Raw genomic sequence first — 100,514 nt, forward strand, 5'->3', positions numbered from 1 at the left:
CTGAACTGGGAGATGGCTGGTGAAAGACCGGAAGGCAGCCATCATTCAGTATGGGAGCTGCTGTTTCATATGAATTACTGGCAGGATTTCATATTAGCGGAACTGCAGGAAGAAAATCCGCAAAGTCCGAAAGATCCATCAGATTCCTGGCCGGGTTCCCCATTTCCTTCCAGTGAAAAAGAATATACGGAAATGGTAACCCAGTTTTTGAAAGGTTTGGGACGAGCAACGCAGCAAGCTTCAAAAGATTCATTGGAAGAAAGCCTGGGTGGAAGAAAAAGAACGCCTGCAGATATGCTGATGGTACTCATCAACCACAACAGCTACCATGCCGGACAAGTTGTATATGCACGCCGATTGATCGGTGCCTGGCCACCTCCAGATGGCGATGAAAGCGATGAATAACTCAAATAAAAAATCAGCACCGGTTTTTCCGGTGCTGATTTTTACTGTTCATTAGGCAACACAGAAAAGGTATATCCTTGTTCTTTGATGGCTGTTATCAGTTGAGGGAGTATGTCCGCAGTCTGCTCTAACTCATGGAGCAGGATAATCGCGCCATCCTCGAGATTTTCTATGACATACTGAATGATTTGGCTGGGATCGTCTTTCAGCTCCCAGTCCATTGAAGCGATGCGCCACATGACGGTCGTTAAGCCAAGAGCGTTGGCAGCTTTTAAGGTATCGCTGTTAAAGCGTCCATAAGGAGGCCGGAAATAGATAACTGGCATACCCGTTGTTTTTTCTATATGCGCCAGGCTGTTTTGTATATCCCGGTACTGTTCCTCGTAAGACAGCTGAATCAGATTGCGATGCTTTCTTGAATGCGTGCCAATAATATGGCCTTCATCAAGCACCCGTTGCCATGGCCTTGACGGATACAGCAGACGGGATTGCCAAAAGAACATAGCCGGCACATCAAATTGTTTCAGAATATCCAAAATCTGCGGAAGGACTTTGCTAGGGCCGTCATCAAAACTGAGGACTACGGATTTTTCACTAAGTACAGGGCTGCCAGTAATGATTTGCGGGTGAGTAGAGTCGTACACGACCCTGGATTGATCGACTGCTCATGGACTTTTAATCATGCAGATCATCTCCTTTCGCCGTTAGATTCCAGCGTCAAAAAAGGCAGTTTGCGGATCGGCTGTATACGTTTCCCGGTATTCCGCATTTGTGAATCTTTCCGGTGGACCGTCAAAAATGAGCTTGCCATCTTTCAAGGCCAAGATACGGGTGGCATAGCGTTTGGCCAATTCAATATCATGGACATTGATAATGGTCAGCAAGTCCAACCGTTCATGCATTTCTGTCAGCAAGGTAAAGATATGGTTGGAAGTGCCGGGATCGAGGCTGGCAACCGGTTCATCCCCAAGCAGCACTTTCGGTTGCTGGGCAAGCGCACGGGCAATGCCGACACGCTGTTTTTGGCCGCCGCTCAGCTGTTCTACTTTCCGGTAAGCCATTTCCGATAAGCCGACGTCGGAAATGACACGTTTTGCCAAAGCCAATTCATCGGCAGTAAACCAGCCAATCAGGTTCTTGAAAGAAGAGCGGTAGCCGAACATGCCGGTCAGGACATTTTGCATAACGCTCAGGCGCGGCACCAAGCTGAAGTGCTGGAAGATCATACCGGCTTCCCGGCGTACTTTCCGCAGTTTTTCTTCATTATGGGCGGCAATGTTTTTGCCGTCAAAAAGAATTTCTCCATCGGTCGGTTTTTGCAGTCCATTCAGACAGCGGATAAAAGTCGATTTTCCTGCACCGCTTTTCCCAAGTACACAAACAAAATCGCCTTTTTCAAGAGACAGGCTGATATCAGTCAATGCTTCCACTTTTGTATCCGGATAATGAACAGATAAATTTTTCACTTGAATCATATAGCCACTCCTTTAAATGACGCGGTTTCGAATGGTGCTAGCCAAAAAGTCGATGGCAATAACCATAATCATAATAATCAAGACGTCCAGAGACACGGACGAGTATTGAAAGGTTTTAAAATCATTAAATAGGCGCTGCCCGATTCCGCCGCCTCCGATAAAGCCCAGGATAAGCGACGTGCGGATAGCCACTTCAAACCGATAGAAAAACTGGGACAGGACGTTCGGCCAAATTTGCGGAAGAATGCTAAACAGATTTGCCAGCCATTTTTTTGCGCCAACTGCACGCATGGCTTCTTGAGGCCCAGGATCAGCCGCTTCAATCAATTCGGATACCAGTTTTCCAAAGACGCCAACATTATGGATCATGATGGCGATAACTGCCGGGAAAGGTCCAAGGCCCAGTGTAGTCAATAGAATAAGGCCGATAACAATTTCGGGAATAGAACGGACAAAACTGAGTGCTACACGCATAAAATGGAAGAGGGACTTGGATGGCGCTGTGTTGCGCGCTGCAATAAAGCTGATCGGCAATGCAATCAACAAGCCAAATACACTGCCGAGAAAAGCCATTGCCAAGGTCTCGAATGTATCTTCTACCATGCCGGGAAGCTGGGAAAAGTCCATCGGCCACCATTGAGACAGGAAGTCGATCATATTGCGGAAGTCCCTAAACTTGGACAAGTCAAATTCGGTAATGCGCATACTGAAATAAATCAGTATTAAAATAATTATGAGGGTAATGAAATTGCTTTTTTTAAACCACAAGCTGATCAACTCTATTCTTCAATGATTCCTTGCTTTATAGCGGCTTGTTTGATGCTTTCGTAATCTGCATTGTCAGCTTCTGTAAAGCCGGTAGCGCCAAATGCATCAAGTATTTCAGGATCTTCAATCGCTAAAAATGTTTCCCGCAGTGTCGCGACAGTTTCATCATCTGTACTTTCAAGCACAGCCCATGGGTACTGGAACAAAGGCTCTGACTCCCAAACAATTTTTAATTGGTCGCCGTCGATTTTGCCCGACTCCAATAACTGATTGTAAATGGCACTGTCAATGGCACCAGCATCTACTTGCTTGTTCTGTACAGCGAGTGCAGTTGCATCATGTGATCCGGTAAAGCGCACAGTTTCAAATTGATTTTCCTGTTCAGATTCGTATACTCCGCGGTCCTGCAATTCAATAGACGGAATCAATGAGCCGGAAGTGGAGTTGGGATCGCCGAATGCAAATTGGACCTCACCCGGATTTTCCAATAATTCATCTAAAGACGTCACAGGATTGTCAGTATGCGTGATGACATAGGCATTATAAAATGGTTCCCCGTCGACGAGCTGCGTGATGATTGCTTGCGCGTTGCTGTTTGCTTCTGCAATGACATACGTCAAAGGCCCAAGGTAAGCCATGTCAATCTGGTCGTAATTCATAGATTCTACAACACCATTGTAATCGGGATACACTTCAATTTCGACTTCGCGATCCAACTCTTCACTTAGAAGAGCTTGCAGTTTATCCATAGCCGTCTGCATTTCACCCTCTGTTTGCGCGGGAATAACGCCGATTGTGAAAGGCTCTTCGTTTTCGGAAGCTGTTGAACTTCCATCTTCAGTTGATTCGTCTCCGCATGCTGCCAGGAATAATGCCAACATGGGTACAGAAACAGTTAAAATCCATTTTTTCAATACGAACACCTCTTTACACTTTGGTATGTAGCTAATAACAGCAATAAAACAAGGACCCCAGCAGAGTCCTTGTCCAAAGCTTACCTATTGCCATATGTAAGCTTATCATTTTGATCTTCCAAATCTTAAATTACTTGAATCCGGCCGGCATTTTCACTTGTTACATTTCCGATGATGGCGGATTGAACATTGTTTTCCAGCAATTCACGCTGCAATGCATCAGCTTCCGCTTCAGGGACTGAAATGAGCAGGCCGCCGGAAGTGACCGCATCACACAGGATCAATTGATCGATTTCACTGATGTTCCCAGCGTAATCGATGTCATCTGCTAGCCATTGGCGATTTTTGCGTGTGCCGCCCGGGATGACATTTTGTTCTGCGAGCTCTTTCGCACGAGACAGAACAGGTACATCCTGGTTAATCACCGTTACGCCGACGTTTCCGCCTTTGGCGATTTCCATTGTATGGCCAAGCAGGCCGAAACCGGTCACATCTGTGCAGGCGTTGACGCTGTAATTCTCCATTACTTCTGCCGCAGTTTTATTCAACGTGGCCATAACGTTCATGACTTCGTCCAAATCATCTTTTTCCAAAATGCCTTGTTTGATGGCGGTGGTCAAAATGCCGACACCGATAGGCTTGGTCAAAATGAGGCGGTCTCCCGGTTTCGCACCTGCATTAGAGCGGATGCGATCAGGGTGGATGGTGCCTGTAACAGAAAGTCCGAACTTAGGCTCCTGGTCATCAATCGAATGTCCGCCGACCAAGGCGGCTCCAGATTCCTTGACCTTGTCAGAAGCGCCAGCCAGAATGTCGGCTAATATGCTTTTATCCAATGTATTGATCGGGAAAGCGACAATGTTCATAACTGTTAATGGCTTGCCGCCCATGGCATAGACATCGCTCAAGGCATTGGCTGCACCAATCTGTCCAAACATATAAGCATCGTCGACAATCGGTGTAAAGAAATCCAAAGTCTGGACCAATGCGGTTTCATCGTTAATTTTATAAACTCCTGCGTCGTCAGCTGTTTCCAGGCCAACAAGCAAGTTTGGATCATCTACGTTTTTCGGTAAGTGACGCAGAACCTGCGCCAGGTCCTCAGGACCAATTTTGCAGCCTCAACCGCCTTTTGTAGATAAAGAAGTCAGTCTTACGTTTTCTTTTTCAACCATGCTAATCTCTCCTTTTTCACACTCAATACTGCTATTCATTTAAAACCGGTTTATTTTAAAATCTGTTGATAAACCTTCAACAAAGTCTCAGCTTCTTGTTCACTTGAATGATGCTGTTTTACATAAGCTTCAGCGGACTGGCCGATGCTTTGCCTTATTTTGTTATTATTCACGAGCTTTTCAGCATAATCAAGGAATTCGTTTCGGGTTTTGTATAATAACCCGGTTTTCCCATCGGAGATTATGCCGCTGTTGCCCGGAATGTCTGAAGCAAGTACAGGCAATGCATAGCCCATCGCCTCTAAAATCGTTGCTGGCTGTCCTTCTGAAAGGGATGTGTTTAAGACGGCATCGGTCTCGAGATAAATGGACCCCATATCTTCATGAGGCACTTTCCCCAAGTAACGAATCCAATCCTTGTGGCGATTGACAAGGTCCATTACATGCTTGCCTTCTTCTTCTTCAAGAATAGGACCGACCAGCCATAGCCGAACTTGTGGATGATGCAAATGCAGTTCCTGAAGCATTCCAATCGCTTCTGGGATATTCTTCACTTTCCGGATCCCTGCCGGCAAGAAGAACAAAAAGCTGTCCGGCTCTTTTGTGAAAAGCGGAACTCCAGGCGGGGAAGGCTGGTTGCCTTGGGCCATGACAAAAATCTTATCGTTCAGCTCAGGAATTTCTTGTACCAGCAATGCTTTCGCTTTCTTATCAAAAACATGAACAGCCTCTGCTCCATGCAGGGAAGCCAGGACATCCATCCGTTTTTCCGGATTAAAAAGATCCTGATTCAAGTCGGTTCCTGTGATGGTGACGATGTAATGCGCGGGCTTCTTGTCCAGTTTCTGAAGAAACTTATAAAAATTATAAGCGTGAAATCCATGGACGATATCAGCAGCTGGAAACGAACGGGTGACGCTATCGTCTGTCGTAGAGACGATTTCCGTCTCCACACCCAGATGTTCAAGGTTGTCTGCAATGCGCTGAACCGTTATCGTGTTTCCGCGAAGCTGCGGATAATTTGGTGAAGCTAAAACAATTTTCATCTTTTTCATCCTTTAATTCAACGATTTGAAAGTTTAAGAGCTGATGCTATATTAAATTATCCTAAAACTAAGAGAGTTTGTCACTTAACTCGTCTTTAATCAGATATAAAAAAGATTGCCGCAAGGGGCAATCTTTTTTTATGCCTGTCGAAGGCACGCAGGATGCGGGTCAGCTAACCGTTGCGACAGGAAGTCGCGTATTTAGGTTAGCATCCTCTTTGGGCGGTTCCGCTTTTCTATTGTCCAGCTTCGGCGCCTAGCCCCTCGGGGTCTTAAGCCAAACCGGCAGTGTGGCAAAAAGCGCCACACAACCGATTCGTCTTAAGCCTGTCGGAGCTGAACAGGCGCCTCAGCATTTCTATTGTCCAGCTTCGGCGCCTAGCTCCTCGGGGTCTTAAGCCAAACCGGCAGTGTGGCAAAAAGCGCCACACAACCGGTTTGGCTTAAGCCTGTCGGAGCTGAACAGGCACCTCAGCTTTTCTTTTTGTTCAGCTTTGGCACCCAGATTCTAGGGTCATAAGCCCCCCTGGCTGTGCGGCTGAAAACACGCCGCTTCGCCAGGGCGTCTTATGCCCGTCGAATCTACACGGGCACCTCAGCATTTCTATTGTCCAGCTTCGGCGCCCAGATTCTGGGGTCATAAGTCAACCCAGCTGCGTGGCAAAGAACGCCACACTGCTGCTCTGCCTTATGCCCGTCGAATCTACATGGGCACCTCAGCATTTCTATTGTCCAGCTTCGGCGCCCAGATTCTAGGGTCATAAGTCAACCCAGCTGCGTGGCAAAGAACGCCACACTGCTGCTCTGCCTTATGCCCGTCGAATCTACATGGGCACCTCAGCTTTTCTGTATGTATTGGCGGGATTGTGTGGGAATCGAACCCACCGAGCCTGGCACGCAGGCCCCTCAGGTTTTGAAGACCCAGGAGGACACCAGTCACCCATCCAACCCCGTGATGTCATTTGCCGACCTGTACAAGTTTATACCGAAAAAAAGATCTGCGCAAGAACGGGGCCTGCCTAAAGAGAAGAAGAGCAGAGCTCAGGCTTGAAAGAGCTTTCCCTGAAGACTAAAGTAAAGAGATAAGCAATTAGAGAAGGCGTGTGAAGAAAATGGAAGAACGGTATTTTACCATCGGCATGGCCGGCCATATTGATCATGGCAAGACCAGTTTGACGAAAGCGTTGACCAATGTGGAGACAGACCGGTTGAAAGAGGAAAAGGAACGGGGCATTTCCATTGAATTGGGCTATGCCCCTCTAAATTTGGAACCTGGAGTTTTTGTTTCTGTAGTCGATGTGCCGGGGCATGAACGGTTTATTCGCCAGATGATTGCAGGTGTTGCGGGAATTGACTTGGTTGTCCTGGTCGTTGCGGCTGACGAAGGGATCATGCCGCAAACCGAGGAGCATCTGGAAATTTTGCAGTTTCTGGGGGTGAAGAGTTGCATTGTCGCCATTTCGAAAATAGACCGGGTCGATGAAGTGATGCTTGAATTGGTGACGGATGATATTAAAGAGAGGCTGTCTGATACTGTTTTTCATGAAGCACCGTATGTCGCCCTCGACAGTCTGTCTGGAACGGGAATTGAGGAATTGAAGAAACTGATTGGAACGGAGTTGCAGGCCATGAACTTCCGTGACGCTTATGGTTCATTCCGTTTGCCAATCGATCAAGTCTTTACAGTGCAGGGGCAGGGAACGGTTGTCAGAGGGACCGTCTATGAAGGCGTCGTCCGGAAATCGGCGCAGCTGACAATTTTGCCGGAAGGGATTTCTGTAAAAGCTAGACAAATTCAAGTGCATCATGAAGAACGCGAGCAGGCACGCGCTGGACAGCGGACAGCCATCAATCTTGGCGGCATCGAACGGACAGCCGTGAAACGGGGAGATGTACTTGTCGATTCGGATCATTTTCTGGTGACGGATACCATTGATGTGGCTCTGCGGGTAATCGGAAGGAAATTCGCGTCCCTTAAACAGCGGACAGCGGTCCGGCTTCATATCGGCACCTCTGAAGTGATGGGTAAGATCGTCTTTTTCGACCGCAAGGAGCTGGAACAGACGCCGGATGAAGTGTTGTGTCAAATTCGTCTGGATGAAAAGATTGTGGTGCGCCGGGGAGACCGCTTTATTTTGCGGCGGCCAAGTCCGATGGAGACAATTGGCGGCGGTTGGGTGATTCAGCCAAACGGCGGCAAGTATCGATTTGGCAATGAAACCATCAGTATGCTTCGTCGCCATCAGCAGGGAACGCCACAGGATTTGGTTATGGATGCCTTGAACAAATCTCTCCTGCTCAACCTGCAGGGGCTGATGCAGCAAACTTCGCTGGACGAAATCACTTTGAAGGAAACCTTGGAGGAAGGATTGTCTTCTACTATTTGGCTGGAAATCCCTCGCTACGGCTTTAGCCTAACGAAAACTTTCATCAAAATAAAAGATGAATTGCTGGCAAGGCTGCGGGAGTTTCACGAAGATTTCCCGATGCGGACGGGCATAGGCAAAGCCGAGTTGATTCAATCAGTGAGCATAAACTTTCCCAAACCTCTTCTTGAGTACAGCCTGAACTTATTGGTAGAACAGGATGAAATACAGCGATCTGGCCAGTTCGTGGCTTTGGCTCGTTTCAGCCCGCACCTCCCGAACGAGTGGCGTGCTCGTATGGAGCAGGTTATCAGCACTCTCGAAAAGGATGGCTTTCAAGCAGAAAAGTGGGAGGATTATTTCACTGGCAGTCCGTTGCCGAAGACGGAAGTCGCTGAACTCACTGCCTATTTGCTTGATAGCGGGCAGGTATATCGGTTGAGAGAAGATACAATTATTCACCGTTCGGCTTTTGATCAGGCTTTAAACCAGTTGCAGTTACAGACTGGCCCGTCTTTTGATTTAAAGCAGGCGAAGGAAATTCTGCAGCTATCAAGGAAATATATGATTCCGTTTCTGGATTTGTTGGATGAGCTGAACTATACAAGGCGGTCAGAAGACCAGCGTTACTGGATGGAGGACAAGACATGAAACAGTATTTGCGGCTGTTGCCGGCAGTCCACGAGTTGCAGAAAGACCCGCGTTTTGAAAGCTTGAAATCAGCATATAACGTGAATGGTGAGCAGCTTACTGAATTTCTGCAGCGTGAACTTGGAAATCTGCGGCAAGGTTTGCTGGCAGAAGAGACAGCAGTTGAAGGGGCTGTTCCGGACTTTGCAGAACAGCTGTTCAAATCAACAGAAGCCCAAATCAAACAGTGGCAGGAAGATCGGTTGGCGCGGGTGATAAACGGAACCGGAACAGTGCTGCATACGAATTTGGGACGCTCCCGTTTGAGTGATGCTGCCATCGCGCATGCCTTAAGAACGGCAGCGAATTACTCCAATTTGGAATATCAGTTAATGGAAGGAAAGCGTGGATCCCGCCACGACATTATTGAAGAGCTCTTGATACAAGCAACAGGAGCGGAAGCCGCGATGGTCGTGAACAATAATGCGGCAGCGGTATTTCTCATTTTAAGTGCATTGGCCAAACAGCGGGAAGTCATTGTCTCGCGCGGCCAATTGGTTGAGATTGGCGGCTCTTTCCGCGTGTCTTCTATTATGGAAGAAAGCGGGGCAAAGCTCGTCGAAGTGGGAACTACCAATAAAACCCATCTGTTTGATTACGAAGATGCTTTTAATGAAGAAACGGCGATGATCATGAAAGTGCATACCAGCAATTTCAAAATGATCGGTTTTACGGAAACGGTTGAAACCACTGAACTTGTCAAATTGACAGAAAAACATCGAGACATCCTCTTCTATGAAGATTTGGGAAGCGGTGCGCTTTATGACTTTAAAAAGCATGGCATCGGCGATGAGCCGCTTGTCCGTGAAGTGATTGAAAGCGGTGTCGACCTCGTTTCCTTCAGCGGTGATAAACTGCTGGGCGGACCGCAGGCAGGCTTGATCGCCGGAAAAAAAGATCTGATCGACCAGTTGAAAAAACACCAATTGGCGCGTGTCTTGAGAGTCGACAAAATGACATTGGCAGCACTGGAAGAAACCTTGAAAAGCTACTTGTCCGGACCTGAAAGGGTTGCGGAATTGCCCACTGTCCGGGATATTATCCGTTCCGCTTCAGACATTAAAATCCAGGCCCAATCGTTTATCAGTCTTTTGCAGGGGAAATCCAAAAAATACCAGATAAAACTTCAGGAAAGCACTTCTCAAATAGGCGGCGGTACCATGCCAGGAGTGGAGATTCCGACCTTTATTGCGGCGATTGTCCACGACAGTTTGAGTGCAGATCAATTAGCGATGCGTCTCAGACAAGCAAAGCCCGCAATTGTCTCGCGCATTCAGGAAGGGCAAGTATGCATTGATTTCCGCACCATCGCCGACTCGGAGATGGACGAGCTGCTGTCAGGACTTTTAGCCAGTGAATCTCAAGTTTGACTGCTTACCATTAGAAATAATGCAACTCTCGCCTTTGTTTCAGGAGCGGTTTATTGATGTGAGGTATATTTAAATGGAATAAGGGAATAGTCGTTGTAATCTAAAAAAAGAGGGTTCACATAGGAGGCGGAATTAGTGAAGATCCTGATAGCGCCTGACTCGTTTAAAGGGAGCATGACGGCAGTAGAGGCAGCCGAAGCAATGGCTGAAGGAGTTCAAGATGCATTTCCGCAAAGTGCGGTTGTTAAGATGCCGATAGCTGACGGCGGTGAAGGGACAATGGCAGCCCTGGTTTCAGCAACTGGCGGGAAAATGGTAGAAGCGGTTGTCGAAGATCCGCTGGGCCGTAAGATCACGGCGAGCTATGGTGTGCTTGGAGACCAGAAAACGTGTGTTGTGGAATTGGCAGAAGCTTCAGGGCTGACTCTTTTAACAGAGGCAGAACGAAATCCTTTGCATGCATCCACCTATGGCACCGGTGAATTGATAGTTGCCGCATTGGATGCGGGCTACCGGAAGTTTATCATTGGCCTCGGGGGCAGCGCCACGAATGATGCCGGAATTGGAATGCTCCAGGCATTGGGCATGAAATTTCTGGATACTTATGGCGTTGAATTGGGGCCAGGTACTGTAGCCTTAAACGGTTTGTCGAAGATTGATCCGTTTGGTTTTGATAAACGCATCATGGAAAGCCGGTTTTTGATTGCCAGCGATGTTGAAAATCCATTAATTGGACCTGAAGGCGCCTCGACAGTCTTTGGTCCGCAAAAAGGCGCAACTCCTGAAATGGTGAAGACACTTGATGAAGTCCTAACGAACTTTGCTGATATTGTTGAGCGATTTACCGGTATGTCGCTGCACCACAAAAAAGGTGCAGGTGCTGCCGGTGGTGCAGGAGGGACATTTCAAGCGTTCTTTTTAAGCGAAATGAAGCGGGGAATTGACCTTGTGCTGGAAACGCTCGATTTTGAAGAACAACTTTTCCATGCTGATTTGGTGTTGACCGGAGAAGGCAAAACCGATGTCCAGACGCTATCCGGCAAAGCTCCTTTTGGCATTGCAGAAGCAGCTTATCGACACGGCAAACCGGTTATTCTAATTTCCGGAACAGTCGAAAACTCAGACAAACAGCAGCTGGCGCCATATTTCACGGAAATTCACGCCATATCAGACGACGGAATTTTGCCGGAAGAATCCATGGCAAATGCTCATCGTTATATAAGAATAAAAACCGAAAAAGTGATTGCCGCATTCGCGGGGAAACAAGGTTTATAATGATAAAAAAAGTGAATCGGGAACAAGCCGGTTCACCTTTTAGATTGTGCAATCAATTATTCAGAACAGGATGTTCCTGATAGTCATAAGTGATATCCGGCAGGATGGACGGATCGACATTGCTCCAAATCAGTTGATCACGTGTTGCTTTGTCTAATCTGAAGGACATGACACTCGTATTTAGGCTATTTTCAACAGGAAAAATAAAGGATAGGGAGATGCCGTTCAGTTGGTCGAAGGCAGACAGCGGCTCCAGTATGTCGATGGCATCTTGCCATATCTGTTGTTTTGTTGAAATCATGGTAAAGCTTTTGTCCGCATTTAGGGAAATCTCCACGTTCCATCCAACAAGGCCTCGAGAAATCGAAATGTCGTCAATGCGTTCTTTGTTCATATTGTTTTTTTCTCCAAGCCGGTCGATAGTAATTGCCTGTATCTCGGTTTTCAAGTTTTCGGCTTCCGGAAATTCTGTTTTTAACAGCCAACTGCCCGAAACTAGGAGTACAGCAATTGTGAGGAGCCAAAGCCAGACGGCAAATCGAAATGGCCGCTCCTTCTGCATTCCAGTCATAATGATTGCCACTCCAATCCGTACTTCGTTTCTTTCAGTATAAATGAAATCCCCTCTATTATTTTATCGAGTGTTTCTTTTTTCAAAAAAAGGCTGCAGCGGGCATGCTAAAAAGCGTTATACTGAAAAAAAGATTCTTACTATTTTATTCGCGAAGCTGGGTGTGAAAGAAGGAGAAACCATGGAACAAAATACAAAACAGCAAATGCTGCTGCAGGGCTATATTGAATCACCTGATAAGGTCAAGGCATTGTACCGGCGCACTTTGTGGATTGTCGTGCTGTCACAGATTTTTGGAGGAGCAGGATTAGCGGCTGGGGTAACTGTCGGAGCTCTTCTCGCACAGGATATGCTTGGAACCGATCGCTTTGCGGGAGCACCGGTTGCACTGTTCACGCTGGGGTCGGCCGCGGCCGCGCTGATCATTGGACGCATTTCGCAACGGTTCAGTCGGCGAACCGGGTTGGCATCAGGATTTCTGGCAGGTGGAATCGGAGCAATCGGTGTTGTCATGGCGGCGATATCAAGTAATGTAATTTTGTTGTTTGCATCCCTGCTGGTTTATGGGGCAGGAACAGCCACTAATTTGCAGGCGCGTTATGCGGGGACGGATTTGGCAGATGCTGCACAGCGGGGAACCGCCATCAGCATCGCTTTAGTGTCAACGACATTTGGGGCATTTGCCGGACCGAACCTGGTCGGGGTGATGGGCAGGTTTGCTGAGTCCGTCGGCATCCCGGCTTTGGCGGGGCCTTTTCTATTGGCGGCTGCCGCGTATATTCTGGCAGGCTTGGTGCTGCTGATTTTTCTTCGCCCGGATCCATTGCTTGTGTCAAAAGCGCTAACCGCGCATGAGCAGAACCTTAAAGTGAATACACCGGAAACAGAACTGGACCAATCCTCTATTAATAAAAAAGGAATCGTATTGGGTGCCGCGGTCATGGTGCTGACTCAATTGATCATGTTTGCCATTATGACGATGACACCAATCCACATGGGACATTATGGGCATGACCTGGAAGCTGTCGGCTTGGTCATCGGCATCCACATAGCGGCCATGTACTTGCCGTCTATTGTCACCGGTGTCCTGGTCGACAAATTAGGGAGGATCGTCATGACGGCAGCGGCTGGGGTAACGTTTATGGCTGCTGGAATTGTGGCCGCTTTGGCGCCAAGTGATTCCTTATTGGTACTGATTGTCGCTTTGGCTCTCCTTGGGCTTGGGTGGAACTTCGGATTGATCAGCGGAACCACGCTCATTGTGGATTCGACGCATCCTTCCACACGGGCAAAAACGCAGGGGACAGTTGATGTGCTCGTTGCGTTGGCTGGTGCAACAGGCGGAGGGATTTCAGGAATGGTTATGGCACAGACCAGCTATGCTGCAATGTCTTTGGTTGGCGGCTTTCTGGCTTTGGCTCTAATCCCGGTTGTTCTTTGGTCAACGAGAAAGGGAAAAGCGAATGGTTGAAAAAGGCTAAAAAAGATTTGAATTTTGGGCTTGCTTAAGGCGAGGACAAGAGCTTGTAAAAATTCAGATGTCATTGAAAAAAGCTCCATTCACATTTGTGAACGGAGCTTTTTGTATAACTGACTGTTTTATGGGTTTGTCGACCAAAGTCCGGCTGATTTCAACAAAACACGCGGATGCAGCTTGAGCTGGGCAACCATCATTTCAGCAAGGTCCTCCGGCTGCATAACTTTGTCGGGATTGCCGTCGGTCAGGTTTGCTTCAACTGCCAGGTCTGTGGCAACTGTACTCGGAGTTAAGGCACTCACGCGGATATTGTGCTTTCTGACTTCCAGCATCAATGATTCTGTCAATCCCATAACTCCAAACTTTGAGGCGCTGTAAGCACTTGTTACAGGTGCACCTTTTTGTCCGGCTGTTGAAGAGATATTGATGACATCGCCTGATTGGCGCTCGATCATTTGCGGCAATACAGCGCGAGTCACGTAATACACGCCCATCAGATTGGTATCGATAATGCCTTTGAATTCTTCAGGCGACAGTTCAAGAAACTTGCCGAACTTGCCGATTCCCGCATTGTTGATCAGGATATCAATCGATCCCAATTCAGCCAATACATGTTCAACTGCTGCATTGACCGCTTCCGGATCTGCAACATCAGCTACTGCGTATACTGCTTTTACTCCGTATTGCGCCAATTCTGATGCAACGTTCTCAAGGTTTTCAGCTGTGCGGCCAACAAGCCCGACATTTATTCCTTCTGCTGCAAAGGCGATGGCGGTAGCCCGGCCAATTCCTTTTCCAGCTCCTGTAATCAACGCATTTTTTCCTGTTAAGTTTTGCATATGGACAGCTCCTTCTTTAATAAAAGTTCACGTAAAATAGTTTAACATGAATGCTCAGCAGGAAGCCTGTTCAGCGCCTTTTGGAAGAGTGTCAAACGATATTCATCCATAGGCAGGTCCGACTAATTTATTGACTATTTAAAAAAACGCACGTATACTAACAAATGTAAGCGCTTAAATGTTGGATTACACGTTTTGAGGAATGGGAAAGTTATCCATTGTGAGAGAACGTATATATTTTTACCTCGAACAAAAACGTTTTCGTAAATTTCGAAACGGCATTTAGGGAGGAGATTCTCTACATATGATGGACTATACACAAGGAAAAAATAAGCTTGAGAACTGGATCGTTTCCGAGATGGGATTTTCTCCCGACTCACTGGGGAAATGCGAAGCAATCATGTCTCTCGGCAATGGTTATATGGGACTCCGGTCAGCAACAGAAGAACCGTACATCAATGAAACGAGAGATATGTTTGTCAGTGGGACATTCAATAAGGCTTTTGAAAATGAGGCAACCGAACTCCCAAACTTGGCGGATATAACCAGGATGAATATCCGGGTTGATGGCGAACGTTTTAGTTTAGAACTTGGAAAAATTAACAGCTACATGCGGCAGCTGAACTTGAAGACAGCTGAACTGACGAGAAGCTTTGACTGGGTGTCGCCGCTCGGCAAAGAACTGCGATTTGTTTTCAAGCGATTTGTATCCCTTCATGATCTGCACTTAATCGGCATGAAAATGGAAGTCGAATGCCTGGCTGCCCCGGTTGATTTTTCGTTCGAGTCAGGAATAGATGCGCAGGTGAATAACTCAGGCAGCCAGCATTTTCTGGAAGGGGACCGCAGGATTTTCGATAAGCAGTTTATCCAGCTGGTACAGACGACTAATGAGTCAGGAATCGATGTTGTGATTAACACCGCACATAAAATAACAGTAAACGGACAACCTGCTGAAAATGAACCGAACATGAAAATGAATCGGAGAAAAGTCTGGCAGAGCTATGAGTTCGAGCTGCAGCCAAACGATAAGCTGGAAGTTGAAAAACTGACGACTTTGTACACGAGCAGAGACAAGGAAGCCGATAATGATTCGTATAGCTTAGAAGAGCTGCGCGAGCAATCATTGCAAGCGTTGAAAAAGAGCGTAAAAGAGGGGTATGGCCTTCTTTTCAATGCACATCAAAAAGAGTGGGAAGAAAAAGTCTGGAATGTCCACAACTTTGAGATTGGCAGTGAGGATGGTTTTGATCAACTGGCAATGAGGTTTTCGCTTTATCATTTGACCTGTATGACACCTGCACACGATGACAGAATGGGAATCGCTGCTAAAGGCCTCAGTGGCGAGGGCTATAAAGGGCATTCATTTTGGGATACGGAATTATTCATTTTGCCATTTTTCATTTATTCAAATCCTGAAATTGCCAGGTCCCTCCTGATTTACCGTTACCGCGGACTGGTTGGGGCACGGAAAAAAGCAATGGAAAATGGTTATGAAGGCGCCATGTATCCATGGGAAATGGCGTGGCCTACAGACGGCGAAGTAACTCCTGAATGGGGCGACATTGATATCGTCACAGGAACCCAGACGAAAATTTGGCCAGGCTTTATCGAACAGCACATTTCGGCAGACATCGCATTTGCGGTTTACCAATACGATAATGTAACTAATGACCCTGAATTTCTAGAGGATTATGGTTATGAAATCGTCTTTGATACAGCGAGGTTCTGGGCAAGCCGCCTTGAATGGAACGACGAGAAAAAGGAATACCATATCAACGGAGTAATTGGACCAGATGAATACAAAGAGCATATAGACAATAATGCGTTCACCAACTACATGGCCTACTTCAATATGAAGTTGGCAATCCGCTATTATGAAAAGCTGGAGAAGGAAAATCCTGAACTTTTGGAAAAACTGAAGGGGCTCCTACAGTTGGAAAGGGCCTTTGCAGACTGGAGCCTGAAAGCAGATGCGATTTACTTGCCTGCCCCCCGTAAGGAGGATCTGGTAATCGCGCAGGATGATACTTACCTGTATTTAAAAGAAATTGATCTTTCAAAATACAAAAATCAGGACCGTGTCAGAACGATATACGATGATTACAACTCAGAACAGATCAACGCCATTCAAGTATCCAAACAGGCGGATACGTTAATCCTCCTGTATTTACTGGAACAGACTTTCCTGCATGACGATCCGCGCATCGCCGGCAATGTGAAAAGAGCAAACTTCCGCTATTACGAACCGAAGACTTTGCACGATTCTTCATTAAGCTTGACGACGCATGCCATTGTGGCAAGTGATATCGGAGACAGAGATCTCGCTTATTCCTTGTTTAAAAAGTCTACTGAAATCGATTTAGGGCCGAAGATGAACACATCGGACATGGGTATTCATGCAGCGTCAATCGGCGGGATTTGGAAAACGGCAGTCTTTGGGTTTGCGGGAGTTCGCTTGGCGGATAAAATACTGAAAGTCAATCCGGCTTTGCCGGATCATTGGACCCATTTGAAGTTTGCAATTCAGTGGCAAGGCCAGACAGTCACATTTTCCATTACCCAATCCAAGCTAAGTGTCACAGTAAGTGGTGGAAAGACCTTGGCATTCGAAAATGGTGGGAACCTTTACACGTGTGAGGAAAGCATTGATATTCCGATTGCAGCAGCCAGCAGCGCATCCCATTAAAGGCTTGTTGCGGGCATGCTGGAAAAATTGGTAGTTATAAGATGATTTATTCATTTTATTTACTATAGCAGTAAAAATGACAAGGGGGAGTTTACATGACGTTTCAAAAGAAGTTGGTTGGTGGTTTAGTTTTAGCTCCATTAATGCTGGCACTCGCAGCATGCAGCGGAGGAGATGATAGCAGTGAGGGCGGCGGAGAATCCAGTGAACAAAAAATCACGATCTTCCAAAGCAAGGTAGAGATTTCCGATCAGTTGGCGGCTTTGGCTGAAGAGTATACGGAAGAAACGGGCGTTGAAGTGGAAGTTTTAGGCACCACGGGCGACGATTATTTCCAGCAGCTGCAAATTCGTTTGAACAGTGAACAGGGACCATCTATTTTCAGTCTTCAAAACGTGACAGAAGCCGAAAGATTAGAATCGTACGTTTATGATTTAAGCTCTGAAGAATACATTGAACATATTGCTCCGGATATGGAGTTGGCACTTGGAGAGAAAATCGTCGGTGTACCATATGGCGTTGAAGGATTTGGGATGATTTACAATAAGGACCTTGTTAGTCCAGAAGATGTAGCTGATTATGAGTCTTTCGTCAGCACGCTGGAAGAATTCAATGCAGAAGGCATCAATGGATTTAGCTTGGCGCAAGATGCTTATTTCCTCATCGGACACATCAGCAACTATCCGTTCTCTGTCCAGGAAGATCCGTACGGTTTTGTTGAACAAATGAATGCGGGTGAAGTGACAGCGGCAGAAACACCGGAATTTCAGGAATTCGCTGATTTCATGGTAGCTATCAAAGAAAACACACCGACGCCGCTAAGCATGACGTACGATCAGCAGATCGGTGACTTTGCAGCAGGACAAACTGCCATGATCCATCAAGGAAACTGGGCTTCAGGCATCCTTTCAGAGTTTGAATATGATTTTGAAATCGGCATGCTGCCATTCCCATTGATGGGCAATGACAAATTAGCTGTCGGAGTTGGCAACAACTGGGCCATCAATAGCCAAAAAGATGAAGCAGAAGTTCAAGCAGCAAATGATTTCTTGAACTGGATGTCAACAAGCGAAACTGGACACCGTTATATTGTTGAAGAGTTTGGATTTGTTCCTGCTCTAACGAATATCGATGCCGGCGAACTGGATCCGTTATCTCAAGCAGTTCTTGATGCTACGAATGACGGCGAAACAATTCCATGGGCGCAAAGCGTCTATCCAGCCAATATTGTTCCTAATGACCTTACGCCATTTGCACAAGCATTTTTCTCAGAAGATATGACTGCTGAGGAATTCCTGCAAGGCTTCGATGAAGCGTGGCAAGGTGCTCAATAATCAATAGAATGGATTTGAATGTGGACACACCTTTCTCTGGTGTGTCCAAAAATTCTTCTAGCATAAACCACCAGGAAGAAGGGATGACATGAAAAACAAAAACAAAAAGAAATGGTATATCCTCTTTACTGTGCCCCTGTTGATCATTTTCACTACGGTAGTCATAATCCCATTTTTAATCGGAATTTATTACTCATTCTTTGAATGGGACGGCATCGCAGCAAACGCCAAAGAATTTGTCGGATTCGATAACTTTGTGGAATTGGCAGGAGATGAACGTTTTCGTGAGTCAGCCTGGCTGACCATCCTCTTTACGGTGTTATCGGTCATCACCATTAACGCGATCGGACTGGCCTTCGCTCTTTTGGTCACTTCTAAAATCAAATCAGCCAATGCGGCGCGCACGATGCTGTTTATGCCTTATTTGATTGGCGGCTTGATTTTGGGCTATATTTGGCAGTTCGTCTTTTTAGATGTATTCACGTTGCTCGGTGAAGTAACTGGATTGGATCAAATATTCTTTAACTGGCTGGTCGATCCGGAGTTTGCCTTGTTTGGATTGGTTTTTGTTTTCACATGGCAAATGGCTGGTTACATCATGATCATTTATATCGCAGGCCTCCAAGGGATTCCGAACGATGTCATAGAAGCTTCTAAAATAGATGGAGCAAGCCCATGGCAAAGGTTCATGAGAATCACGCTGCCATTGTTGATGCCGGCGCTGACGATCAGCTTGTTTTTGACTCTTTCATCGGCCTTTAAAATTTACGATGTCAACTTGTCGTTGACTGGCGGCGGACCCGCAAATGCCACGGAATTGTTTGCAATGAACATTTACAATGAAATTTTCGGCAGCGGAAATTACGGCCTTGGCCAAGCAAAAGCCATCGTGTTCTTCTTGATCGTGGCGGCTATTACCTTGACACAGGTTTACATTACGAAGAAGCGGGAGGTTGAAATGTGATGAGTAGAACACTGGATTTCCTAAAAGCGGCGTTGTTGATTGTGCTTGCGCTTTTTTTCTTGTCCCCCATCTACATAATCATCGTCAACTCTTTCAAGGATCGGCAGGAATTGTATGATAACCCGCTGACTTTGCCCGACAGCTTCAGTTTTCAATATTATGTGGAAGCAATGGATAAAATGAATTTTTTGAGTGCTTTTGGCAATTCTTTGTACATCACGATTGTCTCTGTAGTGCTGATCGTTATCTTGTCTTCCATGACCGCATGGATGCTGGTGAGAACCGACGATAAGCTGAGCATGGTGATCTTTATGGTCTTCATCGCGACCATGCTGATTCCTTTCCAGACCTTGATGATGCCGTTGATGCAATTTATGAGTACCTTGACGAATACATTGAATATCCCGATGTACAACACTCTCGAAGGGTTGATATTCATGAATATCGGCTTTCATTCCAGTCTTTCAGTCTTTCTTTACCACGGTTTTATCAAGTCGATTCCGATTACGTTGGAAGAAGCGGCAACGATTGACGGCGCTTCGAAATTCGGTGTTTTTTGGCGCATTATTTTCCCCATGCTGAAGCCGATCACCGCTACTGTGATGATTTTGAATGTCATCAGTATTTGGAATGACTTTCTCTTGCCGTCGCTTACGCTGATTGATACGGACCTGCGGACGATTCCGTTGTCGACGTTCTACTTTTTTGGTGAATTTACCATTCAATGGAACTTGGCAATGGCCGGTTTGACCTTGACCATTATTCCAGTGGTAATATTCTATGCATTGGCACAAAAACACATCATTAAAGGAATAGGGGAGGGCGCAGTCAAGTGAGTCTATCCTTACTGGAGGGAAAAGTATGCGTGAATTTAGTGGTTTGACAGGAATCTTATATGCGCTGGCCGAATGGATCATGCGGTTCTTTACAGTTAATATCCTATGGTTCATCTTCAATTTGCCAACAGTGTTCCTTGTCGCCAGTTTTTTCTTCAGTAATCCGGATGTAGGCATCGTGACGTATTTATTGCCGCTGGTGATTTTTATTCCATTCCTGTTTGTCCCGACTACAATTGCAATGTTTGCGGCAGTCCGGGAATGGATTTTGAACAAGGACCAGCCGTCTATTACAAAATCCTACTTACTGCATTTGAAAAAATCCTATAAAAAGAGTATGGGCCTCGGCTTGGCATTAACAGGCATTTGGTTGATCTGGCTTGTCGATTTTCAGTTTTTCAAGAGTTTGAACGAAATGTGGGGAATGGCATTTTTAGCATTTGGCTGTGTCTTGTTCATCTATACGATTAACTTATTTTCACTGAGCGCCCATTATCAGATGAAGAATACGGCACTGCTGAAAAACGCTTTTTTCATCACTGTCGGAAAGCCGGTTATGAGCCTTTTCATATTCGCAAGCAACCTGGCGTTATTTTACGTCAGCATCACCCAACTGCAGTTTTTACTGCCGTTTTTCACAGGAGCACTGAGTGCTTACTTGTCTTTCCTCATGTTTTATCGCTTCACTTTGAAAGTCGAAGAAAAAGTGCAAGCTGCCAACCACAAGGAGCTTGATCTAAAGTGATTGGCGGAAGGTTGGAAATCGTTTCTATTTATACAAAATTTCGCAGGATGTGGACTTAGTCATGACGACAATAAAAGAAGTAGCCAAACAAGCCGGGGTATCAATCAGTGTTGTATCGAAAGCATTCAACAATTATGCGGACATCAAAGAGGAGACGCGCCAACGAATTTTTGCGGTGGCAAACGAGTTGAATTATACACCCAATATCGTGGCAAAGAATTTGTCTTCAAAAAAACAAATGACTTTCGGATTGATCACGTCAGGCGTGCTTAATAATAATGAAAAGGACAATAATGCCTTTGATGTATTCAAAGGCGTCTACACAGCTGTGTCCGAAAGCCAGTATGAGCTGTCCATTTTTCTGATAGACTCCCAGAGCCAAAAGCAAAAAAGCTATGTTCAATACTGCCGGGAGCGGAATATTGGCGGAGCGATTTTACAGGGAATCCGTACAGATGATCAATATTACAAAGAATTGATCAATACCAATATCCCATGTGTCGTACTGGATATTATGACAGAGACGGATAATGGACTGATCGGCAGCGTATCAATCGATAACGTAAAAGCTGGCAAGAAAATTGCAGGTTACTTATTGGAGCGGAATCATCGTGACATCGTTGTGATGGCCGGCACAGAGGAAACATATGTGAATTCCGAACGCTTAAAAGGCGCCCGGCAAGCTTTTCAGGAACACAGGATCGTACTGGAAGATGATAGGATTCTCCACGCAGATTTTTCCGAGCAAAAAGCGTACCGTCTGGCAAAAGCCTATTTGCAGGAAAGCCAGCCGACCGCATTTCTCTGTTTCAGTGATTTGATGGCATTTGGAGTCATAAAGGCGATACAGGAAAAAGGTTTAAGAATTCCAGAAGACATATCCGTTACCGGTTTTGATGATTTGGTATTGAGCCGCTACAGCCAGCCATCGCTTACTACGATTCGCCAGGATTTTATGGAAATCGGAAGATTATCAGCCGTGCTGCTGCAGGATTTAAAGGAAAGCAAAGCGGAGAAGCATCACATCTACGTAGAGCATCAGTTAGTGGAAAGAGAAAGCGTCAAGACGATCCTCACGTAAAGGATGCATCCCAATTTATCGCAGGGCACAAGGAGGAAACAGAACATATGGAAAATTACCCGAAAGCTTTTATATATGACTTGGACGGCATCATTACCGATACAGCAGAATTCCATTTTTTAGCCTGGCAAAAACTTGCCGATGAAATCGGCATCCCAATCGACAGAAAGTTTAATGAACAGCTTAAAGGGATCAACCGCATGGACTCTTTGGATCGTATTTTGGAATTGGGTACTTCGGGACGGGTATTGTCCGATTCGGAAAAAGTGACCTTGGCTACACGAAAAAATGAATACTATTTGGAATTGATCGAGTCGATCAATCCATCTCACATTTTACCCGGCATTGAACTTCTGCTCCAAAAAAATAAACAGCAACACATAAAAATCGCACTCGGTTCTGCCAGCAACAATGCACCGGCCATTTTAGACAAACTCCAGCTTACGGGCTATTTTGATTACATCGTTGATGCGTCTAAAGTGAAAAAAGGAAAACCGGATCCGGAAACTTTTACGACGGCCGCTGCTGCCCTTGGGGTTGCTCCGGATGACTGTGTCGGCATCGAGGATGCAGCTGCAGGCGTTGAGTCCATTAATAGGGCAGGCATGTTTTCAGTGGCTGTGGGCGATGCCCATCATTTAGCTGCCGCCGATTACTTGGTAGAAGATACAGCCCAGCTGATTTTTGAAGATATTATCGCTCATTATGGCAACCGCTAAAACCAATTAATCTGCCCGAAAAGTAATTTGAGCAAGGAGTGAAACACGATGACTTGGAAATTGACGAAATCAGAACTGGATCATGAAAATCTGTTGATCAATGAAAGCCTGTTATCATTGGGCAACGGTTATCTGGGAGTCAGAGGGAATTTTGAAGAAGGCTATAAACCCGGTTTTAGTTCAATACGAGGGACCTATATAAATGCATTTCACGATGATATCGAAATTACATATGGAGAAAAGCTTTTTGGTTTTCCGGATAAACAACAAAAGATCCTCAACTTGATTGATGGACAAGGCATCGAGATCTATCTTGACGGTGAACAGTTTTCAATGTTTGAGGGAGAGGTTCTTAGCTGCGAACGGAATTTGCATATGGACAAAGGATATGCAGAACGCATTGTCCATTGGAGATCGCCGAAAGGCAAAGAAGTAAACATTCATTTCAGAAGACTGATTTCATTTGCTAGAAAAGAGTTATTTGCGATCGATGTAAAAATAACACCGCTTCGCGGCGTACAGCAAATCAAAATTTTTTCCCAGGTAAATGGAGATGTGTCAAACTTTGTGGACAAAGAGGATCCGCGGTTAGCTTCCGGCCACGCTAAGCGCCTTGATATATCAGAAGTCCGCCAACAGGATGGACTCAGCATTGTCAAAAACACAACCTATGCGACCAAGCTTGAAGTTGCCTGTGTTGCATCGACGAGCATAACAGCAGAAACCCATGAACATAAATATGAGCAAACTGAATATGGAATTGGAGAAAGCTACGCCTATTCAAGCAACGAGCCACTTCAGTTCACCAAGTACAATGTCTATACAGACAGTTTAAGGCACGGCGAACCGGTAGTAGAAAAAGCCGTTGCCATCCAACAACAACTTCGCACCATCTCGTTTCAAGAGCTGCTTCAAGAGCAAAAGGAATATCTGGATGCGTTCTGGAAAACATCAGATGTGGAAATTGACGGAGATGCAAAAATTCAAGAAGGCATCCGATTTAATCTCTTTCAATTGCTGCAGTCTGTAGGCAAGGATCCTGCCAGCAACATTGCTGCAAAAGGATTGTCGGGGGAAGGGTACGAAGGACATTATTTCTGGGATACGGAAATTTACATTTTCCCGGTTTTCCTTATGACCAACCCTGAAATCGCTAAAAATCTATTGCTGCATCGCTACTCTATTTTGGACAGTGCCAGAGAAAGAGCCAAAACCATGGGCCATGAAAAAGGGGCGCTGTTTCCGTGGCGGACAATTACCGGTGCGGAAAGCTCTGCATTTTTCCCGGCCGGCACTGCGCAGTACCATATAAGCGCAGATATCGCTTACAGCTATATTCAATACCACCTGGTGACAAAAGATGATGAGTTCCTCAAGAAGTACGGCGCAGAAGTGCTGTTTGAGACTGCGCGCCTATGGGCGGATACTGGGCACATGAAGAACGGGAAATTCCGTATCGATGATGTTACAGGGCCGGATGAATACACGTGCATCGTCAATAATAATTACTACACAAATGCAATGGCCAAACATAATCTGTTGTGGGCAGCGAAAATTTATAAATGGTTCAAGGAACATGACAGCGAGGGTCTGCAGCAATTGCAGGGCAGGCTGCAGCTGACGGAAAACGAAGTCACGGACTGGCAGGATGCTGGAGAAAACATGTACCTGCCATATGACGAATCCGAAAAGATCAGCGCGCAGGATGACAGTTTCCTGCAAAAAGCCCGCTGGGACCTGGAGAATACACCAGAAGAGAAGTTCCCGCTGCTGCTGAACTACCATCCGTTGACGCTGTACAGATACCAGGTCTGCAAACAAGCCGATACAGTGCTTGCCCATTTCCTATTGGAAGATCTGCAGGATTTTGAAACCATAGAAAACTCCTATAATTATTATGAGCAAATCACTACCCATGATTCGTCCTTGTCTTCCTGTGTCCACAGCATCATGGCATCGAAATTGGGCTATGAAGAAAAAGCCTATGATTATTTCATTGAAACAGCCCGACTGGATTTGGAAAATACCCATAAAAACACTAAAGACGGCCTCCATATGGCCAATATGGGCGGAACCTGGCTGGGCATCGTTTATGGATTTGCCGGGCTTAGAGTAAAAGAAGCAGGCCTGTCATTGGCACCGTCTCTTCCGAAAGAATGGAACTCCTATACGTTCCATATGCAGTATCAAGGCAGGCTGATCCGGGTGCATAAGGCAAAAGAATCTGTATCCTATCTATTAGTGGAAGGTGACGGGTTGACCATATTGCATCATACGAAACCCGTGCATCTTGAACAAGGCAATGAAGTTCGAGTTGTTTAAGAACAGACCCCATTCCGCAACTGGACTCGATAGCTGACTGATTCGCATGAAAACTACAATCCCCCCATCAGGTGCTGTTCAGCCTGATGGGGGGATTGTGTGTTTTATGAAGGAATAAATACCGAGGTCTAATTTACAAAGAAAAACCCGACAGAATCCGCTTTCTGTCGGGTTTTATATCGTTTAGTCCAGAAATTCTGTATTTGTCAATAAAGCGAAGTCCGGTTGTTCTTTCAGGAATTTCAAATCGAAAGAGGAATCGCCAAATGCCTGGATTTCTTCAGGTGCAAGAGCGGTATCGAAGATCATATTGTCCCATGCTCCATCAATGATGGAAGCTTCAAGTTTTTGGCCAGTAATTTCATCGATTGTATTGATCGTAATTTCTTTTGACTCATCCGGGTTTTCGGCGATAAATTCAGTAGCTTCTTTATGCGCATCAACAATACCTTGCACCACTTCAGGATTTTCCTCGATCAGTTTGTTCGAAGTCACCAAGACAGATGCAGGCATTGTCGAACCAAATGAGATTTCATCCGGCTCGATGATGACTTTCGCACCGGTATTTTGTTTCAAGACCGAAGCCCAAGGTTCTGGAGCTACAGCGACATCGACTTTTTCGGTAGCAAACAAAGCTTCATATTGAGCAGGGTTTCCTGTTTGGTGAAGCATTTCACCGCCAATGCGGTTTGAAGTGATGTTATGTTCTTTCATGAAAGTCTCAAATTGGACATCGTGTGTGCAGCCAACGCGCGGCGTGATGAATGTCTTGCCGGCAAAATCCTCAACTGACTCAATACCGCTGCCATTGCGGGCCATGACAACCGTACCGCCGGAAGCGCCGCCTGCAACCATGGTAACATCTGCACCGTTTGTGTAGTTGTTCATTGCCGGACCAGGTCCGACCAGGCCGGCATCGATATCACCAGTTTTCAGAGCAGTCATAAAATCCGCACCATCTGCAAATGTGACGTATTCAACAGCGGTGCCATCTTCCAGATTTTTTTCATACAAAGCCTGATCTTTAGCGACCATGGCAGGAACGTGATCCAGGTTCGGGAAATAGCCGATAGTGACAGAAGATGAGTCTTCGCTTGCGCCAGGTGAACCGCAGGCTGCCAAAATGCCAACCAAAGCGACTGGTGCCATAAGTGTGTAAATACGTTTCATAAGATAAGTTCCTCCTGTAAATATAATTGGTATGGGTAGTTTCTTGCTGTAGATGGCTTTTATGTTTCCAGTCCCCAACGCTTGAGGACATTGTTTTCGATTCGCTGGAAAATCATCAGGTCGACAATGGCACCGACGACGCCGATGATGATCATCACGCCGATGACCAGCGACATATTGCCGAAATCGGATGCATAGCGCAGCGTGTAGCCGAGGCCGGGGCCGGAACTTAGAAGTTCTCCGGCCATCAGCGCCCGCCAGGCAAATGCCCATGCAAGGCGTGCACCTGTCACGAAATATGGAACAGATGCGGGAATGATGACTTTGATGAACAGATCCAGACCATTCGATCCCATTGTCCGTGCAGCTTTGATGAACAAAGGATCGACATTCTTGATGCCGGTGCGGACATTCAGGATCATGACGAATGTTCCACCTAGAATGACGACAAAAATGATGGATCCTTCACCAAGCCCGAACCACATCATGGCTAATGGCAGCCAGACGATGCTTGGCACACTTTGCAGCGCGAGCACCAAAGTTCCGAGTGTTTCATCTGCCGTTTTCGAGCGTGCCAGCAGGATGCCGACACCGGTGCCGATAATGACCGCTGCAACCAAACCAATCAGCAGCCTGCGGAAGCTGGCGGCAAGATCGTAGACAAGTGTCATATCAGCGAATCCCGCCACCAGCGAATCGTAGACGCTGACAGGGGAAGGGAGTATGGTTTCATGCCACAGTTCAAAGCGGGAACCGAGTTCCCAAAAAACAATGAGCGCGGCGAAAAATATAATGCGTTTAACTGCCGGCTTCATATGCTTGCTCCTCATCTATGACTTTATCGATTTCTGTTTTCAAAAGACCCATGATCTGTTCTTCCAATGCAGCGATTTGCTGTCGGTGCTGTTCACGCGGCCGCGGGATATCAACTGTGATATCGGTCAGGATGGTTCCAGGACGCGTACCCATAACGATGATGCGGTCAGACAGTTTGATCGACTCGGAAATGCTGTGGGTGACGAAGACGATGGTCTTTTTCGTATCGATCCATATTTCTTCGAGCTGGCCATGAAGGCGGCTTCTCGTTTGTTCGTCTAAGGCGCCAAAAGGCTCGTCCATCAACAGGACGGCAGGGTCCATTGCGAGCGACCTGGCAATTGAGACGCGCTGCTGCATGCCTCCGGATAATTCATGGGGGTAATGGGAAGGGTAGTTGCTAAGCTGTACCATTTTGAGGAAGTGCTGGGCACGTTCTAATCCCTCTTTTTTGGACATTTCTTTGCGCAATGGGAACATGACATTTTCCGTCACATTCATCCAAGGAAACAGGGCGGCCTGTTGGAATACCATACCCCGATCTTTCCCAGGCTTCACGACTTTTTTTCCGTCTACGATGATTTCACCTGAAGTCGAGCTGACAAGCCCGGCGATCATCGACAGTAAAGTGGATTTCCCACAGCCGGAGGGCCCCAGTATTGAGACGAATTCCCCTTTTTTGATCGATAGGTCGATATCCTTCAAGACGGTATTCGGTTTGTTATTTTTATCGAAATAGACTTTGTTGATTTGCTTTGCTTCAATAAACATGGATGGCCACCGGTGATAAAACCTACCTTTCCTATCGGATAATATTATTAAAGTATAGTAGAATGATAGGGATTGTCAAGATGAGAATGCAGAAAAAACTGTTTTCTTATGGAATAAAGTAATTTTCTTGTTATTTGATCGTGTTGAGTTTGATTCAAACAAGACCGAATGTATATAAAACTTCTACTAAATTAAATATAAAAAAGGGCTGACGTCCATTCCAGCGGACGCTTTCCGCGGGCTTGCGCCGAACTAACTCGGGCTATACGCCCGAGTGGATTTCGGCACTGCGCTACCCTGCAGGAGTCGCCGCTTCCATTCCCGTCAGCTCGTTTACGTTTAAAAACCGGCAAAGAAAAGGATTGCTTTTCTTTGCCGGTTTTATATTTTGTAGTTATGAGACAGCCCCCTAAACTACAGTATCTGAAAAATTTTTTATTCGTCGAACAGGTTCATGCTCAAGTAACGTTCACCGGTATCCGGTGCGATACACAGCACTTTTTTGCCGGCACCTAAGCGCTTGGCAAGTTCGATTGCGGCATAGATGGTGGCGCCGGCAGATGGGCCGACAAAGATTCCTTCTTCACGCGCCACTCTTTTGAAGATATCGATTGCGTCTTCATCGTTGATCGCCATAATTTCATCGTACACTTCCGTGTTCAAGATAGCAGGGATAAAGCCGGGGCTCGTGCCCACCAGCTTATGTTTGCCGGGCTTTCCGCCGGAAAGAACAGGAGATCCTTTTGGTTCTACAACAGCAACATAAAGTTCTGGAAGATGCTCTTTCAAAGTTTCGCCAGTTCCTGTGATGGTGCCGCCAGTTCCGGCCGATGCGACAAACGCATCCAGTTTGCCATCCATCTGCTCGAGAATTTCCAGTGCAGTCGTGGTGCGATGGATATCCGGATTTGCTTTGTTTTCGAACTGCTGCGGAATAAAGCTGTTCGGAATCTCTTTCTGCAGCTCCAGCGCTTTGCTGATTGCGCCAGGCATCTTGTCATCGCTTGGCGTCAGCACAACTTCAGAGCCAAAAGCCTTCAATAGATTGATGCGTTCCTTTGTAGCATTGTCCGGCAATACGAGAACAGAACGATATCCTTTGGCGGCAGCGACCATGGCGAGGCCAATGCCGGTATTGCCGCTGGTAGGTTCGATGATGGTTGCGCCTTTTTGGATCAATCCTTCTTTTTCAGCTGTTTCGATCATATTGAAAGCGGCACGGTCTTTGACGCTTTTTGTTGGATTGAACATTTCCAGCTTAACGTAAACATCCGCGGCACCCTCTGGAACGATGCGATTCAGTTTAACGACTGGTGTATCGCCAATCAATTCGATGATATTGTTATATGGTTTCATGGAAACAACAACCTTTCCTATATAGTGGAATCTACAGCCGACTCCATTTTGCTGCCACTTAAAATCTTGCAGCAGGCAATCGGAGTCTCCTAATTGACGGAGAGAAACTCAGACTTTATTCTACTAGTATAACGCAATTTTGTTAATCATATTGGATTGCTCGGCTTATTAAATAAGGAGGCTGCATAATGGAACAGATACCTTTAATCGTCAGTACGGATTGGCTGGAGCAGCATTTGGGTGATCCAAAGCTGCGCATTGTGGACGCCACAACGTTTATGGAAATGTCCGAAAACGGCGGACCGCCTTCTGTCTATTCAGGAAAAGCTTCCTATGAAGAAGCGCATATTCCGGGAGCAGTCTACGCCGATTTGCTGAATGAACTGTCGGACCCGGGATCCCCACTGCCGTTCATGGCACCGCCGCGGAATCATTTTATCGAAAAAATGACTCGACTCGGCATAGGGGATGACAACTACACAGTTATTTATGATCAGGGAGCACTCGTGGAAAATCCGGTGGTTGCAGCCTATTGGGCTTCGCGGCTGGCATGGCAGATGAAGTATGAAGGGTTCGAAAATATTGCCGTCCTGGATGGCGGTTTGCCGAAATGGAAAGCGGAAGGCTGTCCGTTGACGGCTATTCCAGGAAATTATTCACCCGCATCCTTTACTGGACAGCGTCGTCCGGAATTGCTTGCCACTAAAGAAGATGTGCAGAAGGCGACTGGAGATGACAATATTGTCCTGATCAATAGCTTATCGCCCGAAGATTACAGAGGAGAGACGGATACATATCCGAGAAAAGGCCATATTCCAAGCAGCGTCAATGTTTTTTTTGGCAGCCATGCCGATATGGAAACGAAAAGTATGCTCAGCGATGCTGCACTGCGGGAGCCATTTGAAAAAAATGGTGCACTGGATCCGAATAAAAAAGTCATCACTTATTGCGGAGGAGGAATTGCCGCCACCTGGACTTCGCTTATCCTCAATAAACTTGGCCAAAAAAACGTAGCCGTCTACGACGGATCGCTGAATGAATGGACGAGCGACCCATCCTGTCCCCTCGTGAAAGAAAGCTGACCAAAAGACCGCGCTGCCTTTGAAAAGGCAACGCGGTCTTTTGGTGTTCATTCTGCAGCAACAGCCACTTCGATATGCTGGAAGCTTGTGACATCGAACAATCCGCAATCGGTTAACTTTAAATGGGGAATAACCGGTAAAGACAGGAAAGACAAGGTTAAAAAAGCATTGAAATGAGTGGGTGCGCCAATCTTCAAAAGGCTTTGGTCAAGCGTTTTGAGTTGTTCATACACTGCAGGGAAGGGTTCTTCCGACATCAAGCCCGCAATGCCAAGAGATAAACTGGCCAATACTTTGCCTTCCTGGACAATTGCCAATCCGCCTTTCAGTTTGTGAAGAGCCTCGACCGCAGTCTTCATGTCTTCGTCACTCGTTCCAACAGCGATGATATTATGTGAATCGTGCGCAACAGTAGTAGCGATGGCACCATTTTTAATGCCAAGCCCTTTGACGATGCCAAGGCCGATATTGCCGGTGGCCTGGTGGCGCTCAATGACAGCGATCTTTAATAAATCTTTTGAGGTATTTGAAACAAAAAAGCCATTGTTTACAGAAGCTTCTTCAATTAAATGCTCCGTGATCAGATTGTTTGGATTAATGCCAATCACATGTGCCTGGGTGCTGTGGCCCATTGGGATTTGTAAACTGTCGATTGGGATAGCCGCTATTCGGACCGTATTCTGTACGGCGGAAGTTTCGCATTTCTCTCCGATAGGTCCCATGTAATGGCCGTTTTGCGCTGCAAGCTGGCCATCTTTATAAACTTCCGAAATGCGGAATTCTTCCAGGCTGTCGAGCAGCAGAAAATCGGCGTCATAACCGGGAGCAATAGCGCCTTTCTGGCGTAAACCGAAGCATTGTGCGGCATTGATGCTCGCCATGGATATAGCTGTAATCGGTTCTATTCCTTGTTTGATGGCGACCCGGACATTGTAATCCACACTGCCTTCTTCAATCAAATCATCCAAATGCTTATCGTCGGTACAGAATAAGCAGCGCTGCGCGTTTTTTTCAGTCACGCCTTCAAGTAAAGCGTGGAGGTTTTTGGCTACGGATCCTTCACGCAGCATAACGTACAGGCCGCGCTCTAAGCGCATGATCATCTCTTCTTTGGTTACACATTCATGATCGGTTAAAATTCCAGCAGTTCCATAAACATTGATATCATTTTCACTGAGTCCAGCCGCATGGCCATCGATTTGCTGGCTTAACAGGAGTTTATCCAGCATGGCATCCTCTCCGCGCAAGACGGCTGGGAAATCCATAACTTCTGCTAAGCCCAGCACCTGTGGCCGATCTAGAAATGGAGCCAGTTGTTCTGCAGATAGCTTTGCACCCGAAGTTTCAAAAAGAGTAGCCGGTACACACGATGGCAGCATAACCTTTATATCGAGCAGGCTGGCTTCAGAATCCTTAAGCATGAACTCCAGTCCTGCTGTCCCGCTGACGTTGGCGATTTCATGTGGATCTGTGATGACTGTGGTGACGCCATGGGGAAGGACTACCTGCGAAAACTGTTGGGGAGTCACCATGGATGATTCGATATGAACGTGTGCATCGATCAAGCCGGGTGCGACAAATTTTCCGGTAGCATCGATTTCTTGGATTCCTTCATACTCACCAATGCCGACAATGACACCATCGCTGATTGCCACATCGCCCGTTGTAAGGCTCTTCGTGAAAACATTGACGATGGAGGCGTGTCGAATTACAAGATCCACCTTCGTTTGCTTGTTGGCAGCGTCTATCCTCTTTTTTAATTTTTCTTTATTCACAGTTATTCATTCTCCTTTAAAATAGTTTTGAGTAAAAAGTTGTATGGAGATGGCAGGATAAACGTGCTTTGATTTTTATGCAAAGATTTACGCGTTGACTAATTTTACATTAAATAAGAAGCAAGCTCTAGCAAAGAGAGAGATGAATTCATACTGAATAGTAGAAATGCAGAAACTGCCTTTATTTGATTTATAAAAAAAGATGATATAAACTAGCATAAAATTCCTTTTTAAAAAGTTTGATATTTCTGATAAAATAGGGGTTTCTTTAAAACGAGAGGGGAATCAGAATGTCGGATATTTCAACTCACGATTTATTTGCTTATTTGAACGTTACCGGTGCATCGCAGCCGAAAGTAATTCCAAATCAACGGACTTTTACATTTTTATCAAAAAAGACGGGGCTTCCGCAAGTTTGGAAGTGGAACGGAAATTTAGATGATGTGGAGCAAGTTACTGATTTGGAAGACCGCATATTACTGGTCAGCCATTCGCCTTCGGGGAAAAAGACCATTGTAGGCATGGATCATAAGGGCAATGAAAAGCAGCAGTTTTATGTGATGGACAGCGATGGATCAAACATAGAAGCATTGGTTGTGTCGCCAGACCATTTCCATCATTTTGGCGGCTGGTCTCCGGACGAAACGAAAATCGCCTTTTCCAGCAACCGGCGGCATCCTGGATATTTCGATGTCTTTATAATCGATCTTTACGAAAAGAAGGAACGGGCAATCTACGAAACGGAAGCTAATTGCAACCCGGTTTGTTGGACGAAAGATGGACAGAGTTTGATTTTAAGCATACCGGATACGAATATCGACCAATCCTATTATGTATTGAATATCGAGACAAAAGAAAAAGTGAAAATCGGTTCGGAAGATGTGTTGGGCAGGCACCATTCTATTCAATTGACTAAAGATGGGAAGGGCGGGCTTTTAGTGTCGGATGTCGGAAGAGATACATTATCGATCCGACAATTTTCTTTAGAATCACTTTACGAATTGGATGAAATTCATTCAGTAAAAAACTGGGATATCGAAGAAATTGAGTTGTCTCCCAATAATTCTCAGCTGGCCTTTACCATTAACGAGGGAGGCATTTCGAGACTGGGCATTTACAATTTGCATAACCAAACACATAAGATGATTGAAAAAATCCCTTCAGGTGTCTTCGAATCACTTTCTTGGTTAGCGGAAGATGAATTGGTTTTGGGATTGAAAAGCCCCATTTATCCGGGAGACATCTGGAAAGTATCAATGGATACTGGGCAAAGCGAACGCCTGACACTTGTTGGTAAAGATAAAACAGTGGAACACTTGTGGTTGGAGCCGGAATTATGCAGTTTTTCTTCATTTGACGGCCTGGAGATTCCTTACTTTTTATATGGAAAACGGGAGTATTCCCAGCCGGTTGTAATCTATGTGCATGGCGGCCCAGAATCCCAGATCCGTGCTGAATTCAACCCGGTTATCCAGTTTTTAGCTGCGAATGGTTTTGCGGTTGCGGCGCCAAATGTCCGCGGCAGCATGGGCTACGGCAGGGAATATGTGCAGCTCGACGATGTGCGGAAGCGGATGGATTCTGTTGCTGATTTGAAAGAACTGGCAGAAGACCTGGTGAATAGCCACGGGGCAGACCGTGACAAGATTGGAATCATGGGGCGCAGTTACGGCGGCTTCATGGTGCTTGCAGCTTTAACGAGCTATCCGACTGTCTGGGCGGCGGGCGTGGATATCGTAGGCATTTCACACTTTAAATCGTTTCTGGAAAACACCGGATCCTGGAGGCGGGCTATGCGTGAATACGAGTATGGTTCATTAAAAGACGATGGCGACTTTTTTGAAGAAATTGCGCCCTTAAACCATACGGCCAACATCCAAGCACCTTTATTGGTTTTTCATGGACGAAATGATACACGCGTCCCCGTGAGCGAAGCAGAGCAACTGACAGCTGATTTAAAAAATCAGGACAAGCATGTGGAATTGATCATTTTTGAAGATGAAGGACATCAAACCGAGAAAATGGAAAACCATATCCAAATGAATACATTGATTGTTGAATTCATGGAAAAGTTCTTAGGCAACAACAAACAGGCTTAAGAAATCGGTTTGATAGTTTTCTTCTGTGAAATACACAGGGATATATTTCATTGCTTGAAGGAGTTATACTAATGAAATGAGCTGTTAAAGTTTTAGAAAGAAGATGACCATATGACGATTCACCCGATGGCAAAAGCCTTTGTAATCGGCTTAGCTGGCGCAGGGATTTTTGTAGCAGCAGGTGCGCCGATGCCCTGGCTGCTGGGCCCTTTGTTTGCGGTTTTGCTCATGCAACTATTTACACCGGTTTCGCTGCAATGGCATTCCCGTTTCCGCAACAGCGGATTGGTAGTAGCAGGTTATGTTATCGGCTTTGCCTTTACGCTTGAAGCATTGCAAGGGATGAGGCATTATTTTTTGGCGATGATAGTGATCAATGTCGCCTTTTTCGTCCTTTTCCTCTTTATCAGTTCGTTGATGGCTTCCCGGACAAAAGTGGATCAGGCAACAGCGATGACCTGCTGCGTTCCGGGCGGCTTGTCGCAAATCATAACGTTTGCAGAAGAGCAGAAAACCATTGATTTGACGGCGGTGACGTTTTATCATGTTCTCCGTGTCCTATTGATTGTCGCCATTGTTCCATTTATCGTCGCAAACGGCGGATCTTCCCATGTGGAAGAGCTGGGACAAGGGGAGTATTCCCTGCAGCTGCTCGGGTTGCTGGTGCTGTGCTATGGAGCAGGGATGCTGGCACAAAAAATAAAAGTGCCCACAGCTTTTTTGCTTGGGCCAGTTTTTCTGATCATGGCATTCAATCTGGCTGGTCTAGCAGTGCCGGTCATGCCAGGCTCTTTCCTGCACATCGCCCAATTATTCATCGGTATTTACATTGGATTGCTTTTGAAGAAAGAGGATTTGAAATTGACAAAACGGATGATTTTCTATTCTTTTTTTTCGAGTGCTGTGCTGATCGCTTTTGCCTACGGCATCAGCTTTATCCTGCAGGACCTCTACGGACTGAGCTTTTCCACCAGCTTTCTGAGCGTGGTGCCGGGGGGACTTGACCAGATGGGCATTATTGCGGCATCGGTTCATGCTGATGTAACCGTCGTAACGGCGTTTCAGCTGTTCCGAATTTTGTTTCTGTCGGTATTGATCGTACCGTTCGTTAAATTTGCTGCCGCCCGCAGCGAACAGCGGAAAAAAATTTCTGCAGAAAACGCAGGATAGACAAAAGGCAGCCCCAGACACTAAGTCCGAGGCTGCCTTTTCTATGGGCTTATTCTTTTGATTCTTTATAGACGAAGTAATCGAAATCAGCTGGCTGCTGCTGACCTGATAAATCCTGGCACTGCATGCCGACAAATGCACCGGTGAAAAAACCGCCGCCTTGAATATAGTCATCTGACAGTTTGGCAGACTCGAACTTAATCGGCAGCGTGATCCAGTTCTCACCATCAAAGGAATACAAATACGTATAGGTCTTTGTTTGAACTTCCACCCGCATATGAACATATTCAATGTGTTCAGGGATGCTGATTTCTTCTCCTTGGAGCGGCTGGGAGAAGGAGAAGTTGTCGCACACTGTCAGTTCAAGAATGCGCCCTTTTTCCTCATGCCAGGAAATTTGAAGAGCTGTCCAGTTTTCCGTGTTGTAGTAGTTTACAAGTCCGGCACCTTGCTGGAAAGTGGTGGGCTGGAAAGCGACTTTCGTTTCGGCAGTAAAGGTGAAGTGCTGCCAGCGCCTTGCCACAAACGCCTGAGTGAACTTGGAAGTCAGCGATTCGCGTCCATAGAGGCGGAGATGGCCAGGCTTATCATTCAACGAAACGATTTCTTCGCCAAGCGGAATACGCAGCGTTTGGAAATGGCTGTTCAACTTGGCAGAATCGAAATCATCCTTTTCAGGAAAATCTGCTGGCCAAGAAACTTCTTCAATGGCGGGACCTTCAATTTGCGAAGCCGGCTGATTGCCTCCGACCACATACGGCCACTTGTCTCTCCACTCCAAGCGCTGTATGGCAGTTTCCCTGCCCAGTGGACAAAAGCCTCGAGGATCCAATAAAGCCTGGTCTTCCTGCGGCAGCGGGCGTCCTGTCAAATGTACCAGGAACCATTCGTCTGTATGGGTTTGGACAATCGAAGCGTGCCCGGCTTTTTGAAGCGGAATTCTTGGGTATGGCCATGAAGTTATCAATGGATTTTCAGGATGGACTTCGTAAGGTCCGTCAATTTGGCGAGAGCGGGCAATGGTCGCCTGATGATCGTATTTCGTTCCGCCTTCTGCTGTCAGCAAGTAATAATACTCGCCAATCTTGTAAAGGTGCGGCGCTTCGGTCAATTTGATATCGGTCCCTTTAAAGATGATTTTGGATTCACCGACAAGTTTACGCGTTGCCGGATCGAATTCCTGCAGGACGATGCCGTAAAAAGGATGATGCCCGACACGATGGTCCCAGTACATATTAACGAAATATTTTTTTCCCGACTCGTCATGGAAGAGAGAAGGATCGAATCCAGAACTGTTCAGATACGAAGGTTCTGACCATTCTCCATCGATTGTTTCACACGTCACTAAATAGTTGTGGCAGTCTTTCCATTGGCCTTCTGTTACTTTAACGTCCGTAAAAATCAGCCAAAACTGGCCGTCACTGTACGACAAGGCAGGAGCCCAAACGCCGCCGGAGTTCGGATTGCCTGACATGTTCAATTGGCTCAAGCGATTTAAGGGCCTAGAAATCAACCGCCAGTTTTTCAAATCTTTGGAGTGGTAAATGCCTACACCGGGGAACCATTCAAATGTAGAAACGGCAATATAGTAATCTTCTCCAACACGGCAAATAGATGGATCGGGATTAAAACCAGTTAAAATCGGATTTTGGATTATACTCATTATTCTTCATCCTCCATTCAAAATATGTAAGTGCTTACATGGTTCGGTTAGTAGCTTATAAACGATCATACCTCACTTAGTCTAATGAGTAAACTAAGTTTTAGAAATAGTTAAGATTTAAGGCATAAAAAAGCCGATCTCCGTTAATGGAAATCGGCACGTCATGCGTTATCAAATGTTTTTACACATTCAAGCTTACTTTTTGCTGCATGCTGACGTTAAGGAAATTTTCAATTGAAAAAGCAGAAACGCCTAAAGCACTTGAGAACGTACTCAATTCTGAGAAACAGATGGTCAAGTCATTTTGCTGGAACCACAGAGCTTGGTTCGACACACGATCAGTCAGCGTTTTGTTCAGCCATTTATAGGAGGAAGCCATTCGATTGCCGATAATTACCTGCTGGGGATTAAAGCTGTTGATGATATTATTGATGCCGACACCGAGATAGTCGCCTGCCTGTTCAAACAGGGATATCACTTTTGGATCGCCCTGTTCGGCAAGTGCCAGAAGATCGCTCAGCTCCAGCTCTTTCCCAGCTAAAGAAGGAAGTTTCATTTTCTCTGCAGCGGTCAGCAACGCCTGCTCAGACGCATACAATTCCCAGCATCCTTTATTGCCGCAGCGGCATGTGGGCCCGTTCACTTGAATGGTCATATGCCCGAGCTCTCCTGAAAAGCCGTTTGAACCTTTATACAAAGAGCCATTCAATATCAAACCAACGCCAATTCCGATGCCTGCGCTAACATAGATAATGTGCTCGCAATCTTTTCCGGCGCCGAACTTCTTTTCTCCATAAGCGCCTGCGTTTGCCTCATTTTCAATGATGACTGGCAAATGGTATTTGTTTTCAAGAACCAGCTTTAAATTCAGGTTTTTCCATTTCAGGTTTGGAGCAAGCAATATCTCGCCATTGTTATCGACGATTCCCGGTACACCGACGCCAATGCCAATGATGCCGTGTGGGCTCTCAGGTGCGGAGGCAATCAGATAATCGATGGTATTGAAAAGCTGAAGTTCAATTTCTTCATACGTTAAATTCTTAAAGATGACTTCTTTTTCATTGCAGATATTGCCGTTCAAATCTGTCAACACGCCCAACAGGTAATTGACTCCAATATCTATGCCTACCGAATACCCAGCCTTTTCATTGAAAAGCAGCATTACGGGGCGTCTGCCGCCACTGGATTTTCCGGGACCGGATTCATAAATCAAATGATCTTCTAGCAGGTCATTTACCAGGGAAGATACGGTGCCTTTGTTTAAACCGACTTCTTGGGCTACAGCTGCCCTGGAAATAGGGGAGTGGTTAATGATTTTTTTTAAGACCAGGGATTTGTTTCCCTCTTTTACCACATGATGATTCCAAGTCCTATTTTCTCTAATATTCATGTTTATTCACTCCTTTATCTTTTAAGAATGTTTTAAAGTAATTTTATTAGGAAGACTGCCTGAAAAAAATCGAGAAAGTTCAATGACAAGGATTTTTTAATGGGGTAAGGTTCAGCCGGAAACTGAACTGTAAAATTGCTGCTGCCAACTTACATAGTTATAAATTTGCTGAAAGTATATCTTTATATTGTACCTTCATTTTTCCCTTTTGAGTAATAAAGCTTGTCATAAGAGCATTTTAGCACGAAAATAAAACTTTGTTTAGCCACTAGACTAACAAAAATATTTTTGCTACAATGAAACCGCATACAACAATCTGAAAATTGTTGTAATACTAATTTGAACGAGGGGGAGAGAAAAAATGGGAAAGAAGAAAACGCTTACACTTCTATCATCCGCTTTTGCTTTGTCATTGGTTTTAACAGGCTGCTCGGATTCCGGCGAAACAGGTGATGCATCGGGGGCATCTGATACAGAAATAAAATTCATGCATTTATGGCCGGAAGGCAGTTCGAAAAAACATTATGATGTGGTAAATGAAATCATCGCTGAGTACGAAGCAGAAAACGAAGGGGTGTCAGTCGACCTCGAAGTATTGAGCAACGAACAGTACAAAGATAAATTGAGAGTTCTCTCCACATCTGGGGATCTTCCGGATGTCGGCTTGACTTGGGCAGCAGGATTTTTGGAACCTTATGTTGGCGGCAATATGTTTGCACCGCTGGATGATGTAATCGAAGAAGATTTGAGCGACGCGTTTGTACCGGGAACGACAGAAGCTTATGCATTGGATGGAGCTACTTACGGACTTCCATTGGAATTGAACATTGTTTCTTTATACTATAACAAGGCAATGTTCGAGGAGCAGGGCATCACACCTCCTGAGACTTACGAGGAGCTTGAAACTGCCATAGCAGAATTCAACGATGCCGGAATTCAGCCAATTGCTTTAGGCAACCGGGATTCTTGGACAGGCTCTATGTGGTATATGTATCTCGCTGACCGAATCGGCGGTGCAGAGGTATTGAATAAAGCAATTGACCGTTCAGGATCTTTTGAAGACCCGGCACTGGTTGAAGCAGCTGCTAAAACACAGGAACTTGTTGACTCTGGCGCTTTTGTCAATGGATTTAACGGCCTTGCAGACGAAGAAGCCAAATCCATGTTCATGAGCGGACAATCGCCAATGTACTTGATCGCAACTTGGGATCTTCCAAACTTTACAACTAACGAAAGTGTTCCCCAGGAATTCAGAGATTCGATCGGCTATCTTAACTTCCCGACTGTCGATGGACAAGGAGATCCGAGCAGTTTTGTCGGCGGTCCTGGAGTTGGACTGTTTGTCGCTGAAGAATCGGAAGTAAAAGAAGAAGCAAAAGATTTTGCAGCTTATTTTGTAAAAGCTTGGGGAGAAGAAGCTGTAACGAAAGCAGGAGTAATTCCAGCCACTAAAGTGGATGCTGAAACTTTGGATCTGCCGGAAATGTATGTTGATATCCTTAATGAATTGAATGGGGCAACAAACATTACATTATTTGCGGATGTTCAGATGAGCCCGGATGTGGCTCAAGTTCACTTGGATTCTGTTCAGGCCCTTTTTGGAAATGAAATCACTCCGGAAGAGTTTGCTGAAAATCATGAAGAAGCCCTTTCATCAGAATAAATAGAGTTCCAAAGGGAAAATCTAATTAAAAAGAGGGGGCATATCCTAAGTAAGGAATGTCCCCTTGTATTTTCTAAGATATGGGGTTGAATCGTATGAATAAAGTAATGTCGAATAAGTTCTATATCGCTTTTTATATTGCACCTGCTCTTCTCCTGCTCCTAATCCTCGTTTTCATTCCCCTGGTCTTGTCCGGTTATTATGGCTTGATGGATTGGGATGGAATCGGAGAGAAAACCTTTATCGGTTTAGAAAATTACATCACTGGAATTCAGGATAAGCTATTCTGGAACAGTGCGTTCCATTCGTTCTTACTGGCGATTTTTTCCACGTTAAGTTTGATCATTTATTTGACTGTTTCTTTTATATTGGCTTCCAAGATCAAAGGGGCAGATTTACTGCGTAAAATTTACTTGATCCCTATGCTGCTGTCTTCAGTCGCAATTGCCCAATTGTGGGTAAAGATCTACAACCCATCAAACGGCATCCTGAATGTCTTCCTGATGAGCATCGGCGTGGAAAATCCACCGCTGTGGTTGGCAAATCCTTCTATTGTGCTGTTTGCCATTTTCGTTCCGATTTTGTGGCAATATGCCGGCTTCTACATCCTGATCTATTATGCGGCCTTGAAAAACATTCCGGAATCGTTGATAGAGGCGGCCAGAATCGACGGGGCTACGCCTTTTCAGATTGCGACACGCATCAAACTGCCGTTGATCAAAGAAGTGGTCAGCGTAACGATTGTCCTGGCAATAGTGGGTTCTCTTAAGTATTTCGATTTGATTTATGTAATGACTGCCGGCGGACCGAATGGCGCCAGTGAAGTTATGGCTTCCTATATGTACAAACTCGCATTTTCCAACTACAACTTCGGCTACGGCAGTGCCATTGGCTTCCTGCTGTTGATCATCACCTTGATTGTTACGTTTATCGTACGGAAACTGACAGAGACAAAAGATAAACTCGAATATTAAAGGAGGCACGAAAATGGGCCGCATTGGTTACTTTTTTCTTTATCTGGCGCTGATAGTTGTTGGGTTGTTTCAGATCTTGCCGCTGGTCTGGCTCTTCCTATTCTCTTTAAAAGACAATAACGAAATTTTTGCGGGTTCTCCGTTTGCTTTGCCATCAGAACTCCGATGGGAGAATTATGAAAAAGTCTGGAATGGCGGTATTGGAACATACTTTTTCAATAGTGTCTGGATCACCGTCCTTTCCATCATTTTGACAGTCCTTTTTGCGAGTATGGCGGCTTTCGCCATCACTAGACTAAAATGGAAATTGAGTGGCTTGGTGCTGGGCTTGTTTATGGTCGGTTTGATGATTCCGATTCACTCGGCATTGATCCCGCTGTACAGCATGTTCTTGAGCGTCAACTTGATCGACAATCCAATTTCAATAGTCATTACCTATACCGCTTATAATTTGCCCATAACATTGATGATTTTGCTCGGCTTCTACTATACTTTGCCTCATGAAATCGAGGAAGCTGCTGTGATTGATGGCTGTTCTATCCATCGCATGTTCTTCCAGATTATCTTGCCGATGACGACACCAATTTTAGCCACTACTATTGTTATCAACATGATCTATAATTGGAATGAATTTGTTTTTGTCAACACCTTCATCAGTTCGGAAGGCTACAAAACATTGACAGTCGGCATTCAAAACTTTATCGGCCAATACATGACGGATTGGGGGGCGATTGGTGCAACACTGGTCATCAGCGTTCTGCCAATCATTATCGCCTTTATCTTCTTCAGCAATAAAGTAGTTGAAGGAATTTCATCAAGTGCCGTAAAAGGATAAACAAAAAAGCTTCACACATTAAGGGAGAGATTCCCTTTGGTGTGAAGCTTTTTCATGGGTTTTATTAAAAGCATGCATCGCCATCCACATGGTGATAAAAGCATACAGGCTGCCGCCGAATATAAACGCCAGGGCTGGGAGAAGTGTCATGATAAAGAACAGCGAAACCAGACAAAGAACAATAACGGCAGTTGATGCTGGATTGACCAGCATGAGAAACAATGCGTTTTTGATGACATGCGGTATTTTAATATCGTAATGCACAAAGACCGGAAACAGGTAAAACAAGAAAAACGTAAAAATCAGCATAAACGCAAACAAGGGAATATAGGTCCAGTTCAGTTGCTGATCGGGGCTTGACTGGATATAGAAAATATCCAGCACAATAAGCAAAAGAAGAACAGAAACGGCAATACCGAGAATGTTGCTTTTTACGAAATCTTTCTTATAGAAGGACCAAAATGTTTGAAATAGAGGAAGATCTGTATTTCCTTTCAGCCATTCCCGGCATACGGCAAACATCGAAGTAGTGGCCGGATAAAATCCAAAGAGAACGCCTCCAAGCAATGAAAATAGTACCCAAAGAAAGTTAAGATAGGCCAATCGTGTAATCCATTCCAGCGCAACATAAATAGAGTTGCTAGCAGTGTTCATTGATAATCGCCTCGATCCTATATTTCAGTAATCTGTAAAATCATACCTTACTGGATAGAAAAATTCATTCATCTGATTATAAATACTTTGTTTAACCAATAGACAAACTAATTATAACTTGCTATAATCCTTAATGAAAGCCTTTTCATCAATTAGTCTAAATATTGGTACATATGATTGGAACTAAAATTACATTGGAGGTATGGAACATGGCGCATTTCACAGGTATTGAAAAGATAAAATTTGAAGGAGCATCTTCAAAAAATCCATTCGCTTTTAAATTCTATAACCCTGAAGAGAAAATTAATGGTAAAACGATGGAGGAAACATTGCGGTACGCAGTGTCCTATTGGCATACATTCACGATGGACGGTTCAGATCCGTTCGGTGCAGGAAGCATGGTTCGGACATGGGATCATTTAAAAGGAATGGACTTAGCCAAAGCGCGGGTTGAGGCATCTTTCGAGTTTTATGAAAAAATGGATGTGCCATTTTTCTGTTTCCATGATGTTGATATTGCGCCTGAGGGCAGCAACTTACGTGAGTCCAACAAGAACTTGGATGAAATCGTTGGAATGATCAAGGAATACATGAAAGACAGCAAAGCAAAATTGCTTTGGAATACAGCCAATAACTTTACGCATCCGCGTTTTGTCCATGGCGCGGCAACTTCAAGCCATGCAGACGTTTTTGCTTATTCAGCAGCAAAAGTGAAAAAGGGGCTTGAAATTGGCAAAGAACTCGGTGCTGAAAACTATGTATTCTGGGGTGGCCGCGAAGGCTACGAAACTCTATTAAATACAGACATGAAGCTGGAACTGGATAACTTAGGCCGCTTTTATCATATGGCAGCTGACTACGCGAAGGAAATCGGGTTTGACGCACAATTCCTGATCGAACCAAAGCCAAAAGAGCCTTCTACGCATCAATACGATTACGACGTAGCAACAGCACATGCATTTTTGCAAAGCTACAAGCTGGATGATAAATTTAAATTTAATATCGAAGCAAACCACGCCACACTGGCTGGCCATACCTTCGAACATGAGCTTCATTATGCTCGCATCAACAACATGCTCGGTTCGGTTGATGCCAACCAGGGAGATCCGCTATTGGGCTGGGATACCGATGAATTTCCAACTGATCTTTGGTCTACAACATTGGCAATGTACGAAATTCTTCAAAACGGCGGGCTTGGCCGCGGCGGTTTGAACTTTGATGCAAAAGTAAGAAGAGGATCATTCGAGCAAGCTGATTTGTTCCATGCACATATCGCAGGAATGGACGCTTTCGCTGTCGGCTTGAAAGTGGCTCAACAGCTGATCGACGATAAAGTTCTTGAAAATGTAGTAAGCAAGCGCTACGAAACCTATACAAACGGCATCGGATTGGATATCGTCAATGGCAATACAGACTTCCACCAACTCGAAGACTACGCGTTCGGCATTACCGACATTAAGCAACAATCTGGGCGTCTTGAGCAAATCAAAGCAACCATCAACCAATACTTGCTGCAAGCTTTCGCTAAATAAGAAATTTTTCAGGCTGGGAGAGCTGACTTTATGAAATATGTAATTGGCGTCGACTTGGGAACAAGTGCTGTAAAAATCCTATTAGTGGATCAGCAAGGAAATGTTGCCAAAAGCATTTCAAAATCATATCCATTGATTCATGAAAAAAATGGCTACAGCGAGCAAGATCCACAGCATTGGGTAGAGCAGACAGCCGCTGGTTTAAAGGAATTGTTAAGTGCTTTCGATGTAAATGAAGAAGATATTGAAGGCATCAGCTTTTCAGGGCAGATGCATGGACTGGTTTTGCTGGACAGCGATAACAAAGTATTGCGTCCCGCTATTCTGTGGAATGACACTCGGACAACAGCCCAATGCCAACAGATTTATGATGTGATCGGAAAGGAACGCCTGCTGGAGATCACAAAAAATCCGGCATTGGAAGGTTTCACATTGCCGAAAATTCTCTGGGTTCAAAAAAATGAGCCTGAGCTTTTTGGGAAGGTGAAATCCTTTGTGCTGCCGAAAGACTATTTGCGCTATAAGATGACCGGCAAGCGGGAAATGGAGTTTTCAGATGCAGCGGGAACATTGTTGTTGGACGTCTCAAGCAAACAATGGAGCCGGGAAATCTGCGATTTATTGGAACTTGATGTTAATATGTGCCCTCCATTAGTAGACTCACACGATGAAGTAGGTACTGTTACAAAAGAATTTGCTGAAGTTTCAGGGCTTGCCCCCTCGACCCGTGTTTTTGCAGGCGGTGCAGATAATGCTTGTGGAGCTATCGGTGCAGGAATTTTAGAAGAAGGCAAAACTTTGTGCAGCATCGGAACGTCAGGTGTCGTGTTATCTTATGAGGCTAGAGGAGATAAGGACTTTGATGGCAAGGTTCATTATTTCAACCACGCAGCACCCGGTGCCTTTTACACAATGGGGGTAACTTTAGCAGCAGGCTACAGCTTGTCCTGGTTTAAAGAGGCCTTTGCTCCGGAAGCATCATTCGATGAACTGTTGGCCGATATTCATAGTGTGCCTGCTGGATCGAATGGATTGGTGTTTACACCTTATGTTGTTGGGGAAAGAACACCACATGCAGATGCTGCGATTCGCGGCAGTTTTATCGGCATGGACGGCTCACATCGCCGGAAAGATTTTGCGCGTGCAGTTCTGGAAGGAATCACGTTTTCTTTAAACGAATCAATCTCAATTTTCCGGGAAAGCGGCAAAACGATCGATACGATTGTATCCATCGGCGGCGGCGCACAAAATGAAGAATGGCTTCAAATGCAGGCAGATATTTTTGATGCCAAAATCATCCGTCTCACAAGTGAGCAGGGACCGGGTATGGGAGCAGCAATGCTGGCAGCTTTCGGCTGCTCTTGGTTCCAAACACTGCAAGAATGCGCAGATGCATTTTTGCAGGAAGAACAGCACTATTTACCGATAAAAGAAAACGTGCAGACGTACAGAAAGCTGTTTCCAATCTATCAAGAAGTTTACGGGAAAACCAAAGATTTGAATATCAGGCTTTTGGAATTCCGCAAGTAGTCGACTCCATAAAACCTCAACTAAATAGTTGAGGTTTTTTCTGTAAAGAAAACCAAATTTAACAAAGAGGTGAGCAATAATGAATTATCGTCAACTTGGCAATACAGAGATGAAAATAAGCGAATTGAGCTTTGGCACTTGGGCAATCGGCGGTTCTTGGGGCAACACCAACGATGAACAATCACTGAAAGCATTGGAATACGCCATGGACAATGGGGTAAACTTTTTTGATACGGCAGATGTCTACGGTGATGGGCACAGCGAAGAACTATTGGGCAAAGCGACAAAAGGAAAGCACGACAAAATCCATATCGCCACCAAGTTTTGCCGGGCAGGAGATATTCACGACCCGCAAACCTACTCAATGGAACAGGTTTCAAACTATGCCGAAGCAAGCCTGAAGCGTCTTGGACGTGAGCAAATTGACTTATATCAGATTCACTGTCCGCCAATGGAAATTCTGAAAGACGGCAGTGTTTTCGAAGTACTGGATAAACTGAAAGAACAAGGGAAGATCCGTTCTTACGGCGTCAGTGTGGAAACAGTAGAGGAAGGGCTCCTATGCCTTGAAAATCCGAATGTCAGCAGTCTGCAGGTGATTTTCAACTTATTCCGCCAAAAACCGCTGGAAGAGCTCCTTCCGAAAGCATTGGAGAAGAATGTCGGAATACTTGCCCGTGTGCCGCTGGCAAGTGGATTATTAACCGGCAAATTCAAAGTGGATTCGCAATTCGAGTCAGACGACCACCGGAACTTTAACCGTGACGGGGAGGCATTCAATGTCGGAGAAACGTTTGCAGGGGTAGAGTTTTCAAAAGGTGTGGAATTAAGCGATCAGCTTGCATGGATTGCAGATGGACGGGGCAATCGTACACAAGCCGCCTTAAAATGGATCTTGCAGCAGGAAGCCATCACTTCGGTAATTCCGGGATTCCGAAATGTTTCGCAGGCAGAAGACAACTTGAAGGCGCTTGATGCAAAGGATTTTTCGCCTGAAGAGTTGGATCAATTGGCGAAATTCTATAAAGGGAAAGTGCATCCGGAAATAAGAGGCGTTTATTAAAAAGAGTCTTACCGCTAAAAGGCAGCAATGCTTTCTTAGCGGTTTGTTTGATACTCGAAGATTTCAAAAAGGGGAGAACAGGATGCAAAAAATTCGTTGGGGTGTTTTGAGTACAGCACATATTGGCAGAACACAAGTAATTCCAGCAATTCGGCGCGCTGACAATGCTGAAATCTTGGCGATAGCCAGCCGAACCAGCAAAGTGCATGCCGCAGCTCAAGAATTAAATATACCAAGAGCTTATGAAAGTTATGAAGAACTGCTGGACGATCCGGAAATTGATGCAGTCTATATCCCGCTTCCGAATCATTTGCATAAAGAATGGGTGATTCGTTCGGCACAAAAAGGCAAACACATCCTTTGCGAGAAACCCTTTGCCCTAAGCGAAGCCGAAACAGAAGAAATGATTGCAGCCTGCCTTGAACATGGCGTTAAATTCATGGAGGCATTTATGTATCAATTGCACCCGCAGCATGCACGTGTAAAAGAAATTGTCGCTTCAGGCGAAATTGGTGAAATCAAGTTGGTGAAATCGAGCCATTCGTTTTATTTGCAGAATCGCTCAAGCGATATCCGAATGGATCAGGCAATGGGCGGTGGGAGCATCTATGATGTTGGATGCTATGCCATACAAGCAATCCGCTATCTGACAGATGCCGAGCCGGTGGAAGTCGTAGCGCAAGGGGAGATCGATCCGGTTACAGGAATCGATCTGACTGGAATCGTCCACATGAAGATGAGCAATGGAGTCCATGCCTTGTTCGACTGCAGCTTCGAGATGATCAGCAGAAATGAATACGAGCTGGTCGGCACTGAGGGAACGATTAAAGTGCCCTTTGCCTTCCGTCCGGATATTAATGACAATACAGGGATTATCCTTGTTCAAAAAGAACGGGAAGTACGAGAAGAAAAAGTGCAAGGGGATATTTACCGGCTGGAAATCGAGAATTTTTCCAATGCGATTTTGCTGGATTCATCACCGGCCATTACAGCCGACGCCACAATCAAGAATATGCGGGTAATTGACGCTTGCTACGAATCGTTGAGAACTGGCCTGAAGATCGATGTAGAGACGAAAAACTAGTCATTATAAAAAACATTAAAACAGTTGCAGGCTGTCAGAAGCCTGCAACTGTTTTAGTGATTCTTATGCTTTTTGAGGAAGCTGAAAAATGTGTGAACTTATTTTTGATGCAGATCAGTTTAGGTATACAAAATTTAAGGAACATAGAGTTCGCCTTGTCCGATGACAATCGCAGTGCCGCCAATTTTAACTTCTTCGTATTTTTGTTTTTTCTTGGTAATGGAGATATCGATAAAACTGGGTCTGCCCATTTCAATGCCTTGTTCACTGAGGATGGAATAGCTTCCATCTTCGCGGTTTTTGATGACACCATGCTCAACAAGGAATGCCCCAAGAGGACCACCGGCAGCGCCGGTTGCCGGATCTTCCGGTATGCCCATGGCAGGGGCGAACATTCGGCAGTGTACAGTGGATTCTTCGTGTTCTGTTTCTGTTGTAAAGGCAAAAATATGCTGGCGGTCGCGATCGCCGCTGAAATGGCGTTCCCAGACATCCATGCGAAAATTTATTTCTCTCATAGCGGCCAGGGAGCGGAGAGGGACAAACAGGAAGGGCAGGCCGGATGAGACCGTTTGAATAGGAAAGCGGGTATCCAGTTCACTTTTCGGCAACGACAGTAAATCAGCAACAAGTGCTTGCCCTGTCAGTGTTTCACCAAAAATAGGCAAAGGCTGGATCATTTCAACTTTGCTGATTTTTTCTCCGTCTTTATAGACAGTTACAGCGATGTCTCCCAAACCCTCCTCGATGGTCCATTTGGTCAGTTTGTCCTGAGAAGGAAGCATTTTTAGATAAGCCATGACGAAAGCTGTTCCAATCGTGGGATGGCCGGCAATCGGCAATTCCACCTGTGGGGTGAAAATCCGGAGACTGATTTGATTTTGCTGTCTCTTGGGAGGACAGATGAATGCTGTTTCCGATAAGTTCAGTTCGTTGGCAATCTGCTGCATTGTTTTCGAATCCAATCCTGAACCGTCATGAAATACGGCCAGCGGATTGCCGCCAAAAGATTGAGTAGTGAAAACGTCGACTAATGTATACTTCAAAGTTTGCATAGACAACCTCCTTTTTTTGAATTGTAAGACTTTATAGTTTCTTTGTATCAGTTACCTGCAGAAAAGTCCAACACCTTTAATTGCAATCGAGCCAATTTGAGAATAAAGTAAGATGAAGGTGAAACAGAAAAGAGGGAAGCGCGTGAAAAAACAGATTGTGGTCATCGGATTAGGCCGTTTTGGCAGCAGTGTCTGCAAAGAGCTGCATAGCCTGGGGCATGAAATCATGGCTATAGATACAGATCCGGAAAAAGTGGATGCCTTAAGAGATTATGCGGCTTTTACCGTTATCGCAGATGCGACAGATGAAAACCAATTGAAATCTTTAGGGGTCAGGAATTTTGAACATGCAGTAGTAGCAATCGGAGATAACCTCCAAGCCAGCGTCTTATGTACATTGATGTTGAAAGAGCTTGGTCTGCCGAAGGTATGGGTCAAGGCACGCGATTTGCAGCATGAGAAAATTCTGCATAAAGTCGGTGCGGATCGTGTTATCCAGCCTGAAAAAGAAATGGGAATTCGAGTTGCCCATCATGTCGACTCGGAAAAAATTGTGGATTATATAGACCTTTCACATGACTACAGCATTATCGAACTGGTGGCTTCCGGCAAAATGGCCAATAAAACATTGGTCGATCTTAACATTCGTGTGGATTTCAATTGCATCGTCCTGGCAATCAAAAGGTTGGAAGATGTCAATATTGCTCCAGCGGTAGATGACATGGTCGAGCAAGGGGATGTACTGATTATCATGGGGCACAAAGACGACTTAAAGCGTCTGGAAGATAAAGCACTATAAAAAATACAAGCCGGCTCATTTATGAGCCGGCTATTTTATTGGAAATAACCGTTTAATGCTGAATTCATCGGGAATAATGCTTATAAAAAGAACGGGAAATTGGACATTTTGCAGAGAATGGAGGCTGGGGCTTGAAAATCCGGATAGAGTGGAGCTACAAAACTCCAAAAGGGCAAGAAACTATTTTTTCTTCAGAAGAAATGCCGGCAGAAATGGCTTTGGTGATTGCGGAAGACTTGGAGCGCACCGGGCGTTCAAAAAATATTCGTTTTGTAGACGGATTCGACAGCAGCTGGACTGTAAAGGAAATGAAAGCTTATTTGAAGGGAATTGAAACCGAACCGCATAATGTAGTGGTTTATTTTGATGGCGGTTACGAACGCCTGACACGCAAAGCGGGTCTTGGCTGTGTCATCTATTATGAACAAAATGGCAAATCCTATCGTCTGAAGGCAAATACAACTTTTGATAGCCTCATTTCCAATAACGAATCGGAATATGCGGCCCTGTATTTTTGTTTGCAGGAACTGGAGTACCTCGAGGTCCATCATCTTCCGGTCCGCTTTCTCGGAGATTCCCGCATTGTCATAAATGGCATGACCAATGAGTGGCCGGTTACCGAAGAACAGCTGACTCCTTGGATCAGCCGGATTGAGAAGAAAATGGCTGAAATGGGCATTCAGCCAGAGTATAATTCAATACCCCGTAAAGCCAATGCAGAAGCCGATAAGTTGGCGACACAAGCAATGAATGGAATTAAAATAGCAGCTGCAGCTGAGGTTATTGCTTAAAGAGCAATAACTGCAAAAATTATATGGCCTTATAGAAAGAAGGAATCCTGTCTTTTTATGACCTATAAAGTGGAGCGTTATAAGATAGGATTCAGTTGAATACAATATATTCAAAATAGATATGGAGAAAAAAGCATAGACTCCCACGGCATTTCGGCACAAACCATCGGCAGTTGCTGCCAAGACGTCCTGTCGCTCCAGTTGCATGACCCGCATCCTGCGGGCTCTAAAGCAAATCTGATTTGTGGAATATCAGCAATCGGAAATCATTGGTTCAACACATATAGTTCTTTGTGCTTAAAAATCAGAATAGTCGGATTATTACTTGCGAAATTGGAAGTTGTAGGTTATAAATAAGTTGTACAATACTTGTGCAAAAATTACACACATAAAGGAGAGGGAAAAATGAAGAAAATTTTAGTTTCATTCTCTGTTGCTTTGGCCCTTGTGTTTTCGCTGCTTGCCTCGGGAGCTATGGCAGATAGCCATACTGCTAAAGTCAGAGTGGTTCATGCTTCGCCGGATGCGCCTGCTGTCGATGTTTATGTAAATGGAGATTTAACTCTTGAAGAAGTACCTTTCAAAGCCGACTCGGGCTATTTGGAAGTACCGGCCGGAACACATGATGTAGAAGTTTTTGCAAGCGGAACAGAATATGCAGCGGGTGAAGGCGTACTGCAGGCGGATTTAGCTGTAGAAGCCGGTAAAGCCTATACAGTTGCTGCAGCCAACTTGCTGGAATCGATTGAATTTGTGGTTGTGGAAGATTCAATGGAAGTAACAGAAGGGCAAACGAAAGTCCGTGTTGGACATTTGTCTCCGGATGCACCGGCAGTTGATGTAGGTGTAATTGGTGGAGACGCAGTGTTCAGTGGAGCAGAATTCCCCGGAATTACGGATTATGCAGAGCTGGATGCAGGTACGTATGATTTGGAAATCCGCTTGCCGGATGGAACACAAGTATTGCCATTGGAAGGTACTGAATTGGCTGCAGATACGGTTTATAGCGTCTTTGCCGTAAACACAGTGGATTCACTGGAAGTGATCGCGCTCGTCGATTACGAAGCAGCCGGATCACCGGATGGCATGCCGACTACAGGTCTTGGAACTCCTGACCAATCACAGGCTATCTGGTTGTTATTGGGTGGAGCCCTGGTCCTAATCGGAGCCAGCACTCTTGTCTGGAAAAAACGTTTTCAACAATAAGCTTTGGGTGTTGCTGGCCATTATCTTATTGGCTGGCTGCCAGCAGCCTGTAGAAGATGAAGTAAGTGTTCGATCTGAAAACGTAGGATTTACACTGGATGAACCGGCTGCAGTCAATATTCAGCAGCCGGCTCCAACCGAAAATCCGATCAACGGATTAAAACGTTCAGGCATACAGCCGACATCTCTAAAGATCCCTGCACTTAGCCTGGAAGCACAAGTCCAGCATTTGGGAACCACAGAGAATGGTGAAATGGCGGTGCCGGATAACATTGAAGACGTCAGTTGGTTTTCTCCAGGATACAAGCCGGGCGAAAATGGCCGTGCAGTTATTGCCGGACATGTTGATGGGGTAGAAGGTCCAGCAATTTTCTGGGATCTCTCTAAACTTCAATTAGGGGATGAAGTAGTGGTGCAGGACAAAGACAGGACCTTGAAATTCAAAGTCCATACGATGGAATCGGTACCGCTTGACTTGGCGGATATTTCAAAGGTCTTTGGCTATACTTCATCTCCCGAGCTGGTCCTGATCACCTGTTCAGGCACCTATGATTTTGATCGAGGTACACGGGAAGAACGATTGATAGTTTATGCAAGTCTCATTGAAGAATAACTGAAAAGACGCTCTGATTGTTCCTGCAAGAGGAACAATCAGAGCGTCTTTCTATGTTAAAACGTCAATTGGCTTCATTTGCCGTGTCTTTTATGCTCTGGTAAGTCAAAATGCCGACTAGCTGATCTGCCATTTGGTGAGGCTTGAATATAAATCCGCCATTCACCCATTCAATGATCAGGCCAAACAAAGCATAGGCATTGTAGCTGCTGAGCAGGCTGCGGTCAATCTTCGGATTTGGCATCAGCTTGCTCAAGTCACTTTGGATCAACTCTTTCAATACTTGGCAGATGCGATTCTGAAAACCGGGAAGTACATTGGATTTAATGGTAATGGTATAAAAGCGGGCATAGCGTTCAACGTGATCAAAAATTTTCACAGAAGAAGCTGATAGTTTGCCGACATCGAAATTCGGGACTGTTATGTAAGGGTCTCGGTAAGAGCTGACAAGGTCTGATAAAACATCTTCGATCAGTTCATTCAACAGTTCTTCTTGTGTCGGGTAATGCTTATAGAACGTCCCGCGATTCAAGTTCGCCAAATGGACAATTTCTGTGATGGTGATGCTCTTGAATTCTTTTTCCTCCATTAGCAAGATCAATGCATCTTTCAATGCATTTTTCGATTTATCGATTCTTCGGTCTTTTTTCACCAGCAAGACCTCGCTTTCGTTATTTTTTTTTCGGGATTGCACAAAATCAAATCTCACTGATCGTTTTTCAACATTCTGGCAGGAATTTGTTGATTGATAACTAAAGTATAGGCCAATATACTGACAGTGTATAGATGGGAGCGTTCTCTCGCAAGTCAAAATAATTGATAGAATAGGAGACTTATAAAATGAAACTTGAAGGAAAAGTAGCCATCGTAACAGGGGCAGCATCCGGTATGGGAAAAGCTATTGCTGAGCTTTATGCTAATGAAGGTGCTAAAGTGATAGTTTCGGATATCAATGAAGAAGGTGCAATAAATGTGGCATCGGGCATCACAGAAAATGGCGGCGTTGCAAAAGCTGTTAAAACCAATGTTGGCGACGTTCAGGAAATCGAAGCAATGATCGATTTAGCGGTAAGTGAATACGGAACTTTGGATATTCTGGTCAACAACGCCGGCATCATGGATAATTTTGAGCCGGCTGGAGAAATTGAAGACGCCAAATGGGAACGCATTTTTTCCATTAACACCATGAGCGTCATGCGCTCAACACGTAAAGCATTACCGATTTTCCTGGAGAAGAACAAAGGCGTCATTATTAACATCGCCTCAGCTGGTGGATTATATGGTGCTCGCGCAGGAGCTGCCTATACCGCTTCTAAGCATGCAGTTGTCGGGTTTACGAAAAACACCGGTTTCATGTATGCAAAACAAGGCATTCGCTGCAACGCTATCGCACCAGGCGGCGTGGAAACCAATATCAGTTCATCCATGACATCCATCAGCGAAATGGGAATGGGCCGTACACAGGCTGGCTTAGCCTTGAACCCGCGCAATGGCAAGTCAGAGGAAATCGCTAAAGTCGCGTTGTTCCTGGCTTCTGACGATTCAAGTTTTGTGAATGGCACAGTGATAACTGCTGATGCCGGCTGGACTGCATATTAAAAACTTATTGAAATTCCGTTGCATAGATTTATGCAGCGGAATTTTTTTGGTTATGCCAGTGCATGAGGGGGAACTGTTTGGAAGAAAGCAAGGACCCAAAAGCGCACAAAGAAAAAATACAAAAGATTAGGAATGAAAAATTGCGGTCGTTTCTTCAATCGTGGTATTGTCTACTATGCCAGTTCTTCTTTTTTAGACCATACCAACAAGAGAGCTTTGAAAAGTTCTCTATATAAGGAGAGAGATAACATGTCTGCTGCCAAACAACAGGGAGAAGTAAAATGGCGTGAATTGTTTATCGTTATAGCAATCGGTCTTGTTTTATGGTTTATACCGCCGCCTTCCGGACTTGAAGCCGAAGCGTGGCAATTGTTCAGTATTTTTGTCGCAACCATCGTGAGTCTGGTGATCAAACCGGTTCCGATGGGCAGCACCGCTATATTTGCCTTGACAGTGATCGTTTTGACAAATACGTTGACGCTCGAAGAATCGCTCAGCGGTTTTCAGAATACGACCATTTGGTTGATCGTCATTGCTTTCTTCATTTCGCGTGGATTTATCAAAACAGGATTGGGGACGCGGATTGCTTACGTTTTTGTTCGGATGTTCGGAAAGAAAACACTGGGGCTGTCCTATTCGATGCTATTCAGTGACCTTGTGCTGGCTCCGGCCATGCCGTCAAATACTGCACGGGCAGGCGGAATCATTTTCCCGATCATCCGTTCACTGTCCGAAACCTATGATTCAAGAGTGGAAGACGGAACCGAGCGGAGAGTCGGCGCGTTTCTGACCAAAGTGTCTTTCCAGGGAGATATGATTACATCAGCTATGTTTGTAACTGCGATGGCGGCCAATTCTTTAGCTGTCCAAATCGCCCAGGATATTACGGGAGTAACCATCACATGGGGCGGCTGGGCATTAGCGGCACTGGTACCGGGATTGATCAGCCTGATTCTAATTCCATTAGTGATTTACAAGCTTTACCCGCCTGAATTGAAAGAAACGCCAGAAGCTACTGCCATAGCAACACAAAAACTCAAAGAGATGGGACCATTGAAGCGCGAAGAAAAATACATGATCGGTGTATTCGTTCTTTTGCTTGTTCTTTGGATTTTTGGAGAGAACTTTGGAATCAGTGCCACTACCAGTGCTTTTGTGGGCTTGAGTGTTTTGTTGCTGACACAAGTGTTAACCTGGTCGGATATTAAGAAAGAAGAAGGCGCATGGGATACATTGGTATGGTTTGCTGTGCTGGTAATGATGGCAACTTACTTAAATGTTCTGGGCATGATTCCGTGGTTTAGCGGACTGATGCAGGATTCCGTAAACCAGTTGTCATGGATGCCGACTTTGATCATTTTGGCGATTGTTTATTTTTACTCGCACTACTTTTTCGCCAGCAATACGGCACACGTCAGTGCCATGTACGCAGCTTTCCTGTCGGTAATTGTAGCAGCAGGAGCCCCGCCGTTATTGTCGGCGCTCATTTTGGCTTTTTTCAGCAACTTGTTCGGGTGTTTAACGCATTACGGTGCCGGTCCAGCCCCCGTCTTTTTTGGAAGCGGCTATGTCAGCCAGCAGAAATGGTGGCAATTGGGCTTTATCATTTCACTGATCCATATCGTAGTTTGGATGGGTGCAGGCGGATTATGGTGGAAACTATTGGGTCTCTGGTAGATCGACTGCAGAAAACTAAAGAACACAAAGGAGCGTGCGGCATATGAAAGTGGCAATCATTGGAGCAAACGGAAAAGTAGGCAGCAAATTAGGACGCATCTTGGTCGATAGAGGAGATGAGCCAGTAGGTTTTATTCGCAAAGCTGAACAAGCCGGGCAATTGGAGGCACAAGGCATTCAAACCGTCTTAGCTGATCTCATCGAGACATCTGCCGAGGATTTTTCACGGCTTCTAAAATCTTGCGACGCCGTTGTATTTTCAGCCGGCGCCGGTGGAGCAGGAGAAGAGCTGACCACTGCCATTGATGGCGCAGGACTGGTGAAAATTGCAAAAGCTGCCGAATTGGCAGGAGTCAGCCGCTTTTTGCTGGTATCGGCTTTTCCTGATGCGGGCCGCGATAAAGAACCAGCAGCCAGCTTCGAACATTACATGAAAATTAAACGTCAGTCCGAAGTTGACTTGGTGAAAACCGGATTGGATTGGACGATTTTGCGGCCGGGAACTTTGACGGACCAAGCGGGCACCGGCACTGTGAACTTGGGATATACTTTAATGTACGATACCATTTCCCGTGAAGATGTAGCTGCTGTGCTGGCTGAATTGCTCCAATATCCCGAAACTGCAGGCCAGATATTGGAAGTGGTTCGGGGACAAGAAGCAATCGGCTTAGCTGTGAAAACAAAAGCAGGAAAATAACTGTGAAAATACTTTCCTTAGCTAAAATCGCTGCAACCTTTTCCAGTTATACAGCGTTCTATTCTAGTTGAACAAAAAAATTTTTTTATCAAAAAAAGCATATGCAATTATTTTACTAGGGAAAGCGGGATTAACAGACATGGATTGGTTTGATTTACTCAAGGCATTAATTTTAGGGTTTGTGGAAGGCATGACCGAGTTTGCGCCGGTTTCCTCCACCGGCCATTTGATCATCGTCGATGATATGTGGTTGAAGTCACAGGAGTTTTTGGGGAAATACCCAGCAAACACATTTAAAATCGTCATTCAGCTGGGATCGATCCTGGCAGTTGTCGTAGTATTTTGGAAAAGGCTGTTCAGTTTGGTTGGCTTGTATAAAATTGAGGGACAGCAGGCAAACTCGAGCTTCAATCTTTTGCACGTCATCATCGGCATGCTGCCGGCAGTAGTTTTCGGATTTGCTTTTAAAGACTTGATCGACGACCATTTGTTCGGAGTAGAGACGGTCATCTATGCGCTGGTTGCCGGAGCAATCCTGATGATTGTTGCAGATAAGTTCGGACCGAAAAATCCGTCGGTCAATTCACTGGATGAAATTACATACATCCAGGCATTAAAAATTGGACTTGTCCAATGCCTGTCGCTATGGCCAGGATTCTCCCGCTCAGGCGCAACGATATCGGGCGGCGTGCTGTTCGGTTTAAACCACCGGGTTGCAGCAGACTTCACCTTCATTATGGCAGTTCCGATTATGTTCGGTGCAAGCCTGGTATCGGTCTTGAAAAACTGGGATACCTTGTCGATGGACTATCTGTCTTTCTACATTGTCGGCTTTGTTTCAGCCTTTGTTTTCGCGTTAATTTCCATCCGTTTCTTCCTGAAACTTATTTCACGCATCAAACTGGTGCCATTTGCCATTTACCGATTGGTGTTGGCCGCTATACTAGCAGTCATAGTGTTTCTATAGCAAACAAAAGGAGCTTCCCGTGAGGAAGCTCCTTTTTTGCATCAAACCTTCGGCAATTTCTCCACCAATGCTATGAATTCGCGCGAAACGTAGGGGACGTACCGGTTTTTCGCCATGATGATGCCGAGTCTCCATGGAAAGGTATTCGTTAGTGAAATCATTTTAAAAGGGCCATCCTTAACGCGGTCGCAAATCAGCTTTGGCATAAGCGTGACACCTAAATTTTTCTCCACCATACCGACGATAAAGTCCCATTGCGAACTTTCATAGGCGATTTTTGGAGTGAACCCTTCACTGATGCAGAATTCGACCGTTCGGCTGTTCAATGTAAACTCCTTGCTAAGGAGCAGAAAAGGGTCGTCTTTAAATTGAATCAAATCAATCAAGTCATGATGGGCAAGGGAATGTGATTCGTGGACCAGCAACTTGATTTCCTGGTCGACAAACGGGACGACATCGTATTTTTCCTTGTCGACTGGCAGCATAACGAACCCCAAATCGACTTCACCTTCATATACTTTTCTTTCGACTGTTTTGGCGCCATCCTCTGCCAGCATGATTGTCACATCCGGATAGGAGCGCTGAAATTCAGCGATGATGGTTGGAAAAAACAGGGTGCTGATCACAGGCGGCAGTCCGATTTTTATTTTTCCTTTTTTCAAGTTCATGATGTCGTACAGCGAGGCAGATAAATCGTCAAGGCTATGGATAATTTTCTGGGCTTGCTCATATACTACTTCGCCAGCGTCAGTCAAACTGATTTGGCGGGCAGAGCGGTCCAGCAGCACCACATCCATTTCATCTTCCAAATTCTTGACCATTTTGCTTAATGTGGGTTGTGTCACATGAAGAGCATGGGCGGCTTTTGTGAAACTTTGATGCTTGGCAACTTCTACAAAATAAGTCAATTGGCGAATATCCATATCATTCTCCTTACTTATAACTAATTGTTATAGAACTTATAGTTATTATTCATTTTACCTATCAATCTTGTAGTTGTACACTAATGAAAGCAACAGAAGATCTAAATATTTAGATAATTATTAGGCTTTAAGTAAGCGGTTACAAAAAAGGGGGATTTTACATGTTAAGTATGATTGGAATGGTTGGGGGACTTGTCCTGCTCATTGTTTTGACGATGAAAGGCATGAACTTATTGATTGCAGGTCCGTTATCGGCATTGTTTGTAGCGGTTTTCAGTGGAATTCCATTGTTTCCGCAACTGGTAGGAGAAGGGGAAGCGAATTTACTGACGAATTATATGACCAGTTTTTCTGGATTTATCACATCGTGGTTCCCGATGTTCCTGCTTGGAGCAATATTTGGTAAAGTAATGGAAGACAGCGGAGCTGCTGACAGCGTATCGAGATGGCTGGTTGGCAAGTTCGGTTTATCCAAAGCAGTGTTGGCAATTGTCATTGCCTGTGCGGTATTGACGTACGGCGGCGTTAGTTTGTTCGTTGTTGCATTCTCAGTTTTCCCGATGGCTCTTAGCTTGTTCAAACAGGCAGATCTGCCGCGTCGGTTTATCCCAGCTGCTTTGGCATTGGGTTCGGTAACATTCACCATGACTTCTGCTGGTTCACCGGAAATCCAAAACTGGATTCCGATTGAGTATTTGAACACGACTCCCTATGCAGGGTGGGAAGTAAGCATCCTGGTGGCTGTCTTTATGGCCGTCTTCGGCTACTGGTGGTTAAAGCGTATGATTCAAAAAGCTGTCAATAAAGGAGAGCGCTTCGAAGCGCGTTCCACGGATCCTATTGTAGAAAATCGCGATCTGCCAAATCCGATTATGGGCTTGATTCCTTTGCTTGTAGTTCTCGTCATTTCATTTATTTTCCATGATTCGTTAATGACGTCTGCACTGATCATTGCCTTATTGGGTGGTGTCATCACAACTTATTTATTGAACCGCAAGTACTTCCTGAATGTCGGCAAAGCGTTGTCAGAAGGAACGATTGGTGCATTGATTGCGATCGGCAATACGGCAGCAGTAGTTGGCTTTGGGGGAGTTGCTAAAGCCGCACCAGCTTTCCAGACAGCTGTTGATGCCATGACCAACATTCCGGGAAGCCCGCTCATTGGCGGCGCTATCGCGGTCAGTGTCATTGCCGGCATCACCGGCTCTTCTTCTGGCGGACAGGCCATTGCCTTGCCATTGCTGGCACCGTATTATTTGGATCTGGGTGTAAATGCTGAAGCGTTGCACCGGACGATTTCAATCTCCTCAGGAGCTTTGGATTCGTTGCCGCATAATGGCTATGTAGTTACCACTATTCAAGGAATTTGTGGTGAAACACATAAAGCCGCATATGGAGCTGTAGGGGCAGTTACGGTCATCGTACCACTGATTGGGACCGTAATCGCAATCATTTTATTTTCATTAGGACTTGGCATTTAATGAAACTGGGAGGAAAAATACTATGGTAGAAAATAAAGTCGTCTTAATAACAGGCGCCGCCAGCGGAATCGGCTATGAAATCAGTTCCGATTTTGCAGAAGCTGGCGCGAAGATTGTATTGACAGATATCAATGAAGAAGCGGTGAAGGCAGCTGCAGATACTCTAACGTCCAAGGGCTTTGACTGTATCGGCATTAAATGCGATGTGACAAGTGAAGAAGATATCAAAAATGCCATAGAACAGACAACTGCCCATTATGGATCGCTTGATGTGCTGATAAATAATGCGGGATTGCAGTTCATTGCACCGCTCGAGGAATTTCCGACTGAAAAGTATGAGTTATTGATTCGGATCATGTTGATTGCGCCGTTTATTGCGACCAAGCACGCATTCCCGATTATGAAAAAACAAGGATCAGGACGCATTATCAACATGGCGTCCATCAATGGACTGGTTGGGTTTGCCGGGAAAGCCGCTTACAACAGCGCAAAACACGGCGTCATCGGTTTGACCAAAGTAGCCGCACTTGAAGGCGCGGAGCATGGCATTACCGTCAACGCTATGTGCCCGGGCTATGTGGATACGCCGCTGGTCCAAAATCAGATGAATGATTTGGCAAAGACCCGCAATGTGCCGATCGAAAAAGTTTTTGAAGAAGTGCTGTATCCGTTGATTCCCCAAAAGCGTCTTTTGGCGGTAAAAGAAATTTCGGATTATACGATGTTTTTAGCAAGTGATAAAGCATCCGGTGTAACAGGGCAAGCCGTCGTTTTGGACGGCGGCTACACAGCTCAATAAAAATGCTCAAATAAACCCGTCCAGCGTTTGCGCTGGACGGGTTTTGTGCATGAATTCTTGTTTTTTCGAAGAAAATCTATTCCAGAAAATTTTCAGCAATTCCAAGAAAGAGGTAGGGCTGTTCGACATTGGGGGCGTGTCCGGAGCGCCTGAATTCCATAAAGGTGGCGTCCGGTATGAAGACAGCTGTTTCGCGTCCTTTTTCAGGGGGATTCAAGCCGTCAAATGTCCCGCTGATTACTAAGGTTTCAGCAGTAATCTTCGCGAGCTGTTGGCGAAAGTCGAATTTTTCCAAAGCATCTGCCGCGATGCCTTGCTCTTTCATGTTCAATTGCCGTCTATTTTGAGCCGTTTGGCTGAGCCATTCATCGACCCGATTTTGGTTATGGTAAATATAACTGGAAGATGCACTGAATTTGTCGATCAGGCTCAACCCATCAAACTTGTTAGCGTAGCGGTCAAAAAGCTCGGCCATGGATGATTGTTCGCCGTATGATTTCGTAGCGACCAGTATCAGCTTTTTGACTTTTTCGGCATTCTGGATTGCAACGCCTTGTGCGATATAGCTGCCCATGGATACGCCGAGCACATCGACGGCCTCTATTTTCAGATGGGAAAGGAGTGCGATGGCATCTTCTATATGGTCTTGCAATGTGTACTGCTCGAGGCGGCTGGAATTGCCATGGCCGCGTGAATCCAGTGCAATAACACGGCGCTCTTTTTTGAAGAAATCGATCTCCCGATAAAACATTGCTGAACTGCTGGTCAATCCATGGAGCAGGAGAAGCGGACGTCCTTCACCAATATCTTCGTAAAATAATTCGATCTCCCGGTGTTTGAAAATGGGCATTGTAATTCTCCTTTTTTAGTAATCTGATTAATGCTTTCTTATTTGTCATACCCTGTGGCTATGAGATTATAGCTTTTTGGACAAATTAAAAAGCACAACGGAGGGTTGTGCTAAAAATCAACTGCTGATGCTGCTCTTTGCAAATCAATTGGATTGTGCTTTGGAATTATGCCATTTTTCGATAAAACTGAAGATAGCTGCCAGGAGTATAAACATGCTGAGGGTGGTGTACCACGGAAATTCCGTAATAGCCTGGCCAAAAGCAGTATAGAGGATGGCAGGGGCGATAAGACCCAGAGCAGAAATGATCATGTATTCTTTCAATGTTTTTGTCATCTCCATCAAGTACAGGGACAGCAAATGGAAATGGACAAACGGCATAATACGAAGAATCATCACTTGGAAAACCGACAGGGTGCGATCAGGAAAAATCTTGTCTTTCAGGCGAGCCATTTTGTCCTGGAATTTAGGGAATTTGTTAACCAGCAGATAGGATACCCAGCTCATTAAAGTCAGGCCGATAAATGACAAAAAGGCGCCTTCAAAAAATCCGAACAAGAAACCTCCGGCAACGCAAACTGCAATAACCGGCAGAAACAAAAGAGGGCGCACTAAGTGCAATAAAACAAAAAGAAATGGTGCCAGCCAACCGACGCTATCCATGAATGCTTCGAGGGATTGATCGAATTGCTCCATACGATCCCGACCTCCCTAAATATGTTTGCTAATAAGGTAGGATAATCCAAAAATGTCGTAAAAGCAAGAAGGATGAAGGTTTTTCGGATATTTAAGTTTAAATCCATCTATACCGGGAAAAAGAAGAGGTGGTTTTAAAACGAGAAAAGGGGAGAAGTCTCTTTTCAGCAGCTGATAAAAAGAGGTTATAACAAAATGAAAGGAAGAGATGATGAAAAAAAGTTTAAAGATTGCTAGTGCATTTATTGGGATTGTAGTGGGAGCAGGCTTTGCTTCCGGACAAGAAATTCTGCAGTATTTCACAAGCTTTGGCTATTGGGGATTTGGTGCGGTGCTTGTCGCAACAGCATTGTTCGGTTATTTGGGAATGGTGCTCATGGGCCTTGGCAGCCGGATGCAAACCATTTCGCATGAAGATGCAGTGTATGCGATAAGTGGAAGGGTTTTAGGAAAGATAATCGATTACACCCTCATATTGACTTTGTTTGGAATTCTGGTTGTCATGGTTGCTGGAGCAGGATCGATTTTCTCCCAGCAATTTGACCTGACGCCAGCATTTGGCCGAACCATCATGATTATCCTCGTTATTCTTACGATCATGTTGAATGTTAAGAAAGTGATTACCATCATCAGCAGCATTACCCCGTTTTTGGTCTTGATGGTCGTTGGAATCACTGTATACAGTTTAACAACGATGGATTCAAGTTTTGCGGAATTGGAGCCGGTGGCTAGGGAACAATTGTCATCGACACCTCACTGGCTATTATCCGCCATCAATTACGTATCGCTCGCTATTGCGCTTGGTGCATCCATGTCCCTCGTCATGGGTGGTGCGGAGAAGGATGAAAAAATCGCAGCCCGCGGCGGTCTGATCGGCGGACTTGGTTTCGGCTTTTTGATTCTCTTGAGCTATTTGGCGATATTCGCTAAAGTCGATGTTGTCGGCTCTTCGGATTTGCCGATGCTCGCACTTGCTGATAACATCTCCCCAATATTAGGTGTAATCATGGCAATTGTTATTTTTGCGATGATCTATAATACAGCGGTCAGCCTGCTGCTGTCGTTTTCAGCCCGGTTTGTAGAGATGGGGACAAGCCGCTTCCGCATTTTTGTCATCATTTCAGGAGCGGCAGCATTTCTCTTGAGCTTTCTTGGATTTACGGCGCTCGTCAACTGGTTCTATCCGGTTGTCGGTTACCTTGGCCTCCTTTTGGTAGGTGCCTTGGTAGTTGCGGATATTCGCAAAACTGGAAAAACGGCAAAAAAATAAGTATGGAAAACCAGCTGTCCTATAGAGGAAGCTGGTTTTTTTATGGTATATTCAGGCTAATAAAAGCCGGAAAAGAGGGGTTTGATGAAAATACTGATTATAGGTGCCGGCGCAATGGGCAGTTTGTTCGGCGGCCGCCTAAAAGCTCAGCAAGCTGAAGTTTTTCTATACAACAGAAGGAATCCGCATGTGGAAACGATCAATCAGAGCGGATTGACGATTGTTGAACGTGATAACCAGGAGACGACGGTTCCGTTGACAGTGGTGCAGGACGTTTCAAAAACAGATGCCTATGATTTGGTGTTGGTACTCGTAAAAGCGCATGCAACCAAGGAGGTATTGGAGTCTTTGAAAAGTGCGTTTTCCTCGGAAACGCTGCTTGTTACCATGCAGAATGGTTTGGGGAATTTGCAAGCGATTGCTGAGCTCTTTCCGAATAATCCAGTGGTCGCCGGAACAATGGGCTGCGGGGCCAGTGTCGAAAGCAACGGCCGGATACTTCACCGGGGCTGGGGAAAAAACTATATTGGCCGATCTGAAGATGTGGATGCACAGGAAACGCTGCTGGAATTTATTGAGTTGCTGAATCGCTCGGGACTGGAAACGGGATTGGCGGAAGATGTGCAAACAGTCATCTGGAATAAACTGTTCGTCAATGTCGCCTATAATTCGCTGACTGCGCTGACGCGGTTGAGAAATGGCGATATCCTGAATACGGTTGAGGGCAAAGCTTTATTGCGGAGCGTTGTCACGGAATCCGTCCAGGTAGCCAAAGCGGAAGGCATCTCTGTGGATGCGGAAGCAACTGTTGCGAAGTGCTTGAAGATGGGCCAGGAAGACATCGGGGCAAATAAGTCTTCAATGCTGATGGATGTACTGCATAAACGGAAAACAGAAATTGAAGCGATTAACGGTGCTGTAGCGAAGCTCGGTAAGAAGCACGGCATCGAGACACCGTACAATGAGTTGATCACAGGAATCGTTAAAGTCATCGAAGCGAATTATGATCTTCAAGTCGACTAACTTTAAACAGATTCTGTTATAATTGAGGGATAGTGTCCTGAACTACAGGGCAGGTAAGGACGGGATGAATTGAATCGATTAACTGCAACAGGCAATTATATTTATACATACGCCTATACGAATGATGAAGAAGCACTATGCCAATTGGAAATGCGTTCTTTTTTTGGGAAGGATACCAGTAAAAGAATTATCAAGAGCGGAGTGGCTATTGATCCAAGCCGAAGTCCGTTTATTAAAGAGCGCATCGAATTGTATTTTGAAGGCGATACGTTGCAGGACATTCTGGAAAAGTCTGCAGGAGTTGACATGGCAGATGCGACGTTTAAAGTGATTTTTTTGAAAATCAATGGTTTGTCTGAGCTTGACCAGGTCGATTACTTAGGGAAGCGGGACGTCGAGCGGCAAATTGGTTCAGCGATTACCGGCGAAGCGGATGTCCATGATCCCGATGTCACATTCGGGTTGATTCCGTTTGAAGGCCGCTGGTATTTCGGGCGCTATCTCCAAAGTGAGCCGATTTGGTTTAAGCACATGAAAAAGCCGAGGGAATATTCGACAGCACTCAGTACCCGCGTTGCGCGGGCTGTAGCGAACATTGCAGTGCCACAACCGGAAGGCGTTAAAGCCATCGATCCTTGCTGCGGAATTGGGACGGTGTTGGTGGAAGCTTTGTCGATGGGCATAGATATTGTCGGGCGAGACATCAACCCGCTGGTCGTCGATGGATCCCGTGAAAACATTGCCCATTTCGGATTGACGGGCAAAGTGGCGCTGGGCCCGATTGCGGAAGTTGAAGACAAGTACGACGTAGCCATTATTGACATGCCATACAATTTATATACACACGCAACACCTGCAGATCAATTGGCGATTTTAAAAGACGCGCATCCATTTTCGGAAAAGCTCCTGGTCGTCACCATCGAGAAAATGGACCATATGATCGAAGAAGCAGGATTTGTTGTCACGGATCGCTGCGTGGCGAAAAAAGGGCTGTTCCTGCGTGAAATTCTGGTATGCCAAAAAGCAGGTTAAACGAATGAACACGAGCGCCGCAAATCGCGGCGCTTTTTTTGTGGCCAAGTGGTGGCAGAATCGTATTGTGGTTGGAATGGATCGTATTTTGGCTGTTGCGGATTGTATTTCAGGCGTAATGGATCGTATTTCCCCCACAACGGAACATATTCCAAAAATCGCTGAAAAATAAAGGAGATTCCAGCGGAAAATTGAATACGGTAACAGTACCTTATTTGAAAAGGAGCTGCAGATAATGAAATCCACGAAAACAACTTTTCCTATCACCGAAGTACGTGAGCAATTTCCTGCCTTGGCCAGAATGTATAAAGACAAACCCGTTGCTTATTTTGATGGTCCTGGTGGTTCGCAAGTCGTCCGTTCTGCGATCGAGGCTATTTCAGCCTATATGGAAAGAGGAGGCGCAAATCTTCACGGGTCTTTCCCATCAAGCTGGGAAACTGAGGAAATCATCTCGGAGGCAAGGCTTGCAGTGGCCGACTTTCTGAATGTCCAGGCAAAAGAAGTGGCATTCGGCGCCAACATGACGACCTTGACGATTGCCATAGCCAACGCACTTGGCAAAAACTTTAAAACAGGCGACGAAATTGTCGTCACGGAAATGGATCACCGAGCCAATGTCGATCCGTGGATCATGATGGCAGAAGACCGGGGATTAACAGTCCGCTGGGTCAAAGTCGATACCGAAACAAAAACACTGGATCTGAGCGATCTGGACAAACAGATCAATGACAAGACAAAGATTGTGGCTGTCGGAATGGCTTCCAACGCGATAGGCACAATTGTCGATCTCGAACCGTTCGCCGAACGGGCGAAAAAAGTCGGTGCGTTGCTGGTAGCAGACGCTGTTCATGCCGCCCCGCATTTGCCGATTGACCGGAACAGGCAGCAAATTGATATTTTATTGTGTTCTGCCTACAAGTTTTTCGGGCCGCATATCGGGATTGCTGCGATTAAAGAAGAGGTCTTCAAAAAGCTGGAGCCTTATAAGCTGACTACGTCGCCCTCCTATTATCCGGACAAACTGGAAACCGGTACACAAAACCATGAAGGCATTGCGGGCATTCTTCCAGCCATTGAGTTTTTTGCAGGATTTGGCGAAGGAAAAACTCGCAGAGAACGTATCTTGTCGGGCCTGGAGCAGATTGAAGCACACGAAAACAATTTGGCTCATCGGCTGCGCGAAGGGTTGTCAGCCATTGAAGGCGTGACGGTCACGCAGGCTGCCGCAAATGTGCCAAAAACGCCGACAGTCGCATTCCAGGTTCAAGGCATTGAACCGGCAGAAATCTGCAAGAGATTGGCAGAAGAACACAGCATTTTTGCCGCTGCCGGCCATTTTTATGCTTCTACGCTTGGTGATGTGCTTGGCGTCAACGACAGCGGCGGCTGGGTGCGGGCAGGGCTTGCACCTTACAGCACGGAAGAAGAAGTAGAACGTTTGATTGATGCCATAAAGAACCTTTAATAATAAAACAGGACAACAGCTGATAAAAAAATCGGCAGTTGTCCTTTTTATTTTGAAGCCGTTTCATGAGTTGAAATAAGTTCTGCTTGCACAATGTAACGATCTGGCGCAGTGCCGATAAAATCAAACGGATAACAAGTAGTTAATGTCAGGGTAGATTGATCTTTTTCAACAATCACGGTTCTGTCATCTTCATGTGTGATCCAAATATCGGTAATCTCATAAACAAAAGTTTCTCCATCGTATTGAACGAGTAAATCATCTTTTTCTTCGAGATGAGCCAACCCGGTAAAAACCGTATCACGATGTCCGCTTAATACGGTATGGCCATTTTCGCCCGGAATTGTTGTTAAATCACTGACATATAAGCCTACGCCTTTTTCCAAAGTTTCCTCATCGGCTCCCCAATAAACCGGATACTTTTGGCCGATTTTAGGAATCAGTAAATCTGCTGTTTTTCCTCCTGCTTCTTGTTGAATGGAGGTAGTCAGCACTGGCAATGGCTTTTCAATAGGAGAGGGAAGTGTTTCTTCTTTTTCGGTTAGTTTAATGGGGTCATCCTGAATCGCTGCTGCAGGCTGCTTTTCTAGCTCCTGAATTTTTTCCAGTTCTTCAACAGTTAGATTTTGTGCTGAGCTTGCGGCAGTATGCCATTCGAATAAGTGGTAAAGCCCAATCGTCAAACCTGAAACAAGTAACAGAACGCCAAGCCACTTTCTCATCTGCCTTCACCTCAAAGAGAATCGGCAGGAAATTCCCTGCCGGCAAGTTTTGTTTTATGCGTCTTGTGTTTTGCGGCGGAACAGTAGAAGTGAACCAGCACCAGCAAGCCCTGCACCAAATAGCATCATCAATGGACCATTTGAAGCAGTATTCGGCAACGCAGCTCCTTCTTCTGTTTCATCTTCAGCAACTGTTTCGTCAGAAGAGTCATCAGCTTCTTGGTTTGCTACGTAACTATCGTATTCACTTTGGCTGACTTCGCAAGCCAATCCATCATTATCACGATCTAAATCATGAGGATCATTTTCTGCACTGTAACCATTCTCGTACCAGAATGCCATAACTTCTTCATGGCTGGAAAAATCATCACAATTTCTATCGTTTTCCACTGCGCCGACATTCAACGCGGACCCCAATAAAAGAAATGAACCAAAAGCAATTCCAACTAATTTTTTCTTCATAAATATTCCTCCTCTTCCAATAAATTATGTAACACATTTCCATTTTAACTTTAGTTTACTTAATTTTCAAATAATTTTTTAATAATTTTATCAAATATTAGATAAAAAGGTAATATGACTTATGGAAAATACCGGATAATAATAGTGAATCTGCTTTTTAAAGGTAATTGTTAGACTGGCAGAATAATCGACTTTTTTCCTTTTGCATCAGTTGATGGTATACTGGTAGGAACTTGTTCCGTCAACGGAGAGCATTATGCCATTTCCCGCAAAGGGAGATGAATAAAGGAGAATGAATTTTTTGAAACAACCGAATAAAGATGTCACTAACTTACCACCGAATTACGACGAATTGAAAAAAGCGGCGAACCGGACAGCAAATTGGAAAGAGCGTTTGGCTGCGGTTGAAGAGCTTGGCAAGTGGAAGAGCGAACCAACAATCGATATTTTGACCCATCGCATGAACCATGACCCTGTTTATCAGGTTCAGGAAGCGGCTTATGCGAAACTTAAGGACTTTGGCGAAAACGTCCATATGCCGGAACGGAAGAAATTTGATCTAATTAAAGATACTTCCAAAGTGCTGGTCCGCATCAAAAAGAGTTTGCCTAAAGATCACACTTATGAAGAATTCAAAGAAAAGCTGCAAAAAATGCGCGTGGATATTTACGATACGTACAAAGGCGACAAAGGCGAAGACTTCGAAAAATGGCTGGAAGACCAGTGGAAATCAGCTCCGTCTAAATAAGGCCAATAAAAAACGGATGCCACTGTGGCATCCGTTTTTTCTATAGGTATTTTTGAATAATGGGGCGTAAACGATAGCCGAACAAACCGGCGAGCACAGCCAGGATCAAATCTTTTGGAAGCGGGACAGCCATCCATGCCCAAGCCATCTGGTACGTGAAGCCTTCGGGTGCCGCAAACCATAGCTTATAGGCCGCATACATCCAGTTGGTGCCAATAAAGTAATTGACGGCAGTTCCGGCTAGAGCTGCAGCGATGAAGCCCTTTTTGCTAGGCCATTTTTTAACGATCAATCCGGCAGTATACGCGATAAAGATAAAAGAGATAATAAATCCGAATGTCGGGCTGAGGATGGTATCCACCCCTCCGGAAAATCCTGCGAAGACTGGAACACCGGCAAGGCCAATGAATGCATAAACAATCATGGACACGGCGCCCATCCGGCTGCCAAGGAGAAGGCCTGCTAAAATTGCGAAGAACGTTTGCAAGGTAATCGGCACACCGCCGATAACCAAAAATGAAGAAACATTTGCACCAATGGCCATCAAGGCAGAGAACATGGCAATATGTACTAATTGCAGCGTGCGGGAGTGATTGGTCGATCTGGTAGTGGTTGTTGTCATACTGGATCCTCCTGATTTTCAATATAAATTGAGTATACGTAGAGAAAATATTTAAGTCAACTTATTTTTAAAAATGGTTAACACAAATTGAGGAGTCATAAAATTTCCACATAGAAAAAGCTAGCCCGAGAAAGGCTAGCTTTTTCTGTATTTTAAAATCCAGGTTTATTCAACAGTTTGAAGATGTTGTTCTTGTAATCTTCGACGCCTGGCTGATCGAACGGATTGATGTCGAGCAGGTAGGCACTGTAGGCACAGGCAAGCATGTAGAAATACAGTAAATGGCCCATATTGTATTCGTCGATTTTCGGAATCGTCAGGCTAAGTTGAGGGACACCGCCGTCCAAATGGGCACTGGATGTTCCTTTATAAGCTACATGGTTAAATTCCTGCAACGAAAGTCCAGCCATGTAATTCAATTCGTCGCCATCGTTTTCAGCTTCAAAAATCGTCAAATCTTCATTCGCTTCTTGGACCAGCAGGAAGGTTTCAAACAAGTTGCGTTTGCCGTCTTGAATATATTGCCCCATTGAATGGAGGTCAGTCGTGAAGGAAACAGAAGCAGGGAAGATCCCTTTGCCGTCTTTGCCTTCGCTTTCGCCGAACAGTTGCTTCCACCATTCCTGAACGAATGACAGCTTCGGTTCAAATGTCGCCATCACTTCTGTTGTGTAGCCTTCCACATAAAGCTGATGGCGGACAGCCGCGTATTGCAGCGCTGGATTTTCATCCGCATCGGTGTTGTTGTAAAGCTCTTCCGCATTCAAAGCTCCTGCAATCAAGTCGCGGATAGAGTAGCCGGCAGCTGCAATTGGCACAAGTCCAACAGCAGTGAAGACAGAATAGCGTCCGCCAACATCTTCAGGGACGACAAAGCGCTGGTAGCCATTGGCTTCAGCAAGTGTCAGCAAGGCTCCTTTTTCAGCATCCGTTGTGACGATGATTCGTTCTGCAGCTTCCTGGCCGTAGCGCTTCTCCATATAGTCTTTCAGGAAGCGGAAAGCGATGGCTGGCTCTGTCGTTTTCCCGGATTTGGAAATGACGTTGACCATGACACGCTTGCCGTCAAGATGGGCAAGGAGCTGCTTCAAGTATTCGCCGCTGACCTGATGGCCTGCAAAAACAACTTCAAGCCCAGATTCTTTGCTGAAGTATGAGTCTAATGCCGATAGTACCGCTTTAGAACCGAGGTACGATCCACCGATGCCGATAACGACCAAAACATCCGCGGTATCACGGATTTGTGCTGCCGTTTTTTCGACTTTCTTTAAAAACTCCTCATCAAGTTTGCTTGGCCAATCCAACCAGCCAAGAAAGTCTGAGCCTTTTCCTTTTTTGCTGTATAGATTATCATGAATTTCTTTTAATTGTGCTCTTTTTTCAAGTGTTAGCACCGCACCAATTGATTCTGAAAATGTAATTTTAACCATATTCACCCTCCTGTCTTTTGTTAACCAGTTTACCATATTAAAACAGGCAATTGCGGATGTTTTGCAGAGGAAATTATTCCCGGATTTTTCAACGCTATTCAGCGAAAGAACTGTTATCCTTTCAACTTCTGTCTGTTTATTGGTAAAATAAAGAAAACAATTGGGGGTTATGGTATGGCTAAAAAATTAACGATCGCTCTGGCATTGGCTTTTCTGGTATTGCTGGCGGGCTGCCAGCAACAGGCATCACCTGAAGAGCGGCTGCAGGCGTACATAGAACAGTGGAACAATGGAGAGTTTTCAGAGATGTACAGCGCTTATTTAAACCAAGGCACAAAAGAAGCTTATGCACCGGAAGACTTTGTTGAACGGCAACAAAAACTCTATGAGGACTTGGCGATTGAAAATGTCGAAGTGACTTATACGGAGCCTGCGGAAGATGCGGAATGGGATACTGAAAATCCGGCAGACTTCCCGGTACAGGTAAAGATGGACACGATGGCCGGACCGGTCGAGTTTGAAAAAACCATGACACTGCTGTTTGAAACGCAGGAAGAGACGGAAGATTGGTTTGTTGAATGGGACCCTTCTTTTATTTTCGAACAGCTCGAAACGGGTGACGAAGTCCGCGTCTCAGCAACTGATGCAGAACGCGGTGAAATTCTGGACCGCAACGAACAGCCGATCGCCATTAACGGAACGGGCTATAATATCGGCGTTGTTCCTGAAAACTTTACCGATGAATCGGCCAAAGAAGAACTTGCGGAAATCCTGGGAATTTCAGTTGCCGCAATCGATGAAAAAATGGGGCAAAGCTGGGTTCAGGAAGACCAGTTTGTACCTATTTCCAAGGCAGCTAAGAATGATGCGGAGTTACTGGAAAAAGTAGAAGCGGTTCCAGGTGCGACTTATCAGGAAACAGCGATGCGCGAGTATCCATACGGAGAAGCATTGGGCCATTTGAGCGGCTATATCGGACCAATCACTGCTGAAAAACTGGAAGAACTCCAGGATCAGGGCTATACTTCAACCGATTCAATCGGCAGAAGAGGACTTGAGCAAGCACTTGAAGACCGTCTTCATGGCAAGAAAGGCATGAAAATTCTTATTAAAAAACAAGGCGACAACGGGGAAGAACTGACCATTGCTGAAACCCCTGCTGAAAATGGAGAAACGATCGTTCTGACCATTGACGCAGAACTGCAGAAATCAACTTTTGATTCGATGGAAGGTGAAGCGGGTACCAGTGCCGCAGTTGATCCCGAAACCGGTGAAACCCTGGCATTGGTCAGTTCGCCGGCTTATGACCCGAACGAATACATGCTCGGCATCAGCGAGAGCCGTTTCAAGGAATTGAGCAAAGATCCGTTAAATCCTTTATTCAACCGCTTTGGTGCTGCTTATGCACCGGGTTCTACCATTAAGCCAGTGACTGCGGCAATCGGCATGGAAGCGGGGACGCTTGAACCTGCCGAAGGCTTGCAGATTGACGGTGCGACATGGCAAAAAGACGGTTCATGGGGAGATTACCGGGTCACCCGCCTGCATCCGGAAGCACCGAATCCGATTGATCTGAACAAAGCGTTGGTGTACTCGGATAATATCTATTTTGCCCGCCAAGCGCTCCAAATGGGCAATGAAGCTTTAGTCTCCGGGTTACAGAGCTACGGCTTCGGAGAAGAAATTCCATTTGCTTTGGAGCTTCAGTCTTCGCAGATCTCAAATGAAGGGACTATCGGGTCTGAAGGCCAGCTTGCCGATACTTCCTTTGGCCAAGGCCAGATGCTGACCAATATCCTTCACTTGGCTTCCATGTACGAGCCGTTCCTGACGGATGGCATCATGTACAAGCCGCTGCTGTTTATGGATGAGGAAAAAAGCCAGGTTTGGAAAGAAGGATTGTTGAGCGCAGAAAGTGCAGAAACTCTTCGCAGCGGCATGCGCAATGTTGTGGTGGATGGCTATGCCCAGTCTGCTAATAGCACATCCGTGAAAATTGCCGGGAAAACTGGCACAGCGGAATTGAAAGGCGCTATTGGAGAAGAAGGTCAGGAAAATGGCTTTTTTGTCGCCTATGATTCTGAAAGCCCGGATTTCATCCTGGCGATGATGATCGAATCGATTGAAGACAACGACGGCAGTGATTATGTCGCTGGATTCGCCGCTAAAGTATTTGAAGAATATAAAGCTGAATAATAGAAGCAAACAGCCGTCGGCAAGCACTCTTTGCCGGCGGCTGTTTTATCGTATAGTTATCGATTAAATACTGATGTGGATAGCAGGATTTTCCATAGAAATATTGAATAGAAAGAAGAGTGAATTGTTGCGGGAAGTTGGAGAGAAATCGATAGGGGGGATTGGATGGAATTCAAGAACTTAGGAGGAACAGGGCTCAAGATATCAAATATAAGTTTGGGGACAATGGCTTTTGGACGCTGGATTGACGAAAAGGCCTCCCATGAAATTATGGATGTAGCCTTGGAGCAAGGAATTAACCTGATTGATACAGCGAATTTTTATGGCAAGGGGCAGGACGAGGCTTTCAAATATGGTACGGGGGAATGCGAAGAAATCGTCGGCAGGTATTTGAAAGGAAAACGGAATACAGTGTTATTAGCAACCAAAGTGGGCTTGCCGATGGGCGAAGGGCAAAACGACAAAGGCTTATCCAGACACCATATCATGCAGCAGGCAGAAGAATCTTTGCGGCGGCTGCAGACCGATTGGATCGACCTTTACCAGGTACACCGTTTTGACGATAGCACGCCATTGGAAGAAACCTTATCCGCTTTAACAGATTTAGTAAGACAGGGCAAGGTCCGCTATATTGGCTGTTCGAATTATGCAGCGTGGCAAATGGCAAAAGCCCGTGGAATCAGCGACTTAAAGGGATTGGAACATTTTGCATCGAGCCAATCGCAGTATAATTTATTATCCCGTGAATTGGAACGTGAAGTCATGCCGTATTGCGCATCTGAAAAAATGGGATTGCTGGTTTACAGTCCAATGGCTAGAGGTATGCTTTCAGGAAAGTACAAGTCAAAAGGCGACATGCCAAAAGACAGCCGCGCGGCTAAAGGGGAAGAGCTCATTCAGCGTTACTTTACTGATGCCAATTTTAGAAAGGTTGAAGCCTATAAGGGATTGTTGGGCGACCAAGGCTATGAACTCTCCCAGTTTGCTTTGGCGTAGACCCTTAATCAACCCGCAGTTACTTCTGCAATCGTAGGGGCCAGCAAACCTCACCATGTGCTGGATGCTGCAGAAATCAGCGGCTGGAAATGGACAGAAGGTTTGAAAACACAAGTATCAAACATTTGATGAATAGTGATAAAAGCGCTTTAGAAAGCCTATATGCCAATAGTTATTTACAGTGCAGGGAAGAGGGAGTTCACTTTGAAGGAGACATGGTGGAAAGAAGCAGTGGTCTATCAAATTTATCCAAGAAGTTTTAATGATTCCAACAACGACGGCATTGGTGATTTAAACGGTGTGACAGAAAAACTGGATTATTTGGATGAACTGGGAATCACTATTATCTGGATTTGTCCGATGTACAAATCCCCGAATGTTGATAATGGGTATGACATTAGCGATTATCAGGCCATCATGGAAGAAATGGGGACGATGGAGGATTTTGATCGTCTGTTAGGGGAAGTGCATAAGCGGGGAATGAAACTCATCATCGACCTGGTGTTGAATCATACCAGCGACCAGCATCCATGGTTTTTGGAATCCCGTTCCTCCAGAGAAAATCCAAAGCGCGACTGGTATGTGTGGAGTGATCGCCAGACCAATTGGGAAAGTATTTTTGGTGGACCGGCCTGGACCTTTGACCCGAAGACCGGCCAATATTATTTGCATATTTTTACGAAAAATCAAGTAGATTTGAATTGGGAAAACAAAGACATGCGTGAGGCTGCATATGAAATGATCCGCTGGTGGCTGGCTAAAGGCGTAGACGGCTTCCGTGTGGATGCCATCAATCACCTGAAAAAGGACTACAGCGATATGCCAAATCCTAAAAATTTGCCTTATGTGCCTGCTTGGGAAAAGTTCACGGATGTAGAAGGGCTGCAGGATATGCTGGCAGAACTTCGGGACAGGGCTTTTTCCGGATATGACATTGTTACTGTAGGTGAAGCAAACAGTGCCAAGTCGCATGATATGGAACAATGGATCAGTGAACATGAAGGCAAGTTCAATATGATTTTCCACTTGGAAGCACATGAAGCGGCCAGCAGCAGTTTTGATGCCGGATTGGATGTTGAGGATTTGAAGGAAGTACTGAATCGATGGCAGGAAGGAGCGCATGGCATCGCCTGGAATTCACTTTATATCGAAAATCACGACCGTCCCAGAACAGTTTCCATTTGGGGGAATGATCAGGACTATTGGTTTGAAAGTGCCACGGCTCTAGCTTGCATGTATTTCTTCATGCAAGGCACCCCTTTTATTTACCAAGGCCAGGAAATCGGCATGACTAACGCTCCGTTCGACGATATCGAAATGTATAATGATATTGAAACAAAAAATATGTACCGCTACAATCGCCAGGAAGGCGTGTCCCATGAGGAGTTAATGAGAATCATCAAGAAAATCAGCCGGGATCATGCCCGTACGCCAATGCAATGGAACAATCAGGATTTTGCCGGTTTCTCCAAAACCAAACCATGGATTGGTGTAAATCCGAATTATAGATGGCTGAATGTCGAGGCGCAAAAAGATGATCCAAAATCGATCTGGTCGTATTACAAGAAAATGATTCACTTGCGCCAAAACTGGAAGGTTTTAGTATATGGAACGACCAGGCTGACTGATTCGGGATGTCCGGATGTCTATGCATATGTCCGGGAAGACCGCTACACGAAAATGCTTATTGCCTCAAATTTAAGTGAACGGCCGTGTACATGGAACACCCCTTACGATGCTGAACTTCTTCTTACAAATTATGAAGAGCGTGAAAAAGGTGTCCTGCAGCCATATGAAGCATGCGTTTATTTTCTAAAAAAAGAGATTTACTAATATTTATGAGCTGCACCAAGCCGCAATGCCATTTAATCAGAATGGTTTTGCGGCTTTACTTATTTTGGAAGTAAAATTGTATTTAGGTATATATAATTAGGTTAAAAGACCCTTTTTATCTTTTCTGTTCAGTTATCTCAATAAATTTCCCAATTACGGAAATATGAAAATTCTGCTAACTTTAGAGATGTGGCAGAGCCGTTAAGCAGAAACGTGTGAAAGTGCGGGACTCCGCAGTTGGATCCAGGCCGCCATAAACCATATTGGAAAAGGGGATTGAACGATGAAGAAATCGGCAAAATTCATTACGACAGCTATGTTGACTGCTACTTTGCTCCTACCGGCAATGGGCGTCAGTGCAAACAGCGATTTGGCTGAAAAAGCGAATGGCAATGAGAAATTCCGGGTATTGGTTGATACGGCAAATGACAAAGCGCTGCAAAATGCCAAAAACCAGTATGGCGTCCAATGGGATTTTAAAGGCGAAGGATTCACCACTGATATGAACGAGAAACAATTTGAAGCTCTGCAGAAAAATAAAAATATAAAAGTCCAAAAAGTCCCGGAATACAGTATCGAAGAAACATCATCTGAACCGTTGGCGAAATATTCGACAATGGCGGCTTCTCAATCTACGCCATGGGGCATTAAAGCCATCTATAACAATGCTAATCTTGCCCAATCTTCCGGAGGCGCAGGCATTAATATCGCGGTACTCGATACTGGCGTCAATGTGAACCATGCAGATTTAGCAAGCAATGTAGAACAATGCAAAGACTTTACTCTAGGCGCCAGCATCACAAACGGCACTTGCACAGATCGACAGGGACACGGAACACATGTTGCAGGATCAGCGCTTGCAAACGGCAATGGAGGTTTGTACGGGGTGGCTCCGCAAGCAGATCTGTGGGCATATAAAGTATTAGGAGATAACGGGTCAGGTTCTTCTGATGACATTGCAGCAGCAATCCGCCACGTTGCAGATCAAGCAACTGCATTAAAGACGAAAGTGGTCATCAACATGTCACTGGGCTCTTCTGCTGAAAGCAGCTTGATTACAAACGCCGTCAACTATGCTTACAGCAAAGGTGTCTTGGTCATTGCAGCAGCAGGAAATTCGGGCCCTTACCAAGGGTCTATCGGTTTCCCGGGGGCATTGCAGAATGCAGTGGCGGTAGCCGCACTTGAAAATGTTATCCAAAATGGCACATACCGCGTGGCTGACTTTTCTTCTCGCGGCTATAGCTCTACAGACGGTGATTACGTGATTGGGAAATATGATGTTGAAGTCTCAGCTCCGGGTGCGGCAGTTTACTCAGCTTGGTATACAGGCGGCTATGCGACCATCAGCGGAACATCGATGGCTTCCCCGCACGCAGCTGGACTTGCAGCAAAAGTATGGGCGACAAACCCAAGTGCAACCAACGTCCAAGTGCGTGCGAATCTTCAAAACCGTGCAAAAGCATATGATATCCTTTCAGGATCAGGCGCCGGCTATGGCGATGATTATGCATCCGGTTTCGGCTTTGCGCGTGTTCAATAAATAGCTAACGAAATCACTGGAAGCGGCAACCCTGTCAAATATGTCAGGGTTGTTTTTTTATGGTATATTTTATTTATTCTGTAAAAAAGGGTGAAATTATGAATGTTGGCTCTATCGTTAAGTATTATCGGACAAAAAACAGTTTAACCCAATCTCAATTGGCAGATGGCATCTGCTCTATTTCCCATTTGAGCAAGATTGAATCCAATGCCTACAGCCCGCATGAATCGACCATCAAAGCGCTGTTAATGAAGATGGGCGTCCAACTGAACAAAGAGGTGGAAAAACATAAGCAGCTGGAGCGGATGATTGGAAAGTTCATCGACTGTTCTCTGCATTATGATCTTGAAACGATGCGGAAAATATACCAGCTGCTGGAATTGGAAAATGATTATATTCAATCTACCGATTTGGTCAATCAGTACGAACTCTATAAATTCCGCTTTTATATATACGATGAAGATCAGCTCAAAGCAGGACAGCAGAAAAAGTTGCTGGAACGCATGAAAGCCTCTTTTTTGGCGCCGGAGCACTGGGTTTATCAGTTTTTTCAGTCGCTTTATTGTTCGATGATGGGTGACAATACAAAGTCTCTTGAAGTGCTCAACGGCCTGGATCTTGGCATCCAAAGCATTCCCCAAAAATTCGAAGGGGAATTTTATTATCAAAAGGCGCGGATGCTGATCCTTGCTGACCGTTATGAATTTTCGGGGCATTTTGCCGAGCTGGCAGTACGCTCTTTTCAGCTTCACCACAATTACATCCGGCTGCTGCATGCCCAAATGCTGTTGGCAATCAACTATACTCGAAGAAATCTTTTGGTCCAGGCTGAAAGCCTGTACGAAGTGCTGATCCGCAACACTCATCTGACAAAACAAACAGCATTGCACAACCAAACCCTCTATAATTACACAGAGCTGCTGCGAATGAAAAATGCGCATGGAGAAGCTTTGGAAATCCTTCAAGTATTAAAAGAAAGCATGGAAGAAGATACTTATTTCTACAAAGCTGTATTAACCAGTTTGTTGGAGTCTATGGTTGAAACAGGCCAGAATGCTTCAGTATTGATTAATGAATTAAAAGCGATCAGCGGCAAAGTTGAAGATAAGTATTTTCATATTTATGCCAATTATTTTGAAAAAAGAAATTTTTCCCAACCGGACCTTATGGCCTATTGTGAAGAAATTATGTTTCCATTTTTCAGAAAACATGGTTATATAAAGGAAACAAAAAAAACTGCTGCAGAACTTGCAGCCCATTACAGCAATCAGCAGCAGTGGGAACAAGCTTATTTTTATCAAACATACAGGGATGAGGACGGCGGTGAATAAATAATGAAGAAAAAGAAATTAGTTTTCACATCTATCGTTTATGCTGCTGCCATGGCCATTGTGGCGCTTGGTGGACCGAACATATTGCCTCCAATTTAACCTGCTGAAAAGCTGCTCGCTCGTGAGCAGCTTTTTTCATTGTCTGGATTCACGTATGATGGAGAGTAAAAAGGGAGAAGACTTTTATGTATAAAAAGAAGCAGTATGTTTTTAATGAAGGCAAGCCGACCTTCGTGGAAGTCCGTCAATACAAAAAAACTGATTTTCCGGCATTGATCGAAATTCAAAAAGAAAGTTTTCCGCCCCCGTTCCCTCCGGAGCTTTGGTGGAATGATAAACAGTTGACGAATCACGTGGAGCTATACCCGGAAGGCGCCATTTGCATCGAGGTCGAAGGAGAAATGGCTGGATCGATTACTGCGCTTCTGACTGATTTTGATCCAGTTCATCCTGAACATTCGTGGGCGGAAGCTACAGACAATGGCTCTATCCGCAATCACAATCCAGGGGGCAAAACCTTGTATATTGTCGATGTCTGTGTCCGGCCAAAATATCGCTCATTGAAGTTGGGGCAGCTGTTGATGCAAGCTCTGTATGAGCGGGTCGTGCAGGATGACTTGGAGCATTTGCTTGGAGGAGGCAGGATGCCCGGATTTCATAAGTACTCTGGACGGCTGACTGCAGAACAATATGCAGCACAAGTGGTAGCAGGGGAAATCAAAGATCCGGTCATTTCCTTTTTGCTGCGCTGTGGCCGGACTCCCGTGAGTGTGGTGGCTGATTACCTGGAGGATGAGGAGTCCGAAGGGTATGCTTTGCTGATGGAATGGAAAAATCCTTTTATGTGAAATAAGGCATCGGAAAAGCAGCCGTATTCATATCATCCAGTTTTGTAACTAAAACAATATAGAAAGAAAAAAACAAGCCTGAGACTTTCCGGCTTGTTTTTGTATGTTTATAGATTGAGACGGAAAGCTTTGACCACAATGCCGTCGTCCAAAGGGATAAAGTCGAGTGAAGCAACGCGTTCAAAGCCCATTTTTTCGTAAAGTGCAATGGCATTTTGCATAAAACTTCCGGTATGAAGCCCGACAAACTTTTGCTTGCGGATTTTGGAAAGGTCAATGCAATGTTCGACCAATGCCTTGCCGATTCCGCGTGAACGAAAATCGGGGCTGACCGCCAATAACCGGATTTCCGGATACGCGATCGTCTCTTCTTTCCAATCGTATGCTTTGGACTCGGCAGGAAACAGCACCACACTGCCGGCGATTTCTCCGCCGATTTCGGCAACAAACACTTCAACGCCTGGCTGCTGGTCAGTGTCGGAAGCTAAATTGGCTTTCAACAATCCCCAATGTTTTTGCGAAAGCTCTTCCTGATAAGGCATGTATGAGGCAAGGCGCTGTTCTTTCAATAAATGAAATTCATTCTTCTTAGCTTCACGGATCAACAAATGACCATCTCCTTTTTCTTGAAGTTTTCTGCATTGCCAGCGCCACTCGGAAAAATATGTAAATCCAAATATCCAGTTTCACCACAGGCCACAACAGGATATTTTAAAGATTTGATGCGAAAAAAGTTATTGTAGACAAGGTAATTATATAGAAATATATTGCATACGACAAGAAAGAAAATAGGTATGGTTATATGAAAGCGTCTACATATGTAAATTGCATGACGATTAAAAAAATAATGGAATATTATTTTTAAATTCATTGAATTCTGACAAATGTGTTCTATAATATATAGAAAAGAAAGGATTGGATTAATATGAAAAAAGATTTGCGCATAAACAGCAAGGTATTCAGTGAAGGGGCAATGAGAGCGCCCAATCGTGCCATGCTGCGTTCTGTTGGCGTGACTGATGAAGATTTCAAAAAACCGATGATTGGTGTCGCCAGTACGTGGAGTGAAGTGACGCCATGCAATATACATATTGATGACTTGGCGATCAGCGCCAAAAAAGGAGCCAGAGAAGCTGGCGGTGTACCATTTATCTTTAACACGATCACAGTTTCCGACGGGATCTCGATGGGAACAGATGGCATGAAATATTCCCTTTCAAGCCGTGATGTTATTGCCGATTCCATTGAAACGGTAGTAGGTGCAGAAAGCTTGGATGGCTTGGTGGCAATCGGTGGCTGTGACAAGAACATACCGGGTTGTTTAATTGCCATCGCAAACTCTGAAGTACCGGCTGTTTTTGTCTACGGAGGGACAATCGCCCCAGGCCGCCATAATGGACAGGATATTGACATCGTTTCTGTTTTTGAAGGCGTAGGCCAGCATAACAACGGTGATATCAATAATGATACGCTTCGCAGCATCGAATGCGGCGCATGCCCGGGAGCCGGATCTTGCGGCGGCATGTATACAGCCAACACGATGGCATCTGCTGCAGAAGCGATGGGAATGAGTTTGCCTGGAAGTTCTTCAAATCCTGCGGTTTCAGCGGAGAAGCTGGCAGATTGTGAAAAAGCCGGTGCAGCAGTACATAATCTACTGGAACTGGATATTTACCCGAAAGACATCATGACGAAAGAAGCATTTGAAAATGCCATTACTGTGGTCATGGCACTTGGCGGATCGACTAATGCCATCCTGCATCTGTTGGCAATTGCCCACGCTGCAGAAGTGGATTTGACGATTGACGACTTTAACCGTCTGCAGAAAAAAGTGCCGCATTTGGCCGATTTAAAACCGAGCGGAAAATATGTCATGCAGGATCTGCACCGGGTCGGCGGCGTTCAAGCTGTGATGAAAATGCTGCTTGAAGGAGGCTACTTGCACGGGGACTGCATGACAGTCACGGGCAAGACGGTGGCTGAAAATCTGCAGGAAGCTCCAGCCTTGCAGGAAGGGCAAAAAGTCATCATGCCTTTTGACAACCCAAAACGAAAAGATGGTCCGTTGATCGTCCTGAAAGGCAATCTTTCGCCAAGCGGTGCAGTAGCAAAAGTTTCCGGTGTAAAAGTAAAGCGCCATACGGGACCAGCTCGCGTCTATAACAACGAAAAAGAAGCAACTGAAGCCGTTATGGCCAATGAAATCAATGAAGGCGATGTATTGGTTATCCGCTATGTTGGACCAAAAGGCGGTCCGGGAATGCCGGAAATGCTGTCAGTATCGGCAATTCTTGTAGGCAAGGGCATGGATGCATCTGTTGCACTCTTGACAGACGGCCGTTTTTCAGGCGGAACACATGGCTTGGTCGTTGGGCACATTGCTCCGGAAGCTCAGGTCGGAGGGCCAATCGGCTTGCTGAAAGAAGGCGATATCGTTACCATCGATTCGGAGCTTCAGGAAATTTCAATGGATGTTTCTGAATCCGAATTGGAAGAACGGCGCAAGCAATGGGTAGCACCGCCACTTCATAGAAAAGGTGTGCTCGGTAAATACGCGCACAATGTTTCCTGTTCTTCAAAAGGGGCCGTTACCGATTATTTAAATCGTTGAATAAACCAAAAAGTGCTGTTTTATGACTTAGCGGATTTCGTTTTTTAGTAACAGAGACTTTAAAATATGATTCAGCAGGATCTTCTTCAATCCTGCTGAGCTATTTTAATTTAAAAAGTCGGAATATTAAATTTTTTTAGCGCAGGGTTATTGTGCAAACGCTTTAAAAGGCGGCGTATCTATAGTTTTATTGAACTCAGGAAATCGTTCCAATTAACATAGAAAAGTTAATTTTTTACGAAAGTTGTATCAGCGCAGGCAAGTTGGAAAAAATCCGTTTTACTAACGGATAGATTTCACAATGCAGTGCTGTTGGGGTGGCGAATGGAGCAATATCAAAAAGGGGGAAACGAAGATGGCGAAAAAGAAGTTTGGATTTGTTTCAGTAATGTTAGCAGGAACTTTGGCCTTAACGGCTTGCGGAGGAGCTGACAGCGATTCATCATCAGGTGAAGAAGGATCGGGAGAAACGTATGTTTTGCAGGCCGGGCACTCATTGCCCGATGACCATCCTTACCACCTTGGATTTTTAGAGATGGCGGAAGCTGTTGAGGAGCGGACTGACGGGCAAGTGACAATTGAAGTTTTTGCAAACAGTGAAATCGGAGCAGAACGTGAATTGACAGAAGGCATGGGATTGGGAACAGTCGATTTGGTCGTTTCTTCAACCGCTCCTGTTACGAACTTTGTTCCGGAATTAGGGGTATTGGATGTGCCATTCCTTTTCCAGGACCGGGAATCGGCAGTGGAAATTTTAGAAGGGGACATTGGTGATGAATTGTTCGCTAAAATGGAAGAAAACGGAATTATCGGTTTGTCATGGGGAGAAAATGGCTATCGCCACATCACCAATGCCATTCGCCCAATTGAAACCCCGGAAGATTTAGAAGGTTTGAAAATCAGAACACAGGAAAACGAAATTCACTTAGCCGCTTTTGAGGCATTGGGCGCACAGCCGACTCCAATGGCTTGGACCGAAGCAATTACTGCGCTGCAGCAGGGAGTCGTAGATGCACAGGAAAATCCAGCTATCGTGGCAGATCAGTTCAGCCTATACGATGCAAACCAGCAATACATGAGTTTAACAGGACACGTTTATTCTGTAGCAATCTACATGATGAGCCAGCAGACTTACGATGAGTTGCCGGAAGAGTTGCGGGATATCGTGATGGAAGAAGGCCAGAAAGCTGGAGCCAGAGAGCGTGACCTGATTGTCGAGATGGAAGAAGAATCCATTCAGACGCTGAAGGATAACGGTGTGGAAATTATTGAAGACATTGATACTGCGCCATTCCAGGAAGCTGTACAGCCTGTCTATGAAACAATTGAACATCAGGATCTGTTGAATGAGATTTTGGACGCCCAGTAAAACAAATGATTAACTAAAGAAAATCTGAAAAAGAGAGAAATCATTCTCTCTTTTTTATATCGGGGGAAAGGCGATGAACAAATTAATCGGCTATATGAATTTTGGCATTAAACATGTATTGAACATTATTATGGGTCTGCTGGTTACGGTTGTTTTTCTTCAGGTTATTTTCCGATTCATACTGAATTCGCCGCTTGCCTGGACCGAAGAATTGGCACGATACAGCTTGATTTGGCTGACGTTTTTAGGTGCAGCTTATGCGATGTCGACAAAAGCTCATATCGGCATGGAGTTTTTTGTTAATTTGTTTGGTGTTTCTGTTCGTAAAGCGCTGTATATTGCAGCAACTTTCGCAAGTTTGCTTTTTTTCCTGCTGATGGTAATAGAAGGCTATGACTTGGCAATGCAGGGAATGTCTCAAACGTCACCGGTCCTGCGGATTCCAATGGGGATGATTTATATGATCATTCCAGTAAGCGGAGCAATTTTGATCATCAACATGGCCTCGCAATTTTCAAAAGACTTTAAAAGCGGGGGTGTTTGAAGATGGCATTGGTACTGTTTATTTTATTGATGGCTTTATTTTTAATTAATGTTCCAATTGCAGTGGCACTTGGTCTCGCTTCTACTCTCGTGTTTTTTATCGATGGCAACGTTTCTTTGATCGTCATTATTCAGCGGATGTTCAATTCGGTTGACTCGTTTCCTTTGATGGCGATTCCCTTTTTCATTCTTGCCGGTAAATTGATGGAAAGCGGCGGGATTTCCCGGCGGCTGATTCATCTGGCCAATGTCATTTTTGGCCGTGTCAAAGGAGGGCTTGGCATTGTGTCGATCGTTGCCTGCGCCTTTTTCGCCGCCATTTCGGGTTCTGCTGCTGCTACAACTGCGGCAGTAGGGGCTTTGATGATTCCGGCGATGGTCAATAAAGGGTATGACAAAAGCTTTGCGACTGCCATACAGGCAGCAGGGGGAACCATCGGCATCATGATTCCGCCAAGTGTACCGCTGGTGCTTTACGGTGTAGCAGCTGGGGTTTCCGTCAGTGAATTATTTATCGCAGGAATCGTACCTGGTTTGTTCGTTATGGTCTCGCTGATCCTACTGGTCTATCTGATTTCCTTGAAAGAGGGATATGGCGGAGGCGAAAAGTTCGGCTTTAAAGATTTCTTTAAGGCATTTCTCGATGCTTTTTTGGCATTGATGATGCCAGTAATTATTTTAGGCGGCATTTACGGAGGGATTTTCACACCGACAGAAGCTGCAGTTGTGGCAGTAGTCTACGGATTAATCGTTGGGGTCTTTATTTACCGTGAAATCAAGTTGGCAGATTTATCGAAGATTTTTTCTTCCTCTGTTGTTGTGACAGCAGTCATCATGTTCATCATCGCAGGGGCTTCCGTATTCGGCTACTATTTGACGCGGCAGCGCATCCCGGCTGAATTGACCGAGCTGATGCTTAGCGTGACGGACAATTGGATCATTGCTTTATTGATCATCAACTTGCTGTTGCTAATTTGTGGTGTTTTTCTGGAAACTTCAGCAGCCATTATTATTTTAACGCCAATTCTCGTGCCAATTGCCAATGCTCTTGGAATTGATCTTGTGCATTTCGGCATTATCATGATTGTCAATCTGGGAATTGGGTTTATCACACCGCCAGTCGGCGTCAATTTATTTGTTGCGGCGAATATTGCAGGGACGAAGTTTGAAAGCCTGCTGAAAGCGATTGTTCCATTTATCCTAATTATGATTGTTGATGTACTCATTATTTCGTTTATTCCAGGAATCAGTTTATTCCTTCTTGGAGATTAAATAATTGGAGGAGAGTTTATGACAGCTTATCAAATAGCGGTGCTTCCCGGAGACGGGATTGGGCCGGACGTTACAAAAGAAGCAGTAAAAGTTTTGGAAGCGTTAAAACAGCAGGATGCCACTTTCAATATTGAGTTTAGAGAATTTGAATGGGGCAGTGAGTATTACTTGAAAAACGGACATATTATGCCATCAGATGGGTTAGATCAACTCAAGGGATTTGATGCGATCCTATTTGGTGCAGTGGGAGACAAACGGGTGCCGGATGAAGTGACTATTTGGGAGTTGATCATGCCGATCCGCAAAAATTTTCAACAATACGTTAACATGCGTCCGATCAGACGCTTGGCAGGCATCGAATCTCCATTGAAAAATGATCAGCCGATTGACTTTATGGTGTTCCGTGAAAATGCGGAAGGGGAATATTCGAATATTGGCGGCCGGCTATATCAGCAGCAATCGCAGGAAATGGCGATACAAAATACAGTCATTACTAAGCAAGGGGTCGAGCGCATTGCAAAATATGCGTTCGAATACGCTCGAAAAAATAACAAATCCAAAGTGACCAGCGCCACCAAATCCAATGCCATCATCCATTCGATGAAGCTATGGGATGAAGTGGTGGAGACGGTAGCGAAAGATTACGGCGATATCGAGCTCGAGAGCAATTTCATTGATGCCTTGGCCGCTTATTTTGTCATGCGGCCGGAGTCATTTGAAGTGGTGGTTGCTTCCAATCTGTTCGGAGATATTTTGACGGATCTTGGAGCGGCTTTAGTTGGAGGTCTTGGAGTATCGCCATCAGGCAATATCAATCCCGAAGGCAATTTCCCTTCCATGTTCGAAGCTATTCATGGTTCAGCACCGGACATTGCCGGCAAAGGAATTGCCAACCCAATCGCCCAAATATGGTCAGCGGCTTTAATGCTGGACCACTTAGGGCGGCCGGACTTGTCGACAGCAATCGTTGAAGCGATTGAACAGGTACTCCAAGAAAGAAAGGTGCTGACACCGGATCTCGGAGGCAATTCCACGACGCAGCAAGTCGGATCCGCAATTGCGGAAAAGCTTAAACAGCTCGTAACCAAATAGGAGGAGATTTGATTGAACCTAGACAATAAAGTAGCGATTGTTACCGGTGCCGGCGGCGGAATGGGCAAAGTGGTCGTTGAGCAATTTCTCGCACAAGGAGCAAAAGTGGCAGGCATCGATATCCAAGTCGATGGCCTCGCTGAACTGGAAACTCAATACCCGGGCCAGTTGCTGGTCATCGAAGGCAATTTGACGGATGAACAGAGTGTTGAAAATGCAGTAAAAAAAACTGCGGACCTTTTTGGGCAGGTCGATGTATTGGCAAACGTCGCAGGGATTGCACAAGCGGCAACTGATATTGAAAATGTGTCCTTGAAAGATTGGGAACGCATCATGTCAATCAATTCAACAGCAGTCTTTTTAACTTCACGTGCAGTAGTGCCTTATATGAAACAGCAGAATAGCGGATCGATCATCAATATCGCCTCTGTTTCTGTAGATCGTCCTCGTCCAGGTTTGAATGCCTATGTAGCCTCTAAGGGAGCGACGATTTCGTTGACAAAAGCGCTGGCCATTGAATTGGCGCCTTACAATATTCGGGTTAATGCGATCAACCCTGGCCCGGCTGATACAAAGATGCTGGGGGAATTTACAGCAGCGGGCAGTGATGAGGGTGAAGCAAAAGAAAATATATTCCGCAAAAGTGTGCCGCTGGGTGACTTGATCACACCGGAAGCGATTGCCAATTGTGTTTTGTACCTCAGCTCCGATTTAGCCAAAATGATGACGGGCAGTGTAGTGAATGTTGATGGAGGACGCGGAATCTAATTGAAAAGAGGCGCAAAAAGTGAAAAAACAGCAGATGTATATAAACGGAAAATGGGTAAGCAGTATCGGAAATGAGTGGTTTGAAACAAAGAATCCAGGCACCGGTGAAGTGCTGGCAGAAATTCCAAGAGGGAAGAAAGAAGATGTGGATGCAGCAGTCGAAGCGGCCCGCACAACATTTGAATCAGAAGAATGGCAGTCTTTTCCACCGATTGAAAGGGGCCGGATTTTACATAAAGTGGCAGATGCCTTACGGGCGGATGTGGAAGAAATCGCTTTGCTGGAAACGCTGGATACCGGTAAACCTTTGACCCAGGCACGTAAAGATGTTGAGGCGTCGGCACTGTACTTTGAATATTATGCGGGAATGGCCGATAAAATTTTTGGTGAAACCATACCGGTTCAGCCGGGGATACTGGATTACACGCTGCGGGAACCGATAGGCGTAACGGCGCACATTGTCCCTTGGAACTACCCGCTGCAAATCATTTCCCGCTCTACGGCCGCTGCAATTGCGACAGGCAATACTGTTGTCGCAAAACCCGCGGAAGATACGCCATTGACCGCCATCAAATTGGCCGAGATCTTTGATCAAACAGATTTGCCGAAAGGTGTCTTTAATCTGGTGACTGGTTATGGCTATGAAGCGGGATCTGCAATATCCGAACATCCGGATGTTGATCACATTACATTTACTGGTTCAGTCCAAACAGGTTCAGCCGTCATGATGGGAGCAGCCAAAAACGTCAAGCCGGTAACTTTGGAACTTGGCGGCAAATCCCCGAACATCGTTTTTGATGATTGCGACCAAGAGGAAGCAGTGGACTGGGTGGTGCGTTCGATTATTCAAAATGCCGGCCAGACCTGTTCTGCAGGTTCTCGTCTGCTGATTCAGGAGACCATTAAAGATGAATTTCTGAAAAAGGTCGTGGTGAAAATGGAAGAGATCCAAATCGGCAAAGGGGTAGACGATTTGGATCTCGGTCCGATTCTTAATGAAAAGCAATTTACGCGCATTCTGGAATTCATGGATGTAGCAAATAAAGAAGGAGCCGCTTTCCTGACAGGCGGCAAGCGCGAGGAAACAGCCGGACTTGAGAACGGCTACTTTTTCCAACCCACTGTCATAGATGGGTTGGCACCGAAAAGCTATGTGGCTCAGGAAGAAATTTTTGCGCCTGTCGTTGCCGCGTTTTCTTTTGAAACAGAGCAGCAGGCAATTGAATTGGCCAATGGTACGGATTACGGTCTGGTGACAGGGGTCTGGACAAAAGATGGAGCCCGGGCACATCGTATAGCCAGCAAAATACGTGCGGGACAGGTTTTCATCAACAATTACGGTGCAGGCGGCGGGGTGCAGATGCCATTCGGCGGGTATAAGAAAAGTGGGTTTGGCCGGGAAAAAGGTCTGGAAGCTCTGCGCAATTACACCATCTTGAAGAATGTTGCACTAAAGTATTAAGGTTTAAACATTGGAAAAGGGCTGTCCTCGATTTGAGGACAGCCCTTTGTTTGTTTAAGGTAACTATAATTTGTTTTGACTCAATTTTTCAACCCTTTTGACAGGGGAATCATTTCCATTGAAAGTATTACTTCCAGTACCGCGGTCATTGTTCCACTGGGTGCTTTCTAACTTAAGCAACGTAAACCCTACCTTCTTTTACGTCCTTGCGATCCTTAAATCGCGCCAGTGTGAATAAGTATTCTCAAAAACATTATTGTAGAATGCCAGATTATCAAAATTTACCAGTTACCTTTGTGTTAACTAGATAAGTATCTCACAGACTTTGATAAATGTCAATGAAGAGGTTTGAATAGAAAAACTGCTTGATGTTGTATAGACATAACGGTATACAGATCGCTTTGGCCAAATTAGGTGCAAGCCACGCAAATCAGATAGAAACCATAACTTCAGATTTTCCTGATTTTCAGCTGCCGGGCCAACTGAAATAGCCAGAGATCACTTTTATTTTTTGTCTTCCCTTTATTGGTGTATAATTGTAGGCATTACTGATGGTGGAAGAAGGAGACTCTTATGAATAAGCATTATGCGGATGACAGTTTGGCACTACATACAGATTTATATCAAATCAATATGTCGGAGGCTTATTGGGCAGATGGCATGCACGAGCGGAAAGCGGTATTTGAATTATTTTTCCGCAAACTGCCCTTTGGCAATGGCTACGCTCTTTTTGCCGGATTGGAACGTGTGCTGGATTACTTGAAAAACTTCAAATTTACGGACAGTGATTTGGAATATCTTCAGGAAGAGCTCGGATATAAACAGGATTTTCTCGATTATTTGCGGACGATCCGATTTACAGGAAATGTTTATTCAGTAATGGAAGGTGAACTGGTCTTCCAGAATGAAGCGTTGATCCGTGTAGAAGCACCTCTTGTGGAAGCTCAATTAATCGAAACTGCGCTGTTGAACATCGTTAATTACCAAACCTTGATCGCAACTAAAGCAAGCCGGATCAAGCAAATTGTGAAAAATGAGCGGGTCATGGAATTTGGAACAAGACGGGCACAGGAAATGGACGCAGCCATTTGGGGTACGCGCGCAGCTTACATTGGCGGGCTTGAAGCGACCAGCAATGCGCGGGCAGGAAAGAAGTTCGGCATCCCGGTAGCAGGAACACATGCCCATTCGATGGTGCAGGCTTATAAAGATGAGTATGAAGCTTTCCATGCCTATGCAAAACGCCATAAAGACTGCGTCTTTTTAGTGGATACATACGATACATTAAAATCCGGATTGCCTATTGCCATAAAAGTGGCGCAGGAGCTGGGAGATCAGATCAACTTCCACGGAATCCGCTTGGACAGCGGTGATATTGCATTCTTATCCAAAGAAGCGCGGAAAATGCTCGATGCAGCAGGTTTTGCGGATGCAGAAGTAGTGGTTTCCAATGACCTGGATGAATACACCATTTTAAACCTAAAAGCTCAAGGGGCACGTGTAGATTCCTGGGGCATCGGGACGAAACTGATCACTGCCTATGATCAGCCAGCGTTGGGGGCAGTATATAAGTTAGTAGCGATTGAAAATGAAAACGGCGAGATGGAAGATACCATAAAAATTTCAGGAAATGCAGAAAAAGTCACCACTCCGGGACTGAAAAGTGTTTACCGGATCATAGATAGGGAAAATGGAAAATCAGAAGGTGACTATATTGCGATGCATGACGAAGATCCTGCTTCTGAAGAGCGTTTGAAAATGTTCCATCCTGTCCATACCTTCGTATCGAAATTCGTGACAAATTTTGAAGCAGTCAATATTCACCACAAAGTTATTGAAGATGGACAGGTGGTTTACGAAAACCCGAGTTTGCCTGAAATGCAGGCCTATGCAAGAAAAAACATGGACCTGTTATGGGATGAGTATAAACGCTCACTGAATCCTGAGGAATATCCGGTAGATCTCAGCCAGAAATGCTGGGACAATAAAATGAAGAACATCCAGGAAGTGCGCCAGGCGGTCCATGATTATATTCGAGACTAAGGGGGATTCAAAATGTCTACTTTGCAACAGCAAATTATTGAAGAGCTGAAAGTGCAGCCTTCCATCCAACCAAAAGAAGAAATTGAACGCACGGTGTCATTTTTAAAAGAGTATCTCAAGCGCCATTCGTTCTTAAAAGGATTTGTGTTGGGAATTTCAGGAGGCCAGGATTCCACATTGCTTGGCAAGATAGCCCAAATGGCAATCGATCAGTTGAATGAGGAAACAGGTGGGCAGGACTATGAATTTTATGCCGTCCGCTTGCCATACGGGGTGCAGTTTGACGAACATGATGCTAAAGACGCGCTGGAATTTATTCAGCCGACTAAACTTTACACTATCAACATCAAAGAAGCTGTTGATGCCAGCGACCGGGCATTGGAGCAAGCGGGCATTGGACTGTCCGATTTTGCAAAAGGGAACGAAAAGGCCCGTGAACGGATGAAGGCCCAATATTCAGTGGCAGCCATGCATAAGGCCGTTGTTTTGGGAACAGATCATGCAGCAGAGGCTATCACCGGATTTTATACGAAGTTTGGGGACGGTGCAGCGGATTTGACCCCGCTGTTTCGCTTAAACAAGCGCCAGGGACGGGCTATGTTAAAAGAACTTGGTGCTCCTGAACATCTGTACATGAAAATTCCCACTGCGGATCTGGAAGAAGACAAACCGGCGATTCCTGATGAAATAGCTCTCGGAGTAACATACGAAATGATCGACGATTATTTGGAAGGCAAGAAAATTCCGGCAGATGCTCAGGAGAAACTGGAAGGCTATTATTTGAGAACACAGCACAAGAGGCAGTTGCCTATTACAGTGTTTGACGATTTTTGGAAATAACAAGAAAAAGCAGGGTCTCTTCGGGAGACCTTGCTTTTTTTATGGGCTAAGCGATAGAAGGAAAAGCCGACGCAGTTGAGTTATTATCCATTATTCGTTATGATTACGATAAGATTGTGATAATTCAAAACATTTTCTGATTTGTATTGGAGGAACTATAGATGAATGCAAAAGAGCGGTTGGAACAAGTAATTGATAATATTGAAAAAGTGATTATCGGCAAGCGCAATATTGTAGAGTTGAGCATGGTGGCGATGCTGTCTCATGGCCACGTTTTGCTTGAGGATGTTCCAGGTGTCGGAAAAACGATGCTGGTCCGCGCCTTGGCGAAATCAGTAGGAGCCGATTTCAAACGGATTCAGTTTACGCCGGATTTGCTGCCGTCGGATGTTGTAGGTGTCTCCATCTATAACCCGAAAGACATGGAATTCCACTTCCGCCCAGGGCCGATCATGGGCAATATCATTTTAGCTGATGAAATCAACCGGACGTCACCAAAAACGCAGTCTTCTCTTCTTGAAGCGATGGAAGAAGCCTCGGTCACCATTGATGGTGTCACGATGCAGATTCCTAAACCCTTCTTTGTCATGGCAACGCAAAATCCGATTGAATACGAAGGCACTTACCCACTGCCGGAAGCCCAGCTTGATCGCTTTTTATTAAAAATTAAAATGGGGTATCCAACGCCTAAAGAAGAAATGGAAGTACTGAACCGTGCACGGTCTGCAGCACCGATTGAAGAATTGACCTCAGTAATTTCCCTCAACGAGCTGCTAGAACTTCAGGAGCAGGTGAAAACCATTAAAGTAGATGAAACTATCCGCAGCTATATCGTCGATTTGTCCAGGCAGACCCGCCAGGATTCCTACGTATATTTGGGTGTTAGCCCGCGTGGTTCGATTGCATTGATGAAAGCTTCGCAAGCCTATGCTTTGTTAAGAGGACGGGATTATGTAACACCGGATGATGTGCAGTATTTGGCGAAGTTCGTTTTCGGGCATCGCATCATGCTTCGATCAGAAGCCCGTTACGATGGGATAACAGCAGAAGAAATTACGGAACGAATTTTAGCGAAAACACGCGTGCCTGTTCAAAGGCTAGTTGGCCAATGAATCGACTGAAAAAAATTATAAGTTTATGGGGGCGTCTGCTCCTCGTTTTATTTATCCTTTTTTTAACGTTTTCTTTTGCCATGTTCCAAGGCGGATTTGTCAGTTGGTTTATTTTTTATATGTCTCTGCCATTTATCCTCTATTCGGTTCTGCTTACATTTTATCCGTTGCAGGATGTCGAAGCCTCCAGGGAAATTCATACGGCGCAGGTGCGTAAAGGCGGAAGTTTTTCAGCCACAGCCACTATTTACCGGAAAACCCCGTTTCCATTGCTGTATACCGTTTTAAGAGAACAAACCACTTCGCCTTCCTTAAACAAAAGAATGGCTGGCCAGCAGCAGAAAATGATTGTTCCGGGATTCCGAAAAAGGTATTCCTGGACTTATGCGGTCGACCAGATGCCAAGAGGAGAACATGTACTGGAAGGAATTCACCTGGAAGTCGCTGATTTTTTCGGCTGGGTGAAAAAAAATCGACTTTTGCCGATCCAGCAAATTGTGTTGGTTTATCCGACTACTGTAGAAATCACCTACCGGCCAATGGAGTCGCGCTATGACCAAGGTTCAATGGCGGCTCCTTTTACGCTGGTGAAGGATACCACCATAGCAAGTGGAATCAGGGATTACCAGCCTGGCGACCGTGTCTCGTGGATTCATTGGAAATCATATGCACGCACCCAGACTTTGCGCACGAAAGAATTTGAAGATCGCCAATCGCAAGAGCTTTTTTTGTTGGATGACCGAAAGGCTTCAAAAAATTTCGAGCTGCAGGTAGAGCTGGTAGCATCCATTCTGCAGTCGGTTGTTCGGGCCAATTCGAGCCTGGCCTATCTGTCTGTTGGCCAAAATCCCAACTATTTTCCGCTGATTCAAACGGAGGAACATCTGCAGCGGGTGATGTATCATTTGGCGAAAGTGCAAAGTGATTTGGATAAGCCAGCTGATCAGGCGATTGGCCGTGAGCTTCAGCGGATGAACACTTCCAGTCTGCTTTATGTGACCTGCCATTTGACAATGGACATGGTGCAGGCGATTAGAAAAAACGCTAAAAATTTAAGCAACTGCATGTGTTTGGTTGTTGCTAATAAAGGAGAACCATTGCTCAAAGAAGATGAAGAAGTTCACCAGTTTGCACGTTCGAAAGGATTTGTAGTCAAGCGGGTGAGTCCAGAGAACTTTGCAACAGTGTTTACGGAGGTGAACCGCCAATGACTTCCATAAGGAAAAATAAACTGTTTATGGCTGTGTTATATGCACTGGTTTTCTTTATGCTGGCTGAATGGCTGACACCTGTTATTGTGCTGACGGCAACAGGCCATAAAGCATTGTTTTTGATTTTTGTGGCTGCCGGTTTATTAATGGCTTTTTTACGGGTTCCGTGGTGGTTTTCCGGACCTTTAAAAACTTTGTACATCTTGTGGTTCATCGTTTATGTCTATACCGGCAATGTGTTTTTTACGGGTGAAGCCATTGCCTTTCTCCGGACAGATTTCGGTCTGAATTTCTCCGCCCTAATGTCCCAGGACTGGGCCGGAACGACGGATGTTTTCCGCACCGTCCTGTTTTTCGTTTTATTGTGGATGGCGATTTATTTGATCCATTACTGGGTGAGCTTCAGGTTGAGTATCTTCCTGTTTTATTTGTTGACTGTCATATTTATCGCGGTATTGGATACTTTCAGCCCGTATTCGGGAGAAACGGCCATCATTCGGATCATGGTCATCGGCTTGCTTCTCGCGGGCTTGCTGCATTTGGCGCGTTGGATGGAAGGGCATCGCATATTGGAGCGAACGGATAAATTGGCCATGTTTGCTGTGCCGCTTGTTTTATTGGTGGCGGGTTCAACTGCTTTGGCTTTGTATCTGCCAAAAGCCGGTCCGATTTGGCCGGATCCGGTTCCGTTTATCACCTCGTTCTCTGGACAAGGGGGTGTCGGAAGCGGAGGCAATGTGGGCAGAATAGGTTACGGAGTGGATGATTCACGGTTGGGCGGTTCTTTTATCGGAGACGATACAGCCGTTTTCCAGGCAGAAGTGTCGGAAGGCCAGTATTGGAAGGTCGAATCGAAAGATTTTTATACGACAAAGGGCTGGGAACTTACCGAGAACGTAGGTGAATCATTCGTCTACGGAAACAGCGAAACTGTTGAAACAGATTTTGTTCTAGATGAAGAAGAAGAACTGGAATCGGCTCAATTATCGATGGAACAGGGATTCCCGTTTGTCCTTTATCCTTATGGAACCGAATCTTTTACAATGGAAGAGTCATTGGACTACCAGTATAGTACGGCGGATCAGCGTTTTGAAACTTATCAAGATGGGGAAGAGTTTGAACCTGAAGCATATGAAATCAGCTTTACTGAGCCGAGCTATAGTCTGACTGCTTTACGCGATACAAGCCCGGAAGAATTAGCGGAGCTGCCTGCCGAGTTTGACCGGTTTTTGCAATTGCCGGATGAGCTGCCCGAACGTGTGGGTGATTTGGCGGCGGAAGTTACTGAAAGCAGTGAAACAGTCTATGACAAGACACGCGCAATCGAGCGCTATTTCAGCACTTCAGGATTTGAGTACAGCCAATCCGATATTCCAGTGCCTGAGGCTGACGAAGATTATGTGGACCAGTTTTTATTCGAAACACAAAGAGGTTATTGTGATAATTTTTCGACCTCAATGGTGGTCATGCTGCGTTCTTTGGATATCCCTGCCCGTTGGGTCAAGGGATTTAATGAAGGAGAGCTGGTCGATTCAGACGGCGATACCGATGTTTATCAAGTGACAAATAATAATGCCCATTCTTGGGTAGAGGCTTATATGCCTGGAGTTGGCTGGATGCTTTTCGAACCGACTATCGGCTTTACCGGAGCTTCTGCCATCGATTTTGATTTAGAACTGGATGCGGACGATCCGGAACAGCCTGAAGAACAGGAAAGTCCACTAGCTGAAGATCCGGAAACTGCGGAAGAGGAAGAAGCGGCAGTAGCTTCCGGTCCTTCTTTCTGGGACCGGTTTACCGATTCCATTTCAGCGAATCGCTGGAAGATCCTCTGGACGTTAGTTGGGCTCGTACTTGCTGCAACGATACTTTTCAAAATTCGGCATAGATGGATGCCGAAGCTGCTGATCTCCTATTACCGAAGAGGCAGTGGAGGAACAGCACGGTTTGAAAAAGCCTATCTGAGATTGTTGAAGCAACTGGAATTGTACGGCATTAACAGACGCCCGGGGCAGACATTGAAATCTTACGCAGCTTACATCGATTCATTTTTCGGCACGAGGGAAATGTCCAAGTTGACTGAGGCATACGAGCGCACGGTTTATGGGGGCGACGAGGAATCGGTTGACTGGCCTGAGTTAAGGGAAAGTTGGGAAAATTTAATCAATCGGACAAGCGGTTGATTTTACGACTTTTAGCTTGTACAATTGAGAAAATTATAGATTACAGGTGCCCTCATATATGTCCGGTGATATGGATCGGATGTCTCTACCAAGTCCCCGGAAATGACTTGACTATGAAGGTGGATGACGCATGCTTTTTTGACATGTGCATTCGCCTTTTTGATGTAGAGCAGAAGAACGCGAGGTCCAATTTTCGCGTTCTTTTGCTATTTTGAGGCCTGAATTGAATAGAAGAGGTGAAGGTTTTGCCAGTTAGTCCAATGTTGAAAGAGCAGAAAAAAATCGTCGTTTTGGATTTCGGAAGTCAGTACAATCAGTTGATCACCCGCCGCATCCGCGAAATCGGAGTATACAGTGAACTTCATCCGCATACCGTCACTGCCGAAGAAATCAAAGATATGAATGCCACGGGAATCATTTTCTCAGGCGGTCCAAATTCGGTATACGACAAAGACGCTTTTTCCATCGATGATGCGATTTTTGAAATGGGCTTGCCGATTTTAGGGATTTGCTACGGCATGCAGCTGATGGCGCTGCACTTGAAAGGGAATGTGGAGAAATCCCAAAACCGCGAGTATGGCAAAGCTGAGCTGAAGTTGACCAAAGAAAGCAAGATTTTCAAAGACCTTCCTGAAGAGCAGATTGTCTGGATGAGCCATGGCGACTTGGTTACAGCAGCCCCTCCTGGATTTGACGTCATTGGAACAAGCTCAGGCTGTCCAATCGCTTCCATGGCAGACGAAAGCCGCGGATTCTACGGAGTTCAATTCCACCCGGAAGTTCGCCACTCGATCTACGGCAACGACTTGCTGCGTAAGTTTGTCTATGACGTTTGCGGCATGGCAGATGACTGGTCAATGGAAAATTACATTGAGCTGGAAATTGAAAAAATCCGTGAAGAAGTCGGCGACAAAAAAGTTCTTTGTGCACTTAGCGGCGGCGTGGATTCTTCTGTTGTCGCTGTCTTGATTCACCGGGCGATTGGCGATCAATTAACATGTATGTTCGTCGACCACGGACTTCTCCGCAAAGGGGAAGCAGAAAGTGTCATGAAGACTTTTGCTGACGGATTCAACATGAATGTCATCAAAATTGATGCGCGCGACCGCTTTATGAGCAAGCTTGAAGGTGTTACTGATCCAGAGAAAAAACGTAAAATCATCGGCAATGAATTTATCTATGTATTTGATGACGAAGCGTCAAAATTGGAAGGTATGGATTTTCTCGCACAAGGAACACTTTATACCGATATTATCGAAAGCGGTACGACCACTGCCCAAACCATTAAATCGCACCACAACGTAGGCGGTTTGCCGGATGACATGCAGTTTAAGTTGATCGAGCCATTGAACACGCTGTTCAAAGACGAAGTGCGTGTTCTCGGAAAAGAGCTTGGCATGCCGGATGAAATTGTATGGCGCCAGCCTTTCCCGGGTCCAGGTCTTGGCATCCGCATTATGGGGGCAGTAACAGAAGAAAAGTTGGAAATCGTCCGCGAGTCTGACTGGATTCTTCGCGACGAAATCAGTAAAGCCGGTCTTGACCGTGACATTTGGCAATACTTTACCGTTCTGCCGGATCTGCGCAGCGTTGGCGTTATGGGCGATGCCCGTACGTACGATTATGCGATCGGCATTCGTGCAGTTACCTCAATTGACGGCATGACTTCTGATTGGGCCCGGATTCCTTGGGAAGTGCTGGAGAAAATCAGTGTCCGCTTAGTCAACGAAGTAGACCACATTAACCGCGTGCTATACGACATCACGAGCAAGCCGCCTGCTACGATTGAGTGGGAGTAAGTCTGAAGATGCCAGCTAAGCAGCTGGCATCTTTTGTCTGTTACACGAACTTTTTTTATTATTTAGCATTAAATGTTCGTGTTTAGTATTGTTCTTTCAGTTTGTACATGTTATATTACGAAAGAAATTAAATAAGCTTGTCGTATAATGTCGGGGATAAGGCCCGAAAGTTTCTACCGAGTTACCGTAAATGACTCGACTACGATTTTAACCCGCTCATTTTTTGGTGAGCAGGGTGCCTTTCATTTTTTTACGTGGAAGGGTAAATCGAACGCATACGGCATTCCGCTGTATGCGTTTTTCTTTTGTAGAGATTATACACAGGCATTCGGAGGAATCAGAATGAAAAAGTATTTTCAGTTTGAAGAACTGGGAACGAATTATCGCCGGGAATTCATCGGTGGACTAACAACATTTTTAGCGATGGCTTATATTTTAGTCGTTAACCCGCTGACATTAACGTTGGAGTCGGTTCCTGATCTTCCAGATGCGATGCGGATGGATTACGGAGCTGTCTTTATGGCAACTGCTTTAGCTGCTGCAATCGGATGTTTGGTTATGGGGATATTGGCGAAGTACCCAATCGCTCTTGCTCCCGGCATGGGCCTTAATGCATTCTTTGCCTACACGGTTATCCTTACTTACGGAATTCCTTGGCAAACGGCTTTAACAGGGGTTTTGTTTTCCGGTCTTATTTTTATTCTCATTACATTGACGGGTCTTCGTGAACTGATCATCAACTCAATTCCTGCTGAATTGAAATACGCAGTAGGAGCTGGTATCGGACTTTATATTACGTTTATCGGGCTGCAAAACGCAGGAATCATTGTCGGGAATCCCGATACGTTGGTTGGTCTGGGAGACCTGTCGAACAGCTCTGCGCTGCTGGCGATCTTCGGTTTGCTTGTCACGGTTATCTTCATGGTCCGGGGCATACAGGGTGGAATCTTTTTCGGTATCATGATCGCGGCAATTGTCGGAATGATTTTTGGCGTCGTCAACTTGCCAAGTGCGATCATTGACTTTAATGTGCCAAGCATGGCACCCACATTCGGTGTCGCGCTTGAACCGATTTTCAATGACTTTGGTTCATTGTTGAATATCCAGTTTCTTGTCGTGGTATTAACATTCCTGTTCGTCGATTTCTTCGACACAGCGGGGACATTAGTGGCTGTAGCTAATCAGGCTGGTTTAATGAAAGACAATAAACTTCCAAGAGCAGGCAAAGCGCTTTTGGCTGATTCGATTGCTACTGTGAGTGGGGCGATCTTCGGAACATCAACGACCACTTCGTACATTGAATCGACGGCAGGAGTTGCTGCGGGAGCTCGATCCGGATTTGCCGCTGTCGTCACAGGGGTGCTGTTCCTCATCTCGATACTCTTTTATCCGCTGCTTGAAGTAATTACAAGCGCGGTGACAGCTCCAGCTTTGGTAATCGTTGGTGTCTTGATGGTTTCGGCTCTTGGGAAAATTGACTGGACGAAATTTGAAATTGCAGTACCGGCATTCTTGACAATGATTGCCATGCCGCTTGGCTACAGTATTGCAACAGGAATCGCGATTGGTTTTATCTTTTATCCGATCACCATGATCGTAGCAGGAAAAGGCAAGCAGGTTCATCCAATCATGTATGGGTTGTTTGTAATTTTTGTTTTGTATTTCATTTTCATAGCGTAAATATAAAAATCCACCAGAATGATTGGTGGATTTTTTTCTTTTGATAATTTGTAAAATCAAGTACAACACTTCGTCCATGAGTGCTTCGTTCACCATCCTCTGCTTCAGGTATCTATTGATCAACTGGACTGCCATATTTCAGTGAGGTTCACTGACGGTGCCAAAGTATTCACGCAATAGTAGCAATTGGCATTTTTATCGCTATCATGAGAAGTGCGGTTTTGCAGAGTTAAAAAATGTTCAGTTCATTTTTTGAGTGCCGTGTAAATGCAGAATTATTTTCTCCAGGGTGGTAAGGAAGAGAGAGTACTTTCTTACTGAAGTGCGCCGCTCTGCGATCTGTCATTTTGATGGCGTCTATACCAACGGGTTTTATCGTTTGGCCTTTTGCTTCATCGCCGATAGCGTCACCTGAAACAATACTTCATAAGTCCGGGGAAGATGAATTAAAAACAGAGATGCTCTTTAAAGGGGGAACTATTTTTGTAGTTAGCAAGTTTGGATAGTTTCTGCTGGGCGAGGTCCGAGGTTTCTTATGTGCGTTTCGCAACGCTTTAATTGACGCGGGAATAGCAGAAAGACTTTGACCTGATGTATGATTCTCTGTCACAGGTAGAAAAAACATTGAAATTCATTAGACTTCCCACATTACAGTCTACTCGGATAGGGCGCGATGGACATAGCCTGTCTTACGGGGTTGGGTTGCAACCCGCAATTTAAAAGAGTCTGTAAAGAACCCTTTTGTTTTCGGAAGATGCATCTAGTATTACAATTCTTCTTTTTAAAAATTTGTAGTGTATATTATAGAAGAAACTTTAAGAGTCTTTAATATTGTTGAAATAGTTGAAGTGAAAACAGGTTAATAAGTATGAGAGACAGGTGCGGGTTCAAGACTTTTTTACAAGTTAATTTCAATTGTTGTCCAAGAATAGTAACTCTTTAAATTTAAGGGGAAGGTTTGAATGTAAAGAGGCAATTCCCTTTCAAATTTGTAACGTTTTTGTAATCTTTTTATTAAGAATTTTCTGTTATAATAAAGTGGTACAACTATCCTCTTTAAAAGTATTGACTCTATAATATCATCGTGTTATATTAATCAAGTCGCCAATGAGCGCGGCGAACAATTTGAACCTTGAAAACTGAACAGCAAAACGTCAACAAACA

General features: G+C 45.2%; 85 protein-coding genes, 1 tRNA gene and 2 riboswitches (1 of these 88 cut by a window edge). Of the genes, 59 read left to right on the plus strand and 27 right to left on the minus strand.

The features are described from left to right. On the plus strand, positions 1-405 hold the 3' portion of the coding sequence (locus tag GJB59_RS12105) for a DinB family protein (protein ID WP_185960060.1). The gene continues 75 nt to the left of window position 1, outside the view; 405 of the gene's 480 nt are visible here — the last part of the coding sequence; its start codon lies off the left edge, out of view; the stop codon is at positions 403-405. 41 nt (positions 406-446) lie between these two features. On the opposite strand, the gene GJB59_RS12110 is transcribed toward GJB59_RS12105, so the two are convergent. The 7 genes from GJB59_RS12110 to GJB59_RS12140 form a co-directional block, all read right to left on the minus strand. Then, positions 447-1,049, minus strand: a complete 603-nt coding sequence (locus GJB59_RS12110; protein ID WP_244946838.1) for a polysaccharide deacetylase family protein — start codon at positions 1,047-1,049, stop codon at positions 447-449. Between the two features lie 60 nt (positions 1,050-1,109). Then, complete coding sequence (phnC, locus tag GJB59_RS12115; protein ID WP_142828319.1) at positions 1,110-1,880, minus strand: phosphonate ABC transporter ATP-binding protein; 771 nt, start codon at positions 1,878-1,880, stop codon at positions 1,110-1,112. 12 nt (positions 1,881-1,892) lie between these two features. Then, positions 1,893-2,648, minus strand: coding sequence for a phosphonate ABC transporter, permease protein PhnE (phnE, locus tag GJB59_RS12120; RefSeq protein ID WP_142828321.1), 756 nt, complete (start codon positions 2,646-2,648; stop codon positions 1,893-1,895). An 11-nt stretch (positions 2,649-2,659) separates the two neighbouring features. Beyond that, the gene (phnD, locus tag GJB59_RS12125) at positions 2,660-3,562 is read right to left on the minus strand and encodes a phosphate/phosphite/phosphonate ABC transporter substrate-binding protein (protein WP_142828323.1); all 903 of its coding nucleotides are present in this window, start codon (positions 3,560-3,562) and stop codon (positions 2,660-2,662) included. Positions 3,563-3,687: 125 nt separating this feature from the next. Further along, positions 3,688-4,737: a selenide, water dikinase SelD gene (gene selD / locus GJB59_RS12130; protein ID WP_185960061.1), complete on the minus strand. Its 1,050-nt coding sequence runs from the start codon at positions 4,735-4,737 to the stop codon at positions 3,688-3,690. Between the two features lie 50 nt (positions 4,738-4,787). Further along, complete coding sequence (locus GJB59_RS12135) at positions 4,788-5,783, minus strand: glycosyltransferase (protein WP_185960062.1); 996 nt, start codon at positions 5,781-5,783, stop codon at positions 4,788-4,790. 856 nt (positions 5,784-6,639) lie between these two features. Then, positions 6,640-6,735, minus strand: a tRNA-Sec gene (locus GJB59_RS12140). Positions 6,736-6,895: 160 nt separating this feature from the next. Here GJB59_RS12140 and selB point away from each other — a divergent pair. From selB to GJB59_RS12155, 3 genes are all read left to right on the plus strand, one after another. Further along, a complete protein-coding gene (gene selB / locus GJB59_RS12145) occupies positions 6,896-8,800 on the plus strand; it encodes a selenocysteine-specific translation elongation factor (RefSeq protein ID WP_142828431.1) in 1,905 nt (634 codons plus the stop codon). Next, entirely contained in the window at positions 8,797-10,209 is a 1,413-nt protein-coding gene (gene selA, locus GJB59_RS12150) for an L-seryl-tRNA(Sec) selenium transferase (protein ID WP_142828327.1), read from the plus strand. The genes selB and selA overlap by 4 nt, the downstream gene beginning before the upstream one ends. A 135-nt stretch (positions 10,210-10,344) precedes the next feature. Then, a complete protein-coding gene (locus GJB59_RS12155; protein ID WP_142828329.1) occupies positions 10,345-11,484 on the plus strand; it encodes a glycerate kinase in 1,140 nt (379 codons plus the stop codon). A 52-nt stretch (positions 11,485-11,536) separates the two neighbouring features. On the opposite strand, the gene GJB59_RS12160 is transcribed toward GJB59_RS12155, so the two are convergent. Then, entirely contained in the window at positions 11,537-12,055 is a 519-nt protein-coding gene (locus tag GJB59_RS12160; RefSeq protein WP_142828331.1) for a hypothetical protein, read from the minus strand. Between the two features lie 181 nt (positions 12,056-12,236). On the opposite strand from GJB59_RS12160, the gene GJB59_RS12165 reads away from it, so the two are divergent. After that, positions 12,237-13,526: an MFS transporter gene (locus GJB59_RS12165; protein WP_236015651.1), complete on the plus strand. Its 1,290-nt coding sequence runs from the start codon at positions 12,237-12,239 to the stop codon at positions 13,524-13,526. 128 nt (positions 13,527-13,654) lie between these two features. On the opposite strand, the gene GJB59_RS12170 is transcribed toward GJB59_RS12165, so the two are convergent. Further along, positions 13,655-14,371: a 3-ketoacyl-ACP reductase gene (locus tag GJB59_RS12170; RefSeq protein ID WP_142828335.1), complete on the minus strand. Its 717-nt coding sequence runs from the start codon at positions 14,369-14,371 to the stop codon at positions 13,655-13,657. A 304-nt stretch (positions 14,372-14,675) separates the two neighbouring features. Between GJB59_RS12170 and GJB59_RS12175 the strand changes: the two genes are divergently transcribed. From GJB59_RS12175 to GJB59_RS12210, 8 genes are all read left to right on the plus strand, one after another. Then, positions 14,676-17,060: a glycoside hydrolase family 65 protein gene (locus tag GJB59_RS12175; RefSeq protein WP_142828337.1), complete on the plus strand. Its 2,385-nt coding sequence runs from the start codon at positions 14,676-14,678 to the stop codon at positions 17,058-17,060. Positions 17,061-17,155: 95 nt separating this feature from the next. After that, positions 17,156-18,394 (plus strand): sugar ABC transporter substrate-binding protein, encoded by a 1,239-nt coding sequence (locus GJB59_RS12180; RefSeq protein WP_142828339.1) that lies wholly within the window; start codon positions 17,156-17,158, stop codon positions 18,392-18,394. 88 nt (positions 18,395-18,482) lie between these two features. Beyond that, positions 18,483-19,358, plus strand: coding sequence for a carbohydrate ABC transporter permease (locus tag GJB59_RS12185; protein ID WP_142828341.1), 876 nt, complete (start codon positions 18,483-18,485; stop codon positions 19,356-19,358). Next, on the plus strand, positions 19,358-20,194 hold the full coding sequence (locus GJB59_RS12190) for a carbohydrate ABC transporter permease (RefSeq protein WP_142828343.1): 837 nt from the start codon (positions 19,358-19,360) through the stop codon (positions 20,192-20,194). Before GJB59_RS12185 ends, GJB59_RS12190 begins: the two co-directional genes overlap by 1 nt. A 25-nt stretch (positions 20,195-20,219) precedes the next feature. Beyond that, positions 20,220-20,939: a YesL family protein gene (locus tag GJB59_RS12195; protein WP_142828345.1), complete on the plus strand. Its 720-nt coding sequence runs from the start codon at positions 20,220-20,222 to the stop codon at positions 20,937-20,939. Positions 20,940-21,000: 61 nt separating this feature from the next. Continuing rightward, positions 21,001-22,020, plus strand: coding sequence for a LacI family DNA-binding transcriptional regulator (locus GJB59_RS12200; RefSeq protein WP_142828347.1), 1,020 nt, complete (start codon positions 21,001-21,003; stop codon positions 22,018-22,020). A gap of 47 nt (positions 22,021-22,067) precedes the next feature. Then, positions 22,068-22,739, plus strand: coding sequence for a beta-phosphoglucomutase (pgmB, locus tag GJB59_RS12205; RefSeq protein WP_142828348.1), 672 nt, complete (start codon positions 22,068-22,070; stop codon positions 22,737-22,739). A gap of 48 nt (positions 22,740-22,787) precedes the next feature. After that, positions 22,788-25,061 carry a glycoside hydrolase family 65 protein gene (locus GJB59_RS12210; protein ID WP_142828350.1) on the plus strand — a complete coding sequence of 758 codons (2,274 nt, stop codon included), beginning with the start codon at positions 22,788-22,790 and terminating at the stop codon, positions 25,059-25,061. Positions 25,062-25,244: 183 nt separating this feature from the next. Here GJB59_RS12210 and GJB59_RS12215 read toward each other — a convergent pair whose 3' ends face one another. The 4 genes from GJB59_RS12215 to cysK all read right to left on the minus strand — a co-directional run bounded on the left by GJB59_RS12215 (position 25,245) and on the right by cysK (position 29,174). Further along, positions 25,245-26,231, minus strand: a complete 987-nt coding sequence (locus tag GJB59_RS12215) for an ABC transporter substrate-binding protein (protein WP_142828352.1) — start codon at positions 26,229-26,231, stop codon at positions 25,245-25,247. A 59-nt stretch (positions 26,232-26,290) separates the two neighbouring features. Continuing rightward, positions 26,291-27,046, minus strand: coding sequence for an ABC transporter permease (locus GJB59_RS12220; protein WP_142828354.1), 756 nt, complete (start codon positions 27,044-27,046; stop codon positions 26,291-26,293). Beyond that, positions 27,030-27,818 (minus strand): ABC transporter ATP-binding protein, encoded by a 789-nt coding sequence (locus GJB59_RS12225; RefSeq protein WP_142828356.1) that lies wholly within the window; start codon positions 27,816-27,818, stop codon positions 27,030-27,032. The genes GJB59_RS12220 and GJB59_RS12225 overlap by 17 nt, the downstream gene beginning before the upstream one ends. Before the next feature lie 435 nt (positions 27,819-28,253). After that, positions 28,254-29,174 (minus strand): cysteine synthase A, encoded by a 921-nt coding sequence (gene cysK / locus GJB59_RS12230; protein WP_142828358.1) that lies wholly within the window; start codon positions 29,172-29,174, stop codon positions 28,254-28,256. A 188-nt stretch (positions 29,175-29,362) separates the two neighbouring features. On the opposite strand from cysK, the gene GJB59_RS12235 reads away from it, so the two are divergent. Beyond that, positions 29,363-30,256 carry a sulfurtransferase gene (locus tag GJB59_RS12235; RefSeq protein WP_142828360.1) on the plus strand — a complete coding sequence of 298 codons (894 nt, stop codon included), beginning with the start codon at positions 29,363-29,365 and terminating at the stop codon, positions 30,254-30,256. A 47-nt stretch (positions 30,257-30,303) separates the two neighbouring features. Here GJB59_RS12235 and ade read toward each other — a convergent pair whose 3' ends face one another. Beyond that, entirely contained in the window at positions 30,304-32,031 is a 1,728-nt protein-coding gene (ade, locus tag GJB59_RS12240) for an adenine deaminase (protein ID WP_142828362.1), read from the minus strand. Between the two features lie 290 nt (positions 32,032-32,321). On the opposite strand from ade, the gene GJB59_RS12245 reads away from it, so the two are divergent. Both GJB59_RS12245 and GJB59_RS12250 read left to right on the plus strand, forming a co-directional pair. Further along, entirely contained in the window at positions 32,322-34,130 is a 1,809-nt protein-coding gene (locus tag GJB59_RS12245) for a S9 family peptidase (RefSeq protein ID WP_142828364.1), read from the plus strand. Between the two features lie 111 nt (positions 34,131-34,241). After that, positions 34,242-35,300, plus strand: a complete 1,059-nt coding sequence (locus GJB59_RS12250; RefSeq protein ID WP_236015652.1) for an AbrB family transcriptional regulator — start codon at positions 34,242-34,244, stop codon at positions 35,298-35,300. A 49-nt stretch (positions 35,301-35,349) separates the two neighbouring features. Here GJB59_RS12250 and GJB59_RS12255 read toward each other — a convergent pair whose 3' ends face one another. Further along, on the minus strand, positions 35,350-36,963 hold the full coding sequence (locus GJB59_RS12255) for a glycoside hydrolase family 43 protein (RefSeq protein WP_142828366.1): 1,614 nt from the start codon (positions 36,961-36,963) through the stop codon (positions 35,350-35,352). A gap of 181 nt (positions 36,964-37,144) precedes the next feature. Further along, on the minus strand, positions 37,145-38,347 hold the full coding sequence (locus tag GJB59_RS12260) for an ROK family transcriptional regulator (RefSeq protein ID WP_142828433.1): 1,203 nt from the start codon (positions 38,345-38,347) through the stop codon (positions 37,145-37,147). Positions 38,348-38,714: 367 nt separating this feature from the next. Between GJB59_RS12260 and GJB59_RS12265 the strand changes: the two genes are divergently transcribed. From GJB59_RS12265 to GJB59_RS12275, 3 genes are all read left to right on the plus strand, one after another. Beyond that, a complete protein-coding gene (locus tag GJB59_RS12265; protein ID WP_142828368.1) occupies positions 38,715-40,016 on the plus strand; it encodes an extracellular solute-binding protein in 1,302 nt (433 codons plus the stop codon). 95 nt (positions 40,017-40,111) lie between these two features. Further along, entirely contained in the window at positions 40,112-40,990 is an 879-nt protein-coding gene (locus GJB59_RS12270) for a carbohydrate ABC transporter permease (protein ID WP_142828370.1), read from the plus strand. Between the two features lie 13 nt (positions 40,991-41,003). Next, a complete protein-coding gene (locus GJB59_RS12275; RefSeq protein ID WP_142828372.1) occupies positions 41,004-41,825 on the plus strand; it encodes a carbohydrate ABC transporter permease in 822 nt (273 codons plus the stop codon). Between the two features lie 18 nt (positions 41,826-41,843). Here GJB59_RS12275 and GJB59_RS12280 read toward each other — a convergent pair whose 3' ends face one another. Next, complete coding sequence (locus GJB59_RS12280; RefSeq protein WP_142828374.1) at positions 41,844-42,479, minus strand: YesL family protein; 636 nt, start codon at positions 42,477-42,479, stop codon at positions 41,844-41,846. A 209-nt stretch (positions 42,480-42,688) separates the two neighbouring features. On the opposite strand from GJB59_RS12280, the gene xylA reads away from it, so the two are divergent. The 4 genes from xylA to GJB59_RS12300 all read left to right on the plus strand — a co-directional run bounded on the left by xylA (position 42,689) and on the right by GJB59_RS12300 (position 47,688). Beyond that, complete coding sequence (xylA, locus tag GJB59_RS12285; protein ID WP_142828376.1) at positions 42,689-44,011, plus strand: xylose isomerase; 1,323 nt, start codon at positions 42,689-42,691, stop codon at positions 44,009-44,011. A gap of 30 nt (positions 44,012-44,041) precedes the next feature. After that, positions 44,042-45,541: a xylulokinase gene (gene xylB, locus GJB59_RS12290; RefSeq protein WP_142828378.1), complete on the plus strand. Its 1,500-nt coding sequence runs from the start codon at positions 44,042-44,044 to the stop codon at positions 45,539-45,541. 79 nt (positions 45,542-45,620) lie between these two features. Then, the gene (locus GJB59_RS12295) at positions 45,621-46,604 is read left to right on the plus strand and encodes an aldo/keto reductase (RefSeq protein WP_142828380.1); all 984 of its coding nucleotides are present in this window, start codon (positions 45,621-45,623) and stop codon (positions 46,602-46,604) included. Positions 46,605-46,686: 82 nt separating this feature from the next. After that, positions 46,687-47,688 (plus strand): Gfo/Idh/MocA family protein, encoded by a 1,002-nt coding sequence (locus GJB59_RS12300; RefSeq protein ID WP_142828381.1) that lies wholly within the window; start codon positions 46,687-46,689, stop codon positions 47,686-47,688. Between the two features lie 134 nt (positions 47,689-47,822). Here the strand turns inward: GJB59_RS12300 and GJB59_RS12305 are convergent, their stop codons facing one another. Next, a complete protein-coding gene (locus tag GJB59_RS12305) occupies positions 47,823-48,743 on the minus strand; it encodes a PhzF family phenazine biosynthesis protein (RefSeq protein ID WP_142828382.1) in 921 nt (306 codons plus the stop codon). 142 nt (positions 48,744-48,885) lie between these two features. Between GJB59_RS12305 and GJB59_RS12310 the strand changes: the two genes are divergently transcribed. The 4 genes from GJB59_RS12310 to GJB59_RS12325 all read left to right on the plus strand — a co-directional run bounded on the left by GJB59_RS12310 (position 48,886) and on the right by GJB59_RS12325 (position 52,152). Beyond that, complete coding sequence (locus tag GJB59_RS12310; protein WP_142828383.1) at positions 48,886-49,542, plus strand: potassium channel family protein; 657 nt, start codon at positions 48,886-48,888, stop codon at positions 49,540-49,542. 131 nt (positions 49,543-49,673) lie between these two features. After that, positions 49,674-50,333, plus strand: a complete 660-nt coding sequence (locus GJB59_RS12315; protein WP_142828384.1) for a reverse transcriptase-like protein — start codon at positions 49,674-49,676, stop codon at positions 50,331-50,333. Between the two features lie 405 nt (positions 50,334-50,738). Then, complete coding sequence (locus tag GJB59_RS12320; RefSeq protein WP_142828385.1) at positions 50,739-51,539, plus strand: DUF4397 domain-containing protein; 801 nt, start codon at positions 50,739-50,741, stop codon at positions 51,537-51,539. Beyond that, on the plus strand, positions 51,511-52,152 hold the full coding sequence (locus tag GJB59_RS12325) for a class F sortase (RefSeq protein WP_142828386.1): 642 nt from the start codon (positions 51,511-51,513) through the stop codon (positions 52,150-52,152). Before GJB59_RS12320 ends, GJB59_RS12325 begins: the two co-directional genes overlap by 29 nt. Before the next feature lie 64 nt (positions 52,153-52,216). Here GJB59_RS12325 and GJB59_RS12330 read toward each other — a convergent pair whose 3' ends face one another. After that, positions 52,217-52,804, minus strand: a complete 588-nt coding sequence (locus GJB59_RS12330; protein WP_244946839.1) for a TetR/AcrR family transcriptional regulator — start codon at positions 52,802-52,804, stop codon at positions 52,217-52,219. Positions 52,805-52,992: 188 nt separating this feature from the next. On the opposite strand from GJB59_RS12330, the gene GJB59_RS12335 reads away from it, so the two are divergent. The 4 genes from GJB59_RS12335 to GJB59_RS12350 all read left to right on the plus strand — a co-directional run bounded on the left by GJB59_RS12335 (position 52,993) and on the right by GJB59_RS12350 (position 57,092). Then, positions 52,993-53,751, plus strand: a complete 759-nt coding sequence (locus GJB59_RS12335) for an SDR family oxidoreductase (protein ID WP_142828387.1) — start codon at positions 52,993-52,995, stop codon at positions 53,749-53,751. Between the two features lie 249 nt (positions 53,752-54,000). Continuing rightward, positions 54,001-55,428 carry an anion permease gene (locus GJB59_RS12340; RefSeq protein WP_142828388.1) on the plus strand — a complete coding sequence of 476 codons (1,428 nt, stop codon included), beginning with the start codon at positions 54,001-54,003 and terminating at the stop codon, positions 55,426-55,428. A 43-nt stretch (positions 55,429-55,471) separates the two neighbouring features. Further along, positions 55,472-56,125, plus strand: a complete 654-nt coding sequence (locus tag GJB59_RS12345) for an SDR family oxidoreductase (protein WP_142828389.1) — start codon at positions 55,472-55,474, stop codon at positions 56,123-56,125. A 139-nt stretch (positions 56,126-56,264) separates the two neighbouring features. Continuing rightward, positions 56,265-57,092, plus strand: coding sequence for an undecaprenyl-diphosphate phosphatase (locus tag GJB59_RS12350; RefSeq protein ID WP_142828390.1), 828 nt, complete (start codon positions 56,265-56,267; stop codon positions 57,090-57,092). 41 nt (positions 57,093-57,133) lie between these two features. Here GJB59_RS12350 and GJB59_RS12355 read toward each other — a convergent pair whose 3' ends face one another. Beyond that, positions 57,134-58,015 (minus strand): LysR family transcriptional regulator, encoded by an 882-nt coding sequence (locus GJB59_RS12355; protein WP_142828391.1) that lies wholly within the window; start codon positions 58,013-58,015, stop codon positions 57,134-57,136. A 161-nt stretch (positions 58,016-58,176) separates the two neighbouring features. Here GJB59_RS12355 and GJB59_RS12360 point away from each other — a divergent pair, with 161 nt between their 5' ends. Then, positions 58,177-59,496, plus strand: coding sequence for a GntP family permease (locus GJB59_RS12360; protein ID WP_142828392.1), 1,320 nt, complete (start codon positions 58,177-58,179; stop codon positions 59,494-59,496). Positions 59,497-59,518: 22 nt separating this feature from the next. Next, on the plus strand, positions 59,519-60,295 hold the full coding sequence (locus GJB59_RS12365) for a 3-hydroxybutyrate dehydrogenase (RefSeq protein ID WP_142828393.1): 777 nt from the start codon (positions 59,519-59,521) through the stop codon (positions 60,293-60,295). 76 nt (positions 60,296-60,371) lie between these two features. Here the strand turns inward: GJB59_RS12365 and GJB59_RS12370 are convergent, their stop codons facing one another. Together GJB59_RS12370 and GJB59_RS12375 are read right to left on the minus strand one after the other, a co-directional pair. After that, complete coding sequence (locus GJB59_RS12370) at positions 60,372-61,145, minus strand: alpha/beta fold hydrolase (protein WP_142828394.1); 774 nt, start codon at positions 61,143-61,145, stop codon at positions 60,372-60,374. A 144-nt stretch (positions 61,146-61,289) separates the two neighbouring features. Then, positions 61,290-61,841: a TVP38/TMEM64 family protein gene (locus GJB59_RS12375; protein WP_142828395.1), complete on the minus strand. Its 552-nt coding sequence runs from the start codon at positions 61,839-61,841 to the stop codon at positions 61,290-61,292. Positions 61,842-62,052: 211 nt separating this feature from the next. Here GJB59_RS12375 and GJB59_RS12380 point away from each other — a divergent pair, with 211 nt between their 5' ends. The 5 genes from GJB59_RS12380 to GJB59_RS12400 all read left to right on the plus strand — a co-directional run bounded on the left by GJB59_RS12380 (position 62,053) and on the right by GJB59_RS12400 (position 66,634). Then, on the plus strand, positions 62,053-63,111 hold the full coding sequence (locus tag GJB59_RS12380) for a YkvI family membrane protein (protein WP_142828396.1): 1,059 nt from the start codon (positions 62,053-62,055) through the stop codon (positions 63,109-63,111). A gap of 84 nt (positions 63,112-63,195) precedes the next feature. Further along, a complete protein-coding gene (locus GJB59_RS12385) occupies positions 63,196-64,134 on the plus strand; it encodes a ketopantoate reductase family protein (RefSeq protein WP_142828397.1) in 939 nt (312 codons plus the stop codon). Positions 64,135-64,203: 69 nt separating this feature from the next. Continuing rightward, positions 64,204-65,166, plus strand: coding sequence for a TRM11 family SAM-dependent methyltransferase (locus GJB59_RS12390; RefSeq protein WP_142828398.1), 963 nt, complete (start codon positions 64,204-64,206; stop codon positions 65,164-65,166). Positions 65,167-65,170: 4 nt separating this feature from the next. Further along, the gene (locus tag GJB59_RS12395) at positions 65,171-65,338 is read left to right on the plus strand and encodes a hypothetical protein (RefSeq protein WP_185960064.1); all 168 of its coding nucleotides are present in this window, start codon (positions 65,171-65,173) and stop codon (positions 65,336-65,338) included. Between the two features lie 63 nt (positions 65,339-65,401). Continuing rightward, positions 65,402-66,634, plus strand: a complete 1,233-nt coding sequence (locus GJB59_RS12400; RefSeq protein WP_142828399.1) for a cysteine desulfurase-like protein — start codon at positions 65,402-65,404, stop codon at positions 66,632-66,634. 47 nt (positions 66,635-66,681) lie between these two features. On the opposite strand, the gene srtD is transcribed toward GJB59_RS12400, so the two are convergent. Both srtD and GJB59_RS12410 read right to left on the minus strand, forming a co-directional pair. After that, on the minus strand, positions 66,682-67,356 hold the full coding sequence (srtD, locus tag GJB59_RS12405; RefSeq protein ID WP_142828400.1) for a class D sortase, LPxTATN-specific: 675 nt from the start codon (positions 67,354-67,356) through the stop codon (positions 66,682-66,684). A 54-nt stretch (positions 67,357-67,410) separates the two neighbouring features. Further along, the gene (locus tag GJB59_RS12410; RefSeq protein WP_142828401.1) at positions 67,411-67,818 is read right to left on the minus strand and encodes an excalibur calcium-binding domain-containing protein; all 408 of its coding nucleotides are present in this window, start codon (positions 67,816-67,818) and stop codon (positions 67,411-67,413) included. A 301-nt stretch (positions 67,819-68,119) separates the two neighbouring features. Between GJB59_RS12410 and GJB59_RS12415 the strand changes: the two genes are divergently transcribed. Beyond that, positions 68,120-68,566: a HEAT repeat domain-containing protein gene (locus GJB59_RS12415; RefSeq protein WP_236015654.1), complete on the plus strand. Its 447-nt coding sequence runs from the start codon at positions 68,120-68,122 to the stop codon at positions 68,564-68,566. A 40-nt stretch (positions 68,567-68,606) separates the two neighbouring features. Here GJB59_RS12415 and GJB59_RS12420 read toward each other — a convergent pair whose 3' ends face one another. After that, a complete protein-coding gene (locus GJB59_RS12420) occupies positions 68,607-69,188 on the minus strand; it encodes a biotin transporter BioY (RefSeq protein ID WP_142828403.1) in 582 nt (193 codons plus the stop codon). 152 nt (positions 69,189-69,340) lie between these two features. After that, positions 69,341-70,618: a glucose-6-phosphate isomerase gene (locus GJB59_RS12425; RefSeq protein WP_142828404.1), complete on the minus strand. Its 1,278-nt coding sequence runs from the start codon at positions 70,616-70,618 to the stop codon at positions 69,341-69,343. A gap of 174 nt (positions 70,619-70,792) precedes the next feature. Here GJB59_RS12425 and GJB59_RS12430 point away from each other — a divergent pair, with 174 nt between their 5' ends. The 6 genes from GJB59_RS12430 (at position 70,793) to GJB59_RS12455 (ending at position 79,365) form a co-directional block, all read left to right on the plus strand. Further along, positions 70,793-72,814 (plus strand): penicillin-binding transpeptidase domain-containing protein, encoded by a 2,022-nt coding sequence (locus GJB59_RS12430; protein ID WP_142828405.1) that lies wholly within the window; start codon positions 70,793-70,795, stop codon positions 72,812-72,814. A gap of 165 nt (positions 72,815-72,979) precedes the next feature. Further along, entirely contained in the window at positions 72,980-73,810 is an 831-nt protein-coding gene (locus GJB59_RS12435; RefSeq protein ID WP_236015655.1) for an aldo/keto reductase, read from the plus strand. Positions 73,811-74,014: 204 nt separating this feature from the next. Further along, complete coding sequence (locus GJB59_RS12440; RefSeq protein WP_185960065.1) at positions 74,015-75,643, plus strand: glycoside hydrolase family 13 protein; 1,629 nt, start codon at positions 74,015-74,017, stop codon at positions 75,641-75,643. 283 nt (positions 75,644-75,926) lie between these two features. Further along, on the plus strand, positions 75,927-77,186 hold the full coding sequence (locus GJB59_RS12445) for a S8 family peptidase (protein WP_142828407.1): 1,260 nt from the start codon (positions 75,927-75,929) through the stop codon (positions 77,184-77,186). 98 nt (positions 77,187-77,284) lie between these two features. Beyond that, positions 77,285-78,517: a helix-turn-helix domain-containing protein gene (locus GJB59_RS12450; protein WP_236015656.1), complete on the plus strand. Its 1,233-nt coding sequence runs from the start codon at positions 77,285-77,287 to the stop codon at positions 78,515-78,517. Positions 78,518-78,702: 185 nt separating this feature from the next. After that, entirely contained in the window at positions 78,703-79,365 is a 663-nt protein-coding gene (locus GJB59_RS12455) for a GNAT family N-acetyltransferase (RefSeq protein WP_142828409.1), read from the plus strand. Between the two features lie 107 nt (positions 79,366-79,472). Here the strand turns inward: GJB59_RS12455 and GJB59_RS12460 are convergent, their stop codons facing one another. Further along, on the minus strand, positions 79,473-79,973 hold the full coding sequence (locus GJB59_RS12460) for a GNAT family N-acetyltransferase (RefSeq protein WP_142828410.1): 501 nt from the start codon (positions 79,971-79,973) through the stop codon (positions 79,473-79,475). Between the two features lie 317 nt (positions 79,974-80,290). On the opposite strand from GJB59_RS12460, the gene ilvD reads away from it, so the two are divergent. From ilvD to GJB59_RS12530, 14 genes are all read left to right on the plus strand, one after another. Further along, positions 80,291-81,976 carry a dihydroxy-acid dehydratase gene (gene ilvD, locus GJB59_RS12465; RefSeq protein ID WP_142828411.1) on the plus strand — a complete coding sequence of 562 codons (1,686 nt, stop codon included), beginning with the start codon at positions 80,291-80,293 and terminating at the stop codon, positions 81,974-81,976. Positions 81,977-82,331: 355 nt separating this feature from the next. Next, on the plus strand, positions 82,332-83,345 hold the full coding sequence (locus GJB59_RS12470; RefSeq protein ID WP_142828412.1) for a TRAP transporter substrate-binding protein: 1,014 nt from the start codon (positions 82,332-82,334) through the stop codon (positions 83,343-83,345). 73 nt (positions 83,346-83,418) lie between these two features. Next, a complete protein-coding gene (locus GJB59_RS12475; RefSeq protein WP_142828413.1) occupies positions 83,419-83,889 on the plus strand; it encodes a TRAP transporter small permease in 471 nt (156 codons plus the stop codon). Positions 83,890-83,891: 2 nt separating this feature from the next. Then, the gene (locus tag GJB59_RS12480; RefSeq protein ID WP_142828414.1) at positions 83,892-85,160 is read left to right on the plus strand and encodes a TRAP transporter large permease; all 1,269 of its coding nucleotides are present in this window, start codon (positions 83,892-83,894) and stop codon (positions 85,158-85,160) included. An 18-nt stretch (positions 85,161-85,178) separates the two neighbouring features. Continuing rightward, positions 85,179-86,252, plus strand: coding sequence for a tartrate dehydrogenase (locus GJB59_RS12485; RefSeq protein WP_142828415.1), 1,074 nt, complete (start codon positions 85,179-85,181; stop codon positions 86,250-86,252). A gap of 12 nt (positions 86,253-86,264) precedes the next feature. Next, the gene (locus tag GJB59_RS12490; RefSeq protein WP_142828416.1) at positions 86,265-87,020 is read left to right on the plus strand and encodes an SDR family NAD(P)-dependent oxidoreductase; all 756 of its coding nucleotides are present in this window, start codon (positions 86,265-86,267) and stop codon (positions 87,018-87,020) included. Positions 87,021-87,039: 19 nt separating this feature from the next. Beyond that, positions 87,040-88,482, plus strand: coding sequence for an aldehyde dehydrogenase family protein (locus tag GJB59_RS12495; protein ID WP_142828417.1), 1,443 nt, complete (start codon positions 87,040-87,042; stop codon positions 88,480-88,482). Between the two features lie 573 nt (positions 88,483-89,055). Continuing rightward, entirely contained in the window at positions 89,056-90,525 is a 1,470-nt protein-coding gene (locus tag GJB59_RS12500) for a nicotinate phosphoribosyltransferase (protein WP_142828418.1), read from the plus strand. 12 nt (positions 90,526-90,537) lie between these two features. After that, complete coding sequence (gene nadE, locus GJB59_RS12505; RefSeq protein WP_142828419.1) at positions 90,538-91,365, plus strand: NAD(+) synthase; 828 nt, start codon at positions 90,538-90,540, stop codon at positions 91,363-91,365. 161 nt (positions 91,366-91,526) lie between these two features. Beyond that, the gene (locus tag GJB59_RS12510; RefSeq protein WP_142828420.1) at positions 91,527-92,477 is read left to right on the plus strand and encodes an AAA family ATPase; all 951 of its coding nucleotides are present in this window, start codon (positions 91,527-91,529) and stop codon (positions 92,475-92,477) included. Further along, a complete protein-coding gene (locus GJB59_RS12515; RefSeq protein WP_142828421.1) occupies positions 92,474-93,688 on the plus strand; it encodes a DUF58 domain-containing protein in 1,215 nt (404 codons plus the stop codon). The genes GJB59_RS12510 and GJB59_RS12515 overlap by 4 nt, the downstream gene beginning before the upstream one ends. Next, the gene (locus tag GJB59_RS12520; RefSeq protein ID WP_142828422.1) at positions 93,685-95,871 is read left to right on the plus strand and encodes a transglutaminase domain-containing protein; all 2,187 of its coding nucleotides are present in this window, start codon (positions 93,685-93,687) and stop codon (positions 95,869-95,871) included. Before GJB59_RS12515 ends, GJB59_RS12520 begins: the two co-directional genes overlap by 4 nt. Before the next feature lie 32 nt (positions 95,872-95,903). Next, a riboswitch (purine riboswitch) is annotated at positions 95,904-96,005 on the plus strand. A gap of 126 nt (positions 96,006-96,131) precedes the next feature. Further along, a complete protein-coding gene (gene guaA / locus GJB59_RS12525) occupies positions 96,132-97,670 on the plus strand; it encodes a glutamine-hydrolyzing GMP synthase (RefSeq protein ID WP_142828435.1) in 1,539 nt (512 codons plus the stop codon). A 120-nt stretch (positions 97,671-97,790) separates the two neighbouring features. Beyond that, positions 97,791-97,892, plus strand: a riboswitch (purine riboswitch). A gap of 120 nt (positions 97,893-98,012) precedes the next feature. Continuing rightward, positions 98,013-99,350, plus strand: coding sequence for an NCS2 family permease (locus GJB59_RS12530; protein ID WP_142828423.1), 1,338 nt, complete (start codon positions 98,013-98,015; stop codon positions 99,348-99,350). Positions 99,351-100,514 lie beyond the last annotated feature (1,164 nt).

The organism is Planococcus soli, assembly GCF_016881065.1.
Classification (GTDB): Bacteria; Bacillota; Bacilli; order Bacillales_A; family Planococcaceae; genus Planococcus; species Planococcus soli.

Coding starts and splice junctions, on each gene's coding strand:
- phnC (WP_142828319.1), bottom strand. CDS start 1,880: ATGATTCAAGTGAAAAATTTATCTGTTCATTATCCGGATACAAAAGTG.
- GJB59_RS12135 (WP_185960062.1), bottom strand. CDS start 5,783: ATGAAAATTGTTTTAGCTTCACCAAATTATCCGCAGCTTCGCGGAAAC.
- selB (WP_142828431.1), top strand. CDS start 6,896: ATGGAAGAACGGTATTTTACCATCGGCATGGCCGGCCATATTGATCAT.
- selA (WP_142828327.1), top strand. CDS start 8,797: ATGAAACAGTATTTGCGGCTGTTGCCGGCAGTCCACGAGTTGCAGAAA.
- GJB59_RS12160 (WP_142828331.1), bottom strand. CDS start 12,055: ATGACTGGAATGCAGAAGGAGCGGCCATTTCGATTTGCCGTCTGGCTT.
- GJB59_RS12165 (WP_236015651.1), top strand. CDS start 12,237: ATGGAACAAAATACAAAACAGCAAATGCTGCTGCAGGGCTATATTGAA.
- GJB59_RS12170 (WP_142828335.1), bottom strand. CDS start 14,371: ATGCAAAACTTAACAGGAAAAAATGCGTTGATTACAGGAGCTGGAAAA.
- GJB59_RS12175 (WP_142828337.1), top strand. CDS start 14,676: ATGATGGACTATACACAAGGAAAAAATAAGCTTGAGAACTGGATCGTT.
- GJB59_RS12180 (WP_142828339.1), top strand. CDS start 17,156: ATGACGTTTCAAAAGAAGTTGGTTGGTGGTTTAGTTTTAGCTCCATTA.
- GJB59_RS12185 (WP_142828341.1), top strand. CDS start 18,483: ATGAAAAACAAAAACAAAAAGAAATGGTATATCCTCTTTACTGTGCCC.
- GJB59_RS12190 (WP_142828343.1), top strand. CDS start 19,358: ATGAGTAGAACACTGGATTTCCTAAAAGCGGCGTTGTTGATTGTGCTT.
- GJB59_RS12195 (WP_142828345.1), top strand. CDS start 20,220: ATGCGTGAATTTAGTGGTTTGACAGGAATCTTATATGCGCTGGCCGAA.
- GJB59_RS12200 (WP_142828347.1), top strand. CDS start 21,001: ATGACGACAATAAAAGAAGTAGCCAAACAAGCCGGGGTATCAATCAGT.
- pgmB (WP_142828348.1), top strand. CDS start 22,068: ATGGAAAATTACCCGAAAGCTTTTATATATGACTTGGACGGCATCATT.
- GJB59_RS12210 (WP_142828350.1), top strand. CDS start 22,788: ATGACTTGGAAATTGACGAAATCAGAACTGGATCATGAAAATCTGTTG.
- GJB59_RS12215 (WP_142828352.1), bottom strand. CDS start 26,231: ATGAAACGTATTTACACACTTATGGCACCAGTCGCTTTGGTTGGCATT.
- GJB59_RS12220 (WP_142828354.1), bottom strand. CDS start 27,046: ATGAAGCCGGCAGTTAAACGCATTATATTTTTCGCCGCGCTCATTGTT.
- GJB59_RS12225 (WP_142828356.1), bottom strand. CDS start 27,818: ATGTTTATTGAAGCAAAGCAAATCAACAAAGTCTATTTCGATAAAAAT.
- cysK (WP_142828358.1), bottom strand. CDS start 29,174: ATGAAACCATATAACAATATCATCGAATTGATTGGCGATACACCAGTC.
- GJB59_RS12235 (WP_142828360.1), top strand. CDS start 29,363: ATGGAACAGATACCTTTAATCGTCAGTACGGATTGGCTGGAGCAGCAT.
- GJB59_RS12245 (WP_142828364.1), top strand. CDS start 32,322: ATGTCGGATATTTCAACTCACGATTTATTTGCTTATTTGAACGTTACC.
- GJB59_RS12250 (WP_236015652.1), top strand. CDS start 34,242: ATGACGATTCACCCGATGGCAAAAGCCTTTGTAATCGGCTTAGCTGGC.
- GJB59_RS12255 (WP_142828366.1), bottom strand. CDS start 36,963: ATGAGTATAATCCAAAATCCGATTTTAACTGGTTTTAATCCCGATCCA.
- GJB59_RS12265 (WP_142828368.1), top strand. CDS start 38,715: ATGGGAAAGAAGAAAACGCTTACACTTCTATCATCCGCTTTTGCTTTG.
- GJB59_RS12270 (WP_142828370.1), top strand. CDS start 40,112: ATGAATAAAGTAATGTCGAATAAGTTCTATATCGCTTTTTATATTGCA.
- GJB59_RS12275 (WP_142828372.1), top strand. CDS start 41,004: ATGGGCCGCATTGGTTACTTTTTTCTTTATCTGGCGCTGATAGTTGTT.
- GJB59_RS12280 (WP_142828374.1), bottom strand. CDS start 42,479: ATGAACACTGCTAGCAACTCTATTTATGTTGCGCTGGAATGGATTACA.
- xylA (WP_142828376.1), top strand. CDS start 42,689: ATGGCGCATTTCACAGGTATTGAAAAGATAAAATTTGAAGGAGCATCT.
- xylB (WP_142828378.1), top strand. CDS start 44,042: ATGAAATATGTAATTGGCGTCGACTTGGGAACAAGTGCTGTAAAAATC.
- GJB59_RS12295 (WP_142828380.1), top strand. CDS start 45,621: ATGAATTATCGTCAACTTGGCAATACAGAGATGAAAATAAGCGAATTG.
- GJB59_RS12300 (WP_142828381.1), top strand. CDS start 46,687: ATGCAAAAAATTCGTTGGGGTGTTTTGAGTACAGCACATATTGGCAGA.
- GJB59_RS12305 (WP_142828382.1), bottom strand. CDS start 48,743: ATGCAAACTTTGAAGTATACATTAGTCGACGTTTTCACTACTCAATCT.
- GJB59_RS12320 (WP_142828385.1), top strand. CDS start 50,739: ATGAAGAAAATTTTAGTTTCATTCTCTGTTGCTTTGGCCCTTGTGTTT.
- GJB59_RS12335 (WP_142828387.1), top strand. CDS start 52,993: ATGAAACTTGAAGGAAAAGTAGCCATCGTAACAGGGGCAGCATCCGGT.
- GJB59_RS12340 (WP_142828388.1), top strand. CDS start 54,001: ATGTCTGCTGCCAAACAACAGGGAGAAGTAAAATGGCGTGAATTGTTT.
- GJB59_RS12345 (WP_142828389.1), top strand. CDS start 55,472: ATGAAAGTGGCAATCATTGGAGCAAACGGAAAAGTAGGCAGCAAATTA.
- GJB59_RS12350 (WP_142828390.1), top strand. CDS start 56,265: ATGGATTGGTTTGATTTACTCAAGGCATTAATTTTAGGGTTTGTGGAA.
- GJB59_RS12355 (WP_142828391.1), bottom strand. CDS start 58,015: ATGGATATTCGCCAATTGACTTATTTTGTAGAAGTTGCCAAGCATCAA.
- GJB59_RS12360 (WP_142828392.1), top strand. CDS start 58,177: ATGTTAAGTATGATTGGAATGGTTGGGGGACTTGTCCTGCTCATTGTT.
- GJB59_RS12365 (WP_142828393.1), top strand. CDS start 59,519: ATGGTAGAAAATAAAGTCGTCTTAATAACAGGCGCCGCCAGCGGAATC.
- GJB59_RS12370 (WP_142828394.1), bottom strand. CDS start 61,145: ATGCCCATTTTCAAACACCGGGAGATCGAATTATTTTACGAAGATATT.
- GJB59_RS12375 (WP_142828395.1), bottom strand. CDS start 61,841: ATGGAGCAATTCGATCAATCCCTCGAAGCATTCATGGATAGCGTCGGT.
- GJB59_RS12380 (WP_142828396.1), top strand. CDS start 62,053: ATGAAAAAAAGTTTAAAGATTGCTAGTGCATTTATTGGGATTGTAGTG.
- GJB59_RS12385 (WP_142828397.1), top strand. CDS start 63,196: ATGAAAATACTGATTATAGGTGCCGGCGCAATGGGCAGTTTGTTCGGC.
- GJB59_RS12395 (WP_185960064.1), top strand. CDS start 65,171: ATGAACACGAGCGCCGCAAATCGCGGCGCTTTTTTTGTGGCCAAGTGG.
- GJB59_RS12400 (WP_142828399.1), top strand. CDS start 65,402: ATGAAATCCACGAAAACAACTTTTCCTATCACCGAAGTACGTGAGCAA.
- srtD (WP_142828400.1), bottom strand. CDS start 67,356: ATGAGAAAGTGGCTTGGCGTTCTGTTACTTGTTTCAGGTTTGACGATT.
- GJB59_RS12410 (WP_142828401.1), bottom strand. CDS start 67,818: ATGAAGAAAAAATTAGTTGGAATTGCTTTTGGTTCATTTCTTTTATTG.
- GJB59_RS12420 (WP_142828403.1), bottom strand. CDS start 69,188: ATGACAACAACCACTACCAGATCGACCAATCACTCCCGCACGCTGCAA.
- GJB59_RS12425 (WP_142828404.1), bottom strand. CDS start 70,618: ATGGTTAAAATTACATTTTCAGAATCAATTGGTGCGGTGCTAACACTT.
- GJB59_RS12430 (WP_142828405.1), top strand. CDS start 70,793: ATGGCTAAAAAATTAACGATCGCTCTGGCATTGGCTTTTCTGGTATTG.
- GJB59_RS12435 (WP_236015655.1), top strand. CDS start 72,980: ATGGAATTCAAGAACTTAGGAGGAACAGGGCTCAAGATATCAAATATA.
- GJB59_RS12445 (WP_142828407.1), top strand. CDS start 75,927: ATGAAGAAATCGGCAAAATTCATTACGACAGCTATGTTGACTGCTACT.
- GJB59_RS12450 (WP_236015656.1), top strand. CDS start 77,285: ATGAATGTTGGCTCTATCGTTAAGTATTATCGGACAAAAAACAGTTTA.
- GJB59_RS12455 (WP_142828409.1), top strand. CDS start 78,703: ATGTATAAAAAGAAGCAGTATGTTTTTAATGAAGGCAAGCCGACCTTC.
- ilvD (WP_142828411.1), top strand. CDS start 80,291: ATGAAAAAAGATTTGCGCATAAACAGCAAGGTATTCAGTGAAGGGGCA.
- GJB59_RS12470 (WP_142828412.1), top strand. CDS start 82,332: ATGGCGAAAAAGAAGTTTGGATTTGTTTCAGTAATGTTAGCAGGAACT.
- GJB59_RS12475 (WP_142828413.1), top strand. CDS start 83,419: ATGAACAAATTAATCGGCTATATGAATTTTGGCATTAAACATGTATTG.
- GJB59_RS12480 (WP_142828414.1), top strand. CDS start 83,892: ATGGCATTGGTACTGTTTATTTTATTGATGGCTTTATTTTTAATTAAT.
- GJB59_RS12485 (WP_142828415.1), top strand. CDS start 85,179: ATGACAGCTTATCAAATAGCGGTGCTTCCCGGAGACGGGATTGGGCCG.
- GJB59_RS12500 (WP_142828418.1), top strand. CDS start 89,056: ATGAATAAGCATTATGCGGATGACAGTTTGGCACTACATACAGATTTA.
- nadE (WP_142828419.1), top strand. CDS start 90,538: ATGTCTACTTTGCAACAGCAAATTATTGAAGAGCTGAAAGTGCAGCCT.
- GJB59_RS12510 (WP_142828420.1), top strand. CDS start 91,527: ATGAATGCAAAAGAGCGGTTGGAACAAGTAATTGATAATATTGAAAAA.
- GJB59_RS12515 (WP_142828421.1), top strand. CDS start 92,474: ATGAATCGACTGAAAAAAATTATAAGTTTATGGGGGCGTCTGCTCCTC.
- GJB59_RS12520 (WP_142828422.1), top strand. CDS start 93,685: ATGACTTCCATAAGGAAAAATAAACTGTTTATGGCTGTGTTATATGCA.
- guaA (WP_142828435.1), top strand. CDS start 96,132: ATGTTGAAAGAGCAGAAAAAAATCGTCGTTTTGGATTTCGGAAGTCAG.
- GJB59_RS12530 (WP_142828423.1), top strand. CDS start 98,013: ATGAAAAAGTATTTTCAGTTTGAAGAACTGGGAACGAATTATCGCCGG.